We start from the raw sequence: 87,552 nt of genomic DNA on the forward strand, positions 1-87,552 counted from the left end.
GGTAATGGTTGCAGCCGTCAATATTACTGGCACCAACACTGCCAGCAGCAGTCGGGAACGGATTTTAAGTCGGGTCATCAGTGTCATCGGCGTGTATCCCATTATTATCGGTGCTTGACGTGCAATTATGCACAGGCTGGCAAACCCATCTGTTCCAGTTTGTTAAGGCGGTGTTACCAGAGTTCGACGACAGACCGGGTCGCCACAGCGAACCGGTTTTACAACAGTCGGTTACGGTAGGGAGTTTATCGGCCAGACGGTTACGGACTTGAATCCAGTGTAGACTAAAGTACCAACCAGCAGAGGGCACCCATGACTGACCTGTTCCTTATACGACACGGGAAATCAAGCTGGGCCGACGAGTCACTTCGTGACCAGGAACGCCCTCTCAATGCCCGCGGCCAGCAACAGTTACCGGCACTTGCCCGGGCAGCACAACAACTGGGCGCGCTGGACGGCCTCATCCTCTCAAGCAATGCCCAGCGTGCCACTCAGACCCTTGCAGGCATCACAGCAGACAGGTGCCCGCAAGACAGGATCCTCACCGAGCCTGGACTGTACACGTTTGATTACCGGGTTCTCCTCAAGGCGTTGTCCACTGTAGACGATGAACGCACCGTTACCGTTGTGGGCCACAATCCCGCCCTGCTGGATCTGGCATCGCACCTCCTTGACTACCCTCCGGACAGCTTTCCAACCGGCAGCCTTATGCACATTCGGTTGCCGGCACGGCCGTGGAACAAACTGAAAAAACACAGCGGCCACTTGCGGACACTGCTGACCCCCAGGGACATCAGTTTTCAGCAATTCATCCGTAAGCGCGACAAACACAGTCCGGACAGTGCCGGGCCCCTGGCGGGCCATATCCCTGACGCCCTGCTTCACCAGTACCACCTAATGCGGGATCTTGAAAACGGTGTCATGTACGGCTTTGACGAAGAATTCCTGCACCAGTACCGGGTTGCGCTCAGGCGTTCCCGGGCCATTGCCGAATCGGTGGCCGGGCTAATCGAGGTGAGGCACCTGCACAAGGCTATTAAAACTCTCGGGCGGCACGCCAGAGCAACGAGCGCCCTGCGAGATCTGCATGTATTCATCGCTGCCCGTGAAGAGGACTTGCGTGCAGCCGGTGCGCTCCCGTTCTTCCAATCTCTTGCCCACTCTCAACAACAACAGCTCAGGGAACACCTGCAAAGCGGCAACTATCAACGCGACATGGACCGATGGTTTCGCCTGATCAGTTCGTCCTCTTTCAGGAAACACACCCTTAACCTGAAACCGAAAGACATCCGGCACACGCTGGAGTCCCGGATATCGCGCTACAACCAACGGGCGGCAGAACTGAATGAACAATCCCCGGACGAAGACATCCATGCCCTTCGCAAGATGCTGAAGCGCATTCGCTACCTGATGGAGCTGCAGAAGCCTGGCCGGAACAAGGTCATGAAGAAGGTGAAAAAACGACAAAGCTGGCTGGGCAATTTCCAGGACTTACATGTGCACCTGGAACTGTTGCAGCGATTCAGGGAAGACAAAGGGACACTCACGGAGAACGACGAAACCGAAGACGCAATCAACCCGCTGATTGAGAGCGTTGAACAAGACAAGGCAGCCCTGAAGGAGCAGATACTCACCCACCATCGCCTTATGCTGTAATCAGCCAGCCTGTCATCAGGGGCGCTCGTCCACCGGAGCGCCCTCGTCGCACTTTTTGCAGTCCAGCTCAAATCCGATCATTGACTCACGGCCATCTTCAGACACAACCCAGGGCCGATTCACCCAGGGCGGGTCATGGCGCACGTGCTGATTGTGACCGCAGGCCAGTTGGGCGACCCAGTGGCATTCCTCATCTTTGTGGTAACCGGTAATGGGTTGTTTCATGGAATCAAAGACAGCAGGCTTTGTATTTTTTACCGCTACCGCAGGGGCACGGTTCGTTCCGGCCAGGTTTCAACGGACCTTCCGTGGTATCGCCGGACACGTAAAACCAACGACCACCCTCCCTCGCGAAATTCGATGTTTCTTCCAGATAACCCCAGCCGTCACCCAGACGATAAACCGCGCGGAAATGCACTGTGCCGGTATCGCCCCGGGTGGAATGGTCGAGAATGTGGAGGGATGTCCACTCCGGCGACGGATCAAGATTCATGGATTGGGGGCGGGTGCTCTGATGCCAGGTTTCCTGCAGATAGTCCGACAGTTTGAACACGAACGCACAATATCGGGAACGCATCAACGCTTCCGGCGTAGGTGCCGGGCTGCCTTGATGAAATGGCTGACAACAGGCAAGGTAGGCTTCGCCGGAACCGCATGGGCAGCGTTGCTGTTCGACGGGAGATTGATCTGTCATCCGGAAACCCTCATTCCACTATACTGTAACCACGGGGCGCAGTTTATCAGCTCCAACTGTATCCCGGCTTTGCTTTTGGCATTCCTTACCCTCAATCGGTGACTGGTTTTGGACGACGTATCCCTGGTTCATATTCTGCTTGCCAACCTGACGTTACTTGGGGGTGCTTGCCTCCAGGGATTGGCCGGTTATGGTATCGGTACCTTTTCGGCACCGCTGTTGTTCCTGATCAGTCCACTATTTGTGCCCGCACCGCTGGTACTCAACGCAATACTTCTGACCGTACTCATGCTGTTCCGCTACCATGAATCGTTGCAGATCCGCGAAGTACGTTTTGCTATCGGAGGCGGCGCGTTGGGCACCGTTCTTGCTGGTCTGACACTGCTGATCCTGTCACCCAAGGGGTTCGAGCTGATATTCGGCGTGCTGATACTGGCCGGTGTCGCGCTGAGCATCGGCGGGTTGCGCCCGAGACTGAACGCCTGCAACAGTGTGCTTGCCGGCGCGGCTTCCACCTACATGGGCACAATTACCGCCGTGGGCGGACCACCCATTGCGCTGATATACCAGAATGAAAAAGGGCCACTGGTGCGCGCGAACATGTCTGCGTTCTTTCTGGTCGCGAGCTTTTTCAGCGTAACAGCGCTGTTTGCCTCCGGGTATCTCGGCGCCCGGGAACTCAAGCTGTTTGCCCTCACATTTCCCGGTGTTCTGGTTGGCTTCTGGCTCTCGGGAAAACTGGTCCACCGTCTACCGGTTGAGGGACTTCGACCTGTTATTCTCGGTATCGCCGCCGTAGCGGGTGCGGCAGCGCTGGCGCGTGGATTACTGACACTTCAGGTGTAGCCACGGTTTCACTCCGCCCAAAGCCGGGCCCGGAAACGGCTTCGACGCCACAGTAGCGACAGCCAAAGGGCGTGGAGATTGATCAGCAGGGCCAGCACCCATTCAAAGGCATCATCCCTCTGGTCGTAAAATTCGGGCACCACGCCATCAAGAATGACCGACAGGATGCCCACTGCGAGCGTGATCTGACACAGCCTCAAAAGCCGTAAGCCCGTTCTGCTCCAGGTCGGGTGATCTCGAAGAGCACCGCTGATCAGAAGTTGGGCAATGAAGGTGAGCGAGAAATAGAGAACCACGCCGGTGCGCCTAACCAGATTAAAACCGTCACCCGTGTGACCGAGCGCCAGGGTATACGCTATCAACGACAGGCAGGCGATCAGCCCAAGCCAGGGAATCCAGGCTGCTCCTGCGGTGTGGATACCCAACTGGCGCAACCAGCGACCATTCAGCCACCAGAACAGGATACCCACTACCCCCGCCGGCAACATCGCGCCCTTGAAGATGAAATAGGCCGTGCCGTCCCGACCCGTGCGACTGATGCTGGTGCAGCTGTCCCAGTAGGGAATGCAGGCAGTAACATGCCCCTCCAGCACCGAGACCACAAAGGTGGTGTGAATGGTCAGAAACGGAATAAGGCCAGCAGCAAGCGCCAGCCACCAGAGAGGTACGCTCCTATGGTCAGCCACGATAAAACCTCTTAAGCCTGAGTCCTCATTTGACGAGGCTAGCGGCCTGCCGTCGGACAGTCCACCGCCAGCATGAACAATAATTACACAGGTTTTTCAAATATACAGATAAAATGCCTTCTCTTCGGCTTAACTGCTAGATTAGGAACAATATTCATTCACTCTCCGGCTCCGAACCCAATATAAAATGTCTCGAACGTGCCTGCTGTTGATCGCTCTTCTTGTCAGTAATTCTGCGTTTCCTGCCCAGCCCTCACCACACAATGTCGCATTCTATTACGGCAGCGAAGCACCTATTGGCAGCCTGTATGCTTACGACTGGGTGGTGCTGCAACAGGACCGGGCATCCGACGCCCGCCTCGAGCTTCTGCGCAAGGGCGGCACCCGTCCGCTGACGTATATCAGTATCGGCGAGATGGCACGCTCACATCGTTACTACCCTCAGTTGAAGGACCACTGGAAGCTGGGTGAAAACACCGCCTGGCAGAGTTCGGTACTGGATGTCAGCAACCCGGAGGTTCAACAGTTCATTCTGGACAAGTTGATTGCGCCAGCCATTGAGCGCGGGTTTCAGGGCGTCTTCATGGATACGATGGACAGCCATCTTCTGACCAGCAAAGGTAAGGAAAATCCATCAAAGTTTGCCGAAAGCCAGGCTCGCCTGATTCAGGCCTTCAAGCAGCGCTATCCTGCCGCCAAACTGATTGTTAATCGCGGGTTCCACCTTCCTGAAAGCATTCACCCACTGATAGATGCTCTGGCATTCGAGTCCTGGCGGGACGGCTATGACGCCTCTCGCAATCAGTACACAACGGTGTCGGATAGCGACAGGGAATGGCTGGAGGGACAGTTAAGGCATTGGCGAGAGGGGCATCCCGATGTTCCTCTCATCGCTATCGACTACGCCGCACGAGGGAACGACACTGCCGAGCAGGCCAGGCGTCTGCGAGACGAAGGATTCGTTCCCTACATCAGCAACGGTGCACTGAATCGACTCGGCCCCACGGAGCCGGCGACGGTAAAGAGACACGTGCTGGTCATCCACGACCTGCCAGCAGAGCGTATGGACCAGAGTGCGGCTCACCGCCGTCTCGGCATTATCCTTGAGCGATTGGGGTTGGTTCCCGTCTACCGCTCCGCCCTGGAACCACACCCTGAAGAACCCCTGGATGATCGCTATGCCGGGGCGGTTATCTGGTGGGAAACCGGCAATCGCAGCAACGGCCTTTGCCGGTGGCTGGCGGAGTGGCAGTCGCCAACCCTGCCGATTGTCACCTTTGGCCAGGTACCCATCGAACCAGCCTGCAGAGCCTTGATGAACATCGGGCGCGTTGCGATTCCCGGGTCACCTTTGGTGTTCAGCTCGCTCCAGCCCTCGGTTGGTGAGTACGAAGGCGGCCGGCTGCCTCCCTCCCCTGGCACGCCATTGCCGGCCATGCGGACCGGCAACACCTGGATGACGGCAACCAGTGAGGACGGCAGTCAGTTTCATCCGGTTTACAGCTTCGAAGAGGGCGGCACCGCGGTGGCACCATTTGTCCTGGAGTACGGCCCGGACGATCAGGCGTTCTGGCTGTTCAACCCCTTCGACTTCCTCAGAGAAGCCCTGAACCTGGGCACACTCCCGGCCATTGACAGCACTACCGAGAGCGGTCGGCGAATCCTCACAGCACACATTGACGGAGACGGCCTGGTATCCCGTGCCGAGCTGCCCGGCACTCCGCTCAGTGCAGAAGTCATTCAGCGCCAGATTCTCAGGCGTTTCCCGCTCCCCCATACGGTGTCAGTGATTGAGGCAGAAACGTCCCCTCAAGGTCTCTACCCGGACACCAGTGCGGAAGCGGAAGCATTAGCCAGGCAAATGTTCCGGCTGGAGAATGTTGAGGTGGCTTCCCATACCTACAGCCATCCGTTTTTCTGGCAGCCTCTGGAGGGAGGCCCTGCCCCAAAGTCAGACTTTGTCCAGTACGGTTACTCGATGAACGTGCCGAATTACAACGCTAACCTGAAGCGCGAAATTGAGGGATCGGTAAGTTACGTCAATGAGAGACTCACTCCGCCAGGCAAACCTGTCTCGGTGTTCCTTTGGACGGGTGATGCCAGGCCAGGTGAACGGGCACTGTCAAAGGTTCGCAGATTGGGACTGGTGAACGTCAACGGGGGAAACACCCACCCGGTACCATTCGGCTCTGAACTGGCGGGCGTATGGCCAGACGCAAGACCCGTTGGGGACGAACTGCAGATTTATGCACCAGTCATGAACGAGAACGTCTACACCAATCTCTGGACCGGGCCCTTCTACGGCTTTCGTAACGTCATAGACACCTTCGAGATACTCGAAAAGAAGGGGCGACTTAAGCCCATTGGGATCTACTACCACTTTTATTCGGGGACACGCCCCGAATCCCTGAATGCACTGAAAGAAGTTTATCTATACGCCATTGATCAATCGATTACGCCCCTGCATCTCAGCGATTACGCGCAGCGGGTTCAGACTCAATATTTTACCGCTATGACCGTTACCAGAGACGGCGGCTACCAGTGGCGCGGCATAGGTGCACCAAGCACGGTAAAAATACCAAGCGATCTGTTTCCTGACCTGGCTCGTAGTCATGGTGTTGCGGGTTATAACGATGTGGCGGGGCAACGCTTTGTTCATCTTGTCGGGGCAGATCCACTACTCCACCTTACGCCAACCTCGACCAACGGCCCCTACGTCGAGAGCGCCAACGCTGTGATCTCTGAATGGCGACGTAGCAAGGTGGCCGGCAAGTGGTTACTGAGCATGGTCTTGCACGGCCACCAACCGGTTAATCTGAAACTGGCCGGCAGCAACCAGTGCGATATCACCAACGGGTCTCCTGTGCAAAAGTCCCGCGACGCAGACTCACAGAGTCTGGTTTTCTCCGCTGCCGACAGCCATGAGATACGCCTGGAACTGGAGTGCATCTAATAGATGGCACGTCGTAAACCCTCTTTCTTCAGTCTGCCTGCACTGCTGCTCATGGGATTTCTATTTGCCCTGGTGCTGTATGTCCTGTTTCCGCGACAGTCTGTGTTTGAGGACCTTCGACACCTGTCGGACCCCGATGCGGTGTCCATCGCCTATTTTGAGACATTGTTAAAATCCGACCCGGACAACGTTCCCCTGCGTATCAACCTCAGCCGGATGCAGCACCAGACAGGACGACTCGACGAGGCACAGTCGACCCTGGCTCCGTTACTGCAACAGCAAAAAGTGCCATCCAGGGCCCTGGAAAGCTACCTCGAGTTGCTCATCAGCCAGCATCAGGCCGCACCCGAGGGAGATCGTCGTGAGTTGATCAGACAGCAACTGACGAAGGCCATCGACCAACTCATGGCACAGTCCTATTCTGCAGAGCGCAAACAGACACTTATTCAACCTGTTTTGCCACTGCTGGCCGCCTCAGATCAGTTGGCAATCCGGGATGAACTATTCTCATTGGCGGATGGCCGGTTGCGGCTGTCTCTTGGTAGGAGTCTGGCCCAGGAGTATGAAGCCCGAGAGCGCCATTCTGAGGCGATCAGCACCCTTGAATCCGTGCTTGGCCTTGTGCCCGCCGAAGCAAAATCAGACTTCATTTCCAACATCATTCGCCTCGAACTCGCCGCTGGCCGCCCTGGGAAAGCCCTGGCCAGATTCCGCGCGAATCAGACCGGGGCGCCGAATCCGGACCAGCTACGCCGCGGAATTCAACTGGCCGACTTCGCTGATGACTCAGAGCTAAAACGACAATGGCTGGGCCAGTTGGCAGCTCTGGAGCCTGGTAACCTTGATGTGCAACGAGAGCTTTTGGCTTCACAACTGGCCGGGGGCGATATCCGCGGCGCACTGACAACCCTGAGGCGTATCGAACAACATCCGGAGGCAATGACCCGGGACGACCGGCGCCGCGCTGCCCAGATCCTCGAGTGGAACGGTTATCCGGAGCAAGCACTCGCATACTGGCGCAGACTGTACCGGGAATCCGGTTCGGACGAAGCATTCGAGCGTGCTACCACGCTGGCTCGTCAGCTTTACCGCTGGGAGGAGTTGGCGACGCTTCTCGACCAGGCGGTGACCAATAACAAAGTGGACGCCAGGGTCTATGCCATGCTGGTCGACAGCCTGATCCGCAATGGCCGACTTGATGAGGCAGAAGCCAGACTGGATCAGGGGCTCAGACGCTTTCCTGACAGCGTGTCACTACGCGAACGCAAGATCACCCTGCTAACCAATCGCCGGCGCTTCCCCGAGGCTATCCGGTTATTGCAGTCGCAATCGACCCTGAGTGACGCCGAGCGGGTACAGCTGGCCAGACTCTATTGGCGGGTTCGTGATCCGGAGTTGGCGCTTTCCACGCTGGATTTCCAGCCCTCAAACCCGGCGCTGGCAACGGAAGTCGCGAACCTGCGGCTGGAGCTGGGAACGGTGCTTGGCCGCGACGACATACTGAAGAACACATTCAAAAGGCTGTCTTCACGCCCGCTGAACGAACTGGACGCGAACAGGAAGGAACAACTGATCGGACTGGCCGTCAGGTTCAACGATTACCCCAAAGCGATCACCCTGTCAGAAGCGCGCTTTCAGGACACAGGCGACCCGAGATACCTTGCCGCTGTCGCCGAGTACCAACTCTCGATGAACGACTGGAATGCTCTGTCAGACACCCTGGATCGCTGGCGACAACAATTTCCTGAAGTGGCTGGCAACACACGGTTCTGGACACTCACTGCCCTGCTTCGCCAACAGCAAAACCAGAATGATGCAGCCCAACAGGCTTTCAGGAAAGCGGTCCGCCTGTCGCCATACAACACCGAAGCGTTGATCAGTTGGAGCTGGTTTCTCATGAGTCAGCCCGACCGTTTGCCGGGCCAACTGCCGGCCATACTCCATCGCCTCGCTGACAACCCATCTCCTGACGCCTATGCGGCGCTGGCCTACGGCTACCAGACGTTAGGAGACAGGAAACGTGCCCAGACATGGGCGGGCCGTGGACGGCGGATGCAAAGGAACAACCCGGAGTGGCTGATGGCCATGGCGCCACTGGTCGAACAAAGCGGAGCGCGGGCAGAGGGTACCGCCTACCGCAAGCAGGTTGTGGCGCTCGACGGGACACCAACAGACCAGAGCAGACAGGAGGTGCTCTATCCATCAAACGACCAGACCGGCACATCGAGCGGGGCACTGTATCAATTTGACAACCGCGCCTTACAGGCCCGCCTGTCGATCATCGATCTCGGTGGATTCGGGGTACGCTCGGCAGGTGTGAGGGGCGAATTCAGCCATGACGATTGGCGCTGGTCGTTCAATGCCTCGGACCTGCAAGCCGATGCCCGGGGCCGGTTGCGAGAGCGCCCCGACCTCGACCGCGACTATCAGATCAGCCTGCAAAACAACAACAGCAACACCCTTTTGACACTGGAACTGGGACAGCTGTCGCGATTCGATGGAACGGAGACAGCATTGGGCGCGGAGCTCGAAGGAAGGCCGGCAAACCGTATCAGTCTGAACGGAGGCATTGCTCTCAAGGAGCGCACACCTGACAGTGCCGAAGCCTGGTGGTTGACCTCCCGGGACAGGCTTTACGCATCGGCAAGGTACAGGCTGGCACCAAGACTGGAACTTTCCGCCGGACTTGAGCACATGTCCATTAACGGTAGCTCCGGAGGTTCTCTTGCCTCAGGTGTCGGCATGGATGCCGCAGGGACCTACACCCTGTTTCGGGAAGATCCGGGATGGTCAATCACCGCCAGTTACCGAAACCAGCGGCTTGAGCTGACAGACAAACTCGATGCAGACATAGCCGCAACCCTGAGAACGCCCCTGCGCCCCGGAGACCTGGTGACGGAAAACTATGAGCGGGTTGGCATTCAGTCACGCTGGTATCACGGCGAACCCCATGCACTCTACCGCACCACGCCTGAGCCACACTTTTTTGTGGGATTGGGCGCAGGTTATGTACTATCCACTTCAAGCCCGGATTTCGGAGTGGAGCTGGGGCTGGGCTGGCGCGTCGTCGGCGATGATTCGCTGTCATTGTCAGCCGGCCACACATCGGATGGTCTGGATGGTAGTTCCAGAACCAACCTGAACCTCACATACACTCTGTTTTTCGGTCGTTAAAGGAGACCCGTATGACGCTTCGTTCCATTGGATTGTGCCTGTGCGCACTCATACTGACCGGCTGCTCCGTTATTCAAAGCCAGGACAACGCCGGGCCGATCAGTCTTGATAGCCGGATTGCCGTCATCCCCCTGAGCAACCTGTCGCAAACGCCTCAGGCAGGCGATCAGGCCGCCAGCATACTGAGCGCATTACTGCGGGCGAAAGGCGCAACGGATGTCCGGCTCTACCTACCGGAAGATCAGGACCCACTCGCTTATGACAACCGTCTCCGGCAACAGGAAGCCCAGACCCGGGCAATGCAGAACGGGGCCGACCTGATTGTCTCCGGAACGGTGGACGAGTGGCAGTACAAGGAAGGCCTGGACGGAGAACCCGCCATCGGCATTACGCTGGAAGTCCGCGATCCCTCGGATGATCGGGTCGTCTGGTCGGGGACCGGAGCCAGAACAGGCTGGGGGCGCGAGGGGCTCAGTGTGGCGGGCCACAAGGTGTTGCAGTCACTGTTAGACGCCATGCCGTTCACTGCCGGAAGCCCTGACTGACACCATGAGTTATTCCCAGGAAGACACAGAGACTGAAAACCAGCCAGCGCGAATCTGGCTGAAATGGTTTGAATCCCTGGCCGTGACAGCTCTGTTCATCAGCGTCGGCGCATGGAACCGGCCTGACGACCCCTTCTACCTCACCGGCAGCTTTTCCTGGCCAGCACTAGCCCCCTTGCTGGTCGCATTACGATACGGCTTTTTTATGGGGCTGGTGTCATCATTGTTGTTGCTCGGCACGGTGGGACTTCACTTCCGTGTCGTGTCTTTATCGAGCGAAGGTTTTCCGTACGTATGGAGTATTGGGGTGCTGGCCGTCAGCCTGATTGCAGGTGAGTTCCGGGATTATTGGGGACGTCAGGCAAATAAGCTTCAGGCCAGTAATCGCTATCGCCAGGTGCGACTGGAGGAGTTCACCCGCAATTTCTACTTGTTGAAAGTCTCCCATGACCGTCTGGAGCAACAGATTGCGGGCAGCTCCAGCAGCCTGCGGGAGGCGCTCAGAAGACTGTATCACGAAATCGCCCATGCCAACGGCCGGGGTCTGGATGCGGAGACCGGCGACCTGATTCTGCAGTTACTGGTTCGCTACGGACAGCTCCAGATTGCCGCAATCTATCCGGTCAATGGAAACACACTTGAAAAAGAGCCTGTTGCCCGGATCGGGAATTTCCGGAACGTCCGCAAGCAGGACCCATTACTACTACACGCTCTTCAGGAACGTAAACTTGTATCCCTGCAGAGTGAGTACCGTCAAAAACTGGCCGAACTGGACACGGACCTGCTGCTGGCCATACCGCTGATTACTTCCCAACAAGTCGTGATCGGAATGGTGGTGGTCGAAGCCATGCCGTTCTTCAATTTTCAGCCCAAAACCTTAAGACTTCTGGCGATTCTTACCGGACACATGGCCGATATCGTCCATGAGCAACAACAGACAGCCTCGGGCTCCGATACCGAATTGCAGCAGTTCCGCTTCCAGCTCAATCGTGCCGAGAGGGATGCACGGGAGCACAACTTACCAGCCGCTCTCACCCTCTTTTCATTTGCCTCGGAATCCGACGCCGGCACCGTCACCGGCCGTGTTCGGCAGTTACGCCGCGGCCTCGATGTCATAGCCGAACTTCCGGCCGACGACCGGCATCAACTGGCGATCCTGCTTCCGCTGACGGATGAACTCGGTCATAAAGCCTATTTGCAAAGGCTGGATGACGATATCCGGGCACACACCGGCAAGCCTTTATCAGAGCTTGCCATGACCCAGTCCTTGATGATTACCGGGAACGCCAACGCCGGCGACTGGTTGAACAGGCTCCTGGAAGGGGACACGTCATCATGACTAACGCATGGCTGGCAGGCCTGGCGATATTGCTTGAAAGTGGGGGCATTTATGGCCTTATCGCCGGGCTGACGGACACCCTTGCCATTACCGGCTACCTCACTGCCCACGCCTTTGCCTGCAGCTTACTGACTCTCGTTTTGCTGCCGCTGCTGCCCTCCCGATACCGTGGCCATTTACTGCTGCCCGGACTGTTTCTGTTTACGCTGCAGTTCGCCATTCCTTTTCTCGGTAGCCTCGGGGTTTTCACCGGTGTTCTGCTGGCGCTGTACCTGCCGAGGTTCGAGCGCGATGTGGCATGGCAGGAACTGGACATACCCGAGCTTCCGTTTCAGCCGGTCGACATGGACCAACAGGTCATATACAGCGAAGGGGGACTACGCCAGATTCTGCGCGAGGCCGGGAGCACGGACAAACGTCTCAAAGCCCTGCTTGCCACCAGACAGATGGCGGACCGTGATGCCATCAGCCTGCTTCAGGAAGCCCTTAAGGATCCTGTGGACGACATCCGGCTACTGGCTTACTCAATGCTGGAGCAGAAAGAAAAAGGCCTCGCTGGCCAGGCACGCAGGCTACTGCTGGCGCTTGATGACAAGCAGTCAGGCAACCGCGAACGGCTGAAGCGGCGCCTCGCTCAAACCTGGTGGGAGATGGCTTACCTTGGCCTGGCGCAAGGCAGCTTGAGGCTGTACTACCTGAATAACGCGAAACGCATACTGGAGGACCTCACCGGCAATCTGTCCCGACATAATGACTGGCGTTTGCTGGGCCGTATTGAACTTGCACTGGGCAACATCAGCGCTGCCCGTCACGCCTTCGACAGAGCCGTGGCACTCGGAGCTCCACCGCAACTGCTGCTGCCTTATCAAGCCGAGGTTGCGTTCCTTGAGCGGGATTATCAGCGGGTCCGTTTCTGCCTGGCCAGCCTTGCCAGATTCAAGCCCCACCCATCGGTTCGCCTGGTGATGGAGGGTTGGCTGTGAGAATCGGCAAACAACCTGAATCTCTGAAAGCAGACGTGACACTGTTGCTGGAAGGAACCTATCCATTTATTCGCGGCGGAGTCTCATCCTGGGTGCACCAGATCATCACCGGGTTGCCGGAGTATACCTTCTCGCTGGTATTTCTCGGCGGGGATCCGTCTCATTATGGCCCGCAGCAGTATGAACTGCCTGACAACGTGGTTCACCTCGAGTGCCATTACATCATGGATGTACGAAACGAGCGCAAGCCACGGCCGAAAAAAGGCAACAGAGCGGCCTTCCAGGACCAGCGGGCACTGCACGACCAGTTCCGCAAAGGTGAAGCCGTGCCCGCCAACCTTCTCCATGATGTGTTCCGGCAACTGGGCGTCAGGGGAGGGATCACCCGCGACGATTTCCTCTACAGTGAGGAAAGCTGGTCGATGATTGATGAGAGTTACCGGAAATTCTGCACTGAGCCATCGTTCGTGGATTACTTCTGGACCATCCGCATCATGCACGCTCCGCTCTTCCAGTTGGCGGAGATTGCCCGCAACCTGCCTGAAACCGGCATGGTGCATTCCATCTCGACGGGGTATGCCGGCCTGCTTGGCGCTATGGTCAGCCAACAGCGTAATGTGCCTCTGGCACTCAGCGAACATGGCATCTACACCAAAGAACGCAAAATCGATCTGTCCCAGGCCGACTGGATACAGGATCCGAGTGACCTGGTCAGCGCCAACATCAACGATCAACTGGGGTATATCCGCCAGCTGTGGATTCGTTTCTTCGAGGCGTTGGGGCGTTTGGCTTACCAGCAAGCCGACCCCATCGTCTCACTGTATCAGGGAAACCGTGAACGCCAACTGGCGGATGGCGCCGAGCAGAACAGGACCCGAATCATTCCCAACGGTATTGACCCGGCAAAGTTCGAGGCGGCCAGATCAGCCCGTCCGGAAGGAATACCCAGAGTGCTGGGGCTGGTTGGACGAGTTGTGCCGATCAAGGACATCAAGACGTTTATCAGATCGATGCGTTCGGTATGCGAAGTCATCCCGGATGCCGAGGGGTGGATTGTGGGTCCTGAAGAAGAGGACCCGACCTACGTCGCGGAGTGCAAGGAGCTGGTTCAGAGCCTTGAACTGGAAGGCAGAGTCCGGTTTCTGGGCTTCCAGAATGTGAATGACATTCTGCCTCAACTGGGCCTGATGGTGCTAACTTCCATTTCAGAAGCCTTGCCTCTGGTCATTCTCGAGGCTCACGCTGCCGGTTTACCCTGCCTGGCAACCGATGTTGGAGCCTGCCGGGAACTTCTGGAAGGCATGTCCGAAGAAGACTGCGCTCTTGGCGCCAGCGGATCGATAGTGCCGATTGCCGATCCGGAAGCAACCGCCCGTGAAGCGATCCGGTTGCTGCTGGATGAGGATCTTTGGCATCGGGCCCAGCAAGCCGGACTCGAGCGGGTACAACGCTACTACACCCTGGAAAGCATGTTTGGCGCTTACAGGGATATTTACACGACCGCGCTGGATGCGCAGCAGGGAGCCTCCTGATGGCGGGCATTGGCTTCGAGCTGAGGCGCATACTCCGGAACGACAGCTTCACCAGCCTGCTGGGTGCTTATGGCCTTGCCGGCGTCATCAGCTCCGGACCGTGGGTATTGTCTGTCTTGGGTGTGATGCTGATCGGCATCATCAGCATCAATCTCTCGATTCCGGGCTCTGACGTCGTCCAGTTCCTGGTATCGGTCACCTATCTGATGTCCATTTCCCTGATTGTGTCCGGGCTATTCCAGCACGTATTTACCCGTTGGGTGGCGGATAGGCTCTACGAAAACCGCAATCCGGTTATTCTGCCGAATCTGATGGGAGTGATCTGGGTGTCCACCCTGCTTGCACTGGCCATCAGTTTCCCCGTACTGATGTGGTTCTTTCCGGACACATCGGTGATGTACAAGCTACTGATGCTGGCCAATTTTGTGGTGCTGTGCAACCTGTGGCCCGTCACCATCTTTCTCTCCAGCATGAAGTCCTATCGTCGCATCGTTGTCATCTTTGCCCTCGGCTACGCCACTGCTGTCACTGCCTCTCTGCAGCTTGCCGGTTTTGGGTTGGAAGGGTTGCTGACAGGTCTGTTGATCGGACACAGCCTGCTGTTTTTCAGCTTCTTCTATACCATCATTCGCCAGTACCCCGGTGAAACCCTCATTCGTTTCGATTTTACCCGTCGGAAACAGATCTTCCCGGCCCTGATTTTCACCGGTCTGCTGTTCAATGCGGCGGTATGGGCAGACAAGTTTATCTTCTGGTTTCACCCCGACACCTCCGATCCAATCATTGGATTGCTGCGGGCCTCCATCATTTACGATCTGCCGATCTTCCTCGCCTATCTGGCGATCATACCGGGCATGGCGGTGTTTCTGGTCCGCATGGAGACGGATTTCTCCGAGGCTTACGAACGTTTCTACGATGCGGTCCGAAACGGCGACACGATTGGCCGCATCAACGACTTCCGTGATGACATGGTGCGGGTAGCCCGAAACGGGATTTACGAAATCTGCAAAGTGCAGGGCCTGACGGTCGTTATTCTGTTCCTCTGGGGCGGGGAGCTTCTGTCCGCAATCGGCATTTCCACTCTCTACCTGCCGCTATTTTACATCGACCTGGTGGCCGTCAGCATTCAGTTGATTCTGCTGGCAATCCAGAATGTGCTTTTTTATCTCGACGCGCGCGGCATCAACCTTACCCTGTGCTTTCTGTTCCTGACCTCAAACGTCGTATTTACGCTGATCACGATCAATCTGGGGGCGTCGTTTTACGGTTATGGCTACGCCGCAGCCACACTGGTGTCCGCATTGGCGGGGCTGGCCCTGCTTTCGAGGAAGTTTGACCGGCTGGAATACGAAACCTTCATGCTGCAAGGGCGCTGATAACGCCCTTGCAGATTTCCGCCGAAAGCCCGCTACGGACGTTTGGTCACAGCCATCGTCAGGCGGGAAATACAGGTGGTCTTGCCCTGCTCATTCTCCAGACGGATTTCCCACACCTGGGTTGCGCTGCCGATATGCAGAGCGGTAGCGGTGCCATACACCCAACCGGCGGTTACCGGCCGAATGTGGTTGGCATTGATGTCCAAACCTACCGCGACGGTGTTCGGGTCTTTCAGGCAACAGTTTGCCGCCATGCTTCCCAGGGTTTCCGCCAACACAACGGAGGCACCGCCGTGCAGGATGCCAAAAGGCTGAACGGTGCGCTCATCGACCGGCATACGGCCTTTGACATAGTCATCACCGACTTCCAGATACTCAATGCCCATGTGGTGGACCGCCGTATTCCTACTGGCTTCCATCATCTGTTCAAGGTTGGGGGTTTGGGTCCAGATTGCCATTGCTCTTCCGTCTCCCGGGTAGGTTCGATTGAATGATCAAAAATACAGTCTATCCAGATAGGAAGCGAACGACTATTGTATTTTCGTCACACATCAATAAACCCGCACCAACTCTTGCTTTTCCCAGCCCAGCCGCCCGGTTTCCACCACCTGGCGACGGATGCCGGGCACCGGACGGATCATGAACAGATCGCCGTTGCGGCCCACCAGGGATCTGGGTACGCCACAGGCTTTGGCGATACCGGCGTGAGCTTCCATGTGTTCGGCCTCGCCGTGGACCGGTATGGCCACATCGGGTCGGACCCACTGGTACATGGCTTCGAGCTCTTCCCGGGCGGGGTGCCCGGAAGCGTGTATGGGGAGTGCTGCGTCTTCCGCGGTGATGACGGTCACGCCCATGGTTCTGAGCCGGTCTATCAGCGCGGCAATCGCCTCTTCGTTGCCGGGAATGGCCCGGGCGCTGAAAATAACCGTATCGCCGCTTTCCAGCTCGAAGTCCGGATGGCTGCCATTGGCAAGGCGACGAAGGGCCGTGCGGGGTTCGCCCTGACTGCCGGTGGCCACCGCCAGTACTTCGTTGCGGGGCAGATACCCCAGGTGCGAAGCGTTGATTAACTGATCCGCAGTGTCCCACACTCCTGCGGCTTTGGCGGCACCGCTCATATTGATCAGCGAACGTCCCAGTAACCCCATGTAACGACCGGTTTCCCGGGCAATCATTGCGAGGGTGTGCAGGCGGGCGATGTTACTGCCAAAGCAGGCCACCACCACACGGCCTTCCGCACTTCTGGCGGCCTGCAGCAAACCGTTGTGGAGCGCACTCTCCGAAATCGAGTGACCGGCAACCGTGGCATTGGTGGAATCACACACCATGGCAGCCACACCCTCATCCGCCAGATCGGTAAAGGTCTTGCGGGAATAGCCATGGCCAACCAGCGGCTGATCGTCCAGCTTCCAGTCCCCGCTGTGGAAAATATTACCCAGCGGGGTGCGGATCATCAGGGCGTTGGGATCGGGAATGGAGTGGGTCAGAGCCAGCCACTGAACGTTGAATGGTCCAATCTGACGGCGCTCTCCGGTGTCCACCACAATGATCGGAACCCGGTGCAACAGATCGAACTCGGCCAGCTTGCGGCGCAGTATCTCGGCAGTGAAGCGGCTGGTGTATATGGGGCACTGCAGCAGTGGCCACAGATAGGGTACCGCCCCCACATGGTCTTCATGGGCATGGGTGATGATCAGACCAGCCAGCTGATCACGGCGATCGGCAATGAACCCGGGATCCGCCATTTGCACCGGCGGCTCGCCGCGATGGTGAACGGTGCCATCCGCCGCAATTCGTCCGGGACGGGGAAATGTCACCCCGCAGTCCACCATCAGCCACTGGCCATCGTGGCCATAGAGATTGAGGTTCATGCCAATCTCGCCGGTACCGCCGAGAGGTAAAAACCAGAGATCGCTGTGGTCAGGCGTCACGTATACCTCTTCAGAATCCACACTCGATGGTTGAAATTGATGGCACTGGCCACAAGGTTTTACACCAGAGCAGCCAACAGATTGACGAAGTCCCATTCATCCATCAATCACAAGGACAGACTCCATGAACGTTCTGATGGTTTTGACTTCCCACGACCAGATGGGCGATACCGGTCACAAGACCGGCTTCTGGCTCGAAGAGTTCACCGCCCCGTATTACGTATTCAAGGATGCTGGTGCGCAGATTACCATAGCCACACCCAAGGGTGGCCAGCCGCCTGTTGACCCCAACAGCGAAGCGGAAGAAGCGTTGACCGAAACCACACGCCGATTCCAGGCAGACGCCCACGCCAAAGAATCCCTCGCCAGCACCAAAAAACTGGCGGATGTGGATATGAACCAGTTCGATGCCATTTTCTATCCCGGTGGCCACGGCCCGTTGTGGGATCTGGTGAACGATGAAAGAAGCATCGCCCTGATCAAGAGTGCCTACGAACAGGATAAGGTTATCGGTGCGGTTTGCCACGCGCCGGCGGTGTTCAAGAACGTGGAAGTGAAACCCGGACAGAACATCGTCGGCGGTCGCGAAGTCACCGGCTTCAGCAATAGCGAAGAGGAAGCGGTTGGTCTGACCAGCGTTGTGCCTTTCCTGCTGGAGGACATGCTCAAGGAGAATACCGCCACCTACTCCAAAGGCGATGACTGGGCACCACACATTGTGGTGGACGGCAGGCTGATTACCGGTCAGAACCCGGCCTCGTCCGAGGGCGTGGCCAAGGCCGTGGTTCAGGCGCTTCAGGAGGGCTGACTCGCCCCCCCGACACGGCTACTCCCCGGCGTGGCTGATCAGAACGCCGGGGGCTCCCACCTCCAGCTTTTGCCGAATGTGCGCCGGAATCGGCGTCTTTGCCATCTCCGAAGGCTGAATCAGCACGTACGTAATGTCGGCGTCGGCAACCAGTTGCTCATCACCATGGCGGACAAACTCCAGGTGCAGGGTGAACGAGGTATTACCGAGACGGCCGATCCTGATCCGCGCCTCCAGCACATCATCAAACCTCGCCGGTGCCCGGTAATTCATCGTCAGGCTCACCACCTGGATATCGAGATCCTGGTCCAGCAGGTTCTGGTAGTCCCCGAACAGGGTGCGGATGTATTCGTTGACGGAAATGTCCACGTAGTCGGCGTAGCGAGCGTTGAATACGACACTCTGGGCATCGCATTCGCCGTAGCGGACACGGAATCGGAAGCGAAAGGGTTGGTCGGTCTGATCGGTCATGGTTGCTCTTTCTGCTCACTGGCTGTGGTTGTCATCACAGACTAACTGATCCCCGGACCTTTTTCTTCCCGGCGGTTTCACTGCAATCGTCTGGTCATCACAGTGTGGTGTGCTATGTTCATGGATACCCTCCCAAACAGGCAGGCGGTGTATATGAGCAACCCCAAACACACGTTGTTCTGGATGACACTTTTCCTTGCCGTTGTGGTGGTTGTGGGCGCCCTCATCCACGCGCCACTGACCACAGCGTTTATGGCCAACTGGGTCTTTAACCTGCTGATCGTCTGCGTGTTGATCATCGGTATCGCGCTGACCTACCGGCAGGTCTTCACCCTGTTCCCCGAGCTGCGCTGGATTGCCCAGTTCCGCACCGGCAATGCCGGGCTCTCGGTACTGCAGGAGCCACGGCTGCTCAAGCCGCTGGCGAAACAGCTGGGGGACGAGTACAAGCGCGATCGCTTCACTCTGTCTACGCTTTCCCTGCGCACGGTGCTGGACGGCATCCACTCCCGAATGGACGAGCAGCGGGAAATCACCCGCTACTTCATCAGCCTGCTGATTTTTCTCGGGCTGCTCGGCACGTTCTGGGGTTTGCTGGGCACCATCAACGCGGTAGGTGAGGTAATCACCAATCTCAACATGGATCAGGAAGATTTTGGCGCTGTCTTCGCCGACCTGCAGGCCGGCCTGCAAACACCGCTGCAGGGCATGGGCACCGCGTTCAGTTCTTCCCTGCTGGGGTTGGGTGGATCACTTATTCTGGGGTTCATGGATATCCAGGCGGGTCACGCCCAGAACCGCTTTTATGACGGGCTGGAAGAATGGCTGACCAGCGTCACCAACCTCGTGGATACCGTTGAAGATCATGACCAACAGCTCGGGTAATGTCTCGTGATCGGTTCCAAGCGCCGCGCCCGCAGCACCATCAATGTCTGGCCGGGGTATGTGGACGCCCTGTCCGCACTGCTGATGCTCATCATTTTCATGCTGCTGATCTACGTCGTCAGCCAGCTGTACCTGTCCCAGACCCTGTCCGACCGCAACATGGAGCTGGCGCGGCTGAACGATCGCCTGAATGAGATTTCCCGACTGCTGGGTCTGGAGAAAGACAAGAATACGATGCTCCAGAGCCAGCTGGAGGCAAGCCTGACCCGTAACGAAGAGATGCAGATGCGTTTCGACAGTATGCGGAATCAACTCATGCAGCAGTCAGCCGATGCCGAGGCACAAGCCGAAAGGCTGGATGCCCTCAGCCAGGCCGTGGAAGTACGCGATCGTGCACTGAATGAGAAAGACGAGCTCTCCGCCAGCCAGCAGGCCATGATTCTCCGGTTATCCAACCAGATCGCAGCCCTCGAGTATCAGCTACAGCAGATCAGCGCTGCGCTGAGATTACAGGAACAACAGACGGCGGAAAAAGAGGCGGAACTGGAAGACGTCAGCCGGCGACTCAATACCCTTCTGGCCGAGCGGGTGAATGAACTCGAGCAGTACCAGTCGGAGTTCTTTGCCCGGTTACGGAAAATTCTGGAGGAGAACGAAAATATTCGCGTGGTCGGCGACCGTTTCCTGCTGCCATCGGAGCTGCTGTTTGCCTCCGGCTCGGCACAACTCGGCCAGGCGGGAAAGAGCGAACTGGATAAACTGGCAAACGTATTACTGGATGTGGTCGAACGGATACCGGATGACATTGACTGGATTCTTCGAATCGACGGCCATACCGACGTGATTCCCATCAACACGCCGCAATTCCCTTCCAACTGGGAGCTGTCTACCGCTCGTGCCGTGGCGGTTGTTCGCTACCTCGCCGACCAGGGAGTCCCCGAGCGACGCATGGTGGCAGCTGGCTTCGGCGAGTTTTTCCCCGTCGCTGACGGGACATCGCCAGAGGATTTACAACAGAATCGACGGATCGAACTTAAGTTGACGGATCGCTGATTTCCCTCAGCTCACCTCACCACACCCCTCGAATTGTTAACCAATGTTAAATCAGGTGCTTGCAGCCAAGGAAACTGGTCGAGATGCCCAAAATGGCTGGCTATGCAGCCAATGTGGCTTTATGGGCCACTAGCGTATTTTCCGAAGCATTAACAAAAAGAAACATTCGGAAACATTGTCGACTAATAACCCAAGGCTACACCCCAAGGACGCACCGAGCGACTGACAATAACCAAAACCGTGAGAGGGATCACACTTCCATGACTCAACTTCCAAGACTCCTCCTGGCTGGATGCATAGCACTCCCCATAACCTGGGCACATGCTGACACGACGCATTTCCCGCTTTCCTACAGCTTCATCGGAGCCGAAGTCGGCTATGTCGATTCCGGCAACTCAAAAGACAAGTCGTCCAACATTGATAACCTCGCGAACTACCCGGAATATGGCCTCACACTGGGCCATCAGTTCAACCCCAATTTCACATTGATGGGCGCCTTCAGTTACGGCGACGCAGAAACCCGTGTAACCAACATTGATGCCGACATTCTGCGCGGCTCACTGGCGGGACGCATCCACCCGGGCAAATTCCGACTCGGTGGCTGGCGCCCCTTTGCTGGCCTGGGCTACAGCTACACCGACATTGATGTAGACGGTGCACCAAGCTCCAAAACAGAAGATGCACTGTACCTGGAAGGTGGTTTTCAGCGCATGATGAGCGACCGCATCGTATTTGAAGCCGGTGCTCGCGCCCGCACGGAGCTGGAAGATGGCTACGTCGACGGTCAGGTATTTGCCGGCGTTCAGCTTCTGTTCAACCGCTCGTACCCGCAACCTCCCAAAAACCAGCTGCCCGAGCAACCCGCGCCTGTCGCGCCGCCAGCTGACTCCGACGGTGACGGTGTTCCCGATCCACGGGACCTGTGCCCGAACACGCCCCAGGGCGCGCTGGTGGACGCCGACGGCTGTGCCAAGGAGCTGACCCGCGAGATCAAGGAAACCCTGTACGTTGAGTTCGACCTTGATGGCACGGAAGTGAAGCCGGAGTACTTTGATGAAATCGGAGAGCTGGCGGCATTAATGACCCAGTACCCGACCAGCCGGATCCTGCTTGAGGGCCACACCGACAGTACCGGCAGCGCCAGCTACAACCAGAACCTGTCCCAGAGCCGCGCGGACTCCGTCATGAAGGTATTGGTCCAGGAGTTCAATATCGGTTCTGAGCGCATCTCAACGACAGGCATGGGTGAATCCCAGCCCATTGCCGACAACGCAACCGACGAAGGTCGCGCAAAAAACCGGCGTGTAGAGGCCATCCTCACTGGCAAACACACCGAAATAATGAAGAAATAAAAAAGGGGCTCAACATGACTAATTTTAAAACGCATCTGGGCATTGGCGTTACGGCCCTCTCACTTCTGATCGCCGGCTGCGGCGGTGGCGGCGGTGGTCCAAGCGACCCGCGTATTCCAGCAGAAAACACACCCTCCGATGGCGGCGACAATAACGGCAACGTTGGGGGCGAACAGGAAACCTTCTGCACGTCCGAGAGTACAGTCTTTGAAGTTTCTGAATTCGTACCTGCGGATGGAGAACAGGGTGTTGAGCTCAACCGCAGCATTCGGGTGACATTCAACGCGGATGTCGATGCAGCCACTGTCAGCCAGAACTCCCTGCCCCTGACCATTAATGGCAACGCAACGGTGGTAGCTGCCTCCTACAACACTCTGGGCAAGGCTGTTGTCATCAATCCCGATATGGACCTGTTGGCCAATACCGACTACCAGGTGACCGCTACAACGGAACTGCGGGCTCTGTGTGACGAAGAAGGTGACCTGGTCAAGACTCTGAGCGGAAACGACTCCGCCGCATTCAAGACAGGCAGTGAAGTGGATGGTCAGGGGCCAACGGCTGTTACCTCCTCACCTGAGGACGGCGAAACACTGGCACCGACTGACACCAACATCTATGTCGAATTCGATGAAGAGATTGACCCTCAGTCGGTCAATGCGAACAACTTCACCGTCACGGAAATCGATGAAAACGGCAATCCGGTTGCCACTGTCGAGGGTGTGATTAATCCGGTGGGCAACTCCATCGAGTTTGATCCTGACAGCAACCTGAGCTTCCAGACCACATACGAGATTACGGTTGATACGACGATCACCGATCTCGCCGGCAACGGCCTCGAGCAGCCTGCAACCTTTACCTTCCGTACAGGTGGCCTGGTTGTGCTGCTGGATAACACCCTGCTGGGAGACCCGACGACAGCCCAATCCGAGGGTTTTGACAGTGGTATTCTGGTCGAGGGTTTACACACCCTTGGCGGCACCCTGCTGTCCGCCCTGGAGTTTGGTGATTCCGAGGACGGTTTGAACAGTGTTGATAATGCGCTGATCCTGCAGTTTCCGTTGGTGGAAGACCTCCTCACCGCCCTTACGGCTCTGAGTGCAAGTGAGACCCCCAGCCTGGAAGGCACAGACTTCACCGAGTATTCCTCGGCACTGGTAGCCGTATGTGATCCGAAATCAATCAGCACGACCAATCCTTCACCGGATTGTGCACTTGCGCTGGATCTTGGCCTGGATGCAACCCAGTTGCAGAGCCTGGCCGACGCCTTCACCGGCGGCAACCCGGAGCAGATCCCGGCCCTGATTCAGGCCATGGCGGAAACCTTCGCTTCCGGCGACTTCAACAACCTGCCCCAGGAACTGTCCGATGTTCTGGGTGGCCAGCTGTTCCCGACAGACGACGGCCTCGGCGTTGAATTGCGCCTGGTGGACGACAGCAGCATTCCGCTGCCGGCCGATGCCGAAAATGCCTTGATGATGGTGTTGGAGGCGTTCAACGCGATTCCGGTACTGGGTGAGCTGTTCAACCTGAATGATGGACAATCGCTGGTCGATCTGGGCCTGCTGGAAGGTTCCCTGCTGGGTGTTGATCTGGGCGGACTGGCTTCAGTGGATGTCCTCAGCGGTACACAGACCATCGTCGGCGAAGACGGCGTTCTCAATCTCGGTGGCGCTTTGTTTGATCTGTTGCTCGGAATGATCCCTGAGCCGGGCACCGGCGAGCCTGGTGGTGAACTGCCGCTGTCGCCTGCTGATCTGCCTCTGATCGGTGAACTGCTGAACCTGGAAGACATCTCGCTGGATCCAGCGCAGCTGGAAAACCTGGCGGAGTTGCTGATGCCGGGTGAGGGCTTCGAGTTTGATCCAGCGACCCTGCCTCTGGTCGGTGATATCCTGTCAGCATTGCCGGACGATTTTCCCGGCGAGTTCCCTAACGACGGTGCTGACCAGCTGCCGCTGATCGGTGACCTGATCATGCTGCTAGATCCATCCAATCTGGATGGCGAGCAACTGACTTCCATTCCGGTTCTTGGCGATCTCGTTGAGCAGCTGCTCGCCCTGAGCGAGGGTGGTGACGCAGGCTCATTGCCTCTGGTGGGCGAGCTGACCACCCTGCTCGACAGTGGCGATCTGGGCGGCGACAGCCCTCTCGGCCCGCTGACCGATCTGCTCAACCCGGATCAGCTGAGCGATCCGACGTTGTTGGAGGATCTGGTAAATCTGCTGGATCCGGGTAATCTTCTGGGGCTGCTCGGGCTTTAATGCCAGCGACCTGACCATCAAAAAACCCGCCAATTGGCGGGTTTTTTGATGGCTGAACAAAATGTGAATGCAAGCCCCGAAACGCTTACTGACCTAAAAGTGAATCACCGACCGAATACTTTTCCCCTCGTGCATCAGCTCAAATGCCTCATTGATATCTTCAAGCGGCATGTTGTGGGTAATAAACACATCCAGCGGAATGTCCCCTTTCTCGGCCTTTTCCACATAACCCGGCAATTCCGTACGACCCTTGACGCCACCAAACGCTGAGCCCCGCCAGACCCGGCCGGTGACCAGCTGGAACGGGCGGGTACGGATTTCCTCACCGGCACCGGCCACACCGATGATAATGGATTCGCCCCAGCCCTTGTGGCAGCACTCCAGGGCTGACCGCATCACATCCACATTGCCGATGCACTCGAACGAATAGTCCACACCGCCGTCGGTCATTTCGATGATGACCTCCTGGATCGGCTTGTCGTAGTCCTTTGGGTTAACCACATCGGTGGCACCCAGCTGTTTCGCAATGTCGAATTTGCCCGGGTTGATGTCGATGGCGATGATGCGGCTGGCTTTGGCCATCGTGGCGCCGATAATCGCCGCCAGACCGATACCGCCGAGACCAAAGATGGCGACGGTTGCCCCCTCTTCCACTTTGGCCGTATTCAGCACCGCGCCAATACCGGTAGTCACGCCACAGCCCAGCAGACAGACTTTATCCAGCGGCGCTTCCTTGGGGATTTTTGCCAGCGAGACTTCCGGCAGCACAGTGTACTCTGAGAACGTGGAACAGCCCATGTAGTGGTAAATCGGCTCGCCCTTGTAGGAAAAACGGGACGTACCATCAGGCATCACACCCTTACCCTGGGTTTCCCGCACGGCACCACACAGGTTGGTCTTGCCGGAGGTGCAGAACTTGCACGTCCCGCATTCGGCGGTGTATAGGGGGATTACATGGTCGCCCACTTCCACCGAGGTCACACCGTCGCCGACAGCTTCGACAATGCCGCCACCTTCGTGACCGAGGATAGCCGGGAAGTTGCCTTCGGAGTCAGCACCGGAAAGTGTGTAGGCATCGGTATGGCACACACCGGTGGCCACGATACGCACCAGCACCTCTCCTTTCTGGGGCGGGGCAACATCCACTTCCACAATTTCCAGCGGTTTGTTGGGGGCAAACGCCACCGCGGCACGGGATTTAATCACGGGAAAGCTCCTTCAGATCAGTGTCGGGATTCATTGGGCATAATCGCTTATACAATGGTCAACGTACAGTGTAGAAACAAACCCCAAAGGATGCGCTGAACTTTGAATACGCTCTACTGGTTTACCCGGGATTTGCGACTCGATGACAACACCGCACTGCTGGCTGCATCGCGTTCGGACATGTTGTTGTGTGTGTATGTGGTCGACCCTCGATGGTTCGTGCCAGGCCCGTTCCAGTGCATGGCTATGGGCACTCATCGCTGGCGCTTCCTCTGGCAGAGCCTGATGGCACTGGAGCGCAGCCTGCGCCCACTGGGACAACGCCTCCACATCGCCTTCGGTGAACCGGAAAGGGTGATCCCGGAACTGGTTCATCATCACCGCATTTCCCGCGTCATTCGATCGCGGCAACCGGGTACATGGGAAGCCCGGCAATGGCGTACGATCAGGGACCAGCTCCCGGACGCCGTGTGCCAGCAGTTCGAGACCCTGAGCCTGTTCACCGAAGGCTCGCTGCCCATGCCCCTCCAGGATCTGCCGGAGACCTTCTCACAGTTCCGCAAGCAGATCGAAAACACCGGTGAACGGTATTCTGAACGTCTGCGGATTCGGACCCTCACCGCGTTGCCGCCACCCCCGGGCTTTCCCGATGACAATCGTGGGGATTGCCCGCCCATTCCCGAACCGCAACACCCCGCCCTCTTTACCGGCGGGGAAAACCCGGGGCTGACGCGGCTCAGGCAGTTTACCTTCAGCAACCACGATATCGACCACTACAAGGACACCCGCAACGCCCTGGACGATCCGGATGCATCCTCAAGGTTAAGCCCCTGGCTGGCCAACGGGTGCATCTCTGTCCGGGAGGTAGCGGAAACCATCACCCACTACGAGAAGACTGAAACCAGAAACCGGTCCACCTACTGGCTTTGGTTTGAGCTGCTCTGGCGGGAATATTTCTTCTGGTATGCCCTGAAGCATGGTGCCAACCTGTTCAGACGCGATGGTGTACAGGGCAAAAAGCACACAGCGACGTTTTACCCCCATCGTTTCAAGGCGTGGTGTGAAGGCAACACCGAATTCCCGCTAGTGAATGCAGCAATGAACCAGTTGAGGGCAACGGGTTACATGAGCAACCGCGGGCGCCAGCTGGTGGCCAGCTGTCTGGTGTACGAGCTGGGGCTGGACTGGCGCTATGGTGCAGCATGGTTCGAACAACAGTTGGTGGATTATGACGTCGCCAGCAACTACGGCAACTGGCAGTACCTGGCGGGCGTGGGCGCGGATCCGCGGGGATTGCGGCAGTTCAATCTGGAAAAACAGGCACAGCAGTACGATCCGGATGGCGAGTTTGTCCGCCGCTGGCGGGGTCAATCCGACCAACCGGTCGGTCTGCATACGGTGGACGCGGCCGACTGGCCCCTATAGGGCCGCCGGTACAGCGATTCAGAACGAGGACTTCACACAGTTACGGCCGGATTCCTTGGCGCTGTACAGCGCTGCATCGGCCCGCTGAATGAGTTCATGGGGGGAATCGCCTGGGCGGAAGGCGGCAACACCCACGCTGATGGAGACCGGCTCAGGAATCGAGAAACGATGACTTTCCACGCTGACCCGCAGGCGGTCAGCGACCGGAACCGCGCTGTCCAGAGGCGTTTCCGGCAGGATGATCAGGAACTCCTCACCGCCCCAGCGGCCGGCGATTTCCGACTCACGAATCCCCTTGCCAACCAGCACAGACACACTGGCCAGCACCGCATCCCCTTCATTGTGCCCGAACCGGTCATTGATGGACTTGAAATTGTCCAGATCAAAGATAATCACCGAGAAGGTGCTGCCATACCGGCTGCAACGTGCCACCTCCTGATCCATGAAGCTTTCGATCTTGTGGCGATTGTATAGCCCGGTTAACTGATCGTGCACCGCCTGGTAGGTCAGCGAATGCAGTAACTGACTGCGATTCAGAGCGCTGCCAAACAGGTTTGCCATCAGTTCCGCCGTCTGGGACCTCTGAGGCGTCCAGGGGTTAACGGCGGACGTCATCTGGATACCGAGAATCCCTGACATCCTGTCACCCCGATGCACCATGGCCAGAAGAACCGACTGCTGCCCTTCCAGGGCCAGCAATTCTTTGAGGAAATCCAGCTGCGGCGGGATCTGGCTGTCTGCCGAGAAGATCACGCTTGGCTTACCGTCAAAGACCTTGTCCAGGCTGGCTGGGATTACCGGATACTTTCTGCCAGACACCTGACGCAGCGATTCAAAGCCTTCTCCTGCCCATTCGTGGCTGATCCACACCTGCTGGCTGGTGTCGTCAAGCTGGCACAGAAACACCCGGTCCGCCCGGTAAAAATCCCCGAGGGAGCGGCAGGTACTGGCGAGGCCCTCGTCCGTCTCTTCCGGATCAAGGGTCAGCAGGTCGGTACTGATTCTACGAACCATCTGTTCCGAGAGCACCATGTGCTCCAGCTGGCCTTTCGCCAGGTAGCGCTCGATCGCCAGGCTGGTAATGGCGATGGGGTCAGTGAGAGCGTCAATGTCGTCATCGGCCGGTGTCCAGGGGTCTTCATGGTAAACATCAAACGTGCCCAGCAACTCCCCACTACTACCGATGACCGGCTCTGACCAGCAGGCCCGCAACCCGGCTGACTCGGCCTCGTCACGATGGCGGTCCCAGCGATCATCCGAACGTATATCCCGGGCCACCACACGCCCACGAATAAACACCGCGGTACCACTGCTCGCCGCGCCAAAGGCCACAGGCAGGCCATCCATCGCCTCACTGAAGAACTTAGGCACGGAATGCCCCCCCACCCACCGCAGGCGGCCACGCTCGTGGTCATGGACCATTACCCCGCACGAGGATCCGGGCAGACGGGCTTCTGCCATGGCGGCAAGGTGGTCGAGAGTAATGTGCAGGCCATTGTCGTTGGCCATGGACGTCATGGCCTTATGGCGGAAGCGGTCGGCTTTTTCAGCATGTTTGCGGTCAGTGATGTTGACCCCGGTGAACATCAATGCCTGTCCGCTTTTATAGGAAATAATGGAAAGTGAACTGTCCAGCCAAACTGGACGACGGCCGGCGGGCTCAAAATACCATTCGAATTTCTGAAGGCCGGAACGGCTGGTCCTGAAAATGGTTTCCTCAAAATCCAGCAGGCTGTACGGCGACGCTGGCCAGGCGTCTGGCTTTTGCATGACGTCCGTGGTGAGCTGATCTTCCGTCCGCACCCCGAACGCCGTCATGGCCGTTTCATTGGCGTAGAGGACCGATTTTTTGGTGGCATCCAGCAACATCACCGCAATAGCGGACTGATCAAAGAGGGTGCGCAGATCACGATCCGCATTCCGCAGGGATCGATTGGCAAACCCCATCTCGGCACTGAGCCCTTCCACTTGCCGGTTCAGCCTCCGGTACCTTAACAGGGAAACAATCAGCAACGCCGCCAACGCCGCTGTCACAAACGGAAGAGCAACTGCCGTCGCGTTCTCTGTAAATAATGTCCAGTATTCCGATACTGTTGATTCCACTCGTACGCCTTCCTTGCCTGAAACTGGATTCACTAATTCACTATAGACACATTTTCAATCAGCTGTGCCGCGTTTTGGTTAGCATTCACGACGGTCACCGACATATTGCCGGGATTTACGCCGAGTGCCGACAGGAGGGGGGCTACCACACCTTCCACAACATCGTTCGCGACGTCTTCCAACAGAATCGTGATGGGGTTTACCAACGCACTGGCAATACTTAAAACACCTGCGGTCAGCCCGCTTTGTCCACAAGTCAGATCAAGCGAGGTGATGTCTACATCCGCGTTAAAATTATCTGCTGAATTTCCGGAGGCCAGACTCTGTCTGGCACAATCACCATCCACGCATTCAAGCGGGTAATTATCAATGACCGATGGCAGTGCACTTTCGCCGTACAGATCAACAGCCAGACCGGCATCCACGCACAGTTGCTCGGTATAGGTTCCCAGAAGGATGGTGTTGATGGTGAGTTCCAGGATTTCGGCATGCACATCTTCCGGGGTCACCGTGCCCGATACGGGATCAATGGTGCCTGTCTCGACATCAACAGCAGTGTCGACCAGGTCAAATCCCAGGGAAACATCATTATCATTGCCACCTCGGGCGCAGTCAGCAGACACAAAACTGCCACGACCACCGCCAGCCTGGACAACCAGAGGTATCTCGATATCGTCCAGCAGATTGAGATCTATCAGACCAAGAGACAGCGTTGATATCAGGCTGTTAATGGTGCTTTCACTCAGTCCGGCCGAGATGAGCACCTCAAGCCCTATATCCGCTGATTGGAACTGAGTTACCCATTCCCCCTCTGAATTCTGCCGCGCCGGGCCATATACCAACTTCGGTGGTTCCGCCACATGCAGTCCCAGCGCTACATCCAGGTCAGCAAGTTCATCGATTGAACTGGTCAGGCCCTGCAAAAGAGCGGACTCCGATGTTTGCAGATTCAGCACCAGCAAGGACCCGGGATCACTCAAAACACGAGCACTGTTCATAACGGTGCTTATCACCAGGTCATACACCGGGAAACTGGCATTCGCTGGCACATCCGCACCCTCCACCACCGTCAGTACATCACTGACATAGAGGCCACCGATGCCTGCCGCATTGGTCAGATCATCCACCAATCCGCCAACCGGTAAGGCGGCACCACCAACGAGGCTTGTTACGCCAGTCAGCAGGTCAACAAGAGGCTCGTCAACCAGATCCGCCACACTGGCAACTCCCATCTGCGACAGCAGGTCACCAACATTGACCAGAGTGTTTTCAAGGCTATCCAGCTGGGTAGGACTCACGCTGTAGGAAGGGTCGCCTATCACAGCGCCGACCAGCTCACCCAGCAGCCCCCCCTCTACATCTGCCGCAGAGCCAGCAGCGCTGATTGTGGCGTTTACTTCCTTACGAACGGCGGCGGAGGTCTCAAGAGTAATGGAGCCTATCGGGATAAGCCTCGAAATTGGTTCTTCACGGGTCATCGAGACGCGAACACCGTTGCTACGAACGAGAGCGGTTTCGGGAACGCTGCGAAACACCAGATCGGTATTTTCTTCCGTTGACTCCAGCACGCCGGGCAGGACCTCCAGCGTACCTTCCCCGTCATAACCCGCAGTCTGGGCTGCCGCCAGAGCCCTGGCGGACATGGTCGACATGGCGATATCCGCACCGCCACAGGCCTGAGCGCCATCGGCCGCGGCACTGGCGGCGGTATTAACCTGGTTCTGCATTTCCGACTGCAGCACCAGAAGGCGGGCACCATCGGTGGCCAGCACCGTCATCAGAACGATCGCGGTCACAAGCACAGGGGTAATAAAAATCAACACCCCACGTTGCTGCCGCACGCCCTTAATCCTCATCACGGGATGACTCTGCTAATTTGTCAGGAATAGCTCGCCGGAATGTCTCGGATATTCGCTCCTGACTATCCACAAAGGATTGTACCGACAACTCACTTTTGTCCGGTGCATCCGATGCCGCCTGCCGATCGAGTCGTTGCCGGGTTTCAGTTCTATCCTCCATGACAACGACCGAGTTGGACAGACCGTGCTCAGGTTGCCCCTGGCCAAGTGCTGATATCGGCACGCACACCAACAACAACGTCAGTGTCTTTCTCATCTCGACCTCCTGATCCGGGCAGCCAGTTTTTCAGCATGGGCGATTTCGTCCATGGACATATCGTACTTTTGCTTCAGCATCGCCAGGCCGGAACGGTCGTTGGTAATGAAATAGCCCGCGGCCAGATTCTGGCGCACCGCACCCTTTCCGTCAGCCAGCTCAAACGCCGTCCTTAGTTCGAACACGGCATCGTAATAACCGCCGGTCAGCAAAAGCGCATAGCCGTAATCGTTGCGAATGTCAGAGGATGACGGAGCCAGTTCCCTGGCTTTTCTCAGTGCATTTGTGCCTTCCTTCAGTTTCCCCTGCTTCAGGTACACAAGCCCCAGCCCATGGTGCCCCTTTGACGAATCGCATTGTGTAGCGAGCGCCTGAAATATCTCCTGGGCTTCAGCAACCTGATTGGTCGAGGCCAGCAACTGTCCACGCCTTACCCAGTGCTGCTCGGTTGCAAGGCCTTCACTCTCCAGCTTTGCCAGAGCAGCATATGGCTGTGAGCGGGACATCTGAGCATCAACAGCATCCAGTTGCAGCTGATGCTCGGGTTGTAAGGTCGTTGTGCAACTGACCTGGAGTTGCGGTTCCCCCGCGGTGCTCGTAGCCATGGACGAACAACCGGTCACTGCCAGTGAAATTGCCAGCAGCATACTTCCCCGCCCGCCAAATTTCTTACAAACTCCCATAATGTCTCCTGACAGGTTTTATTCGTTCGTCGCCAACCTAGAACCGATACTCTAGCGGCTAATCGTTTCCAAAATGGACATCACGGCCGGACCGCCGATCAGCAAGAACAGGCCCGGCAGAAGGAATACCATCATCACAATCGTCATCTTGGCGCTAATACGGTTGGTTTCTTCGTTCAGGTTGCTGCGCTCTTTCTGCTGCGCTTCCTTGATGATCTGATCCAGGCTTGATGTCACCCCGGCCCCCAGAGTTCCACTCTGTTTCATCAGGTTCACGTAACTCCGCAACACCACTATGCGCCGGTTCCTGCCGAGTTCATCCAGCGCGGCCGTGCGATCCGCGCCGCTTTCCATCACCCGGTTGAACCGATCAAGGCGACTGGCCAGATGAGGCATGATGGGACGGGCCTGAACAGCAATAAGCCGCATTGCGCGCTCAATGGAGAGACCAGCTTCCATCAGCATTCGCGTCATATGACAAAGCTCAATGGCTTCAAGGTTCTGTTTTTTTTCCGCGGTGACTCCCATGGTCCGAATAACACGGCGAGGCAGCAGAAAGGCTACGGCGGCGATGAGCATGCCTCCAATGGAACCGGCAATAATAAAACCCAATACGATCACGATCAGTGGCAGCACCCAGCACAGAACCATGTATGTCGCCTGACTTTGCTGGCGATTGCGCCCCGTGGTTTCCAGCGCAGCCTCCATGTCCTCATAGTCGCCCTGAATCGACGCCAGGCCGGTGAAGCTTTCGCCCAATGCCGCCAGGAAACCGGTCATTTCCTCATCATCGGAGACACTGGCACCCCGGTTCCTCAGACGCTCATGAATTCGTGCTTTCAGGGCCCAACGTGGGGCCATATAGCCGGCCATCCACAGCGCAAAAAAAGCGGCCGCCGCAGATAACAGAAACCAGATATCAACCACGCCCCACCCCCTGGATCATTCGCCAGATCACCACCATGCCCAGCACCTGGAGAATTCCCGCCGTTAACAACAAGGTATGCCCGGTGGAGGTATTCAGGAGGACGTCGGAATACTCTTCATTGACCAGCACCATGAAGGCCGCCAACCCCGGTGGCAATACGGCAAACGTAACTGCCGTAAAACGCGTTTCCGCACTGGCCGCGAGGAACTCTCTGCGCATGGCCTGCTGCGTCCGCAGAGAGGTGGACACTTGCTCAAGTACGGGGCGGATCGACGAACCAAAACGTGAGGTCGTACGCAGGGCTATGGCGACCAGAACCATGGCCGGCACTTTGTAGAGGTCGGCAAAATCTTCGAACAGCCGGGTATATTCGCGGCCGGCTTCCACGGCATTGCGCAGCCGGAAAACCAACGGGCTGAACACCGGGGACGACTCATCAAACGCCGTAATCAGCGAATGCTCAAGAGAGCGACCGGCATCAATATTTCTCAATACCGCATCGACAACGCCCGGAAGCTCTTCATGAATCGTCTGGCGCTGTTTCTGGAACCGCATTCGCCACCAGGCACCGATCGCGGTCACAATGAAAAACAGCACCACAAGAAAAACCACCATACCCCGGGTCAAGGCAATCACAGCCAGAGCTCCCAGCAACACGACTGAGAACATCACCAGGCGCTGGATACTCCAGCGAATGTCCGCCTGTACCAGCACTCTCTCCAGGGGCCCCAGATCTACTCTGGCACCGCCCGGGCCCGTTACCTCACTCGTTGAGCTCAGGCGGGTTTTGATACTGTGAGCAATCCGACGCTGGCCTTGCCACTGCCCCCATCCCAACTGCACCAGGAGCAACACTACGGCAAGCAACCCTACCAGCAGCGCACCCACAAACCAGATATGGCCACTCACCCCGGAGACTCCACGTTCAGTGATTCCATGAGGCTGTCACCTTCTCTTTCCGCCCGATAAAGAATTTCCATCCTGTAGGGATCGTCCGGTGTAGGCTTCATCTCCACGACTTCACTGATAAACCGGCGACCATTGGGTAGCCTGGCAAGCTGAACAATCACGTCCAGCGAGGAACCAATCAGTCGACCAATGGCCCGCTCACCCGCGTCATACCCATTGACCGCGAGCAGGGTTTCAATTCGCACAAGCGCGTCCTTGGCACTGTTGGAATGGATAGTACTCATCGAGCCTTCATGGCCGGTGTTCATCGCCTGAAGAAGTTCGATAATCTCCCCGGAACGCACCTCACCAAGAATAATCCGGTCTGGCCGCATACGCAGCGCGTTGATCACCAGGTCCCGGGCCGTGATCTTGCCAGAGCCTTCCGTGTTAGCCGGCCGGGTTTCCAGCCGCACGATATGAGGATGATTCAGCTGCAGTTCCGCCGAGTCTTCGATGGTTACAACCCGCTCATCCCTGGGGATGAACTGGCTCAGAAGGTTGAGAATGGTGGTTTTACCGGTGCCTGTACCACCACTGATCAGAATGTTACGGCGGCTTTCCACCAGGTTCATCAGGATGTCCAGGCAACGGGATGTCATCGACCCGCTGTTCACCAGATCCTGGGCAGTAAGGTGTTTCTGGGTAAACTTCCGAATGCTGATGGAAGGTCCGTCCAGTGCAACCGGCGGGATAATAGCATTCACCCGGGAACCGTCCGGCAGGCGAGCATCGACCATGGGGCTGGACTCGTCCAACCGACGACCCAGGGGCGCCAGGATACGGCGAATCACACGGGTAACGTGGTCATCATCAATAAAGCGGGTCTGGGCCCGCTGCAACACGCCAGAAACCTCAATGAAAACATCCCTGGGCCCGTTAACCAGTATGTCATTGACTGTTTCATCCGAGAGTAAAGGTTCCAGCGGCCCAAAGCCCGCCACCTCATCAAAGGTTTCACGGGTCAGCAGGGTCAGATCCTGCGCAGACAGCGGCATCCTGTGCTGGGCGACAAAACTCCGCACATTGTCCTGAATAAAAGCGAACAGAGTTTCACGGCCGGATTTACCGACTTCCAACCCCTCTTCGTCCAGACGTTCCACCAGAAAGTAGTGAACGCGCTTTTTCAGATCCTGGTATTCCTGGTCAATCCTGGTAGCCATTCCGCGCTCCCCTTACCCGACCCGCAACAGTTTGCGTCGCACGGCGCCCTGACCTTCCCTGTTCTCATCAGCGGCGTATCGCTTCAGAATAGCCTCAAGCCGCTTCTGATACGGACTTCTTTGCGGCAGCTTATGCAGTGGCAAGCCCGCGTTGATCGACATAAGCCGGTGGTTCCAGTCCAGCGGGAGACTGCCCATATAATCGATACCTACAGCTCTCTCAAGTTCACCAGTTGCAGGGGCACCCTTTTTCTCATAGCAATCCAGCACCAGAGATTTTCGACAATCACGGGCAAGGTGCTCCCGCCAGCCATCAAGCCGCCTGCGCGCTTCATGGGCTTGCTCGACAATAGGCTGAATGACCATCACCAGGTCCTTGGCATGCAAGCCAACGGCGCTGATCCAGAAATCGGCTACAACGGGATCCACGTTGACAACAATGTAATCGAACATGCTCATCAGCTGGCTGACAGCAATAAACAGATCCGCGTTACGGTCGTCACTGAGGGCTTCGGGCGACAGCTTGCCCGACAGCAAACGCAGATTGGGAGCGTATTCCTCCAACGCTGTCTCGACCATGGCCTGATCAAGTGATTCCGGATTCTGCAACAAACTTTCCAGTGAAACCCGATTGTTACTGTCCAGATAAAAAGCGTGCCGGTCCGTTGCCGAGGTATCCAGTGCCAGAATCCGGGCCTCTGGAAAAAGCTTGTTGGTCGTGAATGCCAGGTTTTGAGCGAAGAACCGAGTGTCCACCACTGGGCTGGAACTCGTCACCAGAGTTATCTTTTTCCGCCCCTCGGATGATCGCCCCCCTCTCGCCTCACGCTCAGGCGCAACATGAAGAAACTGCTGAATTCGTGTCCGTATTTCCTCACCATCACTGCTGGCGATAAAGCAATCCCGGGCGCCCGCTCGCATGCTCCGCAGGAGAAAGTCCTGGCTCACCCGACGAGTCAGGGACACCACTGCCAGGTCGTCACGGGATTTGGTCAGGGCGCTGATGATCCTCAGGGCTTTCTCGGCATCGTTCTCATCGGCCGCCACCATTACAAAGCGGCTGCCGGTAGCCTCAACCAGGCGACTGACACGAGACAGGTCCGATGAAGCAACAAACTCCAACGGCCACATACCGTCCAGCGTCCGCTCCAGCCAGGTCCGGATACCAATATCATCCGCCACACAAACAAGAATCTCGTCTCTGTTCATAGGGTCACCAGCTCAGTCCGTGTTTAATCGGGCGCTCTCCGGGGCTGGAATCGGTCGCCATGTCCAGCCAGTCAGTACTGCTGTGATGGTAGTCCCTGGCAATGGACTCCAGCTTGCCATTGCCCTGCTTGGCCGGGCTGACCAGATGCGGAGTGACCACCATGATAAGCTCCCGGTCTTCCCGCGACACACGGTCGGAACGGAACAGCGCGCCCAGGACAGGCAGATTACCCAGCCCGGGAATCCGGTCACTGTTGTTAAAGGTATTGCGACTCACCAGACCACTGATAATGAACGTTTCGCCGGGAGCCATCGCAACGGTGGTTTCCGTACGACGAACCCGTAAACCCGGAATGGTAATGCCCCCTGTGGACACACCGGCTGACTGATCCAGGTCACTCACTTCTGGCGCAACCCTTAATATGATCTGCCCTTCATCCACCACCGTCGGTGTAAGACTCAGGCTGACGCCAAACTGCTTGAACTCCACCTCTATTCCATCATCGCCACTACTCACTGGAATCGGAAACTCACCACCGGCGAGGAAGGTGGCGCTCTGACCGCTCAAAGTGACCAGCGATGGCTCCGCCAGAGTGTAGGCAAAGCCTCCCGACTCCAGAGCATTCAGGACACTCAGGGAATTGCTTCCAAAACGGAACAAACTGAAGCCGCTGGCGGTTATAGCATTACCCATACCGGGAATCGGCGCGACGGCATTACTCCCCGCGAAAGCTGCCTCGAAGCGCCCGCCATCAAACAGCTTGGAGTAATACATACCCAGCTCATTCAGTTCGTTGCGATTCACTTCCACAATACGAATATCGGTCTGCACCTGTGTACCGAATGGCAGTCGGGCGCCCTGAGTCGATGCGACAACTACCGGGGAGCGCAAGGGCTCGTCACGACCTTTGAGCCAGACCGATAAAATGGCCGCCCCCTTCGATTTGCCGGTCAACAACAGTTCCCTGTCGCCCGACACCGATACCGCCGCAACTTCCGGATCAGATGTTGCTACCTTGGCCAGAGTGCCCGGAAAGCTCAGCACTTTCTGTTCCCCATCACCTAAAGTGACCGGCGCGCCGTCCACCATGTCATCACCCTGAGCCGCTGCTGGCAGAATAACCGCCAGACTGCCCAGTAACACAGCCGTTAGCCACAGGGCGATCGGTTTACCGTACATACACACTCCTTGATTCGGATCCTTCGAATACCTGTACGCGGGTGGAAGGTGGTGGCGGGGCCCGCCGGGTTGGCTCGGGCTCAGGAGGCGCGGGGAAAAGGTCTTCCAGGTAGACCGGTTTCACTTCTGGTTCTTCACCTTCTAATGTTGATACCGGTTCCGATGTCGCCACCTGTTGCGGGGCAACGGCTACCAGTTGGAGCCTGCCCTCACTGGAAGCCAGCAAAAGGCGAGAGACCTCGTCTTCGGGCACCGACAATACAACGGTGTTGTTGCGCCGGGAGTCGTTCTCTTCCCCAGCTTCGCCATTGTAGGGAACCCCCTTGACCGCCAGGACCAGCACATTGCCCAGTAACTTCAGGGCGGCAGGTTTGTCCTTGTCCGAGCGCCGGAAAGAGGCCGTCACATCAACCCGGTCACCGGGTCGCAGCAAGCCGCCGACGCCAGAGACATCGTCAACGGCAATGGCCATAGCCTGATGCCCCTGCGGCACCAGGGCTTCCAGAACGCTATCGGTTCGCATATTGGCGCTGGTCAGCATCTGGCCGGCAGCCAATGATGTTTTGATGGTCTGCCCATAGGGCGCATCGTCAGCAGGAATGGCATCGGGCAGAGGGTCAGAAGAGGCAACCGACATAAAACCTTCTTCTGTCATGGCATCACCCGGCGACAAGGCTTCACGGGCAACAAGGTAGCGGTACTCCGGCGAAGACGGCGCCTCTTCAGGCTCTACCAGCTGCGTTTGCCGGGAGGGCTCCGATTGATTTTGGGTCGTTACGAGACCAACAATGGCAAGGCTTAGTGCCACCAGCGCCAACACCGTTGCAGGCAATGCGTAAATCAGTCTCTTATTCATTATTGTGCCTTAGTCATCCAAACTAGAAGGCCATGGTTGCTTCCACACTCATTGTGTCAGGCATGGGCGGGAACTCCCCCAGAAACCCGAACGTCAATTGAGGAACCATGGGCTCGGCCTTGTTGTCGCGGGAGATGGTGCAGCTCAGGAAACTGCCTGAACCATCCACCTGACATTCATTACCAGTAATTTCCGCTCCCGCCCTCAGGCGCTGGGATTTCGACGCCCAGCCCTGCGCCAGTGCCGCATTGGCAGTGCTCTCAATCTGGCCGGGGAAATCAGCTGCTGAATGACGGGTACGATCAACTCGCAAGGCAGACGAAACGGCCTGATCCACGACGCTCTGCATCTCATATTTCCCAAAGAACAGAATGCCGTAGGCCGCCGCCCCATAGAGCATGGCGACGACCAAGGGAAAGAGCAGCAAAAACTCCAGAGCGACTGCCCCGCGACTATTTCGCATAAATCGAGCCTTGCCCCAACACGGTCACGACATCTCGGACTTAAGTGCCACTGGTAGTGCCACTTCCTGCGGAAGACGCATCAGTAAAGAGGTCAGTGAAGGCTTGAACGACCTGGTCTCCAACGCCTGAAGTCGCGAGCAGGGTGAGAATCCCGATCAGTGCAGCTGCAAGAACAATATATTCGAGCGCGGAGGCACCCTTCTGTTTGGTCTTGAGCGGCAACCTCCTGGTCTGGATGTTGGCCGTCAGACGGGTGGGTAGATTTTTGATCCCCTGAAAGTTCATGGCAAATTCCCTCGCATCTCTCTTGTGTGTACTTTCAAAGTACTTCATCTATGATCACTAAAACTACGGGTTTTATGGTGTTTTTTGTTACTGACAGTCACCTTTCTTTATAGGGTGTCAAGCTAACTCCGTTCAAAAAACAAACATTATTCGTGAATTTTGTAGATCATTGTTTGTACATTAACACCATTCCATGGGCAAAATATTGCCTTTGATGACAAGGCAAAGCTGAATTACTAGCCAATAGTTATAAGCTTATGCTTGGCAGTTGAATTGCCGCCAATCCGCGCAGGTAGCCGTTGTTGCCCGCCTGGCGCGGCAAATGGGATACTAAGCCAACACGTGGAATGGATTGTCGTTATGGCAACACCCCAACAGGCCTTCGCAAGACTGGTTGACACGGTTCAACCTCAATCTCTGCTGGTTTGTGGCGCTCTGGCCCGGAAAATTGGGACTCACTGGCAGTTACATACTGGCAACACGCGGCTAACAACGTTGACAGAAACCGCACCTGATGACGCCTTGCCAGTATCGGAAATTCAGGATCTTGCACTCGTTTCGGATACGCTTGAACACCTACCGAAAGCTCAGGGACAGATTCTCCTCGGCCAGCTGAGAAACTACGGCACCCACCAGATTGCCGTCGTAGTCGAGCCCGATCACGGCTGGAGCTTCACCGACTTTATTGCCCTGGGCTTTCGACGGCAGGCAGAGCTGGAGAGCGATGGTGCGCCTTCAACGCTCTACACCTACAATATCGACACCTACAATCACAAACGGGCGTGGAACAACCCGGACAACTGGGCCAACCCGGAGATGTGGGGCAAGGCCTGGTGGTGACCACCCCACACCCTATCCCTGACAGGACCAGACACCATGCCGCTCTTTACCGAGAAGAATGCAGAGAAACAGTTAAATGCGGAGGCAGACAAAGTCCACCGCGACGACCTTGAAAGCCTATTGGCCCGACAACGCGCCATAGAAGAAAAAGTAAAAGGCAGCGGCAAACTGAATCGCTTCAGCGCCGACATCAAACTGATGTTTGCCATGATCCGTGACTACTGGAACGGCAGTTATCGCGATGTACCCTGGAAAAGCATCGCCGCCATTGCCGGAGCGCTCGTTTATGTACTGAATCCGCTGGATGTCATTCCGGATCTGCTGGTCGGCATTGGCTTTCTGGACGATGCCGGTGTCGTGGCCCTTTGCCTGAAACTGGTGGAATCGGACCTTCACCGTTATGCCGCCTGGAAAGAACACCTGGAAGAGCGAGAAAGCGCACCTCAGTCGAATTGATTAAAATCTGATCTGAAGGTAATCTCACCGCTCATTTTCCGGCACTGCAATCAAATCTGGAGTTACTGTGGATTTCGCCACTCTTATCGGTCTTGTTGGTGCCATTTTGCTGATCGCCTCCGCAGTGATTCTCGGCGTTTCCCCCTCAGTCTTTATTAACCCGGCCTCCCTGCTGATCGTCGTTGGCGGCACCTTGCTGGTAGTACTCGCAAAATTCAGCTTTGCCCAGTTTTTAGGGGCCTTCAAGGCCGCAGCCAGAGCCTTCAAATTCAAGTTGCCGGAAACCCAGGCCAGCATTGAAGAACTGGTGGACATCAGCAACGTGGCGCGGAAAGAGGGCGTTCTTGGCCTGGAAGGCCGCGAACTAAGCAGCCCCTTTCTGAGCCAGGGCATCCAGATGCTGGTTGACGGCCAGGATGGCGACACCATCAAGCAACTCCTGAGCAAGGAACGCCTGATGACGCTGGACCACAACCGCTCCGGAGCCAAGGTCTTTACCGCCATGGCGGACGTCGCCCCGGCCATGGGCATGATCGGCACCCTGATCGGTCTGGTGCAAATGCTCTCGAATATGGAAGACCCAAAATCCATCGGCCCGGCGATGGCCGTTGCGCTTCTGACCACACTATATGGCGCCATGATCGCAACCATGATCGCCTCCCCCATCGCAGACAAGCTGTCTCTGCGGATGACGGAAGAGGCGCGAATGCAATCCCTGTACATCGACGCCCTCGTTGCCATTAAGGCTGGCACCAATCCACGCATCGTTGAACAGCTGCTCTCCAGCTACCTCCCACCCAAGGAGCGCGAGAAACTGGCCGGGGCAGAGGGCACCTAGTCATGGACGAGTTACCGGAAGAGGAGAAACCGGGCATCCCGGCCTGGGTTGTCACCTTTGCGGACCTCATGTCCCTGTTGATGTGTTTCTTTGTTCTACTGCTCTCTTTCTCGGAAATCGATGCCCAGAAGTTCAAACAGATTGCCGGTGAACTCTCCAAGGCTTTCGGTGTGCAGCGGGAAGTCCCGGTTCTCGAAATTCCCGAAGGTACCAGCCCCATCTTCGACACGTTTTCCCCCGCGCCACCGGAACCAACGGTGGTCAACGAAGTAAAGCAGACCACTACCGATGAACAGCCGGAGCTTCAAACCCTGAACAGCCCTACCGACGTAGCTGTGGAATCGGCCATTCAGGATCAGATGCAGGAGTCCATGGACCAGATTCTACAAGTGTTGGAGCCGGCCATTGCAGACGGACGCATCAATGTCAGCCGGGACCAGCGGCGCATTGTGATCCGGGTGGAAGAGAAAGGTTCTTTCCCGTCAGGGTCTGCCCGACTGACTTACGAATTCGAGGGTCTCTTGCTTGAAATGGCGGAGGTTCTGGCGGATATTCCGGGCAACCTGACCATCGAAGGGCACACTGACAACGTCCCTATCCGAACAGACCGCTTTTACAGCAACTGGGATCTGTCCGCTGCCAGGGCAGCCGCTGTTGCGAACGTGCTGCTGGCCCGGGATTACGTGCAACCTGCGAGGCTGGCGGTGACGGGCCTTGCGGATACTGAGCCGAGAGTACCGAATACCTCATCTGACAACCGCGCCAAAAATCGGCGGGTGGAGATCATCATTGATCTCTCCGAGCCCATGCAGGAGCAGGAAATTCGCCTGCGGGAACTCATTGAATCCGCCTCCGGAGATCAGGAAACAACACTCGGAATCGAGTCTGACACCTCGACGTCGGACCAAATCAACTGGTAATCATCCATATTGGTGCAGCCACCGACAAAACGCACATATTTGGTGCGCGAAAAGTCGCAAGCACTTTGATATACGCACCCAACATTTCCGCAACCCCCTCCCCCTTCTCGAAACGCATTGTTTTGGAACAGCTCTTGCTTATGGTGCACCCCATCAATGCACACAGGCCCGACAGAGGCCGGAAACATAACATCAGGAGAGAAAACCCGTGGACATCACGAGTGCAGTACATACCCTGACCGAAAGCGCCAACACGCTGTTCATACTCATCGGCGCCATTATGGTGCTGGCCATGCACGCCGGCTTTGCCTTTCTGGAAGTGGGCACCGTGCGCCACAAGAACCAGGTCAACGCCCTGGTCAAGATCATGACCGACTTCGGCATCTCTGCCGTCGCCTACTTCTTCATCGGCTACTACATCGCTTACGGCAGCCACTTCATGGCCGGCGCCTCGGAACTGACCGCCGCCAACGGCTACGATCTGGTCAAATTCTTCTTCCTGATGACCTTCGCCGCCGCGATTCCCGCCATCGTCTCCGGAGGCATTGCCGAGCGGGCGAAGTTCTACCCCATGCTGATTGCCTCGGGCCTGATCGTGGCCTTTGTCTATCCGTTTTTTGAGGGGCTGATCTGGAATGGCAACTATGGCTTCCAGGCCTGGCTGGAGACCCAGTTTGGTGCAGGTTTCCATGACTTCGCCGGCTCTGTTGTGGTGCACGCCGTGGGTGGCTGGATCGCCCTGGCCGCCGTCCTGCTGCTTGGCGCCCGGAACGGACGCTACCGCAATGGGCGCGTGGTCGCCTTTGCACCATCCAACATCCCGTTCCTGGCCCTCGGCGCCTGGATTCTGACCGTGGGCTGGTTCGGCTTTAACGTGATGTCCGCACAGACCCTGGACGGCATCAGCGGCCTGGTGGCGGTCAACAGTCTGATGGCCATGGTTGGTGGCGTACTGGTCGCCATGCTGGTCGGTAAAAAGGACCCGGGCTTTATCCATAACGGCCCGCTGGCCGGCCTGGTCGCCGTGTGTGCCGGCTCAGACCTGATGCACCCGGTCGGTGCGCTGGTGACCGGCGGTGTTGCCGGGGCTGTGTTCGTGTACCTGTTCGAATGGGCCCAGGCCAAAATCGAGCGCCTGGACGATGTGCTGGGTGTGTGGCCGCTGCACGGTGTGTGTGGTGTGTGGGGCGCGATCGCCGCCGGCATCTTCGGCCAGGAAGCCCTGGGTGGACTGGGAGGCGTCAGCCTCATGTCCCAGATTGTTGGCTCCATCGCCGGCGTTCTGATTGCCTTCGTGGGCGGCCTGATTGTATACGGTGTAATCAACGCCATTGCCGGGCTTCGCCTGACCCAGGAAGAAGAGTTCAATGGCGCGGACGTGAGCATTCACAAGATCGGCGCCACCTCAATGGACTGACGCCTTCCGGCTAGTACCCGGTCAGTTCCATGTAGCCCTCGCCCTGATGGCTGCCAGTGACGCTGACCGGGCTTTCCCAGTAGGGGAACAAGCCGTCGTTCCAGTAGTGGCCCGGCGGCGCGACCACAGTCAATTCCGCTTGTCGCCCGGGAATGTGAATATGCCACTGTACCGGTACGTTGCCCTCGGCAGTGTCGCGATGCTCTACCACCTCCAGCGTCATCGTATCGGCCCCTAGTGGGATGACCTCCCGTTCCGGCGTCACCCAGGTGCCTGACAGGAAATCCCCACCAGCCTCGCGCAAGCGGAACATCATCAGCTTGTCTCCAGACTCCAGATGCAGAGCAAACCAGTCCCAGCCCTGTTGGCCGGCTTTCAGAAACTGGCTACTCCATTCCCGGTCGAACCAACCCTGCCCTGACACCCCAAAGGTTTCGCCACCGAGTGTCACCTCACCCTCAATAGCCAGATCCACCAGACTGAAGTACATAGAGCCTTCGCCACTGGCAGATTTGGGGCTGAAACCATCGTCGCCATGGGCGACCGGCTCACCCTCAATCTTTACTCGCAGGTCGTATGACCAGCCCTCACCACTGACCTGTAGCCGCCAGCGCCCATCGTCCTCCACCTGCAAATGCCAATCGTCGAGCCAGACCTCAAAGGGCTCGGCCGTCGCGCCCGCCTGCCCGATACCACCCCGGGCCAGTTTTTCGGAAAACCAGTGCTGCCCCTGGAACGATACCGCTGCGTGGGCCATCCAGGCCGCGTCCAGAGGCCAACTGCTAGGATCAGGCTCGGGGCTACCGGGATCGCGCGCTTCCAGGGCCTGGCGGAACTGGGTCCACTGCAGACCAAGCGGTTCCCCCTGCTCGGTGGTGAGAGTGGCAGTCAGGTACCACCATTCGATGCGGTGTCGCGGGTGAGGTCCGAAATCCTCGGGGAACCGCAACCGATCCCCCGGGGCCGGCTGCGCGAAGGCCTCTCCCGCCACTTGCTCACCCAGGCCGGCAAACCCGCCCGACTCCGGGGTCTCCTGGCAGGCCGGCAGGCTAAGAACAAAGGCCATCAAGCCCCATCGAAGCGGTTGAAAACACCACGTCATCGCTCACCTCCACCGGCGACATTGGCCATGGCTGGAGCCGGCACCCCAGCCCCGAGCTGTCGGCGCATCAACACAGAAATCGCAAGGCCAATTACCAGGCACAGCACCAACATTTCCAGCCAGAATCCGGGATACACAGCCATGGGCAGGGACCAGCCAAACGCCAGTGGATTGATGCGACTGACCAGTGCCCACGTCAGCCATACTCCCAGGGGCAACGCCGCCACAGCAACCGCACCGGTCAGGAACATGGCCAGCCACCGCAGCTGGCCCGCCACTTCCCGAGGTGACAGCCCCCAGACAAACAGCAACCGGTAGTACCAGGCCCGGGTGGTGAAGAACACCCACCCCATGATCAGTAGCGACGTTCCCGCCAGCACCAACGTCAGCACCGTAATGGCGCGGGTGATCAGGAAGGTCTGGTCAAACACCCCCGAGGCCAGGGACCGGATACTGCCGTTATCCCGAACCGTCAGTTGATCGGTATTCCAGACAGCCGCCAGGCCCTGCTCGATCTCCGCCATGGCCAATGTACCCGGGTTCAGGGACAGGCTTTGAAAGCGGGTGTTGAAGGTCTCCGGCAGAATCTGTCCGGCAACAAGGATCTCCCCGTCAGGGCGACCATAATCCGCATACACGCCGACCACAGGCAGCGCCAGGGATTGCTCTCCGAGGGTAAAACCGATTGTTTCACCAGGCTGATACCCCTGACGCCGCGCCAGTTGTTCATTCACCATCACACCCTGGCCGGTAGCCAGCTTTTCCCAGGCATCCGGTATGGCATCAAGCAATGTCCAACCCGTGACCAACGGCCCGATCGGAGAGATTGAAAACAAGTCGACTTCTACAGAAGTCGCAGCATCGTCGCCTGCCATTTCCGGCACCACGTGTGTTTTACCGCGCTGAACGAGATGCCAGTCACCCACCCCTGACAGACCTGCAAGGTAACGGACCCCATCCACCGCTGCGGATTGCTCAGGCACTTCCACATAGAATTCGGCCTCCAGACGCTGGCCCAGCCAACGCTCGAAGGTGTCCTCGAACGTCGTCACCAAAGCCTGGATTGCCAGCACCATGGCCACGGCAAACTGCAGCGCCACCACTGGCAGGGCCAGGCGACGGAACAGTACCGCCAACTCCCGCCGTTGCCATAGTGTGATTGCGCCCGCGCCCTCCGCGCCCCATTGCGCGACGTAAGAGAGCACTCGTGGCGTCAGCAACCCCACAGCCACAAACACCAGGGCAATACCCACAAACAGCCAACCAAGAGTGAAGGGCCAGGCAACCATCGCCAGGCCCAGCCCAAGAACCGGCACACCGAACCACACGACCGACGGTCTTCCCGATAGCCAGGGCAACCTCCGCAACAGGCGCTTATCGGCAAAACACGCCAACAACACCACGGTCACCATGACCAGTGCGGGCAGGACAAAGCCACCGCCATCCACGGCGTACAGGGGGGCATCGAACAGGCTTTCCAGAACCTGGCCAAACCCGCCACCGAGTATTTCCGCCAGCAACCGCCCCAGCCAGATTCCGGGGATCACCCAGACTGACGTCAGCGCAACCATCTCAATCAGCAACAGGACCTGAACCCGGGTAGCGGGCACGCCAAAGCGCCTCAGCAACGTAAAACTCTCGCGGCGCTGCACCAACCCCAACTGATATACGCTCCGTACCAGAAGCGCCGTTATCAGCAACACCAGCACCCCGAGGGCATCCAGATTCAACAGGAAGCTCTCTCCCAGCTCACCGGTAGCCGGCCCCATCGAGAAGTCCTTCAGGCGATAGTCAGCAGGAACCGCATCGGCTTCGACATCGACCGGCACCAGAAGAGACAGATCCCCGTTACTGCCCTGACGAACCATCGCCTTCGCCTCAGCGATATCGAGGAAAGGCTCCCCGTTCAGCGCATCTACTCTGGCCTGACCGGGCGCATCGCTCCCGAAACAGGCGCTTGCGAAGGGATCCACACCAATCACACGCCCTTCCGGCGGCGGCCGCTGAACCTCCAGCCAAGGCATGACACACAATCCCTGACGCCGCAGATAGGCGAAATCCTGTACGGACACCGCCTGCCCATCCTCCCGCACCAGCTGTTGCTGGCCGGCTATTGCCTGTTCACTCTGGGCAAGGCTGGCCCTTGCGTGGTCGGTAAGATGGCTGACGCCGGTCCACAACATGGTCGCCAATACGATCATCAACGCCAGCGCCAGCAGTTGCAGCGGATGGCGGCGATAATGGCTGAGCAGAGCAGAGCAGACGGTCATTGGCTGCCTCAGGTTTCGGGCAGATGCCCGAGGTCCAGATGGTGGCTGCACCGGGTAGCGAGTTCGGCGTCGTGAGTGGCGAGGATCAGTCCGCAGCCGTGGCGAGCCTGAAGATCAAAGAGTTGCCCGGTGACGTCTTCAGCAGTATGGCGATCCAGACTGCCGGTGGGCTCATCCGCGAGAATCAGCGCCGGTTTCATGGCAAATACCATGGCCAGGGCAGCGCGCTGGCGCTGGCCGCCGGACACCTGGTCGGGATAGCGGCCGGCAAGTTCGCCGATCCCCAGCCGTTCAAGCCAGTCCCTGCAGTCATCTTCATTCTGCCCCGCGAGCCGGGCGCGCAAGCGGACATTGTCCAGCAACGACAGCGCGGGCATCAGGTTCGCTTCCTGGAACACCACACCGATCTGCTGCCGGCGCAGATTCGCCCAGCGGGCTTCAGTCTGACGATCAGTGCCACCCTCAAAAACCTCATCCAGCACCTGCACGCTGCCGGTGTCCGGCTTCTCCAGCCCACACAGGATATTGAGCAAGGTGCTTTTACCGGAACCGGAACGACCAACCAGCGCCAGTGACTCGCCCCGATCCAGTTGCAGGGAGAGATTACGGAACACCGACACCGGCTGATTGCCGCTGCGGAACTGCTTGTTCAGGTCTCGGGCCGTAAGCAAGGATGCCACCATGGTTTTCCCGTCAGGATTAGTCAGGAGCGCTCAGGGGCTCGGCAGTGGAACCGTGGCGCCGCGCCCGCCATTCCCGGAACTGTTCAAGCCAGGACAGGAGCGCCGGAATGACCACCAATACCAGCAAGGTCGACAGCCCCAGCCCGAAGGCAATGGATGTGGCCATGGGAATCAGGAACTGTGCCTGCAGGGACGTCTCGAACATCAGCGGCAACAGCCCGCCGATGGTGGTGAGTGACGTCAGTATCACCGCCCGCATCCGCTGAACGGCGGCCTCATTGAGCGCGTCGGTAATGCCCAACCCTTTCTGCCGCTGCTGGTTATAGAAAGCTACGAGAATAATGGCGTTATTGACCACAATGCCGGACAAGCCGAACAGACCAAACAGGGACAGTATGGTCAGCTGCAGCCCCATCAGCCAGTGCCCCAGCAATGCGCCCACCAGGGCGAACGGGATAATGGCCATCACAATCAGCGGCAGGCTCCAGGACGCAAACACCCATACCAGCACCACGTACATCAGCCCCAGGCCAATCACGAGCCCCGTTCTCATATCGGCCATGGTTTCCCGCTGATCCGCGGACCGGCCTTCAAAGCTGTAGCGCACATTGTAGCGACCGACGATGTCCGGCAGCGCCTCCGCCTGCAGGCTCTCCAGAATCTGATCCGTGGTGCTGACCCGGGTGTTCAGCCCTGATGTGACCTCAATCGACAGCTTCCCGTCCGCGTGACGCAGGGCCTGGAAACCCTGGCGGTGGTCGAGATTCATCACCTGGGCAAGTGGTACAAAGCGTCCGTCCGGAACCCGCACAGTCATCCTGGACAGCGTGGACAGGCGTTCGCGCTGATCCCGGGGCAACTGCACGCGCACTTCCACCTCATCCCGGCCATCCTGGTATATCTGCGCGATCCGGCCATCGAAAGCAGCCCTGAGTTGCCGGCCAAGATCCGCAGTGGTCAGTCCCAGGGCTTCACCATAGGCGCTGACCTGGTAGATCAGCTGTTCACGTCCCCATGGCATATCGTCCTCAACGTCCAGCACCCCTGGCAGCGTTGAAAGCGCCTGGCCCAGCTCGTCGGCGGCCCGTTTCAGGTTTTCGGCATTGTCGCCGGTCAGGCGGACATTCACGTCCCGGCCCGGCGGCCCCGCCTGACGTTCTGAAATGGTCAGGTTGTCGAGTCCGGCGGGTGTCTCCAGCCGGCGCCGCCACTCGGTGATGAACTCGGGGTTGCGCACCGAGCGGCGATCCGATGGCACCAGCTCCACCATCATGGAGCCCAGCTCGTCGCCACTGCGGGAGCTGCCTTCTGCACCCTGAGTCGCGCCCTCCGTGGTGACGGCGTGAAGAATGAGATCCCCACCCAGGGCCTCTTCGGTCTCATTGAGTGACCTCTGCATCTGGTCTAGAAATTCCTCCACCGTTCCCCGGTCGGTACCGGCAACGAAGCTGGCATTGGCAAAGAAAACCGAGGGCTCTGGTGTCGGAAAGAAGTTAAACCCCAGCCGGCCACCGGCCAGCAGCCCGACGGTCACGATGGCCAGGGCAACCGCGCCGGCAACGGTGGCGCCCCGGTGCTCCAGGCTGTAACGGGAGAATCGACGAAACCGGCCATCCCGGAACTCTTCAAAGCGCCGTTCAAAGCCACGTCGGAAGCGCTCAATCGGGCCAGGCGATTTCGGCCCGGAGGATTCCTTTTCCACTTTTTTCGTCCGGCGGGGAACGAAGGCGTGTCGCAAATGGGCGGGCAGGACGATAAAACATTCCATCAGCGAGGCCACCAGCACACAGATCATCACCAGCGGAATATCACCGAGGATATTGCCGATCACACCGCCGACCACCAGCAGGGGCATGAAAGCCGCGACGGTGGTCAGGGACGACGCCAGTACCGGCCAGACCATCCGTTTCGCTGCGCCCTCGGAGGCGTAAATGGATTCTTCTCCCATACGGGCGTGAGCATCGGCGTCCTCCCCCACCACGATGGCGTCATCAACGATCACCCCCAACGCCATGATCAGGGCAAACAGGGAGATCATGTTAATCGAGCCACCGATCAGCCAGAGGACCGCCATGGCCGCGAGGAACGCGGTCGGGATGCCGACGGCAACCCATAGAGCCACGCGGCCCGGCAGGAACAGGTATAGCAGACAGACCACCAGCACCAGACCACCCAGGCCGTTGGTCACCAGCAGGGAAATACGATCGTTCAGCAGTTGCCAGGTTTCGTCGTAAACCTCCAGTTCGACCGTTGGCGGCAACAACGGCCGGGTATCGGCCAGCCAGGTCTCCAGAACCTTGGCCGCCGCCAGCGAATTGCCGTTTTCCGCCCGCTGCAGCTGAAGCTCCACCGCCGGCTTGCCGTCCTGTTCCAGGGTTAACTGGTTCTCCCGGGCTTCCTGCCGGATGATGGCAATATCGCCCAGATTCAGCTGAATACGCTCTCCGCTGAGCACGGGGAGGTTCTCGAACGCCTGGGGACTTCGTCGCTGCTCCACCGCCCGCAACTCGCGGGTGGCGTCCTGTTGCGCCATCATGCCTGCTGGCAAATCCCTTGATAGGGCCGCAACGCGCTCGGCAATCTGATCCAGTGACAGCCCCAGCGCCTCCAACCGCTCAACGGGCACATCAATACTGATCTGTTGCTCTGGCAGCCCACGAATGGCCACCCGGTCGATGCCCCTTTGCAGGAGTTCATCCTCAAAACGATAGGCCAGCTGCCGCAATTCACTGCGATCCACGTCACCAAAGACCAGCAACCGCGCCACCGGTTCATAACGTTCAACCCGGGTAACCTGGGGCTCCTCCGCCTCAGCGGGCAGGTTGGTGAATTCGTCCACCTGCTGGCGGACGTCGTCCAGGGCCTGAATGGGAGGGGTGCCTTCCTCGAATTCCAGGGTAATGGACGACACTCCCTGCGCGGACGTGGACGTCATCTTTTTCAGACCATCAACACTGCGAAGACGCTGCTCCAGAGGGTTGGTAATACCCTGTTCCACATCTTCGGCGGAAGCGCCACTCCAGACCACGCGAACGCTGACGATATCCAGGGCAAAGGTGGGGAAAAACTGGATATTCATGCGGGTCAGCGCCAGCGCCCCACCCAGTAACATCACCAGCATCACCAGATTGGCAGCAACCCGGTGATGAACAAAAAAGCCGATCACGCCCTTTCTGCGCCTCATTGCTCCGCTGCTCCAGCCTCAGCCACATCCACCTTGAGGCCGGTAACCGCGTTAGGCAGATGTGTGGTGATCAGGTAGGCACCGGAAACAAGGGGCTCTCCGGACACCAGCAGCAGGCGCTCGCCATTGCGGCCCCGGGCTTCACCGATCCGTTCGACCTTCGCCCGTTGCATCCGATTGTCAGGGGTCATCAGGTAAACGCTGTCAGCGCCGTAAAGCGCACTGAATGGCATCGCAACGGTATTATCCCGTGCCGCTCGCTCCAGGGTGACCTGCAGCAGCCCGCCTGGCCGGAGCCCCTGCGGTTCTCCCTCAAGCGCCAGTATGACTTCGGTGCCGGCCGGATCGCTGGTGCCGGCGAACCGGGTCAGCCGGAACCGGTGTTTTCCATCGGCGCTGACAGCCTTCAACGTCTCGCCTCGTTCCAGCGCATCCAGCAGCTCGGCACGAAAGACCTCCGGCACCCGTGCCCGAAGTTCAAGGCCGTCCACAGGATACAGCGACAGCAAGGGCTCATTCCGGCTGACCTGATCACCACGGGCCACCTGAATGCCGGTCACAATACCTTCGAACGGAGCAACCATCCGGGCACGCTCGGCATCCCGACGGGTGCCGTCGAGATTGGCAGTGGCCTGAGCCAGCTTCGCCTCCAGGCTCTGCAGGCGAGCCGGATGTTCATCAATGGCCCGTTGCCGGGTGCTCACAGTCAGCTCTGCCCGGGCGGCGGCATCAGTGGCGGCTTCCAGTGCCTCACGGGAAGCCAGGTTACGGTTTACCAACGATCGTGTACGCTCCAGCTGCCGCCGGGCGTTATCAAGAATAGCCTGCTCATTGGCCAGCGCCGCCCGATCATTCCGGTGGCGTACCTGTTCCGAACGGATCTGCGCTTCCAGGTCCGCCACCTGCGCCTCGGCCCCGGCAAGCGCCGGCTGGATATCAGCGTCATCGAGGGCCACCAGAAGATCGCCCTCGTTCACCCGCTGCCCTTCGGTCACAGGCCGTGCTCCGATTCGGCCGGCCAGCGTCGCCTGGACCGTCAACTGCTCAGGTGCCACCACCTCGCCATACAGGGGCAACACCGGCGTGTGGGTGCCGGGTTCAATCAGCTGCACCTGAACACGCCAGCTACGCTCCGTGGCGCTCACCTCCGCGGGCTCCGGACGGGTCATCTTGAGAAACAGGAAGCCGGCGATACCGACGGCAATAATCAATACAGGAATGAGTCGTTTGGACATTACTTGCTGGCCAGCTAATGTGAATAAAGCCTTTGGGCTGATGGAATCAAACTACTATACAATCAGGACCAACCCCACGATTCCGCGGAGAACGGCACCCTTGGAAGCAACTGAGCACATCGACCTCTTCAATGCGACTCTTATCAACGTATTCATTGTTGTCGTGGTGGTTGTCATCCACAACGAGGTTCTTATCCGTCTCAGCAGCCTGCTCTCGGGGATGCGGCAGAGCTACCACTTCCGTCTGATTGCAGGCGTGCTGGGTATTCTCGCTACCCACACGGTTCAAGTCTGGGTTTTCGCGACCGCCTTCTATGTCATGCACCATGCCGAGCGCTGGGGAGAACTGACCGGCAATTTCAGTGGCAGCCTGCTGGATTGTGTCTACTTCTCGTTCACAACCTTCACCACGCTCGGCTATGGCGATATCGAGGCCCTCGGCATCCTCCGCTTCCTGACAGGGATCGAGTCCCTGACGGGCCTTGTTCTGATCACCTGGAGCGCCTCCTTCCTGTTCGTCGAGATGCAGCGCTACTGGCCCACCCGCTAGACCCACCGGCATCGTGCCAGAGTGTAGTACAGCAAAGGCACGACCAGAACGGTCAGCAACGTGGACATGGCCAGACCAAAAATAAGCGATATCGCCAGGCCGTTGAATATCGGATCGTTCAGGATGAAGTAAGCGCCCACCATCGCCGAGATGGCCGTCAGGGCAATGGGCTTGATGCGAACTGCGCCTGCCAATACCACCGCTTCGTCCAGCTCTACACCCTCCTCGATCAACTGCCGTATAAACACCACCAGCAGGATCGAGTTGCGCACGATGATGCCGGCCAGGGCAATCATGCCGATCATGCTGGTGGCGGTATATTCCCGCCCCAAAAGGGCATGACCGGGCATGATACCGATCAGTGTCAGCGGGATGGGTGCCATAATCACCAGCGGCAGGATATACGATCGGAACTGGGCCACCAGCAGTACAAAAATCATGAATATGCCCACGCTATAGGCCGCACCCATGTCCCGGAAGGTTTCGTAGGTAATCTGCCATTCGCCGTCCCACTTCAGAGTGCCTTTTTCCGGCAGTGGTGGTTGATCGATAAAGTACTGTTCCGGAGCGCCCTCCTGCTGATTCAGGTGCTCTACCATGGCAAACATGCCATACAAAGGGGAATCGGTCTCACCGGCCATATCGGCTGTCACGTAGGTCACCGGAAGAAGATCCTTATGGTAGATAGCCCCCATCCAATCCGCCTCCACAACCTCGGCAATGCTTGCCAACGGGACCAGATTTCCCTCGCGGCTGCGCACATTCAGTGATAACAGTACTGATGGCTGGGCTTTATCCCCTTCGCTCAGAATCACCCGTATCGGCACCGGGTACTTGGCATGATCATCGTGCAGGAAACTGACACCGGTTCCGCCAAGGGCCGTCTGCAGGGCAGCAACGACCTGAGCCTGAGACACGCCAAGCCGTGCCGCGCGGTCCCGGTCCACCACCACTTCCCATTGCCGTGTGGGCGACTCCAGCGTCGTATCAATATCCACCAGGCCGTCCACCTGGGTCATGCCCGCAGCCACTTGCCGGGCCAGTTCCGCCCGGCGGGCCTCATCCACCGCATAGATCTCCGCCACGACGGGTGAAAGCACCGGCGGACCGGGCGGCACCTCGACAATCTTCACGCTGGCACCATACCGCTCACCGATCTCGGTCAGCGGCTCCCTCAGGGACTGGGCAATATCGTGGGATTGCCGCTCCCGGTTTTCCTCGTGAATGAGGTTAACCTGAATATCGCCGTGGTAGGGATCGCCGCGCAAGTAATACTGCCGCACCAGACCGTTAAAGTTGATCGGCGAGGCGGTCCCCGCATAGGTCTGCCAGTTGGTGACTTCCTCTACCGTTTCCAGGTAGCTGCCCATTTCCATCAACACCCGCTGGGTCTGCTCCATGGGTGTGCGCTCCGGCATATCCACCACCACCTGCAGCTCAGACTTGTTGTCGAACGGCAGCATTTTCAGAATCACCGCCTGGAATACAGGCAGGGAGGTGGCCGCCAGGGTCAGCCCCACCACTCCCAGTGCCAGCAAACGGCGTCGCCAGGGATGATCGCCCAGGAACGGACCTAGCACTGTCCGGAAAATTCGCAGGGACACTGGGCTGACGCCATCTGCGGAACTGGAAGCCTCCTCGGCTTCGGCGGCCTGCTCCCCCTTCTTGTGTTTGAGGAGCCTGAAGGCCAGCCAGGGCGCCACCACAAAGGCGACGATCTGGGACAGCACCATACCTGCCGAGGCGTTGATCGGAATGGGACTCATGTAAGGCCCCATAAGACCACTCACGAACGCCATGGGAATCAGCGCCGCCATGATGGTGAGGCTGGCCATAATGGTGGGCGTCCCCACCTCGTCCACAGCGACGGGAATAATGTCCTTTACCGCGTGCCGGGAATTCTGGATACGGCGGTTGATGTTCTCGGTGATCACGATACCGTCATCCACCAGGATGCCGATGGAGAAAATCAGCGCGAACAATGAAACCCGGTTGAGAGTAAAACCCCAGGCCCAGGAAAACACAAGGGTTAACAACAGCGTGATCAGAACAGCCAAACCCACAATCAGGGCCTGGCGCCAGCCCATAGCCGCCAGCACCAGCAGCACCACGCCCAGGGTGGCGGAGATCAGATCCGTGATCAGCTTGCGGGCTTTCTGGGAAGCGGTGACGCCGTAGTCCCGGGTAACCAGCACTTCCACGGACTCCGGCAATGCCCGGTTTCGCAATAGCTCCAGACGCTCTTCTATAGCCGTGGTGATATTGATGGCGTTTTCGCCCGGCTTCTTGGCGATGGCCAGGGTGACCGCCGGGTAAATCTGACCGGGCAGGCCAGCCTTGCCGTCCTCATGGGCCGGTCCGAATCCGGTCATCACACTCTGATCCGCCACGGTGCCACCTCGGCTGACGTCCGCGACATCCTCCAGGTGCACCGCAGCGCCATTGTGCATACCCACCACCAGACGCCGGACATCCTCCACCGTTTCCAGAAGCGTTCCGGCCTGGACCGGTATCGACAGGTTGTCCCGGGTAATACGGGCCTCCTGGCTGCTGGTGTTGGCCGCAGCAAGCGCGTTACGGATATCGTCGATAGTCAGGTTGAAGCCGGCCAGCAACGCCGGATCGAACCGGATATCGACGCGATCCGGAATGCCGCCGGTGGTATAGACATCCCGGGTGCCGGGAACCCGCTTGAGGGCAACTTCCAGCATGTGCGCCAGGCGGGTCAATTCCTCACCGGTATGCCCGTTGACCGGATCGTAGAGGGTCAGTGTCATCACCGGAACATCATCGATGCCCTTGGGTTTGATCACCGGCTGGGTCGCGCCCAGATTAGCCGGCAGCCAGTCCTGGTTGGAATACACCTGGTTGTAGAGCCGGACCAGGGCTTCCTGCCGTGGAATCCCCACCTCAAACTGCACCGTGATCACTGCCTGGCCCTGGCGAGACACCGAATAGACGTGTTCCACGCCCTGGATCTCGCTCATCACCTGTTCGGCAGGCGTCGCAATCGCGCTTTCCACCTCTCGGGTGCTGGCGCCGGGAAACGCCACCATGATGTCGGCCATGGTGACATCAATCTGGGGTTCTTCCTCTTTCGGGGTGACCACCACGGCCAGCACGCCCAGAATGATCGCCAGAATGGCGAGCACGGGCGTGAGGTGATTGTTCTGGAAAACCCGGGCAATGGCCCCGGACGGGCCAACAGGCGGCAGTTCCCGACTCACGGGTTCGACTCCTCACCTGACTTATTGACCGGATTCAGGCGGTCACTGCCCACTAGCTCCGACGGGTTGGTGACCACCCGTTCGCCTTCACTGAGGCCGGCGAGGATCTCAAGCCGGCCATTGTCCCTGACGCCTGTGCGTACCTGCCGCAGCCGGGGCTGGTCCTGATCGTCCAGCACAAACACGGCCCTCAGCTCGCTGCGCTGAATCAGGCTGCTGGCCGGCACCCAGAGAGCCTCGCGGCTGGCAACCGGCACACCGACCTTGACCAGCATGCCGGGGAACAGGGAGCCGTTGGGTTCACTCAGGCGCATCCGCAATCGAAAGGTGTGGGTTTGCGGATCGGCATAGGGATAGAACGTCATCTCCCCGGTTTCCAGCACCCGGCCATCGGCAAGCGTGACCTTTGCCTGACGCTCGGTGCGTGCCAGTTCGGCGTACTTCTGGGGCAGGTCCACCACAATCCGAAGCTGCTCCAGGGAGAGCCCGCTGAGGAGGGGCTGGCCAGGATTTACCGATTCCCCCAGCTCCACGTGGCGCTCAGTGAGGATCCCGCCGTAAGGGGCCACCACACGGGTATAGGACAACTGTTCCCGGGCCTCGGAAACCGCACCTTTGGCTCGCTCCACCCTTGCGCGGGCCGCAGCCAGATTATTCCGGGCCTGATCGAACTCCTGACGGGATACCAGCCCCCGCTCGTGAACCGCTTCGATACGCTCAAACCGCTGCCTCGCATCCGCCAATGCCGCTTCAGCCTCTTCCAGCCCGGCCTGGGCCTGGCGCAAACGGGATCGCTGCTCACTGTCCTCCAACTGGACAATCAGGGCGCCGGCGGCAACGGAGTCGTCGACATCGTAGGGCAGGCTTTGAACCGTGCCGCTGGTCTGGGCAGAGACGGTGCTCTGCTGAACGGCTTCAATGACGCCATCGAGGTGCACGGTCTCCTGAAAGGAACGTCGCTCCACCGTTTCAAATAGGGGTTGCCCGGTTGCCAAGGCAGACAACAGCAGGGGAAAAAGCGAAGCAAAAAGGCGACCGGGAAGACGCATGCCAACCTCTACCATTGGAAGTTATAAGGTTATTCCGCAACTTAACCAAAGTTTAACAGCCCGTCGCTACGCTTACATTGAGCAGGGACAAAAAAAGCCCCAGGTGAAGGAGTTGCTTCCACCCGGGGCAAGATCGTCACCCGCCGACTATGGGAAGCGGGCAACCGCCATACAGAGACTTACCACCTGGCTGTCAGCGCAGCACGCAGGGTCCTGCCAGGCTCATTAACTCTTACGGCTTCCGGATGAAATGGATCAGTGTTGGCCCGGCTAACGTGAGGCGCCCAGGTGTTATCAAACAGGTTATCCACTGCCCAGCTGACACTCAGGTAGTCTGCGAGCGGGTGGCTTCCGGACAGGTTCAGCACACCGTAGCCCGGTGAAGTGCCGGGATCCTGCCCGGATTCCAGATCCACGCGGTCCTGGCGGCGGGCCAGCACCCACTCCAGTTCAAGGGCATGCCCCATATGCTGCCAGGCAAGAGTCTGAATAAACTGCACCGGCGGGATCTGCGGCAGGGGCTTATTATCGTCCCGGTTCTCGCCGCGCACAGATGCCAGACTGCTATCGGCACTCCAGGTGCCGTTGCTCCATCCAAGTTGCCCTTCAACACCCATCAGCCGCGCATCGATATTGCGGTAGATACTGACCTGATCCGCATTCCGGGTGCGCAGGACAAAGTCATCCACCTGATCCACCCACACGGCCGGGCGCCAGTGCCAGCCGTTGCTCCGGCCCGGCATCGCCAGTTCGAGCTTGCGGTGCGCCTCAGGGTTCAGAGCAGGGTTGCCGACCCAGCGGCTTGAAGGGTCCATGTTATTCCAGCTGGCAATGTAGCGTTCAGTCACTCCAGGGCTGCGGACACTATGGCTGCCGGTAACCACCAGCGACTGGACTGGAGAGAATCGCCAGTCGCTGGTGACAAAGCCACTGACATTATCATCGGCAACATCGGTGTTGGTGGTGCCGTAGATCGACTGGTAGGCGTCTGCCGCCGACATGGCCATCATGCCACTGCCGAACACTGTGTCAGCCGCGGCAGCAGACATTTCCACACGATCATAACGCACGCCACCGCCGACCTTTAACGCTGGGGTTACCCGGTAGAAGCGCTCAGCGAAAAGGCCGAAACGGTCGCGATCCACGTCGGGCCAGAGTACGGAGGTCAGCACATCGAGATTCGCTCCGCCAAACCGTTCGGCGTGCCAGTTATTGGTCTCGACATCAGCACCAATGGCCCAGTCGGTTCTGATATCCGGACTCTGATCCAGTGTCAGGCGCAGGCCCCGGGTTTCGGTTTCGGAATCCGTAAGCAGGTTCATCATGGACTCACGGAGGCTGAAGTTATCCATGATGTGATCAACATCAGCCTGCCAGACCAGCAGGTTCCACTCACCGTTGACCACTGGCGCACCAAGTTCCAGACGCAGGATGTCGGAATCGGTTTTTGGTGCGTCCATGCCCGAGCCGGCGTATTTCACATCCCGCTCTTCCTGGCGGCTCACCAACCCCTTGATATAGAAACCGTTGCCCGCTTTCCAGGCGGCATCCATCCGGGCCTCGGCATTCTTGTAAGCGCTGCGGATCTCATTTCCGTCACCATCCTCGTAGTCGTTGGCTTCACTGTAACCTCCCGCCAGCCGAAGCCACGCACTTTCACCGCCAACAGCAGCACTTCCATTGAGCAGTTTGCCGTTACCGTCGTCGGACCCGCCCACTGTCAGGTGGCCGGTGACGCCCTCCCTATCAAACACCGGTGCAGCGGTCGTCGCAATCACCTGACCACCGGCAATCGGTCCCCAGCGCAGAGTCTGATTGTCAGTGCGCACCTCCAATAGCGAGGCCAACGCGGCACTCAGACGGCTGGTGGGAGGGTCCATGCGATTAGGGCAGGCCCCTTCAACCCGGATACCATCCAACAGCACATCCACACGCTCCTGACTCTGGCCACGAACCACTGGCTCCAGTCCCCGGCCACCCATGCGGGAAAGTGATACTGAAGGGTTGGTGGACAGGCGCTCGACGGGCTCTGACGCCAGCGTTCGGGCAGCCTCCTCAGACCACTGGCCTTCGGTGATGCGAATCAACGAAAGCGGCTCGTCAACACTCTGTGCCCACACCGTCAATGGGGTAGCAACAATGCCTGCTGCACAAATGGCAAAAACACGGGGTCCAATTCTCGCAGTCATCCAACCTTTACCCTGACCAGCCCTAAGAGAGGTCACCATCATAAAGACCACTCAACCCCGGCGCCTGAGACCAAATGCCGCATCTCTCTGGAGGTATTCCCGCAGTACCTCCACTGAAAACCCGCTAGAATGCCGACTATGGAATGGCTGACCCACTCACAAACCGGATTTCAACAGGCCGCCCGTTATCTTCTGGGCATGCGGCTGACTATTGTTGCCATTCAGCTGGTTGCCATCGCAGTGGCCGAAACCATAGTCACGCTCTCGCACCGTGGCGAAGCCGTTATCCTGTGCCTGGTTTATGCCGTTATGGCGACACTCGGCTGGCTGTGGCTTACCCGACGACCGCCGGCATTTCCCGGCCCCGTGAGCATTTCCCTCGCCGGCGATCTGCTGCTGATCGGCGGCTGGCTCTATCTGACCGGCGGCTACACCAACCCGCTCACATCGTTGCTGCTGCTCCCCATCGCCGTCGCCATCATTCTAGTTCCGCTGCGCCAGAGCATCGCTCTCACTCTGTGTGGCATTCTGGTTTACACCTCACTGGTTCTCTGGCCCATGCACGGGTTACACGACCACGCAGAAAGCAATCTGGCGCAGCTTCATTTGGTCGGCATGTGGGTCACGTTTGCCGTGACCGCGGGCATTTTGCTGCTGGTGGTTGGCAACCTTGCCCGACGTCTACACCGGCAACAGTCCACACTGGCTGAGGTTCGCGAACGCCGGTTGCGGGATGAACAGATTATTGCTCTGGGGCTGTCCGCCGCTTCTGTTGCACACCGGCTGGGCACGCCCTTCAACACAATGAGCCTGCTAATCGAAGAGCTGAAACAGTCCAATGATCCTGTGGCCCGGCAGCAGGACCTGGAGATGATGGAACAACAACTGGGTTTGTGTGCCGACCACCTTAAGCAGTTGTCTGCGGCTGCCGGCCAGGCTCGTGCGGAGCAGCGGCAGATCTTGACGGTCAGCGACTGGCTCAATCGCCTGAGGGAGTCGGCCACGCTGCTCTGGCCTGCCTCATCTATTCAGTGGCAGCTGCCTTGGCCCGAGGGCCGTGTCACCGTGGATGCTACGCTGGATCAGGCGGTTCTTAACCTGCTTGCCAACGCCCTGACTGCCAGTCCGTCATGGGTATCGTTCAGCGCCCGCGCCGCCGGTCAGCAAATGTTGGAAATCGTGGTGGAAGATCGCGGCGGCGGGTTCGAGAATGCCCTGCATCCCAGGCCTGGCAGCGACGTTGCGGTATCTCCTAACGGCCTGGGGGTTGGTCTTTTTCTATCCAATGCCACCATTCAGCGCCTTGGTGGCCAGCTGCGCGCCCACGCCTCGGATAAGGGCACCACCATGATCATCTCTTTGCCGGAGGTGAGGGATGACAACTAAAACGCAGTGGCTGCTGATTGACGATGACGAGGCCTTCCTGACTATCCTGCAGCGTTCGCTGGCCCGTCATGGAATCGATAGCGGTGTCGCCAACAATAGTGCCGAGGCACTGGCGAAGCTGCAGGAAGATCAACCCCAACGATGCGTGCTCGACCTGAATCTCGCCGGTGAAAGCGGGCTACAGTTATTACCTGTCCTGCTTTCCGAGAATCCGGATCTGGAGGTTCTGATTCTGACCGGGTATGGAAGCATTGCCACCGCCGTAGACGCCATGAGACGGGGAGCCGTCAATTACCTGTGCAAACCGGTAACAGCCAACCAGCTGATCACTGCATTCGACAACCCCGACCACACGCCTGATTTGCGCCCGGCACCACCCACGGTTGAGGAGATGGAGTGGGAACATATTCAGCGGGTTTTGAATGAACACGATGGTAACGTGTCGGCAACCGCACGGGCGCTGAATATGCACCGGCGAACGCTGCAGCGAAAACTGCAAAAACACTCCCGTTGGCGCAACTAGCCTTGCCGACCTGACATACAGCCAAGCGCGACACACGACAAAAATATCATTGACTTTTTTTTGGAACCTTTCCTTTCAAACAGTCGTTTAGTCTAGCAAGGGTCGACACACCCTCACGACAATAACAATCGGAAAGGTACAGACAGACATGGTCAATATTAAAAAAACATCGCTCCTGGCGGTTGTTGCAGGAAGTACCGCGCTTGCGGGATGCCTCGACAGTGGCGGCCAGACCAATAAAAACGCCAATCCGATCTACGAGATCGACAACCCGAATCACCCTAGCGACGGCACCAAACCCATTTTCCGGCCGCTGGACACCGCATTCCCGCTGCCCAGTGATCCACTGTTTTTCCTGAACCCGGAAAACGACGGTACCATGTTGAACGGTACCGATCCCGCGAACCCGGTTACTACCGGTCTTGGCTTTGTCGATGGCAACTCCATCCTCGCGCCATTCGACGTTAAAATCAGTGACAGCCTGGATCCGAACCAGACACTGGACGCCCGCGCCTTTGTTGAAATAGACGGCGAAGTGGTTCCAAATCCGGACCAGAACGTGTTCGTGCTGGAACTCGAGTACCCCACAGGCGACAGCGTCTTCCAACAACAGCGTGAAGTGGGTGGCGTTGTCGACGCCGAGAAGTATCGCCACGCCAAACGCCTGGAGGAACAGGGTGATACGGCAGGCGCCGATGCGCTCTACCAGGAACTGCTGGAGCAGCGCTTCCGCATCGAGATTATTACCGTTGACGCAAACGGCCCAGCCGGTGCCGCGGGCGGTTCAGCCAACAACGCTATCCGCATCCTGCCGATTAAACCTCTGAATCCGAAAACCAAGTACGCCGTGGTTCTGAGTAACGACATCGTGGACAAGGATGGCGAGCCGCTGGTACAGGAGCTGCGTTTCGAAACCGCCTCCAACCCGGAGTATGTTCTCAGCAACCCGGCCCTGCAGCCATTCCGGGATTCCCTGCTGCCGGCGCGGGCTTTCGGCTCAGACTTTTTTGACTTCAAACGCGAGGCCCTCACTGACCTGGGTCGGAGTGCCGCCGGCATTCCCACGTTTGATGACGTCACGTTCGCCATCAGCTTCACCACCACAGCAGTGGAAGACGTGCTCCTGGCCAATGCCGCACCAGCCGCCTGGTTCCGCAACCACCTGCTCATTGATCGCAAGCAGACCGTCCTGAACGCTCTGATTGCCGGAGACTTCAACCTCTCCGACCAGCCGATTGGTGATGCATCCAGCGAAGACCAGCAGATTAACTCGCGCATCTTCGAGTTGCTGACCGACGAATCCTACCGCCTGTATGACGCAGGTCTCGCCGGCATACTGACTGAGGCCAACGCAAACGGCATGGCTGTTGCGTATGGCGATCTGGTGGCCTCCGAGGACGATGACCGCAGGCTGGCGTTTATTCTGCAGGATACTGCGACCCAGGCTGTGGAAGATGTGGTTGATGTTTCCGCCCAGGCAGATCAACTGGCCGCTGATGCATCGAGCATACTGGACATTCCGGCGGCCTATGATCCGGCGTCCGGCGAGCCTTCCCCGGTGCGGTTTTTCAGCCAGAAGGACGGTGTCGAAGTTAACCCCGCGCTGCAACAAACTGCAGTTGACCTCGGGATAACAGAGCTTAATGTAAACGTACAGATCTACGAGGGCGAAATTTCACTGCCGTATTACCAGCAATTGCCGGACGGCACTGATGGCAGTCCGCTGCAGAGCGGCTCCTGGCTCCCGGCGGATTTCAGCGCAAATCCGGATCTGCCCCAGGCCAAATCCGACCGGGTAAGTTACCGCTTCCCGTTCATCCAGAAACAGGCCGACACCAAAATCCCCATTATCGTCGGTACGCCAGACGAGGATTTTGGCCCTCCCCCTCAGGATGAGGGATACCCTGTCATCATCTATCAGCACGCTGCCACTCAGGATCGTTCCGCGACCCTGCCCATGGCGACTGCGGCGGCACTACTCTGCCTCGCCGATAGTGAAACACCTACAAACAGCAATAACTGCTTCATCACTGTGGGCATCGACATGCCCCTGAACGGTGTATTCGGCGAAGCTGCCACCAGCGCGCGGGACGAAAATGATCCTGAAACCACCCCCGGCATGGTGGAAATTTCCCAGCAGCCAGGCGCCTCCGATGATGCCACCGAAAGGCACTTTGGTTTCACCGCCAATGACGACATGGAGGCGGTGACCAGAGATCAGGTGGAGGCCCCGGAATCCGGCAGCCTGTTCCTGAACTTCACCAACTACGCCAACACCCGGGACAACATGCGCCAGGGCGCACTGGACCTGTTGAACATCAACGCCTTGCTCCCGGCCATTGAAGACGCTATCAACCAGTGTCAGACCAATGGTGACTGCGCTAACGGCATTGAAATGAACACCGACCGGGTATACTTCATCAGCCATTCCCTGAGTGGCATGGGCGGTGTGCCTTATCCGGTCATCAACAACCTGGCCGCACAGGATAACCCGGATCTGAACCCGATCCTGGCATCCGTGATGTTCAACACCGGTGGTCAGTTCTCCCGTCTGGCGGAGAATTCCCGCGAGACCATTACCCCAGCGCTCCTGCCAGGGCTTGACGCTGCTTCTGACGGCCTGCTTGCCCAAGGCCGGACCGAACTGAACATTTATTTCAATGTGTTCCAGGCTCTGCTGGATTCCACTGACCCGGTGGCTTTCGCACCGCTGTTTGAGGAAAGCGGCAATGAAGCCACGCTGCTGACCTCCATCGTCGGAATCGAAGGTGATGCTGATCGTCCATCCGACGGCACCATCCCCAACGCAGCTGACGACCAACTGTACGACCAGGGACCGCTGCAACTGGTCACGGATACCGGCTTTGAGATCAACAGCCTGCCTGCGCCTCTGGCTGGCACCGACCCCATGGCCCGTTTCATGGGTGCAGTCAGCATTGATAACGGCGACGGCACCGATGACGGCACCCGTCCTGTGATCACCCGCTACCTCGAAGGCTCACACGGTAACCCGATCTCCGCCGGCCAGAAGGGGGTTGACCCGTTCAGCTCCAGTGCAGTGTTTGACGAAATGGCCGCGCAAATGGTGGCGCTGTTCCGCAGCCGTATTGATGCAAACACCGCATTCATTGTGGATGTGACTAACCCCTGCGTGGTCAAAGACGTTGGCAATCGTCCCGGCGATCCCGAGTGCGACGGCGCCACTGACGGTGGTGCCGCGCCTGACAGCGGCGACGGATCCGGTGGTGGCGACGGCGGCGGTGGCGGCCTCCTTGATGGTGGCCTCGGAGGCCTGCTGTAACCGGTCACACCGCAACGTCTACTCCGGGACCCGCAAGACAGTTATTGCGGGTCCCCAAGAACAAAAGAATTGGAGCAGTAGAAATGACAACAACAAATACTTCCAGGTTTTCCCGAACACGGTTATCGCTGGCAACAGCCGCACTGTCCGTAATGGCCTCAGCCCCGGCCTCTGCCTTCAACTTCGATGTCTACGGCATCGATGCTTCTTTCAGCACAAAGCTGACCGCGGGCATTGGCGTCCGTCTGGAGGATCAGGACCCGGATCTGATCTCACAGGGCAACCTGGGACCGGAATTCGCCTACAGCGACACCGGCGCTTCGTCCAACAACTTTGACGACGGCAACCTGAATTTCGAAAAAGGCGATCCCTACTCGCAAATCCTGCGTGGCCGATCCGAGCTGTTTCTCGACTACAGTCCCGACAGTGACTACCTGACCCGTATCGGCGCTCTTGTACGCGGCAGCTATTACTACGACTTTGAGCTCAAGGACAACGAGCGTGCAGTGGACCCGGTAGGCCAACAACGCACACTCAACCCGGAAGCAAAAGACAATGCTGCTGGCGCAGACCTTCTGGACGCCTACATCTTCTCCGACTGGTACGCGGGAAATACTCCGGTATCAGTGCGCTACGGCCGACAGGTGGTGAGCTGGGGTGAGAGCACGTTTATCCTCGGCGGCATCAATGCCACCAACCCCATTGACGTGCCCGCGTTCCGGACCCCGGGCGCAGAGCTGAAAGACGTTCTGTTACCGGTCAATATGCTCTATACCTCTGTCGGCCTCACGCCCGAGATCAACGTGGAAGCCTACGTACAGACCGAGTGGGAGCCGTTCAAGATTGATGACTGCGGCACCTTCTTCTCTTCCGCTGACGTGGCGGCCGACGGCTGTGGCCCAGTGCTCCTGGCAGGTCAGGTACCCGACTCACAAGCCTTCGAAGAAGGCTTCCTGGCACCCCGCCGGGGTGACGTAGAGCCCGGCGACAAGGATCAGTTCGGTGCTGCGGTTCGCTGGTTCGTGCCCGCACTCGATTCTGAACTGGGTTTCTATTACATCCGCTACCATAGCCGCTTGCCCTACATCAGCGGTGTGGTTAACAATCCGGAAAGCCCGGAAGCAAACCAGATCAATGATCCCGATGAACCGTTCACCCGGTTCCCGAGCTATTTCATTGATTACCCCAAGGGCATCGACCTGTACGGCATCAGCATCAATACGACGCTGCCAACCGGCACCTCACTGGGCGCCGAGTACAGCTTCCGCCCCAACATGCCCATCCAGTGGAATACCTTTGAGCTGATCTACGGTGGACTGCAACAGCGTGGTCCGGATGGTCAGGTCGTTAGCAAGCTGGAACAGCGTGTGCAGGATAACAGCCCCGGGTTCAACTACGCCGGCAAGGCGATTGATGGTTACGACCGCTACAACGTGTCCCAGGCTCAGGCAACCCTCATCCACTTCATTGACCGGGTACTGGGTGCGGCGCGGTTCATCATCGTCGCTGAGGCTGGCGCCACCTATGTACACGAACTGCCCGACAAGAGCGAAGCCCGCTATGGTCGGTCCGGTATTTACGGGGTAGGCCCGGTACCGCTGGATGGTGATTCCTTCTCCGGCGACTTCTGTAGCGAAGGCCCGGGGGATGAGACCACAAGGCTGAACATCAATCCGACCAACTGCGGCGCGGATGGTTTCACCACGTCCTTTTCCTGGGGCTATCGCGCACTGTTCGCGCTGGATTACTCCAACGCAATTGCCGGCATCAACCTGCTGCCCAAGCTGTTCATTACCCATGACGTGAAGGGCTATGCCCCGGACCCCGGCGGCAACTTCAACGAGGGTAACAAGTCGGTCAGCCTTGGTCTGGACGCCAACTACCAGAACAAATACTCCGGCTCGATCAGCTACACGAACTATTTCGGTGGTGACTACAACGTCATTGAAGACCGGGATTTCGTTTCAGCCAGTATTTCCTACTCATTCTGATTCATAAACGACAATCACAAAGGAGTCACTTGTGAACGCATATAGAAAGCACCTCATCGGTAGCGCCATCGCCGTCTCGATGTTTTCTTCCGGAGCAGCCCTCGCGGCTGTCTCCGCAGAGGAAGCGGCGAAACTTGGCAACGAACTGACACCTATCGGCGCCGAAAAAGCCGGTAACGGAGATGAAATCCCTGCATGGACGGGTGGACTCACGTCACCTCCGGTCGAGCAGCCACAGGAAGGCATCTATCCGGATCCGTTCCCGGAAGACGAGCGCCTGTTCGTCATCGACCAGAGTAACGTGGACGAGTACGAGGATCGGCTCTCCCCGGGTCAGGTGGCTACCATAAAGGCCTACAGCGATTACTTTATTCCGGTTTACCAGACTCGCCGTACCGGTGCCTATCCGGATTTCATGATGGAAAAGGCTGCGGAGAATGCCACCAAGGTGTCCCTGACGCCCGATGGCAACGGCCTTCAGAACTATCAGACCGGCGTACCCTTTCCGATTCCGAAAAAAGGGGTCGAGGTCATTTTCAATCACATTACCCGTTACCGCGGTGGTTCCATTATCCGTAATGTTGCCCAGGTAACCCCTCAGGCCAATGGCGACTACAGCCCGGTCAAATTCACCGAACATCTGACCGACCGAGTGGCACTGGCAGACTACGAGCCGGGCATGGACGAGAATGTGCTGTTCTACTTCAAGCAGGTCATTACCGCCCCATCACGCCTCGCCGGTAACGTGTTGCTGGTTCACGAAACTCTGAACCAGGTCAAGGAGCCACGCCGTGCCTGGATCTACAATTCCGGCCAGCGCCGTGTTCGCCGGGCACCCCAGGTAGCCTACGACGGACCGGGTACCGCCGCCGACGGTCAGCGTACGTCTGACAACCTTGACCTTTATAACGGTGCACCGGACCGCTACAACTGGGAGCTGGTTGGCAAAAAGGAAATGTACATCCCGTACAACTCCTACAGACTTGGCGATCAAAGCCTGAGCTACGATGACATCATCCAGCCAGGCCACATCAACCCGGAGCTGACCCGCTACGAACTGCATCGTGTCTGGCATGTGCGTGCCACCTTGAAGGACGGCGAGCGCCATATTTACGCCCAGCGTGATTTCTACGTGGATGAGGATTCCTGGCAGATCTCCGTGGTTGACCACTACGATGGCAGGAGTCAGCTCTGGCGTGTTGCCGAGGCGCACATGGTTCAGGGATATGACATTGGCGTGCCCAGCTACGCCGCTGAAACCCTGTACGACCTGCTCTCCGGCCGCTACCTGGTTATGGGCCTGACCAACGAAGAGGACGACCCTTACACCTTTGGTGTAAAAGCCCGCTCCAATGAGTTCACACCCGCTGCGCTGCGCCGGGCCGGGGTTCGTTAACCGCAAAGCTCTCGGGATTTCCCGACCGCGGTAAGTAGAAAACCCGCTTCGAACCGAAGCGGGTTTTCTGTATTCTGAACCTGGTTCGGATAATAAGCCGCGTTCAGGATAGCTCCATGGGTTTCATATGACAGACAAATCCAGCAATGAACAGGATATCGTCGGCAATCAAGATTCCAGGCTGGCTCTGCTTGCCCGCTATACACCGAATATGGTGATGATCACGGATGAAGCTGGGTGTTTTGACTGGGTCAACCCGAGTTTCGAGAACTACACCGGCTATATGCTCCAGGACATTCGGGGCAAGCGTGTCGGTGACGTGCTTTTTGGCGACGATACCGATCCCGAGACCATAAAACGCATCCGACAGAAGCTGTATGAAAACGAGGCGTTTGAAGCGGACCTGCTTCAATATACTCGTTCCGGATCCCCCTACTGGGTACACAGCCATTGTTTTCCGGTTGGACCTGAGCAGGGCGTCAAGCCTGGCTTCATCGCAATCCAGAACAACATTTCAGACCGCAAAAACAGCGAACGTGGCCTGAGAATTGCCGCAAGCGTGTTTGATCGTAGCCACGAAGCCATTCTGATTACAGATCACAACAATCGTATCCTGGACGTCAATCCTGCCTTCTCCCGCATTACCGGTTACAGCCGCAACGAGGTTCTAGGATTGAATCCGTCCATTCTCAGCTCAGGGCGCCATACCCCCGCTTACTATCGATCCATGTGGCACACGATAGAGCGAACAGACCACTGGCGTGGTGAAATCTGGAACCGTCGTAAAAACGGGGAAGAGTATGCAGAGCTACTCTCCATCAGCCGGGTGCACCTGGATCACCCTGGCCAGTTCTACCATGTGGCCGCGTTCTCAGATATCACCGCCCTCAAGAACCACGCGAAGGAACTGAATCGCGCAGCCAATTACGATGTCCTCACCGGCCTTCCCAACCGGCAGCTGCTTGAGGAACGATTAAGGGCGGCACGATCACACGCAGACCGGCTCCGCCGAGGGCTGTCAATCTGTTATCTGGACCTGGATGGATTCAATACCATCAATGAACGCTTCGGCCATGCCGCCGGGGATGAGGCCCTGAAGACCCTGGCTGAACGCCTAACCCAAACGCTGAGAAGCGGCGATATCATTGCACGCATAGGTGGCGACGAATTTGCCATATTGCTCCATAGTAACGCGAGCGATCATGTCTTTCAGCGCATTCTGGGCACCGTTGGCGACACACTGACACTGGCAGGGGAATCTATCACCCTGACCGGCAGCCTTGGTGTCACCCATTATCCGGATGACAACAGCGATGCCGAGGGGTTGATTCGTCACGCAGACCAGGCCATGTACTCAGCCAAGGAAAAAGGCCGCAATCAAATCCATTTCTTTGACCCACGCCTGGACGAACATCGCCGCAAACGCAGAAGCCAACTGATGGACATCGACCGGGCGCTTGAGAATGAAGAGCTGGAGCTTTACTTTCAACCGCAGGTTAACTTGCATGACGGTACCATTACCGGTTACGAAGCACTGATCCGCTGGAACCACCCGGAGCTGGGCCTAGTTGCTCCCAAATCGTTCCTGCCGGCCGTGGAGAACAGCCACCTCGAAGTACCGATGGGTCAGTGGGTCGTCAAAGAGGCCATCCATCAACTCAATCATTGGAGAGAAGCCGGAACAACGCTGTCGGTAAGCATCAATATCAGCGCCCAGCATCTGATGGATAGGAGTTTCGCGGATTTCATTGAAACCTATCTGCGACTCCACCCCGATCTCGACCCGGGGTTGATCACACTCGAGGTTCTGGAATCGACAGCCCTGGAGGACACTCAGCGGGCCAGCAACGTGCTCAGTAAATGCCGTTGTCTTGGCCTGCAAGTCGCACTGGACGACTTCGGAACCGGATTCTCGTCGCTGACCTACCTGCGAACCCTCCCGGTGGACATGATCAAGATTGACCAGAGCTTTGTCTTTAACATGCTGGAAGATGCCAGTGACCGGGCCATTGTGGAAAGCGTGATCTTCCTTGCCCAGCGCTTTGCCCATCCAGTGCTGGCGGAAGGCGTTGAAACCATGGCCCACGCCGATGCCCTGAAGCACATGGGTTGTAACTTTGTTCAGGGATACGGCATTGCCCGGCCCATGCCAGCCGGCGAAGTTCTGGATTGGACCCGGCAATGGCAGCAACTCCTGGACGAAGAAGGGCCCGACGCCCAGCACAATCCAGCCTCTAGCTTTGTTCAGCGGTAGCGTTGCTGCTCCAGGGTGGTTAGCCGGTCTGGGTGAAACACCATCAGCCCGGTCACGAAGACGCCGTTCACGAAGCCTTCCGGCAACATAATCAGTGGCAGGTACCGGATGTACTCGTGGACCAACTCACGAACCTCATAAACGCCAGCGGTCCACAACATCAGACACATCACCAGGCCGGCACAAGCCACAGCGATACCCGCACCGAAAAAACCACAGAAAAAGATGTAGGCAAAGAAGTTCCGGAAATTCCGCTGTCGTTCCCACAACATAATGCCGTGGCTGACCAGCGCCGGCACCATTACTGTCACCAGCCCATTGGCTGCGAACATAGCCAGTGGCTCTCGCCCCGTGATCACCGTGATAACCAGGGCCATCAGGCCCGCCAGCACCGCCAGCCCCCAACCGAGCATCAGGGTAACGACCGTCATGCCAAATATATGGATAGATAATCCCGGCGAGATACCCGCGCGCAGTTGCCAGATAAAACCCAGCACCACCGCCGCACCAAAAAACGAATGTTGCAGCGCATTATCCTTGCGGAAACCCCGCCAATCCACATGACGGATGGCCAGCCCCAGCAACACAATAAACAGAAGACCGGTGATGATTAGCTGAGTAGTCGACAGCAGATTGTCCGTCATGCCCATCGGAGGCCTGCCTCTTACGTACGATAAGTCCCTGATTCGTTGACGAAGCAATCCCTACCCGCCTGCTTCGCCAGGTAGAGACGGCGATCCGCCATACCAATCACGGGGTCCGGACTATTAGGGATTTTTGGAAGATCGGAAACAGCGGCAACCCCGGCACTGACAGTGACATCTATGGGAGAGCCTTCAAATACAAAGTCATGATCCCGAACCGCCTGCAAGATCCTGGCAACCATACGGCCGACGTCATCGGATTGCTCCAGTGAATACGCCACCACGAATTCCTCACCACCAAAACGGGCAACCACGTCCATTCCACGGGTGTGTTGTTCCAGAATGCCGGCAATCTCAGTCAATACATAATCGCCGCCGAGGTGTCCGAGAGAATCATTTATCTGCTTGAAATGGTCGATATCAAACATCGCCACCGCAAACGTATCCTGGTGCCGGGAAGCCCGCCCGAGCATTTCGTACAACCGGGGCATCAGGTATCGGCGGTTATGCAGTCCGGTCAGTGGATCGCGAATCGACTGGCTCAGCAGCTTTTGCTCAAGGGTATGCCGTTCAAGCGCCCCGGACAACAGCCCGGAGACAATAATCAACAAATCGCCCTGATCCTCCCGCCAGTGCCGCTGCCGCAGCGAATCCACCCCGAAAAAACCAGTCACTCGCCCGCGAACTTTTACCGGTACGGCGAACATGGAGCAGACCCCCCGGCGTTCCAGCAACTCCCTCTCACCGCTTGCACTGTCCGGCAATTCAGACGCGTCCGGGATAAAGACAACCTTATTGCTACTTACCATCCCGTTAATCTGCTGCTGCCACCACTGAAAACATCCAATGAAGACATTCTGCTGCCGCTTGATCAGTGCGGAAACCCCCGGCCTCACCCACTCATGGGTGTTGACCATAAACTGGTAGTTGTCCGAGAAGGTAAACAGATAGGCGCGATCAACCTCAAAGAACTGACCAATGCTTTTCAGCAGTTCGTTGATGCACTCATCAATGGTTCCAAAATGCAGGTTAATGAATTCCTTGGAAAGGTCGGCTATCAGCTTCTGAAAACCCGCCTGATATGATTGTTCGGCTTCGCTTTCGCGCAGGGTCTGTTCCAGTTCCTTGTATTGCTGAATGTTGTGAAACTGGCCGTACCACAACGTGCTGCCATCGCTCAGGCGCTCTGGCTCGGAATAGCCTTCAAACCACTGGTACTCTCCGGATGTGGTTTTCAGCCTGGCACAGTGCTTCCACGTCGTCAGATTAAGGGCGGAGGTCTGGATACCTTCCACCACTCCGGAAAGATCATCCGTGTGTACGATGCCAAACAGGCCATCCGCACTTTTCTGCAAGTCCTCCGGCTTCAGTCCGAACCATTCGTTCACTCGCCGGCTCACATAGGGAAAACGCTGATCGCTGCCGTCAGCGCTAACCCAGAATGTATACAGAATGCCGGGCACGCTGGTGATCAGTTTGGTATAAAACGCCTGCGAATCCTGGCCTGGGCCATCGCTGTCCTGTTGATCATGCATAAAACTGCGGGACTCCAATCAAAGGAGCCGTTTCCGGCAACCCACAAAAAAAGTGTAGAGTATGGCAACAAATCCCGCGAGCATGCCCCCGGAGCATCACTTGAGTCCCAATACGCCCCCAACGGTCCGTGAATGGCAGGCCTTCTGGCTGGCGATCGGCTTCCTCACACGGATACCGATGCTGATCCAGATTGATTATTCTCAACGGCTGATGAACCAGAGCAGTCTTTATTTCCCACTTGTCGGCCTGTTACTCGGCGTATGCTATGCCGGTGCTTACACCTTACTGACGCTCGCCTTCAGTCCAATCATCTCCATTATATTGGTAGTCATTCTGCACCTGTGGATGACAGGGGCCTTCCATGAAGATGGCCTGGCGGACAGTGTGGATGCGCTTGGGGGTGGGTATACGATCGAAAAGCGCCTGGAGATCATGAAGGACAGCCGGATCGGCACCTACGGTACTGTGGCGCTAGTATCAGCCCTGGCACTGAAAGTTGCCCTCCTGGCAGAGGTGAGGAGCGTCTGGCTGGCGCTTTTGGCCGCACCCATGGTGGCACGCCTGACGCCATTGCTGATCATGGGCTACCTGCCCTACGTGACCGACCCGGACAAGAGCAAGAGCAAACCGGTCGCCGACGGTTTTTCGCGAGCCCGCCTGGCGGTTGCCGCAGCGTTTACCCTTTGCGCATCCCTGGCACTGACTCTATATGAACCCTGGATTTTGCTGTGGGGCCTGTGCTCCACGCTCGGCGTTGCGCTGATTTGGGGAGGCTATCTGCGCAGCCAGCTAGATGGCTATACAGGCGACACCCTGGGAGCCAGTGTGGTGTTTTCCGAACTGGTCCTGCTGTTGGGGCTGACCATCTGATTGCACGACCTGACTGCTCGACCATGAGGCAAACAACCTGAAGACTGCTTAATTGAACGGGGCTGGGCATTTACGTCGATAACGGCCACAATCACCTCACGGATGTACCTTGTAAAGATCAGGAGCCCAGCCGCAAATGCCACCACACACGCCCCACGCCCAGCCCCCGGGCGCGCAGGAAGACAAACGCGCACTCTGGTCCTGGGCTTTTTACGATTGGGCCAACAGCGCCTTCTTTACCATCATTCTCACCTTTGTCTTTGCTCAGTATTTCAGCGTTTCGGTGATGCAGGACGAAGTCGCGGGCACCAACGCCTGGGGCAACATCGTGGGCATATCCGGGGTCTTTATCGCGATCCTGGCACCGATTCTGGGGGCCATTGCGGATCAGTCAGGGCGTCGTAAACCCTGGCTTATCAGCTTTACCCTGCTGTGCGTACTTTCATCCGCCATGTTGTGGACTGTGACACCGAATCAGGACCAGTTCTGGAACGCCGCACTGTGGGTGGGACTGGGCACCCTCGGCGCCGAGTTTGCGTTTATTTTCTACAACTCCATGCTGCCGGACCTGGCCAGTCAGGAGCGCACCGGTCGCTGGTCCGGCTGGGCCTGGGGGCTGGGCTATGCAGGCGGAGTTACAAGTCTGGTGATCGCGCTGTACGGCTTTATAGAGGCCGACGCCAGTCTCTTCAACCTGGACCGGGATGAGGCCGAACACGTCCGCGCCACCTTCGTTCTTGTGGCGGTCTGGTATCTGGTGTTCGCCCTGCCGGCCTTTTTCTTCATCCCGGACCGGCCATCCACGGGCCTCGGTCTGGCAGCCGCCACCCGCGCCGGCTTTGTGCAACTGAAGGAATCCATCGCTCACGTCCGCCAGTACAAGGACATTGTGCGCTTCCTGATCGCCCGCATGCTGTACACCGATGGCCTGGCCACCATCTTTACCTTCGGGGGCGTGTATGCCGCCGGTACGTTCAACATGAGCCCTACCGAAGTCCTGCAATTCGCCATCGCCCTGAACGTGACGGCAGGGCTGGGCGCTCTGGGCTTTGCCTGGATTGACGATGCCCTTGGCGGCCGAAACACCATTCTGCTCGCGCTGATCGGGTTGGGCAGCAGTGCGCTGGCCATTATGCTGGTGGACAGTGCCACCGCCTTCTGGGTCTGGGGCATGATCCTGGGTATTTTCGTGGGGCCACTGCAGTCCGCTAGCCGTTCACACCTGGCCCGCGTCGCCCCACCCCACCTTCAGACCCAGATGTTTGGCCTGTTCGCGTTCTCCGGCAAGGCAACAGCGTTCGCCGGCCCCCTGCTGGTGGGCTGGGTCACAGCCCTCACCGACAGTCAGCGTTGGGGCATGAGTACCATCCTGCTGTTCCTGTTGGTCGGCTTCCTGCTGATGCTGACGGTACCTAAAACCGAGACCAAAGACATCGAAGATACCGTCTAACGCCCGCCGTTTTCCGGCGGAGCCCACAAGGGCACTTCCTCTCGGCTGGGTGGCTGCCAGTCCTGCTTCATCACATCGCTGAGGGTGTCTTCCAGCTTCATGAACAGCTCGCCGTAGCGTGGGCTGAAGCTGATTCCCGACTCGATATCTTTCCAGGCCTCGCGCAACTCGGCCTCATGGGCTTTCTCGTTGTTCACAAAGGCCCAGGTCATCTGGCGGGCCCGCAAGGGATGCACACCAAACGCCGTCAGAGCCTGACCGCCCAGTTCCAGGGCAGAGTGGTAAGTTTCGCTGACCACTTCATCGGCGCCCGCGTCCCGCAGATCGTATCCGTGGCCCCGATCGAAGGCCCGCGCCAGAATCCAGACACCCGGGAAATGGTGTTTGACGTGATGCACCAGTGACACGGCCCGTTCGCGGTCATCAATAGCCACCACCAGCAGGCGGGCATTGGCGATACCGGCGGTTTCCAGCAGGTCCAACCGGCTGGCGTCGCCAAAGTAACTCTTGATGTTGATGCGACGCAGATTCTCGATCTGGTCCAGCGCCAGATCCAGAGCCACAATCGGAATGTTGTTGGCGCGCAGCAAGCGGCAGACGATCTGGCCGAAACGTCCCACACCGGCCACAACCACTGGCGCCTGTTCCTCAATGGTGTCTGCTTCCCGCTGCTCATTCCGGGCCTCTCGGTACCGCGGCAGGATCAGGCGGTCATAGGCGATGAACAGTAAGGGCGTGAGAAACATGGACAGCGCCACCACCAATGAAAGGATCTGCGCAATGTCCGCGGGGACCACCCGGTTCTGCAGACTGTAGGTCAGCAGCACAAATCCGAATTCACCGGCCTGGGCCAGCCCCAGGGTAAACAGCCAGCCATCGCGGCCACGCAAGCCGAACAACTGAGCCAGCAGTAGCAACACGGCGGCCTTGACCACAATCACCAATAACCCCAGTGTCAGCACCGTACCCCACTGCGCTGACAACACATCGAAATTGATGCCGGCACCGACGGTGATAAAGAACAGGCCGAGCAACAGGCCTTTGAACGGCTCAATGTTGGCTTCAAGCTCATGACGAAATTCACTGTTTGCCAGAACCACGCCGGCCAGGAAAGCACCAAGAGCAGGTGACAGATTCACCACACTCATCAATGCGGCAATGCCGATCACCAGCATCAGCGCCATGGCGGTAAACACCTCCCGCATGCCGGACTGCACCACATAGCGGAACAGTGGCCGGCTCAGGTAGTGGCCGCCTACGATCACGGCTGCCACCGCACCAATCACCACCAACCCATGAGCCCAGCCGGGCAGGTCCGCCACCAGATTGAAACTGCCATGGTGGTCCGCATCTGCCGAACCAACCGCCGCCAGCCCCGACACCGCCAGCAACGGAATCACGGCAAGCATGGGGATGACGGCGATATCCTGGAACAGCAACACCGAGAAGGCGCCACGTCCACCCTCGGTCTTGCTCAGACCTTTCTCGTTCAGGGTTTGCAGAACAATGGCCGTGGATGACAGGGAAAAGATCAAGCCCACGGTGACTGCGGTCTGCCAGGGGAGCCCCAGCCACCAGGCGATGGCCGTACCTGCCACGGAGGTCAGCACTACCTGAAGCCCCCCGAGGCCCAGTAAGCGGACCCGCATGGCCCACAGGGACTTCGGGTCCAGTTCCATGCCCACCAGGAACAACATCATCACCACGCCAAATTCGGCGAAGTGCTGGATCGTGGTAGTTTCCTGGCCCACCAGGCCGGTCATCGGTCCGATCACCACCCCGGCCACCAGATACCCGAGCACCGACCCCAGCCCCAGGCGCTTGGCCAACGGTACCGCGACGACCGCCGCCAGTAGGTAGATAAACGCCTGGATAAAGTATTCCGTCATGAGCTGTTCCGTTTGATCAGTTGGGAAAGGCCTGCCTGCACGCGTGCCTATCTTTCGTGCCCGTCAGATTAGCGAAGGATCAAACTTTCGGAAACCGTTCTTTCCGGAATTCTTGACTGAATACATGGCCTTGTCAGCCTGGACCATCAGTGAACAGACATCGTCAGCGGTACAGGGAAACGTTGAAATGCCGATGCTGCAACCAACGGTGACCGCCCCGTTGCTCATTTCTACAGGCTCGCGGACCTCCGCGATAATACGTTCCGCAAGAGGCTCAAAGGGGTAACTGCCGGAACCTTCCGTGGTGCCGTCCACCAGAAAGGCAAATTCATCCCCGCCCACTCTCGCCACCATTTCACCTGCGCGCTGGATCTGCCGGAACCGCTTTGAGAGCACCTGCAGTAAATGGTCACCGGCCATATGTCCGTACTGGTCGTTCACGTCCTTGAAACCGTCAATATCAACCAGGTAAAGCACTACCTCACCTTTCTGATTTCGGCGTTGCAGAGCTATGGCATCCTCGAGGCTTTCTTCAAACGCGGCTCTGTTGTATAGCCCCGTCAATGAGTCGTGAGAGGCCCTGTAAAGGATTTCAGCTTCCTTGCGGCGGTCTTCGGTGATATCGCGGGCAATTGCAAACAGTTTGGTTGTGGCATTGGTAATGGCAGGGCAGTACCAGGCAATCCAGCGCCAGCTTCCGTCCTTGGCAAGATAACGGTTTTCAAAACTGATGCTGTCGCGGCCAGCCCCCAAGCCCTCGAGCTCCCGGGCGGTTTTGTCCACATCGTCGGGATGGACAAAATCCACAAAAGGACGTGACAGCAATTCTTCTTTCGAATAACCCAGGGTCTTGGCGAACGCCGAATTCACGCGCTTGAAGTAACCGTCCAATCCCGCAATGCATAGCATCTGGACGGAATGCTCGAAGAACCACTCCCACTCCTGAAGACATCTGTGGTAATTTTCCAGCTCATTGGACAACCGCTTTTTACTGTCCAGCAAGTCTTCACGTTCCCGCTCCAACACCCTGAGTTTGCTCTCAAGGCGCTCCAATCGCTCTGCCTTTTCACGGAGCCTGACGATAATCTTGTTATCTGGATCGCCCGCTTTACCCATAAGCGCCAGCTCCATACCGCAACTTTTACCCGCCAGGGAGTCATCACCGGGCACAAACACGTAAAAGCTCTTACTTTCAAAATAGCACCCACGGCTGGAGCTGTGAACAAATGTTCAGATATTGGGATGGGTAACAGCGGGTCATTGGCAGTGAGTGTGGCGAACAGGCCCACACACTATGCGCGCTCAGCCTTTAGGTACGTACTGTCGTACATCCCAGCAGAAATAGCGTTTCAGGACACTGTTCGCCTCGTGTTCTTTCTGGCGCCAGCCGTAGATCTTGGGCTTGCTGGTCTCAATGGCGAGGGTGCCGAATACCAGCCAGTCATAAATCGCCAGGGTGGAGGTCACATTCCTGGCTGAATTGGGGCCGCGGGCATGGTGATGATGGTGCTGGGTCGGGAAGACCAGGATATGAGCCAGCGCCCACATGGTCTTGCGCACCCAGGCCCAGCGGTGGTTGTGGAAATACAGGTCGTAATTCCAGTTAACGTGGGTATGAGCCGCCCAGAAGCCCTTGAACGCGGTGGCGACCAGAAAGACATCCACCAGTCCCAGATACAGGCACAACAGCTGGAAAGTGTAGTTGGGCATGATCAACCACCAGGCCCACCCGTTGACGAACGTCTGGGTCACCGAGAGTTGCCCCTTGTTATCCACGCCACCGGACATGTGATGCGGACGGTGGCTCATCTTGTAGAACGCCTGGACCCACTGAAGAATTCGGTTGTTGGGTCGGCGCCGGTGAGCGAACAGGTGGAAACTGCCGTGGATAAACTCCTCCACGCAGAAAAAGACAATCAGCGTCGGCCAGAAATACGCCTGCTCAAGCCAGGCCAGTGAACCGGCGCTGCCCGGAATCAGCGTCGAGAGCCCCAGGGTCAGTACCAACAGCACCAGCGGACGCTGAACCGCCACCATCATAAAGGTGGCGAGAAACGCCATCCGCCAGTCCTGCTTGTTTTTCCGCCCGTCGCGGGTACGGCCACTGACCACCTCCCAAAGGGCGGTCACTACGATAAAAGACGTTACCAGCATCGTCAGTTTTTGATCGTCCATTTTTGTTCTCCCAGACAATAGGTGCAGGTGTGTCTTTTGACCTTAATGACGCTTGGTATATTTTCCTATTCAATATTTGGTATAAATAATATCCATGAAGCTGAATTTACGAAGTGTCGACCTCAACCTGCTGCCGGTGTTCGACGCCATCATGGAGGCCGGTCAGCTCTCCCGCGCTGCCGAGAACCTGGGCATGAGCCAGCCGGCGATCAGCGCTGCCCTGCAGCGCCTGCGCCATACTCTGGGCGACCCCCTGTTCGTGCGCACTCGTCAGGGCATGCTACCCACCCCCCGGGCTCGAGAGCTTCATGGCAGCCTCAACCAGCAACTGGCCGCCATGCGTGACACCCTGGACCCGGCCAATCGCTTCGTGCCGGCAACCAGCCAGCGTCACTTTCGTGTGCTCAGTAATGACTATTTCGAAATGGTGGTGTTACCCACGCTGCTGGCGCGCCTGCGGAGGGAGGCACCCAACGTGGTGGTGGAAGTGACATTGGCTGGCGACGATATACCGCAAACACTCTGCACTGCCCAGGCTGATCTGGCCGTGGATGCCTTTGGCACCGAAAACGATCAGCTGCACCGGCAGGTACTGATGGGGGAACGACTCGCCGTGGTGGCTCGACTGGGGCATCCCACCCTGCAAGGCAGTTGCAGCAAACAACAGTTCCTGGAGGCTGAACACGTCGTGCTGCCGGAGCGGAACCGCCGCCTGCCGCTGGATCAGATCCTCAATGAACCGGGCTGGCAACGCCGTACCGGCGCGCGGGTCACGCAGTTCGCCAGCATGCTGGCCACCTGCAGCCGGTCCGACATGGTTGCCACCGTGCCGGAGCGCCTGGCGCAACAATACGCCCACGCGCTGGGGCTTCAGACCCTGCCTTTTCCTGCCAATATTCCGCCATTGCCCGTCTACCTGATGTGGGCACCCTTGCTGGACAACGACCCTGCCCATCAATGGTTTCGTCAATGTTTGATTGAGTGTGTCGCCTGATTGCTTGAGGTCACTTTCAACAGCCCGGAATCTGGGCCATAGTTAATGTATGCAATCTAAAACCGCGCGAGGCGAGGAGGACAGTCATGAGTGAAGACGAGCACAAAAAGCTTCACCCCATACTCAATGAGGTCACCAAGACCTACGTGGATCTCTATACCAATCGTCCCAACGAGAAAAACCGCGAGAAGCTGATCAAGCTGGAGAAGCTTCTGCATGAACAATTGGAGAAAATTCAGGCGGCAACCAAAGAAAATGAATGAAGGTCATCGGAAGTGACCAGGAACGATGGTGTGAGTTTGTCCGGTCGTTCCTGGTCCTGTTTCCGATAATCCCGCTGATCACGCCGCCAGCAATTCGGCAATCCTGTCATTCGCCGCAGCAAGGCTCTTGTCGCGAGTCTCATCACCGATATTCAGCCCTTCGGCATGAACGATTTCCACATCGGTGATACCCACGAATCCAAGGTACTGACGCACCAGGGCAGTCTGGGCATGGTCATCACCGTAAAAGCCACCGCGGGTGATAAAGACATAAGCCTTCTTGCCCTGCAGTAAACCCTCAGGCCCCTCCTTGGTGTACCGGAAAGTGACCCCGGCCCGGGCAACGTAATCCATCCAGGCCTTGAGCACGGAAGGAATACTGAAGTTATACATGGGAATACCCAACACCAGCACATCCGCTTCCTGAACCTCGGCAATCTGCCTGTCGGCAAATGCCACCATCGCGTGCTGCTCTTCGGTGCGCTCAGCCTCGGGCGTCATCAGCGCCTGGAGCCGCGCCTGATCCAGGTGGGGGATGTTCTCTGTCGCCAGGTCACGGCTGATCACGTTGGCATCCGCCTGCTGCGCCTGCCAGCGCTCCACAAACTGCTGTGCCAACAGTGATGACTGGCCAGCATCCTCAAACAGACTGCTCTGGATTTTCAATAATGTTGTCATCGTTTCTCTCCTGCCTCTCTTCATATTTGGAACGGCGATGAGAGAATTAAAACATTGATCAGTTAGATTCTATAGTTCAAAATTTGGCACAATTCTATCGAATATTTAGATGCTTAATGGAACGCCTTCCCTCTCCTCATATCAGCCTGGAACAGTGGCGCTGCCTGGTGGCCGTCGTGGAAGCCGGTGGCTATGCCCAGGCAGCAGAAAAGCTGCACAAGAGCCAGTCCTCAGTGACCTATGCCGTACAAAAGCTGGAACGTCTGCTGGATATCAAAGCGTTCCAGATGGCAGGTCGTCGCGCCATTCTGACGCCGGCAGGTGACATGCTCTACCGTCGGGCCCGACAATTACTGGAGGATTCAGCCAACCTGGAAAGGGCGGCAGGCAAGGTGTCCGCTGGCTGGGAAAGTGAAATCAATATTGCGGTGGAGGCCCTGTATCCCACCTGGCTGCTACTGGAGAGTTTCGAACGATTTGGCAGGGACAGCCCCCACACCCGCATCAACCTGTACGAAACCATCTTCCAGGGCGGCCCGGACTTGCTGATGTCCGGTCAGGTGGAGCTGGCCATTCTGCCCGAGGTGCCAGCGGGCTCCAATGGCAAAGCCCTGCCCCACACCTCCCGCATTATCCCAGTCGCCCATGCCGACCACCCTCTGCATCAGTTGGGGCGCCAACTCAGCCTGTCCGACCTGCGCAAACATCGCCACCTGGTGGTCCGTGATACATCACACCAGCGCGATAGCCGCACCTCTACCGTAGACGTCGCGCAGCGCTGGACCGTCTCCAGTATGGCCACCTCCATCGGTGCTGTGTGCCGCGGTTATGGTTTTGCCTGGCTGCCGGAAGACAAAATCCGCCATGAACTGACGTCCGGTCTGCTGAAGCCCTTACCTCTGGGCGATGGTGATGCCCGCTTTGCGCAGCTCTATCTGATTTTTCACGACCCTGAGCAGATCGGCCCCGGCGTCAGACGCCTGGCGCAAATTATCGAAGAGGATATGCTGCAGGCGGGCCTCAACCTTTAGCTTCGCCCCGGGAACTCCGGGCATTCATGGTTGTTCGCTTGTTGGAGCTGGACTCAGCCCCATGTCGGCCTGGATCAGCCATTGCCGCATATTTTCGCCAAGGTGGGACTGGGGATAGGACCAGAGGTCTTCCGCCATACCGATTTCTTCTTCCCAGTCTCTGATCTGCGTGTTGATCTGCTCGAACATGCTCTCGGGATCGGTGAGTGACAGGCCCACGCTCTGATACACCGCCTTGGTGAACCAGGTCATTTCCGAGTCGTCCCCGCAGCCAAAGGACGTGCGATCTGCTCTTGCGGAAGTCAGGATCAGCGTATCGCTGTCTTTGAGTTGATTGAGCCAGTGGCCGGAGTAGCATGCTGACACCACCAGCAGTTTCCGGCGGGCGTCCAGTGGCTCCAGCATTTCCGCAAAGGCCTGGGGCGTCAGGTCCGGCAGTTCGATACCAGGTTGCTGCAATAACAGTTGTCCATCTTTCCGGCCATGACTGACAAGATGGATGACAAGCAAATCCTCCTCCGGGTTCATGTGCTCATCCAACGCTTCCAGGGCCGTTGCGATGGAGGGGCGGGTGGCCAGAGGGAAGGTTTCATAATCCCGGTGATTCAGCAGCATGACGGCACGATTCTCCACATCGAACTGTGCCTGCAGGGCCGTTCTTGCAACCTGGATGTCACGCATGAAAACCGACTCGGTGCCGTCTCCCCCCACGGCGAGGAAATAGGCGTCCGTCTCGCCTGGCCGCTCAGGTTCCAGGCTTTCGATCTGGTTATTCAGACGTTTGTGGTCCTCGGCGAGGATCTTCTCGGTATGGGGCGTCGGCGATTCTTCCGGGATGTATTCTTCCCCATCAAGGAATTCACCGTATTCCCAGGTGCCCGAGAGGATGTCCAACTCCGCCGATTCACCGGTGAAGGAGTAAGTGCCTTCACCATGGTAATACCAGTCGCGAAATTCTCCCTCATAGGTGCCATAGTCGGTAACGTGCTTTCCCTGTACGGGCGCGCCACCTTCGAATTCGGCGATATAGACGCTGCCATTGATTTCGTAGCGACCTTTCCCATGAAAGTCATTGTTCCGGAAAGCCCCCTCATAACGGCTTTCCTCGTCCTCAAGCACACCCTGCCCCGCCATCAGGCCTTCCCGGAACTCGCCTTCGTATCGCCAACCCGCCGGGGATTCGAGTTCGCCCTGGCCATGCCAGTACCCCTCCCAGAACTGGCCGCGGTAGACCGCGCCACTGGCATATTCCTGAACGCCCTCACCGTGGAAGAAGCCATTCCGGACATCGCCGGTATAGGTACTGCCATCCGGCAGGCGAGCATCGGGCGACAGTAACTGCGGCGTGTCACAGCCCGCGAGTAAAAAAACTGCGATCAGTGACAGGGTCATTCGCAAGGGGCGCGGTAAAACAGTGGTCATCGGGTGCTTTGTCCTGTGAGGTGTATGGGTGAAGGGCGCCAGCGCCTTTGCTGTTTGAGGGCGGCGATCCTATTTTTGTTGTTTCGAACTTAAGAGGCGCGAGAATTTAGGCACTACAAACAATACGATCCAGGCCAGAAGAGTGCACAGAATTGCCGTCTGCTCCCGCCCCAGACCAACCGCGATGCCTATCGCGGCAGTGAACCAGATGCCCGCCGCCGTGGTGAGCCCGGATGCACTTTGCTCGTCACTGCCGTTGATGATCGTTCCCGCGCACAGAAAGCCGATGCCGGTAATCACGCCCTGGATAACACGGCTCATTTCCACGTCAGAGATGCCTGCCTGTTGAGGAATCAGGATGAACAACGCCGCTCCCATGCAAACCAGCATATGAGTGCGCACACCGGCGGCCTTGCCTCGTTGCTCCCGTTCAAGCCCCAGCACTCCTCCCAGCAGCACAGCCAGCAGGAGCCTGATCAAAACAATAAGCATTTCACCCAGATCGGTGAGGCCTGAAAACTCGGAAACAACAGTATTGCCGATGAGCGTTATTTCGTCGTTCATGGACGTCTCTTTTGTGTGAAAAGATGTGGCACCCATCCCCTGACAACGCCGGGATCAATCAAGCCCGAACAGTGCCTGCAGGGGAAAACTTACCTAAGTTTAGACCAAGCCGCCCCCGGTTCCCCTGTGTGTTCCGTCTTCTCAGCTTCAGGTCAGTCAGTAAGCTAAGAGGGTAAACCGTTAATAGAAACCTTCACGATATCTCCTTGTGTGCCATTCCTGCACTTACCATTTGCATAGGAGTCTTCATGATCGCCTTTCCATTTGTGAGACAGATCACAAAACACAAATTCTAAGCATATCCATCATTAGGAAAGACTCACACTCATGGTGATGAAACAATGGTAGTACAGCCTTCAACGCCGGGGTTTGCTGCGGCCAGGCCCAGCCATTGCCACATATCAATCTCCCAAACTGGGATTAGCTAACTATTTATTTACCGACTATATTCGCTGGGTCGGATGCAAATCTGACTTAAGGAAAAACAAGAAAATCCAGTGTTCAAAACAACAAAAGCGCATCCTGAATTCCGCCTCAAGGCAATCCCGGATGCATAAATTGACACACTGCATGCACTTACATCCCTCTTCAAGGGAATCCAGAATGCAAATCCCCTGCAGGACGCAGTTGAGCTGATACCCAGGATCGTCTCGGATTGGCACATCTGGGTGTGTGCGGAGCAGACATAAAAGGCTGCAAAATGAAAAACAAAACCAATAAACAAATCTTTTTCAAAGCCAAAACCTTCCTGATAGCCGCGTCCCTCGCGGTTGGCGCACTATTCAGTATCAATACAGCTCACGCAGGTGCTGACAGGACCACCCACCCAGTCGTCATGGTTCATGGCATGGGGGGATTCGACGACATTCTCGGCTATCATTACTTCAGCGATACCTACGGGCGAAAGCTCTACCGGAACTGCTACTGGTACAGCAGCTGCAACAAGTATCTGGACTCGGGCCAGATCGGCGCTGCGGCCTCGATGTCGCCGTTCCATTCTTCCGACCACCGCGGACTGCAGCTGGCCAATGCCGTTGAGTCCTGGATGATCGCCAACGACTTTCAGCACGTCAATCTGGTTGGCCATTCCCAGGGTGGCATGGACCTGCGCAAAGCCGCCAGGATTCTCCACGATCGCTTTGGCTACCAGGTCGTGAAAGTGGCCTACAGCATTTCCTCTCCCCATCGGGGCTCCCCCATTGCCAAACATGTGCTCGACCTGGGTGAGGGTGTCTCCAACATTGTCGAAGCGCTGGCAGAAACCTATGGCGATATTGTTTACGGCTCGGATAACGACGCCAACGCCGCACTGAAACAGCTGATCTACGATGACTACGATCCCAATGACGGCACCCTGACCGGGGCCAAGCAGTTCAACCAGAACTATCCGGTCAGCGATACCTATGCCAAGCGCTACGCTTCCACTGTGAATTCACAGCAAGGTTCAAACGTGAATCCCGCACTGTGGATTACCCAGAACAACTATTTCAATATCGATGGTGACGGCTGGTGCACCGATGACTGCAGCGGCGATGGCGCAGCGGGCAAGGGTGATGGAGAAAAGAAAGACACTGATGACGACGGCCTGGTAGGGGTCAATTCCCAGCAAATGGGCTGGCGCACCCAGTTCCATTACAACGCCTGGGGCATGGACTACCTGACCAGTTACACCGATACCGACTATGTAGGCGACATCAACTATCCCACGCCTACCCAGATGACCTCCATGGGCGCAGTAATCAACCAGGATCATCTGGACATGATCGGTATTCCCAATACCACGTTCCGAATCCGTAATTTCTACGGTGCCATCTTCCATTACATCGCACACTACGACTGAAGAACGCGCGTTTTTCCTTAAAAGGCCACAACGAGCCTGTTCCGTTTTTTTCCGGAACAGGCTCGCTGGAGAGCCTTCACCGGCACTCACAACAATGAAAACCAGAGCCATCAGATTATGAGATCCCGCAACCTCGCCACTTCGAAATATTTCATCATCAGCCTAGCGGCAACAGCAGGCATTGCCTTTGTCTACAGCTTTGTTTCAGAACCACCAGCGGCAGAGGCTGAAACACCCCGGAACGCCCAACACATTGAGGAGACCGCGCCGCCAGCGCCCTCCCCTCAGCAACAGCCAGAATCTCCGGCACCTCTTGCCAACCTGGATCGCCAGAACATGGGTGAAGGCGCATCGGTGGTGATGGGGGATCTGAGCTTTGAGCAGGTCGTCGCACTGATGCAAAAACACCATGGCGCTGATCTGGATACAGCTCTGGGACAGATCGACCTGATTAATGCCCTGCTCAGCTATGTGCGCCACCAGTACCCCGACAATTGGCGGGAAATGATGACAGAGTTTCTGGAGGCAGCGTTTCCCGGCATGGCAACAGAATTAGTACAGCTCGCAGACAACCACCTGGAATACGAAGAATGGCGACGTCTGGGAGCAAGCGACCTTCTTCAGCTCGACCCTGAAGAGCGAATGGAGGTGCTGATGAAGCACCGTGCCGAGATTTTCGGCAAAGAGGTAGCCGAAGAGCTTTGGCAACATCAGATACGCGATTACAAGACGCAAAAGGCCATTGATAACCTCGCCGCGGAGTCCAACCGCCCCCTTGATGAACGCCTGGAGGAATTCAGCACCCTGGTGCACCAGGAATACCCCGAAGATGTCATGCGGAACCAGAGCATGGCCCTGGGCGATTCCTTTGCCAACAAGTTTCTCGCGGCGACTCAGGACGAGTTACGGGACATGTCCCCCCATGAGCGGCGGGAAACAATCGCCAGAACGCGGCGCAGCCTTGGTTACAATGAACGCGCGATAGAAAACCTTGCCCGCCTGGATCGCACTCGGGACAGGCGCTGGGAAGCCGGTGAAACGTACATGCAAACCCGCCAGGAAATCACCTCGAACTATGAAGGCGAAGAACGCCAACGCCGCCTGAATGAAGCCCGCAGGAACCTGCTTGGCGCGGAAGCCGACATCATTCGCCAGGAGGAAGAGGCGGGCTATTTCCGTTATCAACAGGAACGGACATACGGGCTGCATTGACCCGGAAGGCGCCGGTGGCGTTTCATTCGATTGCACCGGTTTTAACGCCCGGGCTCAGCGGCCGATTTGGAGGCGCACCGCGCCGGAAAAGCGATCCGCTGCAGCCCCCGGTTACGTTGCATTTGCCACCATATTCTCGAATTGGGACTGGTATTTTTCCAGTTTTTTGGGGTTACAAGCCGGGCATACAAACGGCTTGCGTTTACCTATGACCATTGCCTGACCAGCACCGCAGTTGCTGCACTTTAGGCCGCTGTAGATATAGGGCGCAAGATGGGTACATTTAACGTCACCACATTTGGCTTTTAAAGCTGCATATTCTTCCGTTGGAAATTGGTTTGATACCTGTAGTTCCTTGAGACTGCCCAGATGTTCTACGAAAGCGAGACTTTCATCTGCAACTTTCAAATTAGTGATATGCAGCAATTCAAGCTGTTTCAAGTTACCAAGCGGTGAAAGCGTATCCAGCTTTAAAGCTGTATCCATACTCCCGGTCAAGCAGAGCATTTCCAGCCCCTCAAGCGATGCTATCTCATCTATGGTTCTGACCTTAGGAAAATGCTCTAGCCCCAGAACACGAAGTGATTTCAGAGCAGATAATTCCGTCAGCTTGCTCGCCTTAGTATTCCCCCAGATTAGAAGCGTTCGGAGGTTCGGAAAGTTACTCAGTATTGCAAGCGTTGGCGTACGAAGGTCATGAATGACTAAGGTCTCGACTCTATCCATCTTTGGTACAAGGGCTGCTTGCTTTTCATTGACCCCAGAAAGCCAGAGACTCTTCAGCGCAGTGAATTTCTCTAAGGCTGCTATATTTTTGGACTTGCCAAAACAGGCAATATATCTCGAATCCAGCGGTAGCTCAGATAAATCATTTGATACGGCAGTTTCTGATTTCGTAAGCTCAAAAGGGAACTGCATTATTTTCCTTGCAACTGGTCCTACCCACGAAAAATAGACACTCGTTATGCGCATCTGCGCTCGTATTCCACCGGGCTGAGATAGCCCAAAGCGGAGTGTCTTCTCTTCCGGTTATAAAACACTTCGATGTACTCGAAGATAG

The 87,552-nt window shown here is 57.7% G+C and carries 72 protein-coding genes (1 of these 72 only partly in view); 34 read left to right on the plus strand and 38 right to left on the minus strand.

Annotated elements, in window-relative coordinates; genetic code table 11:
• On the minus strand, positions 1-87 hold the 5' portion of the coding sequence (locus tag Q0Y21_RS18090) for a methyl-accepting chemotaxis protein (protein WP_297798381.1). 1,590 nt of this gene lie to the left of the window's left edge; 87 of the gene's 1,677 nt are visible here — the first part of the coding sequence; its start codon is at positions 85-87; its stop codon lies beyond the left edge, outside the window.
• Positions 88-312: 225 nt separating this feature from the next.
• On the opposite strand from Q0Y21_RS18090, the gene Q0Y21_RS18095 reads away from it, so the two are divergent.
• Positions 313-1,656: a CHAD domain-containing protein gene (locus tag Q0Y21_RS18095; protein ID WP_297798383.1), complete on the plus strand. Its 1,344-nt coding sequence runs from the start codon at positions 313-315 to the stop codon at positions 1,654-1,656.
• Between the two features lie 15 nt (positions 1,657-1,671).
• Here the strand turns inward: Q0Y21_RS18095 and Q0Y21_RS18100 are convergent, their stop codons facing one another.
• Together Q0Y21_RS18100 and Q0Y21_RS18105 are read right to left on the minus strand one after the other, a co-directional pair.
• A complete protein-coding gene (locus tag Q0Y21_RS18100; protein ID WP_297798385.1) occupies positions 1,672-1,881 on the minus strand; it encodes a DUF3565 domain-containing protein in 210 nt (69 codons plus the stop codon).
• 4 nt (positions 1,882-1,885) lie between these two features.
• Complete coding sequence (locus Q0Y21_RS18105; RefSeq protein WP_297798387.1) at positions 1,886-2,350, minus strand: YchJ family protein; 465 nt, start codon at positions 2,348-2,350, stop codon at positions 1,886-1,888.
• A gap of 108 nt (positions 2,351-2,458) precedes the next feature.
• Here Q0Y21_RS18105 and Q0Y21_RS18110 point away from each other — a divergent pair, with 108 nt between their 5' ends.
• Positions 2,459-3,196, plus strand: a complete 738-nt coding sequence (locus tag Q0Y21_RS18110; protein ID WP_297798389.1) for a sulfite exporter TauE/SafE family protein — start codon at positions 2,459-2,461, stop codon at positions 3,194-3,196.
• An 8-nt stretch (positions 3,197-3,204) separates the two neighbouring features.
• On the opposite strand, the gene Q0Y21_RS18115 is transcribed toward Q0Y21_RS18110, so the two are convergent.
• Complete coding sequence (locus Q0Y21_RS18115) at positions 3,205-3,882, minus strand: hypothetical protein (RefSeq protein WP_297798391.1); 678 nt, start codon at positions 3,880-3,882, stop codon at positions 3,205-3,207.
• A gap of 187 nt (positions 3,883-4,069) precedes the next feature.
• Between Q0Y21_RS18115 and Q0Y21_RS18120 the strand changes: the two genes are divergently transcribed.
• The 7 genes from Q0Y21_RS18120 to pelG are packed head-to-tail and all read left to right on the plus strand — an operon-like array spanning position 4,070 to position 15,784.
• Positions 4,070-6,835 carry an endo alpha-1,4 polygalactosaminidase gene (locus tag Q0Y21_RS18120; RefSeq protein WP_297798393.1) on the plus strand — a complete coding sequence of 922 codons (2,766 nt, stop codon included), beginning with the start codon at positions 4,070-4,072 and terminating at the stop codon, positions 6,833-6,835.
• 3 nt (positions 6,836-6,838) lie between these two features.
• Positions 6,839-10,009 carry a tetratricopeptide repeat protein gene (locus tag Q0Y21_RS18125; RefSeq protein ID WP_297798395.1) on the plus strand — a complete coding sequence of 1,057 codons (3,171 nt, stop codon included), beginning with the start codon at positions 6,839-6,841 and terminating at the stop codon, positions 10,007-10,009.
• An 11-nt stretch (positions 10,010-10,020) separates the two neighbouring features.
• On the plus strand, positions 10,021-10,554 hold the full coding sequence (locus Q0Y21_RS18130) for a hypothetical protein (protein ID WP_297798397.1): 534 nt from the start codon (positions 10,021-10,023) through the stop codon (positions 10,552-10,554).
• Between the two features lie 4 nt (positions 10,555-10,558).
• A complete protein-coding gene (locus Q0Y21_RS18135; RefSeq protein WP_297798398.1) occupies positions 10,559-11,893 on the plus strand; it encodes a PelD GGDEF domain-containing protein in 1,335 nt (444 codons plus the stop codon).
• The gene (locus Q0Y21_RS18140; protein WP_297798400.1) at positions 11,890-12,876 is read left to right on the plus strand and encodes a polysaccharide biosynthesis protein; all 987 of its coding nucleotides are present in this window, start codon (positions 11,890-11,892) and stop codon (positions 12,874-12,876) included. Before Q0Y21_RS18135 ends, Q0Y21_RS18140 begins: the two co-directional genes overlap by 4 nt.
• Positions 12,873-14,408: a GT4 family glycosyltransferase PelF gene (gene pelF, locus Q0Y21_RS18145; RefSeq protein WP_297798402.1), complete on the plus strand. Its 1,536-nt coding sequence runs from the start codon at positions 12,873-12,875 to the stop codon at positions 14,406-14,408. Before Q0Y21_RS18140 ends, pelF begins: the two co-directional genes overlap by 4 nt.
• Positions 14,408-15,784 carry an exopolysaccharide Pel transporter PelG gene (gene pelG / locus Q0Y21_RS18150; protein WP_297798404.1) on the plus strand — a complete coding sequence of 459 codons (1,377 nt, stop codon included), beginning with the start codon at positions 14,408-14,410 and terminating at the stop codon, positions 15,782-15,784. Before pelF ends, pelG begins: the two co-directional genes overlap by 1 nt.
• Before the next feature lie 32 nt (positions 15,785-15,816).
• Here pelG and Q0Y21_RS18155 read toward each other — a convergent pair whose 3' ends face one another.
• Both Q0Y21_RS18155 and Q0Y21_RS18160 read right to left on the minus strand, forming a co-directional pair.
• Complete coding sequence (locus tag Q0Y21_RS18155; protein WP_297798406.1) at positions 15,817-16,242, minus strand: hotdog fold thioesterase; 426 nt, start codon at positions 16,240-16,242, stop codon at positions 15,817-15,819.
• A gap of 93 nt (positions 16,243-16,335) precedes the next feature.
• Complete coding sequence (locus Q0Y21_RS18160) at positions 16,336-17,718, minus strand: ribonuclease J (RefSeq protein WP_297798408.1); 1,383 nt, start codon at positions 17,716-17,718, stop codon at positions 16,336-16,338.
• A 124-nt stretch (positions 17,719-17,842) separates the two neighbouring features.
• Here Q0Y21_RS18160 and Q0Y21_RS18165 point away from each other — a divergent pair, with 124 nt between their 5' ends.
• Positions 17,843-18,526 carry a type 1 glutamine amidotransferase domain-containing protein gene (locus tag Q0Y21_RS18165; RefSeq protein ID WP_297798410.1) on the plus strand — a complete coding sequence of 228 codons (684 nt, stop codon included), beginning with the start codon at positions 17,843-17,845 and terminating at the stop codon, positions 18,524-18,526.
• 18 nt (positions 18,527-18,544) lie between these two features.
• Here the strand turns inward: Q0Y21_RS18165 and Q0Y21_RS18170 are convergent, their stop codons facing one another.
• Complete coding sequence (locus Q0Y21_RS18170) at positions 18,545-18,997, minus strand: thioesterase family protein (RefSeq protein WP_297798412.1); 453 nt, start codon at positions 18,995-18,997, stop codon at positions 18,545-18,547.
• Between the two features lie 153 nt (positions 18,998-19,150).
• Here Q0Y21_RS18170 and Q0Y21_RS18175 point away from each other — a divergent pair, with 153 nt between their 5' ends.
• From Q0Y21_RS18175 to Q0Y21_RS18190, 4 genes are all read left to right on the plus strand, one after another.
• The gene (locus tag Q0Y21_RS18175) at positions 19,151-19,882 is read left to right on the plus strand and encodes a flagellar motor protein MotA (RefSeq protein WP_297798414.1); all 732 of its coding nucleotides are present in this window, start codon (positions 19,151-19,153) and stop codon (positions 19,880-19,882) included.
• A gap of 6 nt (positions 19,883-19,888) precedes the next feature.
• The gene (locus Q0Y21_RS18180; RefSeq protein WP_297798416.1) at positions 19,889-20,935 is read left to right on the plus strand and encodes a peptidoglycan -binding protein; all 1,047 of its coding nucleotides are present in this window, start codon (positions 19,889-19,891) and stop codon (positions 20,933-20,935) included.
• Positions 20,936-21,195: 260 nt separating this feature from the next.
• The gene (locus tag Q0Y21_RS18185) at positions 21,196-22,287 is read left to right on the plus strand and encodes an OmpA family protein (RefSeq protein WP_297798418.1); all 1,092 of its coding nucleotides are present in this window, start codon (positions 21,196-21,198) and stop codon (positions 22,285-22,287) included.
• A 14-nt stretch (positions 22,288-22,301) separates the two neighbouring features.
• Positions 22,302-24,548 carry an Ig-like domain-containing protein gene (locus Q0Y21_RS18190; protein ID WP_297798419.1) on the plus strand — a complete coding sequence of 749 codons (2,247 nt, stop codon included), beginning with the start codon at positions 22,302-22,304 and terminating at the stop codon, positions 24,546-24,548.
• 93 nt (positions 24,549-24,641) lie between these two features.
• On the opposite strand, the gene Q0Y21_RS18195 is transcribed toward Q0Y21_RS18190, so the two are convergent.
• Entirely contained in the window at positions 24,642-25,754 is a 1,113-nt protein-coding gene (locus tag Q0Y21_RS18195; RefSeq protein ID WP_297798421.1) for an S-(hydroxymethyl)glutathione dehydrogenase/class III alcohol dehydrogenase, read from the minus strand.
• 102 nt (positions 25,755-25,856) lie between these two features.
• Between Q0Y21_RS18195 and Q0Y21_RS18200 the strand changes: the two genes are divergently transcribed.
• On the plus strand, positions 25,857-27,179 hold the full coding sequence (locus tag Q0Y21_RS18200) for a DASH family cryptochrome (RefSeq protein WP_297798423.1): 1,323 nt from the start codon (positions 25,857-25,859) through the stop codon (positions 27,177-27,179).
• Positions 27,180-27,197: 18 nt separating this feature from the next.
• Here Q0Y21_RS18200 and Q0Y21_RS18205 read toward each other — a convergent pair whose 3' ends face one another.
• The 12 genes from Q0Y21_RS18205 to Q0Y21_RS18260 all read right to left on the minus strand — a co-directional run bounded on the left by Q0Y21_RS18205 (position 27,198) and on the right by Q0Y21_RS18260 (position 39,161).
• Positions 27,198-29,282: a diguanylate cyclase gene (locus tag Q0Y21_RS18205; protein ID WP_297798425.1), complete on the minus strand. Its 2,085-nt coding sequence runs from the start codon at positions 29,280-29,282 to the stop codon at positions 27,198-27,200.
• Positions 29,283-29,314: 32 nt separating this feature from the next.
• Positions 29,315-31,123 carry a hypothetical protein gene (locus Q0Y21_RS18210; protein WP_297798426.1) on the minus strand — a complete coding sequence of 603 codons (1,809 nt, stop codon included), beginning with the start codon at positions 31,121-31,123 and terminating at the stop codon, positions 29,315-29,317.
• A gap of 4 nt (positions 31,124-31,127) precedes the next feature.
• Complete coding sequence (locus Q0Y21_RS18215) at positions 31,128-31,397, minus strand: hypothetical protein (protein ID WP_297798428.1); 270 nt, start codon at positions 31,395-31,397, stop codon at positions 31,128-31,130.
• Positions 31,394-32,044 carry a hypothetical protein gene (locus Q0Y21_RS18220; protein ID WP_297798430.1) on the minus strand — a complete coding sequence of 217 codons (651 nt, stop codon included), beginning with the start codon at positions 32,042-32,044 and terminating at the stop codon, positions 31,394-31,396. The genes Q0Y21_RS18215 and Q0Y21_RS18220 overlap by 4 nt, the downstream gene beginning before the upstream one ends.
• A gap of 87 nt (positions 32,045-32,131) precedes the next feature.
• Positions 32,132-33,007, minus strand: coding sequence for a type II secretion system F family protein (locus tag Q0Y21_RS18225; protein WP_297798431.1), 876 nt, complete (start codon positions 33,005-33,007; stop codon positions 32,132-32,134).
• Positions 33,000-33,917, minus strand: coding sequence for a type II secretion system F family protein (locus tag Q0Y21_RS18230; RefSeq protein ID WP_297798433.1), 918 nt, complete (start codon positions 33,915-33,917; stop codon positions 33,000-33,002). Before Q0Y21_RS18230 ends, Q0Y21_RS18225 begins: the two co-directional genes overlap by 8 nt.
• Positions 33,914-35,119 carry a CpaF family protein gene (locus tag Q0Y21_RS18235; protein WP_297798435.1) on the minus strand — a complete coding sequence of 402 codons (1,206 nt, stop codon included), beginning with the start codon at positions 35,117-35,119 and terminating at the stop codon, positions 33,914-33,916. Before Q0Y21_RS18235 ends, Q0Y21_RS18230 begins: the two co-directional genes overlap by 4 nt.
• Before the next feature lie 12 nt (positions 35,120-35,131).
• On the minus strand, positions 35,132-36,328 hold the full coding sequence (locus Q0Y21_RS18240) for a response regulator receiver-like protein (protein ID WP_297798437.1): 1,197 nt from the start codon (positions 36,326-36,328) through the stop codon (positions 35,132-35,134).
• A gap of 4 nt (positions 36,329-36,332) precedes the next feature.
• Positions 36,333-37,508, minus strand: coding sequence for a pilus assembly protein N-terminal domain-containing protein (locus tag Q0Y21_RS18245; RefSeq protein WP_297798439.1), 1,176 nt, complete (start codon positions 37,506-37,508; stop codon positions 36,333-36,335).
• Positions 37,498-38,364 (minus strand): Flp pilus assembly protein CpaB, encoded by an 867-nt coding sequence (cpaB, locus tag Q0Y21_RS18250; protein ID WP_297798441.1) that lies wholly within the window; start codon positions 38,362-38,364, stop codon positions 37,498-37,500. Before cpaB ends, Q0Y21_RS18245 begins: the two co-directional genes overlap by 11 nt.
• Positions 38,365-38,386: 22 nt before the next feature.
• Positions 38,387-38,827, minus strand: coding sequence for a TadE/TadG family type IV pilus assembly protein (locus Q0Y21_RS18255; protein WP_297798443.1), 441 nt, complete (start codon positions 38,825-38,827; stop codon positions 38,387-38,389).
• 40 nt (positions 38,828-38,867) lie between these two features.
• On the minus strand, positions 38,868-39,161 hold the full coding sequence (locus tag Q0Y21_RS18260; protein ID WP_297798445.1) for a hypothetical protein: 294 nt from the start codon (positions 39,159-39,161) through the stop codon (positions 38,868-38,870).
• Between the two features lie 312 nt (positions 39,162-39,473).
• Here Q0Y21_RS18260 and Q0Y21_RS18265 point away from each other — a divergent pair, with 312 nt between their 5' ends.
• The 5 genes from Q0Y21_RS18265 to Q0Y21_RS18285 all read left to right on the plus strand — a co-directional run bounded on the left by Q0Y21_RS18265 (position 39,474) and on the right by Q0Y21_RS18285 (position 43,584).
• A complete protein-coding gene (locus tag Q0Y21_RS18265; RefSeq protein WP_297798447.1) occupies positions 39,474-39,953 on the plus strand; it encodes a DUF6231 family protein in 480 nt (159 codons plus the stop codon).
• 36 nt (positions 39,954-39,989) lie between these two features.
• Positions 39,990-40,409, plus strand: a complete 420-nt coding sequence (locus Q0Y21_RS18270; RefSeq protein WP_297798449.1) for a YkvA family protein — start codon at positions 39,990-39,992, stop codon at positions 40,407-40,409.
• A gap of 67 nt (positions 40,410-40,476) precedes the next feature.
• The gene (locus tag Q0Y21_RS18275; RefSeq protein WP_297798451.1) at positions 40,477-41,247 is read left to right on the plus strand and encodes a MotA/TolQ/ExbB proton channel family protein; all 771 of its coding nucleotides are present in this window, start codon (positions 40,477-40,479) and stop codon (positions 41,245-41,247) included.
• Between the two features lie 2 nt (positions 41,248-41,249).
• The gene (locus Q0Y21_RS18280; protein WP_297798453.1) at positions 41,250-42,167 is read left to right on the plus strand and encodes a flagellar motor protein MotB; all 918 of its coding nucleotides are present in this window, start codon (positions 41,250-41,252) and stop codon (positions 42,165-42,167) included.
• A gap of 208 nt (positions 42,168-42,375) precedes the next feature.
• Positions 42,376-43,584, plus strand: a complete 1,209-nt coding sequence (locus tag Q0Y21_RS18285; RefSeq protein WP_297798455.1) for an ammonium transporter — start codon at positions 42,376-42,378, stop codon at positions 43,582-43,584.
• A gap of 10 nt (positions 43,585-43,594) precedes the next feature.
• On the opposite strand, the gene Q0Y21_RS18290 is transcribed toward Q0Y21_RS18285, so the two are convergent.
• From Q0Y21_RS18290 to Q0Y21_RS18310, 5 genes are read right to left on the minus strand one after another with little or no spacing between them, the layout of a single operon-like run.
• The gene (locus Q0Y21_RS18290) at positions 43,595-44,650 is read right to left on the minus strand and encodes a lipocalin-like domain-containing protein (RefSeq protein WP_297798457.1); all 1,056 of its coding nucleotides are present in this window, start codon (positions 44,648-44,650) and stop codon (positions 43,595-43,597) included.
• A 32-nt stretch (positions 44,651-44,682) separates the two neighbouring features.
• Positions 44,683-46,956 (minus strand): ABC transporter permease, encoded by a 2,274-nt coding sequence (locus tag Q0Y21_RS18295; RefSeq protein WP_297798458.1) that lies wholly within the window; start codon positions 46,954-46,956, stop codon positions 44,683-44,685.
• Positions 46,957-46,964: 8 nt separating this feature from the next.
• The gene (locus Q0Y21_RS18300) at positions 46,965-47,639 is read right to left on the minus strand and encodes an ABC transporter ATP-binding protein (RefSeq protein WP_297798459.1); all 675 of its coding nucleotides are present in this window, start codon (positions 47,637-47,639) and stop codon (positions 46,965-46,967) included.
• 16 nt (positions 47,640-47,655) lie between these two features.
• Complete coding sequence (locus Q0Y21_RS18305) at positions 47,656-50,823, minus strand: efflux RND transporter permease subunit (protein ID WP_297798460.1); 3,168 nt, start codon at positions 50,821-50,823, stop codon at positions 47,656-47,658.
• On the minus strand, positions 50,820-52,058 hold the full coding sequence (locus Q0Y21_RS18310) for a biotin/lipoyl-binding protein (protein WP_297798461.1): 1,239 nt from the start codon (positions 52,056-52,058) through the stop codon (positions 50,820-50,822). The genes Q0Y21_RS18305 and Q0Y21_RS18310 overlap by 4 nt, the downstream gene beginning before the upstream one ends.
• Positions 52,059-52,158: 100 nt before the next feature.
• On the opposite strand from Q0Y21_RS18310, the gene Q0Y21_RS18315 reads away from it, so the two are divergent.
• Positions 52,159-52,608, plus strand: coding sequence for a potassium channel family protein (locus Q0Y21_RS18315; RefSeq protein WP_297798462.1), 450 nt, complete (start codon positions 52,159-52,161; stop codon positions 52,606-52,608).
• Here Q0Y21_RS18315 and Q0Y21_RS18320 read toward each other — a convergent pair.
• From Q0Y21_RS18320 to Q0Y21_RS18330, 3 genes are all read right to left on the minus strand, one after another.
• Positions 52,605-55,835, minus strand: a complete 3,231-nt coding sequence (locus Q0Y21_RS18320) for an efflux RND transporter permease subunit (RefSeq protein ID WP_297798463.1) — start codon at positions 55,833-55,835, stop codon at positions 52,605-52,607. The genes Q0Y21_RS18315 and Q0Y21_RS18320 overlap by 4 nt on opposite strands.
• The gene (locus tag Q0Y21_RS18325; protein WP_297798464.1) at positions 55,832-56,884 is read right to left on the minus strand and encodes an efflux RND transporter periplasmic adaptor subunit; all 1,053 of its coding nucleotides are present in this window, start codon (positions 56,882-56,884) and stop codon (positions 55,832-55,834) included. Before Q0Y21_RS18325 ends, Q0Y21_RS18320 begins: the two co-directional genes overlap by 4 nt.
• 179 nt (positions 56,885-57,063) lie before the next feature.
• Positions 57,064-59,073: a TonB-dependent receptor gene (locus tag Q0Y21_RS18330; protein ID WP_297798465.1), complete on the minus strand. Its 2,010-nt coding sequence runs from the start codon at positions 59,071-59,073 to the stop codon at positions 57,064-57,066.
• Between the two features lie 138 nt (positions 59,074-59,211).
• On the opposite strand from Q0Y21_RS18330, the gene Q0Y21_RS18335 reads away from it, so the two are divergent.
• From Q0Y21_RS18335 to Q0Y21_RS18360, 6 genes are all read left to right on the plus strand, one after another.
• Positions 59,212-60,459: an ATP-binding protein gene (locus tag Q0Y21_RS18335; RefSeq protein WP_297798466.1), complete on the plus strand. Its 1,248-nt coding sequence runs from the start codon at positions 59,212-59,214 to the stop codon at positions 60,457-60,459.
• Positions 60,449-60,982 carry a response regulator gene (locus Q0Y21_RS18340; protein WP_297798467.1) on the plus strand — a complete coding sequence of 178 codons (534 nt, stop codon included), beginning with the start codon at positions 60,449-60,451 and terminating at the stop codon, positions 60,980-60,982. The genes Q0Y21_RS18335 and Q0Y21_RS18340 overlap by 11 nt, the downstream gene beginning before the upstream one ends.
• A 148-nt stretch (positions 60,983-61,130) precedes the next feature.
• Positions 61,131-64,283 (plus strand): hypothetical protein, encoded by a 3,153-nt coding sequence (locus tag Q0Y21_RS18345; RefSeq protein WP_297798468.1) that lies wholly within the window; start codon positions 61,131-61,133, stop codon positions 64,281-64,283.
• Positions 64,284-64,366: 83 nt separating this feature from the next.
• Positions 64,367-66,274, plus strand: a complete 1,908-nt coding sequence (locus Q0Y21_RS18350) for a DUF1302 domain-containing protein (RefSeq protein ID WP_297798469.1) — start codon at positions 64,367-64,369, stop codon at positions 66,272-66,274.
• A 79-nt stretch (positions 66,275-66,353) separates the two neighbouring features.
• Complete coding sequence (locus tag Q0Y21_RS18355) at positions 66,354-67,670, plus strand: DUF1329 domain-containing protein (protein ID WP_297798523.1); 1,317 nt, start codon at positions 66,354-66,356, stop codon at positions 67,668-67,670.
• A 127-nt stretch (positions 67,671-67,797) separates the two neighbouring features.
• Positions 67,798-69,924, plus strand: a complete 2,127-nt coding sequence (locus tag Q0Y21_RS18360) for a GGDEF and EAL domain-containing protein (RefSeq protein WP_297798471.1) — start codon at positions 67,798-67,800, stop codon at positions 69,922-69,924.
• On the opposite strand, the gene Q0Y21_RS18365 is transcribed toward Q0Y21_RS18360, so the two are convergent.
• Positions 69,915-70,574, minus strand: a complete 660-nt coding sequence (locus Q0Y21_RS18365) for an energy-coupling factor ABC transporter permease (RefSeq protein WP_297798473.1) — start codon at positions 70,572-70,574, stop codon at positions 69,915-69,917. The genes Q0Y21_RS18360 and Q0Y21_RS18365 overlap by 10 nt on opposite strands.
• A gap of 14 nt (positions 70,575-70,588) precedes the next feature.
• The gene (locus Q0Y21_RS18370) at positions 70,589-72,103 is read right to left on the minus strand and encodes a diguanylate cyclase (RefSeq protein ID WP_297798475.1); all 1,515 of its coding nucleotides are present in this window, start codon (positions 72,101-72,103) and stop codon (positions 70,589-70,591) included.
• 61 nt (positions 72,104-72,164) lie between these two features.
• On the opposite strand from Q0Y21_RS18370, the gene cobS reads away from it, so the two are divergent.
• Both cobS and Q0Y21_RS18380 read left to right on the plus strand, forming a co-directional pair.
• On the plus strand, positions 72,165-72,974 hold the full coding sequence (gene cobS / locus Q0Y21_RS18375) for an adenosylcobinamide-GDP ribazoletransferase (RefSeq protein ID WP_297798477.1): 810 nt from the start codon (positions 72,165-72,167) through the stop codon (positions 72,972-72,974).
• A 136-nt stretch (positions 72,975-73,110) separates the two neighbouring features.
• A complete protein-coding gene (locus tag Q0Y21_RS18380) occupies positions 73,111-74,424 on the plus strand; it encodes an MFS transporter (protein WP_297798479.1) in 1,314 nt (437 codons plus the stop codon).
• Here Q0Y21_RS18380 and Q0Y21_RS18385 read toward each other — a convergent pair.
• The 3 genes from Q0Y21_RS18385 to Q0Y21_RS18395 form a co-directional block, all read right to left on the minus strand.
• Positions 74,421-76,313, minus strand: a complete 1,893-nt coding sequence (locus Q0Y21_RS18385; RefSeq protein ID WP_297798481.1) for a monovalent cation:proton antiporter-2 (CPA2) family protein — start codon at positions 76,311-76,313, stop codon at positions 74,421-74,423. The two genes, Q0Y21_RS18380 and Q0Y21_RS18385, sit on opposite strands and share 4 nt — an antisense overlap.
• Positions 76,314-76,376: 63 nt before the next feature.
• Entirely contained in the window at positions 76,377-77,489 is a 1,113-nt protein-coding gene (locus tag Q0Y21_RS18390; RefSeq protein ID WP_297798483.1) for a sensor domain-containing diguanylate cyclase, read from the minus strand.
• Between the two features lie 126 nt (positions 77,490-77,615).
• Positions 77,616-78,488, minus strand: a complete 873-nt coding sequence (locus Q0Y21_RS18395; RefSeq protein ID WP_297798484.1) for a sterol desaturase — start codon at positions 78,486-78,488, stop codon at positions 77,616-77,618.
• 94 nt (positions 78,489-78,582) lie between these two features.
• On the opposite strand from Q0Y21_RS18395, the gene Q0Y21_RS18400 reads away from it, so the two are divergent.
• Positions 78,583-79,482, plus strand: coding sequence for a LysR family transcriptional regulator (locus tag Q0Y21_RS18400; RefSeq protein ID WP_297798486.1), 900 nt, complete (start codon positions 78,583-78,585; stop codon positions 79,480-79,482).
• Between the two features lie 86 nt (positions 79,483-79,568).
• Positions 79,569-79,745 (plus strand): hypothetical protein, encoded by a 177-nt coding sequence (locus Q0Y21_RS18405; protein WP_297798488.1) that lies wholly within the window; start codon positions 79,569-79,571, stop codon positions 79,743-79,745.
• Between the two features lie 78 nt (positions 79,746-79,823).
• Here the strand turns inward: Q0Y21_RS18405 and Q0Y21_RS18410 are convergent, their stop codons facing one another.
• Positions 79,824-80,423, minus strand: a complete 600-nt coding sequence (locus Q0Y21_RS18410) for an NAD(P)H-dependent oxidoreductase (RefSeq protein ID WP_297798489.1) — start codon at positions 80,421-80,423, stop codon at positions 79,824-79,826.
• A 116-nt stretch (positions 80,424-80,539) separates the two neighbouring features.
• Between Q0Y21_RS18410 and Q0Y21_RS18415 the strand changes: the two genes are divergently transcribed.
• Positions 80,540-81,454, plus strand: coding sequence for a LysR family transcriptional regulator (locus Q0Y21_RS18415; protein WP_297798491.1), 915 nt, complete (start codon positions 80,540-80,542; stop codon positions 81,452-81,454).
• A 24-nt stretch (positions 81,455-81,478) separates the two neighbouring features.
• On the opposite strand, the gene Q0Y21_RS18420 is transcribed toward Q0Y21_RS18415, so the two are convergent.
• Both Q0Y21_RS18420 and Q0Y21_RS18425 read right to left on the minus strand, forming a co-directional pair.
• Positions 81,479-82,876 (minus strand): C13 family peptidase, encoded by a 1,398-nt coding sequence (locus Q0Y21_RS18420; protein ID WP_297798493.1) that lies wholly within the window; start codon positions 82,874-82,876, stop codon positions 81,479-81,481.
• Between the two features lie 69 nt (positions 82,877-82,945).
• Positions 82,946-83,440, minus strand: coding sequence for an MgtC/SapB family protein (locus tag Q0Y21_RS18425; protein ID WP_297798495.1), 495 nt, complete (start codon positions 83,438-83,440; stop codon positions 82,946-82,948).
• Positions 83,441-84,140: 700 nt separating this feature from the next.
• Between Q0Y21_RS18425 and Q0Y21_RS18430 the strand changes: the two genes are divergently transcribed.
• Both Q0Y21_RS18430 and Q0Y21_RS18435 read left to right on the plus strand, forming a co-directional pair.
• Positions 84,141-85,280, plus strand: coding sequence for an acetyltransferase (locus tag Q0Y21_RS18430; RefSeq protein WP_297798497.1), 1,140 nt, complete (start codon positions 84,141-84,143; stop codon positions 85,278-85,280).
• A gap of 117 nt (positions 85,281-85,397) precedes the next feature.
• A complete protein-coding gene (locus Q0Y21_RS18435) occupies positions 85,398-86,492 on the plus strand; it encodes a hypothetical protein (protein WP_297798499.1) in 1,095 nt (364 codons plus the stop codon).
• A gap of 111 nt (positions 86,493-86,603) precedes the next feature.
• Here Q0Y21_RS18435 and Q0Y21_RS18440 read toward each other — a convergent pair whose 3' ends face one another.
• Both Q0Y21_RS18440 and Q0Y21_RS18445 read right to left on the minus strand, forming a co-directional pair.
• The gene (locus Q0Y21_RS18440; RefSeq protein ID WP_297798501.1) at positions 86,604-87,410 is read right to left on the minus strand and encodes a hypothetical protein; all 807 of its coding nucleotides are present in this window, start codon (positions 87,408-87,410) and stop codon (positions 86,604-86,606) included.
• A gap of 44 nt (positions 87,411-87,454) precedes the next feature.
• The coding region (locus Q0Y21_RS18445; protein WP_297795338.1) for an IS3 family transposase at positions 87,455-87,552 on the minus strand (98 nt) is incomplete at its 5' end.

Source organism: uncultured Marinobacter sp. (assembly GCF_947259545.1).
Classification (GTDB): Bacteria; Pseudomonadota; Gammaproteobacteria; order Pseudomonadales; family Oleiphilaceae; genus Marinobacter.

Excerpts from the sequence above, each read along its gene's own strand:
- Q0Y21_RS18220 (WP_297798430.1), bottom strand. The coding sequence starts at position 32,044 with ATGCTGCTGGCAATTTCACTGGCAGTGACCGGTTGTTCGTCCATGGCT.
- Q0Y21_RS18120 (WP_297798393.1), top strand. The coding sequence starts at position 4,070 with ATGTCTCGAACGTGCCTGCTGTTGATCGCTCTTCTTGTCAGTAATTCT.
- Q0Y21_RS18245 (WP_297798439.1), bottom strand. The coding sequence starts at position 37,508 with ATGTACGGTAAACCGATCGCCCTGTGGCTAACGGCTGTGTTACTGGGC.
- Q0Y21_RS18370 (WP_297798475.1), bottom strand. The coding sequence starts at position 72,103 with ATGCATGATCAACAGGACAGCGATGGCCCAGGCCAGGATTCGCAGGCG.
- Q0Y21_RS18380 (WP_297798479.1), top strand. The coding sequence starts at position 73,111 with ATGCCACCACACACGCCCCACGCCCAGCCCCCGGGCGCGCAGGAAGAC.
- Q0Y21_RS18165 (WP_297798410.1), top strand. The coding sequence starts at position 17,843 with ATGAACGTTCTGATGGTTTTGACTTCCCACGACCAGATGGGCGATACC.
- Q0Y21_RS18240 (WP_297798437.1), bottom strand. The coding sequence starts at position 36,328 with ATGAACAGAGACGAGATTCTTGTTTGTGTGGCGGATGATATTGGTATC.
- Q0Y21_RS18125 (WP_297798395.1), top strand. The coding sequence starts at position 6,839 with ATGGCACGTCGTAAACCCTCTTTCTTCAGTCTGCCTGCACTGCTGCTC.
- Q0Y21_RS18100 (WP_297798385.1), bottom strand. The coding sequence starts at position 1,881 with ATGAAACAACCCATTACCGGTTACCACAAAGATGAGGAATGCCACTGG.
- Q0Y21_RS18270 (WP_297798449.1), top strand. The coding sequence starts at position 39,990 with ATGCCGCTCTTTACCGAGAAGAATGCAGAGAAACAGTTAAATGCGGAG.
- Q0Y21_RS18170 (WP_297798412.1), bottom strand. The coding sequence starts at position 18,997 with ATGACCGATCAGACCGACCAACCCTTTCGCTTCCGATTCCGTGTCCGC.
- Q0Y21_RS18355 (WP_297798523.1), top strand. The coding sequence starts at position 66,354 with ATGTTTTCTTCCGGAGCAGCCCTCGCGGCTGTCTCCGCAGAGGAAGCG.
- Q0Y21_RS18105 (WP_297798387.1), bottom strand. The coding sequence starts at position 2,350 with ATGACAGATCAATCTCCCGTCGAACAGCAACGCTGCCCATGCGGTTCC.
- Q0Y21_RS18335 (WP_297798466.1), top strand. The coding sequence starts at position 59,212 with ATGGAATGGCTGACCCACTCACAAACCGGATTTCAACAGGCCGCCCGT.
- Q0Y21_RS18415 (WP_297798491.1), top strand. The coding sequence starts at position 80,540 with ATGGAACGCCTTCCCTCTCCTCATATCAGCCTGGAACAGTGGCGCTGC.
- Q0Y21_RS18215 (WP_297798428.1), bottom strand. The coding sequence starts at position 31,397 with ATGAGAAAGACACTGACGTTGTTGTTGGTGTGCGTGCCGATATCAGCA.
- Q0Y21_RS18260 (WP_297798445.1), bottom strand. The coding sequence starts at position 39,161 with ATGAAGTACTTTGAAAGTACACACAAGAGAGATGCGAGGGAATTTGCC.
- Q0Y21_RS18420 (WP_297798493.1), bottom strand. The coding sequence starts at position 82,876 with ATGACCACTGTTTTACCGCGCCCCTTGCGAATGACCCTGTCACTGATC.
- Q0Y21_RS18255 (WP_297798443.1), bottom strand. The coding sequence starts at position 38,827 with ATGCGAAATAGTCGCGGGGCAGTCGCTCTGGAGTTTTTGCTGCTCTTT.
- Q0Y21_RS18280 (WP_297798453.1), top strand. The coding sequence starts at position 41,250 with ATGGACGAGTTACCGGAAGAGGAGAAACCGGGCATCCCGGCCTGGGTT.
- Q0Y21_RS18400 (WP_297798486.1), top strand. The coding sequence starts at position 78,583 with ATGAAGCTGAATTTACGAAGTGTCGACCTCAACCTGCTGCCGGTGTTC.
- Q0Y21_RS18430 (WP_297798497.1), top strand. The coding sequence starts at position 84,141 with ATGAAAAACAAAACCAATAAACAAATCTTTTTCAAAGCCAAAACCTTC.
- Q0Y21_RS18395 (WP_297798484.1), bottom strand. The coding sequence starts at position 78,488 with ATGGACGATCAAAAACTGACGATGCTGGTAACGTCTTTTATCGTAGTG.
- Q0Y21_RS18310 (WP_297798461.1), bottom strand. The coding sequence starts at position 52,058 with ATGTCCAAACGACTCATTCCTGTATTGATTATTGCCGTCGGTATCGCC.
- pelG (WP_297798404.1), top strand. The coding sequence starts at position 14,408 with ATGGCGGGCATTGGCTTCGAGCTGAGGCGCATACTCCGGAACGACAGC.
- Q0Y21_RS18135 (WP_297798398.1), top strand. The coding sequence starts at position 10,559 with ATGAGTTATTCCCAGGAAGACACAGAGACTGAAAACCAGCCAGCGCGA.
- Q0Y21_RS18175 (WP_297798414.1), top strand. The coding sequence starts at position 19,151 with ATGAGCAACCCCAAACACACGTTGTTCTGGATGACACTTTTCCTTGCC.
- Q0Y21_RS18300 (WP_297798459.1), bottom strand. The coding sequence starts at position 47,639 with ATGGTGGCATCCTTGCTTACGGCCCGAGACCTGAACAAGCAGTTCCGC.
- Q0Y21_RS18405 (WP_297798488.1), top strand. The coding sequence starts at position 79,569 with ATGAGTGAAGACGAGCACAAAAAGCTTCACCCCATACTCAATGAGGTC.
- Q0Y21_RS18265 (WP_297798447.1), top strand. The coding sequence starts at position 39,474 with ATGGCAACACCCCAACAGGCCTTCGCAAGACTGGTTGACACGGTTCAA.
- Q0Y21_RS18140 (WP_297798400.1), top strand. The coding sequence starts at position 11,890 with ATGACTAACGCATGGCTGGCAGGCCTGGCGATATTGCTTGAAAGTGGG.
- Q0Y21_RS18360 (WP_297798471.1), top strand. The coding sequence starts at position 67,798 with ATGACAGACAAATCCAGCAATGAACAGGATATCGTCGGCAATCAAGAT.
- Q0Y21_RS18330 (WP_297798465.1), bottom strand. The coding sequence starts at position 59,073 with ATGACTGCGAGAATTGGACCCCGTGTTTTTGCCATTTGTGCAGCAGGC.
- Q0Y21_RS18295 (WP_297798458.1), bottom strand. The coding sequence starts at position 46,956 with ATGACCGTCTGCTCTGCTCTGCTCAGCCATTATCGCCGCCATCCGCTG.
- Q0Y21_RS18340 (WP_297798467.1), top strand. The coding sequence starts at position 60,449 with ATGACAACTAAAACGCAGTGGCTGCTGATTGACGATGACGAGGCCTTC.
- Q0Y21_RS18095 (WP_297798383.1), top strand. The coding sequence starts at position 313 with ATGACTGACCTGTTCCTTATACGACACGGGAAATCAAGCTGGGCCGAC.
- Q0Y21_RS18365 (WP_297798473.1), bottom strand. The coding sequence starts at position 70,574 with ATGGGCATGACGGACAATCTGCTGTCGACTACTCAGCTAATCATCACC.
- Q0Y21_RS18155 (WP_297798406.1), bottom strand. The coding sequence starts at position 16,242 with ATGGCAATCTGGACCCAAACCCCCAACCTTGAACAGATGATGGAAGCC.
- cpaB (WP_297798441.1), bottom strand. The coding sequence starts at position 38,364 with ATGAATAAGAGACTGATTTACGCATTGCCTGCAACGGTGTTGGCGCTG.
- Q0Y21_RS18305 (WP_297798460.1), bottom strand. The coding sequence starts at position 50,823 with ATGAGGCGCAGAAAGGGCGTGATCGGCTTTTTTGTTCATCACCGGGTT.
- Q0Y21_RS18325 (WP_297798464.1), bottom strand. The coding sequence starts at position 56,884 with ATGCGTCTTCCCGGTCGCCTTTTTGCTTCGCTTTTTCCCCTGCTGTTG.
- Q0Y21_RS18350 (WP_297798469.1), top strand. The coding sequence starts at position 64,367 with ATGACAACAACAAATACTTCCAGGTTTTCCCGAACACGGTTATCGCTG.
- Q0Y21_RS18425 (WP_297798495.1), bottom strand. The coding sequence starts at position 83,440 with ATGAACGACGAAATAACGCTCATCGGCAATACTGTTGTTTCCGAGTTT.
- Q0Y21_RS18385 (WP_297798481.1), bottom strand. The coding sequence starts at position 76,313 with ATGACGGAATACTTTATCCAGGCGTTTATCTACCTACTGGCGGCGGTC.
- Q0Y21_RS18130 (WP_297798397.1), top strand. The coding sequence starts at position 10,021 with ATGACGCTTCGTTCCATTGGATTGTGCCTGTGCGCACTCATACTGACC.
- Q0Y21_RS18345 (WP_297798468.1), top strand. The coding sequence starts at position 61,131 with ATGGTCAATATTAAAAAAACATCGCTCCTGGCGGTTGTTGCAGGAAGT.
- cobS (WP_297798477.1), top strand. The coding sequence starts at position 72,165 with ATGGCAACAAATCCCGCGAGCATGCCCCCGGAGCATCACTTGAGTCCC.
- Q0Y21_RS18410 (WP_297798489.1), bottom strand. The coding sequence starts at position 80,423 with ATGACAACATTATTGAAAATCCAGAGCAGTCTGTTTGAGGATGCTGGC.
- Q0Y21_RS18235 (WP_297798435.1), bottom strand. The coding sequence starts at position 35,119 with ATGGCTACCAGGATTGACCAGGAATACCAGGATCTGAAAAAGCGCGTT.
- Q0Y21_RS18185 (WP_297798418.1), top strand. The coding sequence starts at position 21,196 with ATGACTCAACTTCCAAGACTCCTCCTGGCTGGATGCATAGCACTCCCC.
- Q0Y21_RS18440 (WP_297798501.1), bottom strand. The coding sequence starts at position 87,410 with ATGCAGTTCCCTTTTGAGCTTACGAAATCAGAAACTGCCGTATCAAAT.
- Q0Y21_RS18435 (WP_297798499.1), top strand. The coding sequence starts at position 85,398 with ATGAGATCCCGCAACCTCGCCACTTCGAAATATTTCATCATCAGCCTA.
- Q0Y21_RS18290 (WP_297798457.1), bottom strand. The coding sequence starts at position 44,650 with ATGGCCTTTGTTCTTAGCCTGCCGGCCTGCCAGGAGACCCCGGAGTCG.
- Q0Y21_RS18190 (WP_297798419.1), top strand. The coding sequence starts at position 22,302 with ATGACTAATTTTAAAACGCATCTGGGCATTGGCGTTACGGCCCTCTCA.